We start from the raw sequence: 113630 nt of genomic DNA, 5'->3' as shown, positions 1-113630 counted from the left end.
ACGCCGTATCCCCCGAGAGTGTAGATCCGCTTTATACCCAGTTTTTCCGCAATATCGAGATAGGTATCCGTAAGAATGTAGTGACCTTCGGCAGAGCCGCTCTGGAAATCACCGACCAGAAACATTATTCTTATTTCTTCGTCGGCATACCTGTAGATCTCGTTTTTCGGGAGATGTGCGACTCCTGCCTCGTCGACGAGAACCTGGGGTGGGAAAAAAATGGATCTGATCTCTGCGATCTTCTCTGCACCAAGCTCTTCCATCATGTGTTCGGCCGCAAGTTTCCCTACCTGCCCCACACCCGGAAGCCCCTCGATCATAACGTCGCATGAAAAATCGTCGGAATCGCTGCCAAAAAAATCTACAGATATATCTTCAATCATCTTTTATCTCCCTCCTGTATTTCCCGTAGGCATCCTGAGGAGAATACCGGGGAGGATGCGCATTAAAAGTTTCCTTCCCGCATACAGGACATATTGAGGAAAGGGTATAATGCCCGTCATCGGGGCATTTTCTGATCCTCTTGCTCATATCAGTTCTTACCGGACTTCTGCTTACGGACGAACTCGCCGTAACCGTCGGCTCTCTCGACAACTCCGATAGCTGCTTTGGCGACTTTGTTTATAGCTTTTTCAGCAGATTTGTAATCGGGAGCAGTAACTTTTACCCGGTATTTTGGCGCACCGACATAGAAAAGTTCGATCTCGACATCTTCTTCCACTTTGGGGTTTGCACTCCGGAGCGCCCTGCGAATTACATTTACCCCGTCGGGTTTGTTCGATGTCAGAATCAGCGTACCTGAAATTGTAACTTTGGGAAGTTTAACATTGTCGTTTGCAATAGACACCAGCGAATCGGCGACCTTCTTTTCCAGATCGAGCTTTTTGAGTGTCGTCTCTTCGTCGATCAGGATATCCTCGAAAACGGGGAATAAGGCACCGTATTCTCTATAGAATATCTTCTCGATCTCGTCTCCGGGAAAACCGCTTGCTTCGGATATGAACTCTATCCATTTCCTTGCTTTCTGCTCGTTTTTCCACTCGTTGATCTTTTCTTTCCGCTGGTGATCGTTGACATCCTTCAGTGAGAGATCGATATGTCCGCGGCTTTTGTTTACATGGAGAACTTTGCAAACTACCTTCTGCCCTTCCCGTACGAAGTCGCGGATGTGTTTGATCCAGCCACGCGCAACTTCTGCAATCGGGATTAAGCCTTCGTTGTTATTGTATTCATCCAGGGTGACGAATGCAACAAAATCCTTGACACTCGTCACCGTGCAGACTACAAGTTCTCCTTCTTCAGGCCACTCTCTCTCGTACATGTATAACGGTTACTCGTTGGCGGCAATAATCTCTGCCTTTATCTTTGCATTGCCGCCGCTGGGCTCTGCCAGAACCTTACCGCAGACAACACAGTTTACGACTGTGCTTGCCCTCTGGAAGATTACCTGTTCGTTTTCGCAGTCCGGACACTTGACAGTGTAGAATTTTGTCCTGTTATCTCTGTTTACTCTGACCATTATAATCACTCCGTAAGTTCGAATTTACCGGCCTTGACTCCCGATCTGAGGTGAGCCTTGCCGCACTTTGTGCACCTGTATCTCACGTTGATCCTCTTTGTGGGTTTGTCTCCACCGGGCACTTTCGAGAACTTACCCATGTTGCCGACCTTGCTTCTGCGACCTTTCTGGCGGTCGATCCAGTGAAGGTGAAGGTCACGGCCCTTCTTTACCCTTTCGACCTCGTGGATCTCGTGTGTTCTGCAATACGGACAATATGTCTTGAATTTTGTTGGCATCTTCATAAAATCTCAAGCCCCTTAAGCTGATATATTCACCAGGATCCATAAGACCTGGAATCTTAGAAATCAGGTATTGATTATCCTGATAAATCTCATTATTATTTGCCAACCCTAATATTTAAGGCTATGTTGCGGGTGTACAACACGGACGCATTTTTCTCCGGCAGCATAACAATGTCCTCTTTCGAGAGTGTATATATCCTGCCGTCAAGCCCCATAAAAGAGTCGATATCCTCCGAAACATAAACCGGCTCGTAACCCTGCGTTTCGTCTGCCGGAACAGCCTCATCTTCGGGGATAATACCGGCATCCGGAAGGAAGGATTCACCGGATTCCATTACAGGGATGGAAATTTCATCGACTGCCGCAGGCGTGGACAGCGACTCCATATCGGGCTCGATCATCCTGCTCCTGCATGCCTTTACGGATTTAAGGATCTCCTCGTACATCTCCCTCTCGGGAGGAAGCATCCTTTTCAGCTCCTCTTTATCCGTTCTTCCGCCCTGGACGGTTACAAGTGCGAGTTTTATAATTTTGTTGAGGCGGAGGGACGAGATGTCCTGGAGCGTAGACGTAACGCTCTCGATCTCATCGATCAGCTCGCTCACACGTCGGGTGCTGAAATTATCGATGGATTTCTCTTTCGCCTCGGAGTACAGCTCCTGGAGATATTCCGCAGAATCCCTGAATGTCTCGTGGCTGATCTCGGCAAGCCTGCCGCTGTCCCTTTCCTCTAAAATAATCAGCCTTAGGTAATCAAGATCCATCCCTATCTCCCGCTGCCCGCATATCTTCCCGCACCTCTTGCGCACAGGAAGACTGCAAGAGCTTCAGGTACAGTATTTATCCCTTTTTCTAGTGAATATGTGTTTCCGAGAACAGGCATCGCAAGGCTGAAACCCATATCGACCTTTACCGGGGATTCGCCGAACACAACGGCGTCTACAAGCGGATCGAACCCTTCGAGCTCCTTAACCGTGAGCGGCACCACCCGAAAGCCGCTGCCACCGTGGAGAGAACCGGGCATACGGATCAGCCTTTTTATGTCGGTGGTCACCGGTTCGTCCGTCAGGGCGGCTCTCTCGCGGATCTTTTCGACAAGAGGGCCTTCCTCCTGCTCCAGGACCTTCCCGAGAGTGCCGAAAACGGGAACATCCTTCTTCCCGCTCCTGATCCTCTTCGAAGTATCCTTTAAGGAATCGACAAAAGACTCAGCCGACGGATCGCCTACTCCTTTTATGGCGCCTATGGTTTTGACGGCGTCTTTGCGATCTGCATTCTGGAGATCGTCGAAGTATTCGAGAACTGCGGACCGGTATCTCGCAGACCATCCTGTGTCGCGGTGTCCGGACAGCATAAAACCGGGATCGATTCCTATTCCGCAGACATAATCGACAAGCTCGCGTCTCTCCGGACTGCCCCACTGCCTTGTCTCAAGATTCCTGATATGGATGTGATACCCCCTTCCGCCCGAGAATACGATGCTTATGTCCCTGTTCAGGAAGCCGAGTTCGCCGGTCAGCATATCCAGCAGTTTGAAGACTTCTTCCTTTACGCGGTCGAGCATCACGTCGTAGGCCCCCCTCATGATATGATCGGCGTCGAGATCGAATACTAGGTCGGCACCGGACCAGACCTTCTCCTGCATGGTGGATGCGGAAGGAAGATGGTAATATGCCGTGGAATGATAGGCGTGCCTGGGCACCATCGAACGCATATATGCCTCAACCTCGCTCTTCGAGCCGAAACCGATATGCCTCCTCATCCTTACCTCGCCGTCGGGCTCGAAGAATATGAAACCCCATTCGCGTTGCTCGGTTGCAGGAGGAAACATAAAAGTGGCGGTTTTGTAATATTCCTCAAAACGCCTTTTCAGGTATTCGAAGGTTGCGGCATCCATTATAATTCCTTAACCATATATGGGCCGCTTCTATTGTATCCTTTTTTCCTGTAATAAGGCCGTACACCGATACCGCTCATTATACCGACACTTCCGTATCCGGCTTCTCCTGCGACTCTCTCGGCCTCCTTTAAGAGACGGTCCCCGAAATTCCTGTGCTGCCATTCGTTCGGGCCCGCCTTTTCCGCAATAGGTACGACGGCTCCGTATACATGGAGCTCACGGACGAGGGCCGAATCGAGAATCTCCTCTCTCCACGGATCGGCGGGGAATCTCAGGCGGATAAAACCGATGAGAGATTCTCCCGAAACATAGCGGATGAAGAACTCGTCGCCGCCGCAGCACCTGTACCTGATCGTATCGATCTCCGGCGGTTCGCTGATCTCATTTCGTCCCGCCTCGCTGCATCTTATGCACTTGCACCGTCCACCCGTGCTTTCAAGCCTCTCTTTTGCAAGCTGGCGGAAGTTGCTGAAATGCGATCCCCGCAGTATCAGTTTTGCAGGAATATCCCTCTGGACTCTCTGGAGACGGACGTATTGCGGGAGCTTCGATTTACCGTATGCCACGAGATCGATGAGATCGTCCTCGTCGTAGACATCGTATTGTCCGGATCGCCACAGCTCCTCGATCTCCGAGCCAGGCGTTACAAGAGTGGGATAGATCTTCAAAAAATCCGGGCAGAACCTCTCGTCTGTAAACAGGAGATCGAACATCTTCTTGTCGTCTTCTATAGTTGCCGAAGGAAGGTTGGGCATCACGTGAAATCCGACCTTGAGGCCCGCATCCCTCAGTAGACGGTTCGCCTCCTCAGTCGCCTCGACACCGTGACCCCTGCGGTTGTATTCGAGGATCCTGTTTTCGATCTGCTGGACGCCGAGCTCGACCTTCGTAACCCCGAGGGCGAGCATATCGTCGATATGCTCCTTCATGCACCAGTCGGGCCTTGTCTCGAAGGTCGCCGCAATGCACCTGACCCTGGCGGTCTCGTTCTCTTCGCAAAGTTCTTCGAAGCCGAAGATATCGCCGCGATCCTCCCCGCCGTATTCGTTCATCGCACGGATACACGATCTCATGAACCAGTTCCTGTACTCGGAGTCCCTGGCGGTTATGGTTCCGCCCATGACTATGAGCTCCGCCTTGTCAACGTGATGTCCGAGCTCCTCGAACTGCCTCAGTCTCGCCTGCACCTGGGTGTAAGGATCGTATTCGTGCTGCCTCGCACGAAGGGCCGCCGGCTCTTCTCCGGTATAACTCTGGGGAGAGCCGAACGGGTGCTCCGGTCCTCCGGGGCAGGGAAGGCATTTGCCATGCGGGCACTTGTGTGGAGAAGTCATGACAGCCACCGGGGCCACCCCGGAGATCGTCCTTGCCGGCTTCACCTGGAGATACGCACGGAGAATTTCCCTTTCCTCATCATCCACCGCTGCCGCGAATATCTCCGAATTCTTCGGCATCCGCTCAAGAGAATATTTTCTGCAGACCGATGCCTTGATCTTCTGGATATCAGACTGATCTTTTGCTTCGGATTTAATCAGGGAGATTATCTCCCTTAAAAAAAAAATTGAATCTTTGGATTGTTTAGTGTTCAACAGCAACCTCTTCAGTACCAGTCCCCGGAGCATATCCCACGTTCTGGATCTGCTCGTTCTGAAGATATCCCACGAGTTCTTTTCCAAGAGTCAGAATTGCCTCTTTGTGGCAGACTTTATTCTTGTGAATGTGAACCGGAGAAATGTTTAATTCGTCATAATGAGTTGTAAGTACGTCTTCGTTTCTAACCGATTCATAGTACTTTTTTACATGCACCAAAAGCATGTGTAGATGTAATAATTCCTCTTTCTGCACTAGATCACCAATCCTTACAAATTAACTTCAGTCAAAAGCAGATATAATTTATTGGTGATCTTTATATCTGACCTTGTGCAGTCGTCTGAAACAACAAAGAGATCAGCAATCCCGGATGATTGATCCGAAGCTGAAAACACCATAAAATTTGAATTTAATTCAATAGCCCACGATCAGGTTATTTAATTTGTTTATGCGCCCTGATTCGCATTAATACGTATATAGAGAAAAACGAGGTGACCATTTATCTGATTATCTTGTTTTTTTAGATTCAGGCCGTTCTAGATTGTCTTATTATAGATGACATCACTGAACCCGAGATCAGTATAGATGACATCAACCCTGATGAGAACCGTATTGTTGCCCGACAGATAATCACCCCGGAGAATTGCGGATGAATTATTTCTGTACAGCAGTCCTTCCGGTGGATCGATTGAAAGATTTAATCCTGAATTCATTATTACTGACTTAGTGCTGACATCCTTCCCGTCGACCGTTATATTTACAAAACGGAGGCCCTGTTCTTTCTGCGGACACTCCGGATCGGGATTCAGGAGAATAAGAATAGACTCGTCTTCCGTACGGGATACATTCACACTGTCAAATGGACGATACGCGGGATTATCTCTTTCAATGACTCCCGTGGTTATCCCGGCGTATACAATAACCGGCGGTATTATGAGTAACGCAAGGAGGACAAGGATCAAAAACCGGTAAGCATAAAGCATCCCATAAAAGGACGATTTCTCCCGGACGTCAACTGTCTCTTGTTTTAATTCCTGCCGGGAATGACGGTGCCATGCACCAATCGACTGAAGGATGCCTGATGTGATTGCGAATGCCGAAAATAGGATTAGCCATTCTATCAGCCTGAAGAAAAGCGTACCCGTCTGTATACTGAAGATACCATTCTCCCAGGAAAATAAAAACGGTGGGGATACTAAAACGTTAATCGATGAAAAAACAAATGCCGTAGCTATGCCGGAGGCAAGCCCGGTAATTACCGGGCTCCTTGCCTTTTCTCCTCCGGTGCAGAAGAGATCGGATGCCATCATTCCAAGTGTCCAGAAAATAATGAGAGACAATCCGATCAACTGAAAATCTTTTACACGGGAAACAGAGACGTTATAATCAAGAACCGGAGCCCAGATCCCCTGCAGAAAAATTACCATTACTGCCAGGCAGATACCGCCGAAGCAGCCCAAAAGGATTATTGCCGGCACGACATCACGCAGATTTCTGTTTTCAGGAAGTTTTTCCATGTATATCACCAAAAATCAGGTTTTTGTATCCTGTGTTGCTACAGGCAGAAGGGAACGGCAAAAGCTGTTGCGGTAATTGCACATAAAAAATCAAAGCCCGGCGCGATTTTTGCGGTTCAAATGGTTTTTCATCTGCACCGGGAAAGAACGGTGTAGATTCCGACGTTGATTGTGCCCGGGGAACTTTCCCTGTAGCAAGAAAAAATATGATGAAAAAAGCAAAGGCTTCCTTAAAAGCGGATAAATTATAGTTTACCTGTTTGTCCGTTCTGATCATTATACTCCTTCCCCATCTGGTCCATCTCCCTGTCATAGAAGCGGCCGACGATAATATGACCGACCAGTACTACCAAAGGAGTTATCAAAAAAACTACCATAAATTCGTTGTATGAACGCAGTCCCCCGCTTATCTCCTGAACAGTTTCTGCGGAATCGATGAATTTGAACCCGAAAAAGAAGATCGACATCAGTGCAATTTCCGGAATCCGCCGCGGGTATCTGAAGAGGAGAAACGCGAGTATGGTCGAGATCAGGAAGTAAGTGAACAATATAATGCCTGCATCCAAACCGTCCACTTTCATGCCAAAGAACCAGGCCTCCCAGTTCAGGGCAAACGCAAAGAGGTAAATCAAAGAATTCGAAAGAAGAGTTACAAGCAGAATCAAAAAGAAAACCTTGTCCAGATCCTTTGCCGGCCCCCTGTGATTCATGATAATTATTGGTTTCCAATTATGTTATTTAGAGTTTCTGCCGATTATTTTCAACAGCTGGAAATACCCGAAACAGGGTATAATTACATGTAGCAAATTCAATTCATTTCGGGATAAGCTCTACACACTTCAGGCTTTTTCCTCTTTCACAGGAAACTTTTTTCGAATCGACGATCCTCGTTACAAGATATTTCCCGCTCTCGACAATACCTTCGGGAAAGCACTTTTCATAATTGTCACAACCGATCTCGGGGCAGATGAAATCCATCGTAATCTCGGAGTTCAGGATTGCCTTCTTAGCATCGATCAGGACCATGACAGGCGAGTCGACTACCTCCACGGCACAGACCCCGTTATGATGAACATTGCATGGCAGGATATTGGAGTTCCTGATTCCGGTAATCCTGTAGCTCTTTCTCGGGGTAAGATTGTTGCATACCTTATGCATCCTGCACCCTTCACAGTCCTCAAGCTCCCCGCGGTAAACGAATTCAAGGCCCTCTTCCGCAAGGTCGCTCCCGACAAGGGTTATTTTTACTTCATCTACGCTCACTTTATACACCTTTTAGATCCCTTTTACTCCTTGTAAAGCATTGCTACAAGTTTTTCCGCACATTCACGCCCCATTCCAGCATCGAGAATCGTAAATCTCTCCGGCCTGATCTTTTTTGCCATCAGAAGGGCTTCAACCGCAGTCTCGTCGTCGATGCCGATCTTTGCCGGGGTCACCGGTGCTCCTATCGCCTTAAGCGAACTCCTGAGGCCACGCCAGTCCCCCCCGTGCAGGTACATCGTCATTATCGAACCGATTCCGCACTGCTCGCCGTGAAGACCTTTGCCTGGAGCGAGAATGTCCAGTGCATGACTGAATTTGTGCTCTCCTCCGCTTGCAGGGCGTGAAGATCCCGCGATGCTCATCGCCACTCCGGATGAGACCAGGGCTTTTGTTACGATCCAAGCCGCCTCTTCCGATCCGGGCTTGATTAGGCCTGCATTCTTTACGAGTATGTCTGCGGTCATCGCCGAGAGAGCAGCCGCATATTCGCTGATCGCCTCCCCGCGAAGCCTGTGGGATATTTCCCAGTCGAGTATCGCGGTCCTGTTGGAGATTATATCTGCACAGCCGGATGCCATAAGCCTGAAAGGAGCCTTTGCAATAATCCCGGTGTCGGCGATAATTGCGGAAGGGGGCTGCGCATCGACCGAGACCGCTCCCTTCTCCGTCGAGACCGAAGCTCTCGACGATGCTATGCCGTCATGCGATGCGGCGGTGGGCACACTGATGAAGTGCTGATCGAGATTGTATGAAACAACTTTCGCAAGATCGATAACCCTTCCGCCGCCGACGCCTATAATATAATCATGGCTCTTTGCGGCCTCCTGGGCTTCATTTATCGAATCGATAGATATTGATTCCGACATGAAAACTTCGGTAGTGCAGCCGTTCTCACCTACGAGATCGAGAACCCTGGCGCCTGCCGCCTTCATCGTATGTTCGCCGGATATTATCAGCGCAGACCTGCCGATATGCAAATCCCTGCAGACATCGGGGAGCTGCTCGACCGCATCATGCCCGATGATAATATCTCTTGGCATCTGGAGCCATTTCGATTTGTCGAATTGAGGGTTTTTGAGTACTTTTATACTATCTGCGCTCATTATTTTATCAATAAATGATTGGGGATTTTATATACAAATATTACGTTGGTCCAATCGTCAACGGCGGAGCGTATACAATCGTTGATACGCTCACCTACGCAATTATCCTGATTGTATCGGTGTACCTGGTCTATAAATGGCTTCTTCGCGCCGGAATCGAGATTGACAAGGACTTCGTCCTGTCGCTTATCCCGTATATCGTCCTGGGCGGATTTCTCCGTGTCGTCGAAGATACGGGAATTATACCCTATCCCTATTACGTTCTTCTGATAACTCCGCTGATCTACTTCGTGATTTTCTTCTATGCGATAGTGGTCCTGGTGCTCTCAAGAGCACTTGAAGGGAGAAAGATCATAGCGGATTATCACAAGGGTTTTGCAACAGGAGGGATTATTGCATGCGCGATCTCCCTGGTTCCGCTGGTATGGTACGGGCTCACGGTCACCCAGATAAACTTCTTCGTGATGTTTTCAATCCTCGGGATTGCATGCATATCGTCCCTTGCAGTCTGGGCGTTCGTCAAATACGCCCTTAAATGGGATTATGTCGACGACATCCTCTACAAGCTGTTAATATTCGGGCATATGCTCGACGCGAGTGCGACGAGTTTCGGCATAGACCTCCACGAGGTGACGTATGTCGAGCAGCATGTCGTGGGCTCGGCACTGATCGAAGCGACCGGCACCGCATTTTCTATGTTCGCATTAAAGCTCGTCGTGATAATCCCTGCTATCTATATACTCCAGATCTACAGGCAGGAAGGGAACAAAGCGCTGTTCCACCTGATTATTCTCGCGATGATCATGGTAGGGCTTGCACCGGGAATACGCGACATGGTGAGGATGATCCTCTATGTTTGATAAGAAACTCTCTTACAGCATCTCTTTTTCACTCGTAATCTTCGTAGTCTTCCTGGCAATCGGTGCACTGACGATCGGCCAGAACTCCGGGAGTGCCGAGACACTTATCCAGGCATTAAACGACGATCTCTTCAGTTACATAAACGAACAGGACTCCGCTACGATGGCAGTCACTCTTTTCATCAACAATCTCGAGGCATCGATCCTTCTTTTCATAGGGGGTGCGACGTTCGGGGTAGTGACACTGATCGTGCTGCTGACAAACGGAGTGATAATAGGCTTTGTCCTTGAATATGCTGCAAAGGCCCAGGGAGTAGCAGCAGTCGCAGCGGGTATAATTCCGCACGGCATCTTCGAGATCCCTGCGTTCATTATCTCTTCGGGTCTCGGGTTTCTCCTTGCCGAATCATTGTGGATGGAGTATAAGGGCATGGACGATGCGGCGGAATATGCGGGAAAGCTCGCTAAAGTTTTTCTCATGATTGTAATTCCCCTTCTCGCCGCCGCAGCGATTATAGAGGCTTTTATTACGCCCCAAATCATAGATCTAGTAGTTCAGGGAGTCTGATAAATGTCTGAAGACAGCGGTTCATTGCCCTCAAAGAATAATTTTAGCGAATGGTATAACGAGATACTCTGGCGGGCCGAGATTATGGATGTCAGGTATCCCGTAAAAGGACTTTATGTCTGGTTTCCGCACGGTTTTGCGATAAGGAAGGCGACCTACGGCATACTGAGGGAACTTCTCGACAGGGATCACGAAGAGACTCTCTTTCCACTCTTAATTCCGGAATATGAATTCATGAAGGAGGCGGAGCATATCAAAGGGTTTGAAGAGGAGGTTTACTGGGTGACGAACGGGGGACTCAGCAAGCTCGACGTTCCGCTGGCGCTTCGCCCGACGAGCGAGACTGCAATCTACCCGATGTATGCGTTATGGGTCCGGTCCCATGCGGATCTTCCGATTAAGCTCTACCAGATCGTGAATACGTTCCGCTACGAGACGAAACATACGAGACCTCTCATCCGCCTGCGTGAGATCACGTCCTTCAAGGAGGCCCATACTGTTCATGCAACATGGGAGGAGGCGAAGGAGCAGGTGGAAGACGCCGTCTCCCTGTACAAAGAGTTCTATGACAGGCTTTGCGTCCCTGTGATCATGTCGAAGAGGCCGGACTGGGACAAATTCCCAGGTGCGGATTATACTATCGCTGCGGACGCGGTGATGCCGGACGGACGAACGCTTCAGGTCGGAACCGCACACCATCTCGGCGACAACTTCGCGAAGACCTTCGAGATCTGTTACGAGGATGAGAATGGGGAGCAGCAGTATGCCTACCAGACCTGCTACGGGATCTCGGAGAGGTGCATCGCCGCACTGATCTCTATTCACGGCGACGACAAGGGTCTTGTTCTTCCCCCGGAGATCGCACCGGTTCAGGTTGTTATCGTCCCGATTATAATGAAAAAGATGGCCGAAGAGGTAACGCAGGCTGCGAAGGATATCGAAGCGGAGATGAAGGCCGCAGGGCTGAGAGTCAAAATCGACGACAGACCCCTCAGACCGGGCGCCAAATACTACCACTGGGAGATGCGTGGAACTCCTCTCAGGCTTGAGATCGGGCCGAGAGATCTTGAGAACGGTGTCGTGATGGCCGCCGACAGGTTCGGGGAGAAGACGAGCATCCCGCGTGAAAACCTGAAGGAAGGGGTCATGGCGTTTATGGATCAGTTCAAAGAACAGCTGAAGTCAAGGGCTGTCGAAAGAATCCGGAGCCAGATCAAAATAGTCGAAGAGCCCGACGAGATCAAAGAGGCAGTGGAGTCTGGAATTGCGATCGTCCAGTGGTGCGGCTGCGAGGAATGTGCACAGGAGATCGAGAAGAGGTACGATGTCAGTGTCCTCGGCGACGAGATCAGGTCGGAATTTATCGATAAGTCCGAAGGAAAATGTGTAATCTGCGGCAAGCCTTCGAAACAGGCTGTCGTAGGAAGAAGTTATTAATCTTTTTTTATTTTTTTATTCCATCAGAAAAACCGCAGCAGCGACAACTGTCGTCCAGAGGCCGTCGGCATCGACAATTGCCGATTCGGTTATGTTCATGGTCTTGGCTGGGACCTTTTGCCAGACGCTTTTGAACATGTTTTCCGCGATCTTCTCGGCATAATCCCCTGCCTCCTCTTTCGTCTCGTCATAGGTGTGGTATTCGGTAAAATATCCCCAGTTCGTCTCGGGCTTCTCAGGGACGGCACATCCCACGGACGCTGTGATCCTCCGCGACGGCTCTTTGGACGAGAGACGGGACAGGACGGTAAAGACCACGCTGCCGGGAAAAAGCTCTTTGATACCCGCACTCCGGGATATGATACGGCATTTCGGCGGTAAAATCGAACTGACTTCGACAAGATTATAGCATTCTATCGAGGCCCGGCGGAGGGACATCTCGAAGGAAGTCAGCTTATCTTCGTGACTCCCGCATCCGGAGGTGAAAAACACCTTCTTTGGTACAAATTGTCCGGTCATTTGTTTATCACCCGGTTTTTAAGTAATTTTGATTTTAGACGTATTAAAACTATATAACACGAAAAATACCGGATTCACGGAGAAAGCTCCGGTGGTTTGTCGATGCCCCAAATCCCGGCGATTATAGCTCCTGCTCGGGCTCTTTTACGAAGAATGTCAGAACCGTCGTAGCAAGGCAGATCATGAGCGCAATGGCGAAGGTGTAGGTAAACCCGGTAACCATAAACTCCGGGACCGGCTGAACCGGGGCCATGTACATCTCGCCGCCGGAGATACCGATGATCTCTTCAAGCGCCGTTCCGAAGATGATGATCCCTAGAGCCGAACCGAAGTTCCCGAAGGTCTTCATGATCCCCGACGACACCCCTTTCTTGTCGGGCGGACTATGCCCTAGTATCAGTTTCCGGTTAGGAGTGAGAAAGATCCCCATCGAAAACCCGAACACCGCAAGTGCCAGGGCGGAAAAAATATACCCCATAATACCAGCGAACAACGAAAAGATCAGGAAGACCATCGTCACGGTCAGGCAGCCGGAGGTGCATAACATCTTCGAGCCGACTTTATCAGACACCTTCCCTGCGAACGGTGCGACAATCATCGAAACCGTTGCAGGGATCAAAAGCAGAAGCCCGACAAGGGCAAGATCAAAGCCCTTGACGATCTCGAAATACAGCGTAAAGATCAGTATTATCCCGGTGAATACGGTCTTTATCATAAAGCCGGATATGTTTGCAAGGACGAACGAGTTATTACCGAAAAGCCTGAAATCGAGAACCGGCTCATTGGCTCGATTCTCCCATACAATAAACGCAATCCAGAATATAGCCGAAAGAACGAATACTGCCACGATCGGTGTCGAGGTCCAGCCAAACTCCCGCCCCTTGTTCAGGCCGAGGAGAAGAGTCGAGATCCCGAGAACCATGAAGACCGTCCCGGGAATATCGAAAGACCATACCTTCGTCCCCGGTGTTATCTTCGGAATAAACCTGTAGGCGAGCAGCATTCCGGCAACACCTATCGGGACGCAAAAGAAGAAGATGTACTGCCAGCCTGCAAAGGACGTTATAATCCCGCCTGCAACAGCCCCGAGTGCAATCCCGGTAGTTGCAAGCGTGGCGATTATACCCAGGCCAAAACCCTTCTCCTCTTTCGGGAGGAAATTCACGATTATCACCGGAGCCGTCGCGGAAAGCATCGCTCCTCCAACCGCCTGGACCATCCTGAAGAAGATGAGAAAATGTATCCCCGGAGAAAAACCACACAGAAATGTTCCGGCAGTAAATACAGCAAATCCCGAGATGAATATCTTTTTTACGCCCTTGATATCGGCAAGTCTTCCGAATGCAAGAATCGTCCCGGACAGGACGACGAGATAGATCACCAGCGCCCACGAGACCGTGCTTAGATTCGAATCGAAATACAGTGCAATCGAAGGCAGGGAAACATTCAGGAGACTGATATTGAACGAACCGATAAATACCCCGAGGCCTACGGTGAAGATCAGCCATTTCACGGGATAGTCCCGGTTATCACGCCCCTCCATACTACCTTGTTGTGAAAAAAGAATTATAAATTATTTGATCCCCTGCGGGGATTACTGCTGGCCGGGGGCTGTTGTGGGCTGGAGGGGTACATAGACCCTTGTCCCGAGCTCCTTGTCGAGAGTGTAGAGCAGCGAGAGATTGTCGGTCTTCTCAATCTTTTCAAGCTGATCGACGATCTGACCCGCATCGTCCTCTTCTTCTACCTGTTCGTCGACGAACCACTGGAGCATGTTGCTCGTGGCATGATCCTTCTCCTCGGTTGCAATATCAACGAGGTTGTATATCATCTTCGTAACATTCTGCTCGTGTTCGAGCGAATGAGCGAAGGCTGCCAGGGGAGAGGCCCATTCGAACGGAGGTGCATCGATCGGCTGGAGGACAACCCTTCCGCCCCTCGATATGACATACCTGTAGATCTTGATTGCATGATCCCTCTCCTCCTGTGCCTGGACATATTCCCACTGTGCAAATCCTTTCAGACCTTCCGATTCATACCATGATGACATCGACAGGTAGAGATACGATGAGTACAGCTCCCACTTGATCTGGTCGTTCAATGCCTGTTCCATTCTTTGATTTATCGCCATTTTTTTATTCTCCTGTCATTCGAAGATTGATTTGAAATTATTTAATCCTTGCTGAGACTGCAAAATTACCTGCCCAGGAATTCAAGAACCGCCTTTCTGCGAGCTTCGGGATCGGAGGTGGTGTTACTGAATCTCTCCTCAAAGATCTCTCTTTCGGCCCTGTATATCAGCCCGAGCGGAATTTGGGAATCGCTGTTGTAGTCCCATTCCGAGGCTGCTGAGAATGCCCTGCCGATGTCTCCTGTATCTCCTTCGTAATCGTAAACATGCTCGTCGTAGCATTGCGACTTATTATAGAAGCTTGCGCAGATCTGGAGCACCTCGATGAAGGAAAAACCCCTGTGGGATATTCCTTTCTTAATCAGGTCCTGGAGATGATCCATTCTCCCGGTATAGCCCCTTCCGATAAATGTCGCACCCGAACAGAGCATCAGCTTCAGGGGATTGAACGGGAAGTCGCTGCCGTCGGGGGGATTCGATTTGCCGTGATAAGTTCCGGGCGAAGTAGGCGTGTACTGCCCCGTGGTAAGACCGTAGACACGGTTGTCATGAACGACAACGGTGATATCCAGGTTCCTCTTTGCAGCGAAGAGAAGATGTTCGATCCCCTCGGCATATGAATCCCCGTCGCCGACGCAGCATATGACCTTCAGGTCAGGGTTCGCAATCTTGATCCCTGTTGCATAAGGAATCGCCCTTCCGTGCAGGGAATACAGGGTATTGATGTTAAGATAATCTGCTATCTTCGCGTGACAACCGATGCCGGTAACAAGAACGATCTGTTCGGGTTTTATGCCCTCCTCCTCGAATTCACCGACAATATTCTTTATCGAATGAAGGATAGCAAAATTGCCGCAGCCCTCGCACCAGGTATTCGGGGCATCCGTGATCAGGTTCCGGGCAGACATCACAGCACCTCCTTCAGCCGCTCTTCAAGCGTTTCGATCGTCATCTGCCTCCCGGTGTAATTCAGGATCGTAGCATCGACAGAATATCCCTGTTTTCTTATAATGTCCGCAAGCTGTCCGGTTGAATTATCCTCGACGACAATCATGCGTTCATACCCCGAGACTGAATCTTCGAACTGCTTCTCCGGGAAGGGATGGAGCACAATAGGCTGGACCGATCTCAGCCCCGTCTTCCCGCATACCTCGCTGCAGAGTGGACCATTGGAGCCCCAGGAAACGACGATGGTCTTCGATCCCTCGTTCCCGGACTTGACGATGCAGTCTTCATTCTCCATCGCCTCCCTTATGGCATGATCTTTAAGTTTCCGTTTTTCGGCAAGTTTTTCCAGGACCAGGGGATTATCCGTTGAAATTCCCAATTCATCATGAGTCTTTCCGTTGATCTTGACAGTCCCGAAATCCCCGTTGAAAAATCCAAGTGGAGACACTCCGTCCTCAGTATATCTATACCTTAGGTAATCCCCCTCCTCGGCGGCAACGGACGCAGTATAGTCATATCTTTCTTTCAGAACATTGGCTGGGTCGAAACTGTAGAGGGAATCGCCGAGCGTTACATCAGTCAGGACTATGACCGGGACCTGGAACTGCCACGCAAGGCCGACCGCCTTTGCAGACCACACAAATGCCTGCTCTGCATTACCGGGAGAGACGACGATTCGCGGAAACTCCCCGTGGCCCGCGGATATTACATACGGAAGATCGCTCTGTGCAGTATATGTCGGAGCCCCCGTCGACGGGGACTGCCTCTGGGCGTTTACGATCACGATCGGCACTTCTGCTATGCCGGAAAACGACAACCCTTCATTCATCAGGCAGAACCCGCCTCCCGATGTACCGACCGCGGCTTTAGATCCGCAGCAGGCCATGCCCTCGGCCATGAGAATGGCTGCGATCTCACCTTCGGGCTGAAAAACTTTGATATTGAATTCATCCTTTTTGGACGAGAGAAAATGAAGAATCCCCGAAGCTGGAGACATGGGATATGCGATATATCCTTCGATTCCGCCGTAGGCCAGCCCAAGCCCGACTGCTTCGCTCCCGGAGATGACTTTGTCCTTCTCCTTCCCGGCGTCTGCCGGATCCAAAGTCACCTTCTTTTCCGAATGCTCGAAACCGCTTTTTGCGACTTTCAGGTTAAGATCGCTCTTTATCGGGAATTTGCTTCTTAAGATCGGCTCCACGTCTGACCATTCAAAGCCGGCGGATCTGCAGAAGGCACCTATCAGGCATGAATTGATCATGATCGGAATTCCACCCGCATCCTCTACGATGGAGCTTGCAGGGATACCGGTGCCCTCCACTTTTTTCACCCTGTCCGAATTGAATATTACCACCGTATCCCGGGAAAAATTATCTTTATGGAGGTTTATCGTATTTTTATCGAGGGCTATTGCAATATCGTATCTTTTCTTTATTCCACCGGCATGACCTTTCGACGCCCGGATTACGGTAAAATTATGGCCGCCCTTTATCAGAGACGGGTGATCGAATATCATGAAGACATTGTACCCGCTTTCGGACATTATCTCGGCGATTACCTGTCCAGCCCGGTTTATACCTTCACCTGCCTTTCCTCCGATCAGTATCTCGATCTCATCTTCTGTTTCTTTCATAAAGACTGAAAAGGGAGGTATGTGATATATTCTTTTTTATTATGAAATTCAGTCAGCTTTTAACAATCGGACAGGCGTTTCTGTCGAATGGATTGATCCTCATCTGCAGCGAGAACAGGTAAGGGAAATGCTCGTCGAGGTACTCCATATATTCAATCCAGCTTATCACAATTCTTCCATAGACACGATTGATGTCCCCTTTGAGATGGAGAATATCACTTTTGGGCAGTTCACTGAACTCCTCCCTGTAGCCGAGCTCCTCCTGGAGATGAAATACGGCCCTCAGTAGTTCTGTAAAGGATTCGTTCTCGAGAAGGATCGGGTTTTCAAGGAGCCGCAGAAGGAAATCACGCTTTTCCATTAGATATTCCTTAAGAGCGGCGAGATCGTCAAGGGACAGATCGGCGGAGTAATTAAAATTCTGACATCTGTGTATTGCGTCGGAAAAACTCTTCTTACCCCATTCGCCCTTTACATCAAGCATCGAGGACAGGGTATTACAGTCTTTGTCCGCCCTGGTGAAAAGAGATATCAGGTCGTTTCCTGTTTCCGAGAAAAACGTGCCGATTACCATGTTCATCTTCCTCAGTCTTTCTCTCTGCGATCTCATGGTAAGAAGCCTGTTTATCACAAGGGTTACCAAAAGGACGTTTATCGGGAGAAAACCAAGAGAATTGAATACATAATTCACCGTATCTCCCGGATTCTGAAAGATCAAAAATTTCAGGGAATATATTACCAGGGTCACCAGTACAAGAACAATTCCGAGTTTAACTTCCCAGTTTATCTTCATAATTAGACAAATATCCGTTAATGAAATAAAAAACTGCCCTTTTTTCGGGTACACAAAAAAATAAAATACCAGGCATCCATAACAAACAACTATGAAAAGAATTGTGGTATCATTTCTGGTTTTAGTGATTCTTGCCTTAATTTTTGCATCAGGCTGTACCGATTCGGGAGGCTCTTCGTCACCGGCAGGAACAACAGTGACTACAACGGCTACAGAATCTTCACAGCAGTCGGGGTTCTCTCTTAATCCGACCCCTACGGACCAGGTTCCTTCAGGATATGAAGTCGGCGCAAAGGCATACAAGGACCCGATCAGCGCGATGATAAATGTCGAGTTCACCGGCGGAAAAGGATTATACATGACAGAATCCGTATCCACGACGGTATATCTCTCGGACGGCAGTATGGTTACCGAGAACATCGAACCGAAGATGGGGTCCGATGTCGAGATCCAGGGAACAAAAGGGGAAGACAGGGTGACAGTGACTGCAACGATGCAGAACGGCCAGTCCTATAAGATCTTCGACGAGATTATCGGATACAGGGATTAAAGATCAACAAAAATCAATTTTTAATTACCTTCCACCTTAAAAGAACGCCGGCATCAATCTTTTCCATAGCGGCTATCTCAAGTTTTGTGAATTCATTCTCGAAAACGAAACCGGTTCCGTCTGCGGGTGTCGGCGCCGATGCACCTCCGATAATGATGTTCCCTATGCACGTATAATATTCATCTACCAGGTTCTCTTCGAAAAGCGACCAGATCAGGCTTCCCCCGCCTTCGACCATCAGTTTTTCAATACCCTTTTCAGCAAGTTTCTCAAGGAGAATTCTGAGATCCACCCTTTCATCACCGGCCTGAATGATCTCCGCATATTTTCCCAGCTCTTCAATCTTATTCTGGTCCGCGGATTTCGATACAGCAATTATTCTCTTTCCCGGACCCTTATGCAGTATTTCGGCATCGCACGGCGTTCTTGCTTTGCTGTCGACGATTATCCTGACGGGATTCTCATCCCTTCCGGAAGAAAGGCGTTTTTCCTTTAACTCCGGCGATTTGACGGTAAGCGACGGATCGTCTGCAAGCACGGTTCCAATCCCGACCATAATCGCATCGTTTTCCGCCTTCAGAATATCCACCCTCCTGAAATCATTCTGCCCGGAGATCTTCACCTGTCTTCGCCCGGTAGTTGAGAGCTTGCCGTCTGCGCTCATTGCAAGATTTACAGTGACATAAGGAAACATGATCTACAAGATCTTTTTATGCTATTATAAAAAACACTTCTCAAGCAGTAATAAGTTGAAAAAAACATTAAATCAAATACAAAAATCCTTTATTCTGGTAAGATGAACATCTTTTATATTTTATGAAAGTTGATCAAAACGAAGCCTGTTTCAGTATATCCAATAATTATTCAGATACGGAAATTATCAGGATCTTCGTTATAGCCTGCTTCATTCTTTTATCGGTATTGGTGAGTATCCTTGCATTCAATATACCGGAAACCCAATGGAATTACCCCGGGATATTCATTGTTCCACAGATCTATTATATTCCTATACTCCTGATATCCCTGTGGTACCCGAAAAAAGGGATGCAGGCGTCAGTATTATTAATTGCCGGATTTTTAGGCGTTTCATCATATTATTATTATACGGGGCTTCCTGTAGATCCGTTCATTGCAGGCCTTAATGTCGCCATGTTCATATGGGTGGTGATCACTACCACATACCTGGCAGAATCCTCAGGTCTTGTAAATATCAAATACCGGGCTTTTTTCAGGAATGCAGGAGCAGGGATGCTTATATTCGATATAAACAATTTCAGGGTTCTCGATGCCAATGAAAAAGCCAAAGAGATCCTTGGAGTTCATGATGACGAGATAATCGGAAAGAAGATCGAATCCCTGATCGATATGGATGAACTGGAACCTGAAACGTTCTACGACATTGACAATAAGAAATTCGAACTTTATTCAGGGAACGGAAAAAAAATAATCTCCCTTTCATCGCATTTCAATGATTCACTGGGCCATATAGAGTGTACTATCCTGGACATAACCGAGCAGGAAAAAGAAAGAAAAAATGCGGAAGAAATTAAAAAGAAGATGCTTGAATTTTTAAGATCTTCCAATGATCTCATATTTGTCCTGGATCTCAACGGAACTATAAAATCCTTCGACTTGCAGATGGCCGGGGATTATGATATAAAAACATCGGACTATATCGGAAAGCCCGTGGAACAATTTATCCCGGAAGATTCAAAGATAAAATTCTCCAGGTATTTTGAGGAAGTCATTGACACAGGCTGCACAACCACTTTTGAAACAAAGATCAGCATAAAAGGTGAAAATAAGACATTACTGATAATAATCGGTGCAATTACATCCGCCGGAAAGACTGAGGAAGTCCTTGTTGCATTGCATGAAATCGGAAACAACCTCCCCGACAAGGAAGAACTTATTCTTGAATTCGAAAAGAGAAGATGGGCAAATTTCATAAACACTGCTGCACATGAACTGAGAACGCCGCTCCAGCCCATTTTAGGCTACCTGCACCTGCTTACGGATAAGGATTACCAGGCGGAGATGAGCCCCGAGGTTGCATCCATAATTGAAAAGTGTCTTTTAAGTACTGAAAGAGAATGCGAAATTGTAGAAAAAATACTGGAAGCCGGACTCTCCGAATCATTTAAAATAAATCTGAATATCGAAGAGATCGAATTAAAACAGCTTGTTGAAGAGATACTGAATATCAACAAAATTCGCTGCAATGCCGAAGTAATTGTCGATCTCGGCGATTCCGTGAGATTCAATGCAGACAGAGACCGGATCTATCAGGTCTTTGAAGGTATTATTTTAAACGCTGTGAAGTATAATTCGGATCCCAAAAAAGTGTCAATCAGTTACAGGGAAGACGATTCGAATCATATTATCAGCATTACGGACAACGGAATCGGAATCCCGCCGGATTCCGTCAACGACATCTTCGAACCGTTTTTTATAAGAAATTCTTCGGACCTCGTCAGGGGAACTGGAAGAATCGGCCTCGGGCTTTCAATTGCGAAGAGATATATCTCCCTTCACAACGGCGATATCAAAGTCCGGAGTGTTCCGGGCGAAGGAAGTACATTTATTGTAATCCTGCCGAAAAAAATATGATCTGCTCTTTCCGGTATAATTATTTTCTTTAATTCCGATAAGATAACCTTGGAGGTTAATCATGATACCGGTGGAAGTCCAGACATACGTAATTCTGCCAATATTCATATTTTTTGCACGAATTGCTGACGTTTCTTTTGGTACGCTGAGGATCATATTCATATCGAGGGGACTAAAGTACCTGGCTCCCATTGTCGGTTTTTTCGAGATCAGCATCTGGCTTATGGCAATAAGCCAGGTTCTTACAAATATGGGCCACTATTCTGCATTTTTAGCTTATGCACTTGGTTTTGCGGTAGGCAACTTTGTAGGCATACTTATCGAGGAAAAAGTTGCGATGGGGGTCTCGGTTATAAGGATAATTACCCAGTACTCGGCCTTTGATCTTATAGAGTATCTCAAGAGTTCGGGGTTCAGGACCACAAGTACCGAAGCACAGGGCCAGTTTGGAAACGTTTCAATTATCTACACGGTTATTAAAAGAAAACAGATTCCAGAGGTGCTTGGCATACTTAAAGAATACAACCCCAATGCATTCTACACCATCGAGGATGTCAGGAGTGCCGGCGGTTCGTTTGCCCAGGTGGCGCCCAAGCCTGTAAGAGGAGTCGGCAGGTTTTCAAGAAAAGCCAAATAAAATTTTTAATCCTCTTTGTCTATCACATCATCGATAAAACTCTGCAGCTGTACCAGAGTCGGTGGATCTATCCCTTTTTCAACCGCTAGAAAGATCCCCGACATGTCAAAGATTCTCAATTTGTTGGCGATGAAATGAATGAATTTAATCAGATTTTCAGGTGTAATATAGATAAGCATACTGTTTACCGTATTCAGGAGAACGCATACTTTGTTGTTCGTCGTTTCTTTCAGGGCTTTCGATATGGCTATTCCCATGGAGGTCAGGTCCGAAGGAGAACTTACAAATAAGCAGTTTTTGGCATCTTCAGTCTCTTTGCCTACCGCGTACCTGGTGATTGCATCGATATAGAACACCTTTTCAGTATCGATACCTTCTTTCTGGTAATCTTTCACCAGAATTGAGTAGGGATTGTTTGTAGTTAATACGATGACACTGAAGCCTTCGTTTGTGACATCTTTTATTATCTCAATGTTCCTCTTTTTTAGCTCCAGGGGCTCGGACAGGATAAGGATCAGGTGTTTTTCCGAAATTTCTTCAAGTAAACTTTTCATGATCTGCCTCATTGCAGTAAAAAATCCTTCATTTCAGCAGGCATTTCTTTGAATGAACTCTGAACCGCTTTGTTAAGGTCCTGGAGATTTATGAGTATCTGCTCGGAATTCTTTATTTCAATCATTAATTCCAACAGTATTTCTTCCGTCCCGATATCTCCGCCTTTTATTTTCTCATGGAGTTCGTACAGGTTGTCCCGTATAATCTCTACAGGATATTTCAGCCGCATCACAGAATGGCCGATATACCTGAAGATCTCCGCCTGCATCTCCTTTTCCCTTGTAATATCCAGTCCTATTGCAACATATCCGTCAAGGTTTCTGTCATAATCATACATCATCCTGGTATTCCAGAGAATGTTCTTTTTTTCTCCGGATTTTGTTTGAATCTCGGTCTCGAACATTTCCCGTCTCTGAGAGTCGGATACAATATCAAGGATATTTTTAGTAATCTGTTTCCTGTATAAAGGATCGGGATAAAGTTTTTTCCAGATTTCATTGGCGCCGAGGACTTCCGCAGCTTCATAACCGGATATTTCTTCAGCAAAACGGTTCCAGATTCTGATCCTGCCCTGCCTGTCAAGAAACGTTATCAACACGTTCGCATTCATCAGGAGGACGTTGAGACCGGTTTCTGCACGAACTATGTCGGTAATATCCAGGCCGATGATGAAATAACCCTCGCATTTTTCTGCATCGTTCCTGATCTCCTTTGTATTCCATGAAATTATTCGCGTTTCTCCATCTTTTCTCAGGATCTTCGATTCAAATTTATCGAGGCTCTCCGTTTCGGAGAGCAGTTTATGAATTTTTTCAGTAATGGCTTTTCTATAACCCGGATCGGGATACAGCTTCATCCAGATCTCGCTGCTATCCATAACTTCTTCGGCAGAATAACCACTCATTCTCTCGGCCGCTGAATTCCATATCTTCACACGTGTGTCGGGATCCAGAAAGGATACCCATACATTTGCGCTCATAAGGAGCATTTTAAAAAAATCCTCCCCGAAAACAGAATTAATATTATTTATGGAACAGTCTCTTTTTCCCTCTTCAGGCCCTGCCTCTTTTTTTCCCATAAAACTCCCTCATAGGGACAATGAGAATCAGGGGATATATAGTTTTAGGTCGATACTAGAATAAATGGATACAGTTTTTAATAAACACTCAAAAATTGAAGAAATTAGTACCTCAACCCAGATTCTAAACAATATGGGGACATTTCTATATCAAAAAAATATCAACTTCGCAGATTGTTTTAGGAGAGAGCTTGCAGGGATGAAACAGCATCCCCACTAACGCATATACTTCCTTGCAAATATAGTTATGAAAGCAGCCCACATGAATGTTCCAAAAAATGCTTCAATAAGTGCCAACAATTGCCATGGAGTAATAACTTTGTACCCGCCAAAACCTGGTGTCATTGCCGTAGTCGCACTGAAATAGAGGTATTCAAAAAATTCTGATCCTGATTCAAGTGTTTGAAAATTATAATATATCAACGCAAATATGAGGATGGTTACAACCCAAAAACAAAAAGTTCGCAAAGGTTTAACCCCATATCCAAATATTGATTGAATAAAAATATATTCCAGCCATCTGCGACATTTCGGTTTTTGCTTCCGTTTCCCTTCCATTTCATTATAATAATAGATGTCAGCTTCGTGATTATCACCGAGGTTAATACATTGATTCTTTGCTACCCTGCAGGCATCTTCCTTCATTTTCGGTGACGAAAACATAGTTCCGGATAAATTAACAGACCCTAAACTATGGATAGGAATAATAGATAGGTTACTAAAAAATAAAGCACCATTAAATTTTGCATCTCTTCTGAAATATGAACCTTGAAACACAACATTTCCGCCACAGTTTCTGTTACCAAATTTTACATCATAAAAAATGGCGTCCCCATTGAATTTTACATCTTCAAACCAGACATCTTTACCAAATTCTGCACCAGTAAAACCAGCACGTCTCCCGAATTCCGCATTACTAAATGTAGTAGATCCACCGAATTTTGTTCTTACAAATAGAGCATCGCTTTCAAATTTTGAATCTTTAAAATTGACATTTTTTCCAAATTGCGTATAATTAAACCAAACACAACCTTTGAATATTGCTTGATTAAAATTAATTGATTCAGCTTCTTCACCGAATTTGACATCATTAAACCAAGCAGAATTAATAAATATTGCCTTAAAAAAAGATGTAATTTCACCATTAAATTTTGCTTCATTAAAATCAGCATCCTTATGGAAATGAACGTTATCAAAACTCACGTTTTCGAGAAATTCTGCGCCATTAAAATTGGCAAATTTCGTTATTTCCATACCGCTAAAAATTACAGGTCCTTTAAACTTTGCATCTTGAAAACAGGCATCTCCGTCGATTTTTACATTTTCAAATGATGCATATCCATTAATCTCTGCATCATTAAAATTGATATCTCCTGTAATTTGAATGGGGGTTTGGAACCAATTTAGTTTTGCACCCTCAAAATTAAAATCACCCAATTTAATCTTATGACTCACCTCTGTTTCTTTTAATAACCAGAGCCACCCATCATCTTGAAAATCTGCATCATTTGTAAATGGAGTATGTAGAGGACAAAAATTATGCCCTTCTAACACAGGTTTCTGACAATTCTCACCATTTCTAAAAATATAGTCACACAAAAAAAATCACTTCCTATTCTTGCGGATTTTGGCATTAAAAAGCATAAGAATGTGTATTTCTATAAAATACCATAAGCTTATTGAAATATATGAAAATCCATTATTTATCAATATTACATCAAAAATTCAATACAGATCGTTTAAGGTAGAGCTTGTCGGGATGGACCAGCATCCCCGCTGAGGCTTTTTTTCAGATTATAGATGCCATTGTAGATAGCTACTCCCGGATTATCAGGAATCTTGTAAAAGAGACAGTAGAAAGGACCTAAATGATCTCCTTCAAGTATTACGATATAAGACTGGTGAGTTTTTATCTTCTTCCATCGAGGGTTGAATCTTGCCAAGTCAGGAGCATCATTTACTAATAGTGTTCTTCTCCAGAGAAAATTAAAGACAGCAGGAACAGCTAGTTAAAAAAATGAGTGCCTCAACCCGGATTTGAACCGGGGACAACCAGATCTTCAGTCTGGCGCTCTCCCGGGCTGAGCTATTGAGGCAGGTGAGCATACAATATTGGTTATTCTGACTAATAAATGATTTGATTTGAGAAGAAATACCCCCAAATATCTTAAATATGATTATTATACCAGGCAATCATCACGCTTTTTTTTCCCGAATCAGATTGAAGAATATTCCGGGAGCATCTCATACGGATGCCCTGAAACTTAACGCAAAAAAAGAGGGATTTAAATTACAAATCTCAAAAACCGGTTCTGAGAACTGGTCACTCAAATTTTATATTTTTTCATATCGACGACGACAGCATCCGCAAGCGACGATACTTCGTTGATCGCAACTCCGATCTCTTCGACCGAAGCGCTGGTCTCTTCGGCAAGGGCTGCCAGCTCCTCAATTTCCCGGAAGACATCTCCCGTGAGTCCGGTAAGCTCCCTCGTGTTGTTGGAGACATTATTAGCTATCGCAGCCTGTTCATCAATTGCATGGACAATTGTCTTTATATCCGAATTTATGGTCTCTGCATTGTTTATGATAGTGTTGAGGCCATCGATAGTTTTGTTCACGCTCTCGACACTGTTGATAATCTCTTCATTGGCCTTGTTTATTGCAGAGGCGGTCTTTTCGCTGGAGGCCTGAACGTCTGTTACGACCTTTTCGATATTGTCCGTTGCAGCTCTTGCCTCGCCGGCCAGATTCTTAACCTCACCTGCAACTACCGCAAAGCCCCTTCCGTGCTCCCCTGCCCTTGCAGCCTCAATAGCTGCATTGAGCGCGAGAAGATTGATCTGCCCTGTAATATCATTGATGAGTTTGACAACACGGCCAACCGTTTTTATCTGCTCAGACAGGGAATTGATCTCGTCTACACTGCTCTTCGCAATCTCTTCAACAGAATGCATCAGTTCGCGCGAATCATCCCCCGAGGACTGGGCGACTTTCCCAATTTCGACAACATAGCCTGTTTTTTCCATAACCTCGTTTGAGGCAGCCGCTATCTCCTGGTTGGATGACGACAATCCTGTTATCTGCTGGTTGATACTGTCGATCCTCTCATTCAGTTTTCTGGTAAGCACAGCAGAGTTGGAGGCAGACTGCGCAACTTTTTCCGTTGCTCCGGCCATATCACCGGCTCCCTTGTTGACTTCCGCAGAGTTGTCATTTATTTTTTCGACAGAACTCTTCACCTCGGATACCAAACCAGAAAACGTCTCTGCAACATTGTTAAGACTTCTCTTTATTGCTGCCATGTCACCTTCGAATACGAGACTTTCATCGACTCTGGCACGGAAGTTTCCATTTTCAAACTCATCGGCAATACGTCCGATCTCGGATACGACATCGCTGACAATCGTACCAAGGTTATTTATGCTGTTCTTCAGAACAAGGAATTCGCCCTGGAAATTAGCCGAATCATCTATACGCTTACCAAATCTGCATGATGAATATTCCTCAAGAGTTTCTACCAGATATTCAAAGGGAACTGAATATGCATCCAGAATGCTGTTTATACCTTCGGCAACATTTCTCAGGTCTCCGGAATGGTTTGAAGGCTCGACCCTTTTCTTGATATTCCCCCTTTCCACCTCTTTTGAGATGTCAAGGATGTCGTCAATTGCTTCCTTCATCTCCTCGTTGCGGTTGAAAATGTTCATCGAGGCAGGCAGAAGACTCCCGATGACATTTATCAGGTTTCTCTCCTCTTTTAAAAACGGACCTTCGTAATCTTCGGGCATTTTTTCCAGGTAAAGGACATCCAGAAAGCCCTCAATGCCGTTTGCATCGGTAAACGTTACTCTCTGCTTCCACTGGGTTTCCCTGAAATTCGGGCTTTTTATATCATAATTCCTGTACTTAAACCTCGCAACGGTGATCTCGGGATATTGCCAGCCGGGAGGGATCAATTCGACAACTTTTTTCAGAATATATTCTCTCTCAAGAGACGTATCGAATAAAAAATTCGAGACCCCGTTTACAAGCGCCTGCTCCTTTAAACGCTCATTATACTGATATGCAAGTAATTCAAGTCTTTCTTCTGCAGGTTCCGGGGAAGACATTAACTCTTTTAATCCTTCAAATTTCATTTCAAACACCTTGCCGTTGATGCTTAATGCATAGAATGTCGGTAAATTCCGGAATATCCCGGATTTTATTTTTATTTAATAGTCGCTACTGAAAACCGGATTATATGGATAATATGTAAATCATGGGAATGATCACGTCCTCTCGATTTAAATTTCCAAATTTTCTTGAATGTCAGTCCATATTTTAAATTCAACAAATTACGAAAGTCAACAAATAATTCATGACACTACAGGTAGAAATCTCATTCCACCCAATAAAATCATTACTACATATGAGTACTTATTCTATATAGCAATCCGGCAACAATTAGATAAGTATTTCGATTAGAATAAGCAATTTAACAATATTTAATTGATTAAATAAATATTACAGTTGAATTGTCATTTCAATCCTGGATCTCCAAAGCCTTTAAGAATGTTATATATTAATATTAAACCTAATTTTTAATAACGGGATTAAAAGATGCTTAAATCAAAGAAAAGAAAGAAAGAAGAAAATCAGGATAAGTTTTTAAGAGCGATTAACGACAGAAAATCAAAGATCATTCATCTCACACATAACGACCTTGATGCAGCAGGCTGCGATGCAATCCACAGGCTAAAATACGGGGAATTATTTACAATCTGGTCCTCGATAAGCAAGTTCGAGGAAAACCTCAAAATAGTTTCAAAGTTGCCGGGCAAAGGGGACACCATAAGCATATCGGATATAGGATATCATAAAAAATCATCCGAATACCTGAAATCCGCAAGAGAAAACGGGTGGAATATAGAATGGAGAGATCACCACCGCTGGAACGATGCGGAAAAAGAAGAGATCTCAAATCTTACGGACTATTTTAAAATTGATACCGAAACATGCGCAACAGGGATAGTTGCCAGGGATCTCATGCCGGGCGATGAACATGCAAAAGAGATCGCCAGGGTAGTCTGCGACTATGACCTGTGGAAGCACGAGGACCCCAGATCACGTATTCTCGGAGAAGTAGGAAGCAAGTGGAAGAACCTCGATATGATCAGGGACTGCTTTATCTCGGGAAAGATCGTCAATAAAGAAATCGAAAAAATATACGAGGAAATTTCAAAAGAAAAAGCAGAAGCAATCGAAAAGAGCATTAAAAAATCCAGGATCTATGAAGGGCGGTACAAAGTCGCATTCGCACCGATGTACGGGTACCCGAGCGAAACCGCACATGCAATAAGGGACAAGATGGACACCGATATTGAGGTGATTTTTTCAGACACCGGAAAGTTCTCGATAAGATCTAAGCCGCCTGTAAGCCACCTTATCGCACGGGAATTCGGAGGAGGAGGACACCCCCCTGCCGCCGGAGGTCAGTTCGATTATTCAATATCCGACAGGATATCTACCTTTTTATTCGGGAAAAACAGGCATTTCAAACGCCTTTTTGAGGTGGCGGAAAAATATTATGAAGACACCTCAGGCAACAACATATGATTTTTCTTTAAGATTCTCCCAGTAATCCATTCCGCATCCCCTGCAATAACCCCCCGAAAGAACAGAATCGGGATCGAATTCGGAAAGGACTCTTTCATAATCACTCTCCCCGGGATCAACTACGGTCACGGAATTTATCTCGTATTCCGGCATTATTTCAAATAATATATCCAGTTTTTCCGGGAAGACCGCAATATCCTGCTGGTATTCAAGAATGGAAGAGATCGCTTTCGATCCTCCTGAAGGTGAAAAGAAGAATGACTTTGGATCGGACAGTTCTTCAAGCTCAACCTCCGAAAACCGATCTGAAACAACTATATGCCCTTTTATGCCGCGATCTCTCTGCTCACGCATCATCTTCCTGTACACCTCGCACAGCGCCGAAATTAAATCCGCGTGATCGTTGAAGTAATAATCCTGTATCCCGAGAGAAGAAGGTGCGGGCAGTGCCATATAACATCCTTTTCGTAATTTCCGGACCCTTTGGGCATCCAGTGATATATCATCCAGAACAGGATACGGTTCTGAGCAAAGACAGCCGGATTTAATTCCTCCGATCGATTCAGAGACCCTCGCCGAATAATAAACACCACCCGTACACGGGATATCCGCCTTTTTCTGGGCAAGGAGAGATTTTTCGATATTATAGGAAATCAGATCGCACCGTGATCCCCTCTGTCCTGAAATCCATTTCGCAAGGTCTTTGGAATCGGGTTCGCTCATGTATTCCGAACCAAGAGACCGGAGGACAAGATCATATCTTCTTTTCATGAATATCAGATATTTATACAATTAATAGCTAAAAAATTAGGCATGAATAAATCCCCCGTTCTTGTGACCTGCGGGCTTCCATATACCAACGGCCCGTGCCATATAGGTCACCTCAGAACATACGTTCCTGCCGATTTCTACGTCCGTTTCCTCCGGCACTGCGGAGAGGAAGTGGTCTTTATCTGCGGATCTGACAACCACGGAACTCCCGTCGTAATCAGCTCCGAGGCGGAAGGGATCTCACCCCGTGAAATATGTGAGAGATATCATACTCATTTTTACGAGACTTTCAGGAAGATGGAAGTGATCTTCGACAGGTTCGGGATGACGGACGACCCCGCCAACCACAAGAGAACCAGATCGATTGTCACAGACCTGATAAATAACGGATACATATACGAAAAGACCGTCAGCCAGTGCTATTGCCCACATTGCGAGATGTTCCTGCCGGACAGGTACGTCGAAGGCACATGCCCGCACTGCGGGGAGAAGGCAAGAGGAGACGAATGCGATCAGGGCTGCGGCAAGCACCTTGAACCCGGCGAAGTTCTGGACCCGGTCTGCAAGATCTGCGGGGAAAAAGCCGAGATGAGGGAACAGGATCACTTCTTCTTCAAACTTGGCGATTTCAATGATTTCCTGAAGGGTTTCCTCCCGGAACTGAAAGGGACGCTCAACGCGAGAAATTACGCGATGGGCTGGATAAACGAAGGGCTTCATGACTGGTGCATTACACGGACACTCGACTGGGGAGTCAAATTCCCGGGAAGAGACGATCTCGTCGTATACGTCTGGGTAGATGCACCGATCGGCTATATGGCGTTCACGGAAGAATGGGCGGAAAAGACCGGCGGGAACTGGGAGCAGTTCTGGAAGGGAGATGCACCCATTACCCATTTCATCGGACAGGACATCATCTATCATCACTGCATATTCTGGCCGGCACTCCTGAAAGGTGCGGGATACTCGACCCCCTATTCAATAGTTGCCAGCGGAATGGTGAAGATAGATGACAGAACATTTTCGAAGAGCAGGGGCTATGTCGTCTGGACCAATGACGATTATCTCGATCTCGGGCTGTCGCCTGACTATCTCAGGTATTACCTGCTGTCCTACACGAGCCATACGAAAGAGCTGAATTTTTCATGGAGAGAGTTCCAGGCGAGAGTCAACAACGAACTTGTGGACACTCTCGGAAATTTCATATACAGAACGGTCCACTTCGCATCAAAGAAGCTTGGCGGAATTCCGGATATCGGTGCCGATGAGGAGATCCTTGAAGAGATAAAGAAGAGAACCGCACTTGCAGAGTCTGCCGCAAGGGAGTATGAATTCAAATCCGCTATCGAGGAGATGATGGCTCTTGCATCGTTCGGAAATACATACATCCAGACCAATGCACCGTGGAAGATGATCAAAGAGGACAGGGAAGGGACGGAAAAAGTAATCCGCAACTGCCTCCAGATAGTAAAGGCACTTGCCCTCCTCTTCGATTCGGTAATTCCTGAAAAGGCACAGAACATCTGGGAGCAGCTTGGTTACGTGGACAAGATTTCCGATCACAATCTATCCGAAGTAACGGACGGATTCAGCGGTACGAAGCTGAACAAACCTGAGATACTTTTTGAGAAGATCGAAGACGAAAAGATTGCTGAATACGAGTCGACCATGAACATGAGAGTCGAACAGGCAAAACAGAAAGAAAACAGAACAACGACAACAAAGGAAGAGAAGAAGATGATATCTATTGACGAATTTGCAAATGTAGAGATGAAGACAGCAAAGATTCTCGAAGCCGAAAAGATCGAAGGATCGGATAAACTCCTGAAGATCCAGGTAGACCTCGGCGACGAAAAGAGACAGATTGTATCCGGTATTGCAAAGTTCTACGATCCGAAGGAGCTCGTCGGTACCGATGTCATAGTCGTTACGAACCTGAAGCCCGCAAAATTGTTCGGTGTCGAGTCGCAGGGAATGATCCTTGCGGCAGGTGACGAGGCATCCCTTTTGACACCGAAGCGCGATGTGTTGCCCGGCACTAAAGTCCTCTAAGACTTTTATCAATACTTAATATTTTGTTCTTATTTTTTCAAAGGCATTTTATTATTCAAGGGAGGGGGAAGATTCCCCCTCCCTATGACCCTACCCCTCGTGGCGATAGGTCACCATCGGGATGGACAAGCATCCCTCCGGCTCCTGATTTTCAATCCTTCAGTTTTTATCCGGTGACAATATTGAAATTCTCTCCCCGGTCGAGGCTACCCGGATGGGTAGCGTCCAGACCGGGCTATCATCTTTGCGAAAGTTCACGAAGCGAACTGAGCATAGGGCTGCCCCGGAGGGGCTTATGCTCTTTCAAAAAAATCATAAAAAAAAAATAACGGGCCTGGAGGGATTCGAACCCCCGACATCCGGGTTAGAAGCCCGGCGCTATGTCCAGGCTAAGCCACAGGCCCAAACAAAAGATTACCTTATATTATACGCCTGTTCAGGTTAATTAATCTTTTTTTTTCAAAAAAATTTAGCCGGCATGGAAGACTGCCGACGGGAGAATGTCAACGATAGTCGGTTTGGCCCAGTACCTTCCGTCAATACCCTTCGCAATAGTGTTGTCAACATATTTTACCTGGATCCTGGCCGACATTCTCTCTTTTTCCTCGTAATAATAGGGATTGATATATTCGACCATTCTCTTCATATTTATCGTAATAGAGAGGACTTCAACTATAATCCCGGGATCGCCCGAGCACACATCATCGAGATCGATATGCGTCATGAACACATGATCGCCGGGGAGGACATCCGTGAGAGTGATGATGTTATGGGCACTCTGGAGTTCAAGAGTCCTCGGTTTTCCCTTCTTTAATTCTGCTATTACATTCGGGGAAATACCGGTAATTGCTGCAATCTTCATTCCTGCCACCCTCAACCGTACATTGGCAGGTGCTCTTTCTTAGGTACCTGCTGCTGCTCTTCCGTTTTCTGCACCTGTTCCGCCATCTTCTGCATTGTCGCCTCTATCTCTTCGGCCTGCTCCATCAGCGGTTTGACATCGACATTCAACTCCTCGTATACCTTGTTAAGCACCTCAAGGACCGAAACGGCCGAACGTGGGTCCGGGGTGTTTACAGTTTCCCCGAGGAATCCAATACAGGGGATCTCAAGGGCCTTGCAATCCGAGAGTATGCTTCCGGGAACGCCGGAGATACTTCCCATCGAAAGGATCTCAGTGTGGTCCTTTATTTTTTCGAGCAGACCCTGCTCGGTTGCGACACCGAACACCCTCTTTTCCAGGGTATTGGTCACAATTCCGGCAATGACATTGATCTCCCCGACATCGTAGTCCTTCAGCCACTGGATAATCGTATTCGACAGTTCATAGCTGATTGTCGGATGAATCGGTATATCCGAAACAAATGCAAACATCGAATCCTTTTCATATATTCTCAACGGGGCGTTTACAAGCCCGTCCATCATCATTACTATCGGCGGGAAGTACTTGCTGGTGATGCTCCCGACATATTCAAAACCTGCATTATCAACAAGGTACTGCATGGAGATGCTGCCAACAAGACCGCTTCCGGGGAAACCGATAAGTGCTATATCGTGCTTGCCTTTTGAAGGCTCAGCTTTAATTCTTATATCTTCCATAAAATCCCCTAATTATCTCATTGGCGAAACAGTTTATATACATTCCCATAATGCACAATTCAAACGGGCAGAATTACCAAATATAGCGATCTGAATAAATTAATCCGATGAAGGACAATAATACTGCATGCAGGAATATTCGATTAAAAGAGGTTTCAAAGACGGCCTCGAAGACAGGATGAAAGACGGTCTTGAGAAATATTTCGACGCCGTCGGTACTAAAAAAGACGGACATTACGAAATAGAATTCGGCTCGTTCAGCTGCCTTGAAGCATGGATCAACGAAAAAGGAAGCCTCTTATGCGTCGACACACATTCAAGATCGGACCTATATGATTCATTCTCCGAAGACGAAGCCGACAAGATAGTTCTCGATACAAACAGGAGATTCAGGGACTACCTGGAGTACGTCACCGGCTACAACACGAAAGAAAGAAAAAAGAAAGCAACTGAAGCTGTTAAAAACAAATAATCAATAATTTTTGTTCAAATTAAAAAAATAAAAAAATTAAATTCATTCGATTACGATCGCCGGCTTGAACGGAAGCGCCTGCTGTGCCTTCTGGTGAGTGCTCTCTTCTGCAGGAACAATCTTCAAAGGAAGACCGAACTCCTTCTCGATAAACTCCCTCGCATTCTCGAAGACCTCTTCTTCATTTATTGAAACCGAGGATATTCTCTCGACAACCTCGGGAGGCAGGCGGTGGATAAGGTTTGTAATCTGTTTTGCGGCATCAGTCGCACTCTTTCCACGCTTCCTCATATCCTCGTCCTTCATGATCTCAGAGATTACCTTGCCTTTGTTGTCGGCCCTGGAAATCTTTTCAAATATACTGAACTTCCAGTCGGGGGAGATGAAAAGCGTGAGGCCCGAAGGCTCTATCTGGATCAGCTTCATGATCGAATCGATATCCTCGACCGTTCTCGACAGCAGTTCCTCCGCAAGCTCGAGGGACGGATCGATCAGTGACTCATCAGGCTCGGGCCAGGATGAAAACGCGACCTGCCCCTCTCCGCCAATCTCTTCCCAGAGTTTCTGTGCCGAGAAAGGTATGAAGGGTGCGAGCAGCCTTATCCATGAATCGCTGATCTTGTTCACGGCGGCAGACTGCCGGACATCGCCCGGAAGCCTCTTCCTGTACCACTTGAGATCCGACTCTATGGCAAAATACGCCTCCTGAAGTGCCTGGCGGGTCTGGAAAGAGTTCATTGCCGCAGTTGCATTCTTTATATGCTCCTGCATCCTGGATATGAGCCATGTATCTATCGGGTATTCCCCGTCAGCCTCAAGGCTGTCTTCCACCGTATTGATGAAGCGTTCAATCTGTTTTCTTGTCGATGAAACAAGCTCCCGTCTCCAGTCGAAGTCCTGCCAGGGCTCCGCACTTCCGACAAGGAACATACGCACCGTATCAGCACCGACTTCCTCCACGGCATCCTCAAGCAGGATCACATTTCCTTTTGAAGATGACATCTTCGCTCCTTCAAGGAGTCCCATTCCGAAGACAACCATTCCCCGGGGCTGCAGTTCCTTCGGGAACAGCGCCTTGTGATGGAACAGCTGGAACGTAAGGTGGTTAGAGATCAGGTCCTTTGCCGAGAACCTGAAATCATACGGGTACCAGTACAGGAATTCGGACCTGAGATCCTCGACCGTCTCCTTGTCGAGAGGCAGACCTTCTGACGAGCCTTTCCCGAGGAATATATAATCGAATACCTCGGGGGTCAGCTTTGCTGCTTCGAGTTTTATCAGCTTGTGAGCAATCGTATAGAAAGCCATATAGATTGTCGAATCCGAAAGCGGTTCGACGAGCCAGTTCTTGTCCCACGGCAGTTTGGTCCCGAGACCTACGCGGCGGGTGCAAGCCCAGTCGTTCAGCCAGTCTATCGTCCTGTCGAACTCGGCACGGACTTCGGCGGGCACAATATTAATCTCCTTAAGCTGTTCGTGAACAGCCTCTTTCCATACGGGATCGCTGTACTGCAGGAACCACTGGTCCTTCAAAATCCTTACATAGACCGTTCCGCCGCAGCGGCACATGACGTTGCGCACGTCAAACTCATACATTACATGGGAACCGTGCTGCTCAAGCATAATCTGCGAGAACTCTTCACGTGCAACCTTCACCGGTTTGCCGCCGTACTGGGGCAGCATACGCCCGCCGGAGAACTCCGCACTGTAGACCTCCTGCGTAAGAGTCTCCATACCGGGATCGTTCTGGTCTTTTATACCCGATCTCTCGACAGCATCCCTTGCGGGACACTCCCCGTAGCCATCGACAACGATAAGCGGAACAGGTTTTATTGAAGTATATTTCCCTGCGGACTGAAGATCCCTCAGGGCGATATAGTCGAATGGGGCGTGTGCCGGGACACTCATTACGATTCCGGTCGCCATATTAGGATCGACAAAGGTCGCAGGCAGTACAGGTACTTCTCCGCAGAACGGATTAGACACAGTCTGGTCGACCAGTTCTGAACCCTTAATTTCGCCAAGATCTTCTACGACATGATCCTGGAGACCGATCTTTTTCGCTGCCTCGGGAGAGAGAATCCACTTCTGGCCGTCCACCATGACCTTCCTGTAGATGACGTCCGGGTTTATCCAGAGATTTGTAACACCGTATGTAGTCTCGGGCCTGAGAGTGGCGCACGGGATCAGGAAATCGTTCCACTTGAACATTATCAGGACGAACTTGACTATCTCCGCCTTCTCCCCCTCAAGCAGATCGTGGTCTCCGACAGGGTTGTCGCACTGCGGACAATACTTCACAGGGTGTGCACCGCGGACGACATGGTTGCCCTCCATCAGGTGAAGATACTGCCATTCGATGAATTTGCTGTACTGGGGGTATACTGTGGTAAAACGCCTTCTCCAGTCGATTGAAAGACCGCAGTTGCGCATAATCCGCTCGTACTCGCTGCTGAAGTAGCGGACAATCTCATCGGGATCGACGAATTTTTCCAGGACATTTTCGGGAACCCTGTACAGATCGCGGTACAGTTTGATTGTCTTCTCATCCCCGTTTGCAATCCTCTTCGAAATACCGATTACAGGCGTTCCGGTTACATGGAATGCCATCGGGAAGAGGACATGCTTACCACGCATCCTGTAATAGCGTGCGATCACGTCAGGAACAATATATGTCCTGCCGTGCCCTACATGCATCGCACCGCTTGGATACGGATAAGCAACATTTACATAGAATTTATCTGCTTCGCCCGGGTCAGCTTCAAAAATATGCGACCAGGCGTCCCTGTATTCTTTTTCATATTCACGCATGTCAAATTTCGCCAATTAAAACCAGCTCCGAATAATTGATAAAAGTTATTTTATACAGGCCTCAGCCTGATCTCTTCTCCGTCATTATACCTGCGTATCATTTCCTGTGCGATACTGTTGTTTTTGGACATATGGATCTCGCCGTCATCATTCACTGTGGCGGTGAAGAGGTACTCCTTACCTCCGAAAACATCCACGATCTTTCCCCTGTTCTCAGGAGAACTTACGATAAGATTCTTCCTGTCGATGCGGATATCAAGACCGTCCTTTTTACCGGCATCCCCTGCTGCAGGCATAAGAACGGGTTTGTCATAATCGGCCTCCTTCTTCGGCTGAACTTCCGACGAATATTCGCTCATCGGCCGGATATCGATACCGATACTAAGTTTATTGACGATAGAGGCGACATTTTTCCCGCCCTTTCCGATTGCAGCAGGAACATCCTTGTCGTCGATATAAACGACCGCCTTATTCTCATTCTGCATGGAGACGATGATCTTTCCTGCAGTAAAACGGCCGATCTCTCTCTGGATCTCTCTCTCCACAAGCCTCATGGAGATATCTCCGCCTGCCGCTTCCTTCTCCGGTTCCGGCTGTTTTGCCGGTTCGGACAACTCGGTTGCTTTTTCGGAGATCAATATGGTCTCACCGTCATACCTGAAGATCTCGGACTCGACCTTTCCCGTGGAGTAATTGACAACCGATATTACAGGCCTTATCGACAGTTCGTCATCCTCGTCAGGTATGAATTCGGGCACTTTGAAATCAAAGACGAGGTCATAAACTGCTGCGATCTCACCGTCTTTTACAAGAACGATTGTATCGATCACCTGGTTGATTACACCGAATTCAACCCTTCCAAGGAATCTCTGCAGGGCATCCCCGGCATTTGTTGCGTGCACGACGCCCACCATGCCTACACCTGCAAGCCGCATATCTGCAAATACCCTGAAATCAACATTTTTCCTGAGTTCATCGAATATGACGAAATCCGGCCTTATCAGGAGCATGACCTCTGCGGTATTCTCCATGCTTCCCTCGAGTGCCGTGTACTGCGTAATTTTGTCAGGGACCTGGATATCTCTGGGTGCCTCCATCGTCTTGACAACAGAACCCTTTTCAGACAGGAATACCGCTGCACTCTGGGCAAGAGTAGTCTTTCCCGTACCCGGAGCTCCGGTGATAATAATTCCTCTCTTTCCTCCGGAAAGCTTCTTCCCGATAACTTCGGCCATCTTGTAGTCGTTAAGCGACCTTTCGACGATAGGCCTTACCGCTGTAATCTCCATGCCGTCTGAGAACGGCCTCCTGGAGATGGATATACGCATCGAGCCTATCTGAACGATAGTTATCCCTCTCTTCTCGAGTTCGATGAATCCGTCGGGATCTCTCTTTGCCCTCTCAAGTATCTCCTGGGACATGTGTTTCAGTTCATATTCGGAGAGAGGCTCTTCCCTGAGATAGATGATTTTGCTGTCGCGGAGTGTTCCCTTCTTTGCCACCGGCTTCGTTCTCTCTTTTAAAAAGACCGCCAGGGTATTCTCATCGAAATAGTTATCGATCGTCAGAGGTGAGAATTCCCCGATCTGGGGTTTTAGGTATAATACATTAATCCCCTTGGCTTTTGCGACCTCGGACTGAACTATATCCGATGTTATAAACAGGGCGTCTTCGTGCTCAAGAGCGACCTTTCGGATTAAAGCATCGATCTCTCCCCCGCTTGCCAGTTTTACCTGATCAAGACTGGGTCTCTCGCCCACATATTTAATCTCTATAATCCCTTCTTCTGCCAGTTTTGAAAGTTCCTGAAGCTCGGTAAGACCGCTGAAACCGATTTCTCGACCCTGGTTTGCCTGCGCCTCCAATTCTGCTATTACGGCCTCCGGAACAATTATTGTGGCCCCTTTATATTCACCCGAATCCTGAATCATCGAGGTGATGCGTCCGTCTATAACGACGCTGGTATCTGGTACAAGTTTCATTAAAAAACCACCATTAAACTCATGTTGCTAATCATTAATTATACTTTTATTAAAAATCATGAAAAATAAAAAGCCGGAAATCTGCCGGACATATGGTTCCGCTGAAGTGATTCATCCGCCATTTACGGAGATTTTAATTTTTTGTCATTCTTTTTATAAATCAAACCAGGATCAAACATCTTTTTTGCCACCACTTCACCGTCTATTGTCCTGTAAAAACACTTTTCATAGCCTGTATGGCATGCGCCCTTTCCCTTCTGCCTGACCTGGTAGACGAGGGTATCCTCATCGCAGTCGACAAGTATCCTCACAATCTCCTGGACATTGCCACTCTCTTCGCCTTTCTTCCAGATCTTTCCCCGGCTCCGGGAATAATAATGTGCATAACCCGTGGCGACTGTCTTATTAACTGCATCCTGATTTGCATATGCAAGCATCAGGACTTCCATTGAATCCGCATCCTGTGCAATCACAGGAACAAGGCCGTTATCGTCAAAATTTATTTTCAGCATTATACAACTCCGGCAATCTGCAATAATAAACTGAATATATCACCTATAAAAAACGTGAACAGGAAACCTGCCAGTATGGGAATGATAAACGGAACCCCGAAACTGATCCACACAGAACCGGCCTTTTTGTAAAGTTCCAGCTCTTTTTTGTATTCGGAAGGATTGTTCCGGAAATCCTGGGTATACATCCTCCTTTTTCCCGAGACCATTCTGCCGATTGATGAACTGAACTTCAGGAACTTCCTCTCGATCTGATCGCCGTTTTCTTCAAACTCTTCGATTATATACCCGAAATGATCAGTTATGTCCTTCCCCGGAACAGGGTAGCCGATGAACATATACTTCAGCGGAGCCCTGTTCTTTTTCAGGACATTATAGATGAACAATCCCACGGGTACTGAAAGGTTCAACAATACCGCATTGAGCATTACGCTCATCGGGAAGAAGAATGTCACCTCCGGATAACCCCATAAGGGTACAACCGGGAAGAAAGGGATCGTGGAAGAAATTATTATCATCGCCGTAGAATCGGCTCCACCCCAGAGATGCATAACCGAGATCAGCTCGAGGAAGATGCAGAAGATAAACGAGATTAATGCAAATATTGAGAAAAAGTTGATATAGCCGGTAAAATAGCTGAATACCAGAACGGAGGAGGGTATTGATAATAAAAACCACGAGATATATGTCTCCGCCAGGATCTTTCTGTCGAGCTCGGAACTGTCAACCTTTTTGATATAAACAGTATATGCCCAGTCTAAAAAGAGCAGCACAAGTGCAATTATAAAAGGAAGGATCGAGAACTGCAAAATGCCGATCCCGGCATACTGACCGTAGTTGAGATAGTAAAAAATAATCACCAGAGCACCTGCAACGACAATTGCAGGAATCCACGTCACAAACGGAACCCTTCTCTGTTTAATGTCCAGATATGAGGCATAAAATAATGTGATTGCAATTGCCAGTGAAGAAATAATAAGAAGTTCAGTCATATATCAAACATTAATTGTTTAACAAGACCTTATTTTTAGTGTTTATTTTTGAAATTATTCTGGTAATAGATATCTTCAAATGTGATTGTATCAGAAACCTTTCTATCTGGAATAGAATATTTCTGATTCAGTCCATAACCGGGGGGACATAAGGGCGGGGATTTATGGAAATAATTGAATTATTTGAAAAGGTTTTAAATGATGCCAATTATGCCGGTGAATTTAATTTTAGTGATCTAAACGGGATAATTGGTGAAAAAAAATATCATGCCCTTGCAGTTCAGACCAGGGGGAAGAGCACCTGCATACTGGTTTTTGTAAACGGCGAAGGAGAGGGAGCGATACAGGTTGACGGCCACGGGATGATGTTCGGGGATAAGGTTGTATATAATATTGATAAAAACGGTTCTTTCAGGTTATTTCTGATTGATAAAAACCTGGCTGAGTCTATCTCTGCAAGATCCAGGATTTATGAAAAGAGCCATCTGATGGAGACCGAAAAAACACGTGACCTGCCTGAATTTTCCAAATTCAGCCTGAAACCTGCAAAAATCACACTCATTATAACGCACGAAGGACTCCCTGCAGAGGGCCTTAAGGTAAAAATATTCAGGATCGGAGACACCGGACTTCTGGATACAACATCCAGAGAAGGGCATGTCTCCTTTGTTCTGCATAAAGGGAAATATGACTGTACAATTACCGACAATGAAAATAGGGAACATAAATACGAGATAATTCAGCCGGGAAGAGACGCGGTCTTCAACCTGGAAATATAAATTGGGAGGAGGTGCAGCAGTTTATGGACGATAAAAAGAACAATAAGCATAAATTCGGATCATTATTCAAAAAGCAGAAATCAACGGATGATACCGAATCACCAGGCAATACGGGATCTGAAGAGTCAGGATATGAGAAGCTGTTATTTGAAGAAAATGAACCTGAAACACAAAAAAATATTCCGGGCAGAACAGCAGATCAGGATTACGACGATCTAAGTACTCTTTTATCAAAATTTCAACCGGAAAAGAGGGAGAACAAAGCATCTCAACAGAAATCATATCTTTTTCAGCCCATAAGTCCCAAAGAAGAGATCCAAAGGGAGTCTTCAAAGATAGTGCCTCCTGCTCCGGAGAAGAAAGATGATTTCTCAGATCTTCTGAATTTTAAGGAACAAAAAAAGGATGAGAGAACAGGTTCTCCCGGGACAACAAATAACGACGGTTCTGCGGAGCTGAAAAAGATATTTGAACTGATGAAAAGCTCGGAACAGCAGAGCAATGATGGCGAACACGGACAATATGACAGCCCAACTTTATTTGAAGAAGAGGATACGGATTCAATAAACGAACCTGTGATCTTCACTGAAGAAAAAAAGGAGATTGCTGAAGACGAAACGGATAACTGGAAAGATATTATTCAGCCCTTGCAAAAACCCGGGATCTTCGCCCAAAAAACAAGATCCTTCCAGGAGATTATCGACTCCGTCACAAAAAAGCCTGAAAAACAGCCTGTAGTCCAAAAGCCGGAACAGCCCCCTGAAAATACAGAGGAGCTGGCCACGGAGATAATTGCCGAAAAAGATATTCCTGATAACAATCCGGCAAAAAAACGCCCCTTGGCTAAAAAAACGCAATGGTCTGAAGATTCCGGCGAAAAAGAGAAGCCGGAGCAGCCCCCTGAAAATACGGAGGAGCTGCCCACGGAGATAATTTTCGAAAAAGATATACCTGATAATAATCCGGCAAAAAAACGTCCCCAGGCTAAAAAGACGCAATGGTCTGAAGATTCCGGCGAAACAGAGAAGCCTGGAGTTGTATTAATCGACCAGTACGCCGAAGACTTTTCCGGGCTCATCCTTCCCGAAGGCGCTACCTTCGAGATAGAGGAATTCAAGATTAAAACACGAAAACCGGCTTTCGAGGCTGAAGACAGGGAAAAAGTCCTTTCAAGGATCGACCAGATATTCGAGAAGAAGATCTCTCTCCAGAAAATCGATGAGACTCTGGAAGAAGAAAATAAAAAAGAGCGTAAAAAGGAAAAGAAAAAATTATTCTCCAAGGTCAAGGATGTATCGGCCAAAGTTGACGAGTACGATCCTAATATTCACGGAAGCCTGGTTGATCTTGAATTCAGGGCGGAGGAGGGGATTGAAGACGTTGAATTATATCCGATCAACGAACCGTATGCATATGTCAGGATTACATATGACAAAAATTCAAACGAATATCTCTACAATGTTCTCGAACCTGAGTTAAACGATGCCGAAAAGGAATTGTATGCCGAGATAGAACAGAGACTCTTTGAAACCCTGGATGTCAATACGAAATCGATCAGCCCGGATGAAGCCAGAGACATACTCAAAAAAGCGGTACTTGAGATTCTCCGCGATTACGGTATAAAACTAACTCCGGAGAAAAGAGAGAAGATTATCTACAGCATCAATAAGAATTTCATTGGAGACGGCCTCATCGACTCCCTTATGCACGACAAGTACATCGAAGATATATCATGCGACGGCCTGAACACCCCAATCTTCGTGTTCCACTCAAATTACGAATCTTTACAGACGAACCTCATGTATTACAAAGCTTCAAATCTCGACTCTTTTGTAACAAAGCTTGCACAGAGGGCGGGCAAATACATATCGATAGCGGAACCCATGCTCGATGCGACAATGGCAGACGGATCGAGGATTCAGATGACTCTCGGAACAGAGGTTACGGCTCACGGCTCCACGTTTACCATCAGAAAATTCAAGGAAGAGCCGATTACCCCGACAGATCTTACGGAGTGGGGAACATTCTCACCACTTTCTATCGCCTACATCTGGATTGCCGTTGAGGCGGGAAAATCGTGCATATTTGCCGGTGGTACGGCTTCGGGAAAGACCACGTCGTTAAATGCAATATCCCTGTTCATTCCACCGCTGGCAAAGATCGTCACGCTCGAGGATACGAGGGAATTGAAACTGCCGCATAAGAACTGGATTCCGAGTGTGACACGTGAATCTTTCGATGCAGACGGAAAAGGCACAATCGACATGTACGAACTCCTGAGAGCTGCACTGAGGCAGAGGCCCGAATATATCCTTGTAGGAGAAGTCAGAGGCCAGGAGGCGCTGACATTGTTCCAGGCGATGAGTACCGGTCACGTAACGTATGCAACAATGCATGCGGATTCTGTCGCCAGCGTCGTCCACCGTCTTGAAAATCCGCCCCTGAATGTCCCGAGGAATATGTTAAACGCCCTCGATCTTGTAAGCGTCCAGGTGCAGGCCAGAATAAGTGGTAAACGTATTCGCCGGAACAAACAGCTGATCGAAGTTCTCGATATCGATCCCAGGACGAAGGAGCTGATTACCAATGAAGTCTTCAAATGGCATCCTTCGACCGACGAGATCAGGTATTCAGGAAAATCGTACATTCTCGAAGAGATTATGGAGGAAAAAGGCTGGGATGACGACAGGATGAAGGAGGAGCTGAAGAGAAGGCAGGAGATTCTCGAATGGATGAGAATTAAAAACCTTCGCAACTACAAGGATGTCGGCCGGGTTCTCATGTCCTATTTCAGGGACCCCGATGCAATAATTAAGTTCGTGAGGAGTGAGCTTTATGAACAGTTATGAGAGATTCTGCTTCTCGATATTCGGAAAAAGGGCGAAAAGGAAGAGAGAAGACTATCTCACCCTGAGAAACGATATGATCAGGGCCAGGATGAAAACTCCATATGAGGCCTATATTTCAACCGCCTACTTCTCATCGATCATTGCAGGATTGATGGCTGCAATCCTCTTCTCGCTGATTACATACCTGTTGAGGCTTCCCGAGATTTTCGTGTATAAGGGAAACGTCCCGGATATTTTTATTGAAATGAGCAAATACAGCCTGATTTTAGGCACCGTGTTCGTTCTGATCGTATCGCTGGCTGTAGTCGGCGGACTGACATATTCGATCTTTCTTATATATCCCACCATCCTTGCCGGCGACCGAAGGAGAAACATCGACTGCACACTTCCGTACGCAATAAATTACATTACCGCCATGTCGACAGCGGGCATTACGCCTGCAGAAGTATTCAGGCTCCTCGGCAACAGCGAAATCTACGGCGAAAGTGCGGTTGAGGCCAGGTACATAACGAGAGAGATCGACGTCTTCGGAAAGGACCTGCTGGACGCCCTGAGACTGGCGGGCCAGTACACCCCCAGCGACAGAATGCGGGACTTCCTCCAGGGCGCAATTGCAAGCATCTCGAGCGGAAGCAATCTTACGGAATATTTCAGGAACAAATCGGAGCAGTACATGAAAGAGAACCGGCAGACGCAAAAGACCTTCCTCGATACTCTCGGACTTATCTCCGAATCGTATGTAACCGCCCTTGTCGCAGGAACACTTTTCCTGATTATCCTGCAGTCTATAATGTCGACAATCAGCAGTACTTCGAGCCCCATGTTTTTGTACGTCGTAATATACGGGATAATTCCTCTGGGGAGTATAATGTTCGTGATTTTAATTGATGCAATGACTCCGGAGATGTAAAATGGGACTATTTGGGAAGAAAAAAACTGAAGATGCCATCCCCGGGGAAAAAGACCTGGAACAGATCGAGATATTTGAAAAGATCGATTCAAAGAGGAAACGAAGGGAAGGGTTCAACAGAATTCTTGAAGATCCGGTAAAAGTACTGACTGAAAAACCTGAAAATATCCTAATCGTCTCCGCACCGATAGCGCTGCTTTTCTTCGTCTTCGGGTTTATATCGGTCATATCGAACTATGGAATATACTCCCTGCTCAATTCGACATTAATTGACGATATCTTCGTGATCACAATCCTCATAATGCTCATACCTCTTGCATTTCTCGATACAAAAGAATCGAGGAGAACACGAAATATCGAGGTTGCGCTGCCGAATTTCTTCAGGGATGTCGCAGGGATGAACGAGAGCGGAATGACACTCCCGAATGCCATCCACACCGTTTCGGACGGAGATTATGGGACCCTCACACCATATATAAAGAAGCTCGACAACGAAGTCTCGTGGAATATTCCGTTTGTAAACGCCATACACAGGTTCGGCGAAAGGCTGGGGACTCCACTCGCGAAAAGAAGTGTGGATCTTATCGCAAAGGCAAGCCAGGCCGGCGGAGATGTAAGCGAGGTGCTAAGAGCCGCTGCAAACGATTCATACGAATTCGTCAGTCTTGCAACCGAAAGGCGGAACAATATGCTGATCTATATCGTAATAGTTCTTGTATCGTTTCTCGTCTTCCTTCTGGTAATTGCGATTATGACGAGTACGTTCCTCGACACCATGGCCGAAGCGGGAGCGGCAGTTGCATCCTCTGGAACAGACACCTCCGGACTCTCCTTCGGTGGAGCCATAGATATGGACTTCTACAGGAGGCTGTTCTCCCATGCCGCAATGATCCAGGCATTTTTCTCCGGACTTGTAGCAGGTCAGATGGGTGAAGGAAGAGCAATAGCCGGTCTGAAATATTCATTGATTATGCTGATAATCGCATGGATTTCGTTCAGGTTCTTCATCTGAAAAAAAGGTTTATGAAACAAAGATTTCATGCACTGTTTCATGTAAATCACAACGTGATTTTCATGTTAAACTAACTTATATTTTCAAGTTTGTAACCCCTGTCCATCAGGAGTTTCTTTACGCGTTCACGGTGATTGCCCTGAAGTTCGATTGAATTGCCTTTAACAGTGCCGCCGCAGGCAAGTTTTCCTTTCAGATGTTTCTGCAATTCATCCAAATCGATATCGTAGGGATCCAGTCCCTCGATTATTGTTACTTCTTTGCCGTAACGCCTCTTATTGATCTTAACGCTAATCTGCTGTTGTTCCTTTGCGACTTCTTCACAAATACACAGTTCTTTTGGCAGTCCACATTTTGGACATATACCACCAGTCATTACATTGTACCTTACAAATCTGATTATATATTTGTTAGCATGATTTCAGAACAAACCGGCTGCGGCAGGGCATCCATAACGGAAAAAAATATGGAAAAATACCGACAATCCGGTGAGAAATGCCTATACGCGCAAATTATTGATGCCAGGCGGCATACGCATCCGATTATATCAATTTATTTAGCTTTAGCACAGATTTAATGAATATAATGTCACTGATGGTCCTGGGGAGCTCCTCTCATGCGGGGAAAAGCACCATTGTCGCTGCGATTTGCCGAATGCTTTATAATCATGGTTATACCTGCGCACCTTTCAAATCACAGAATATGAGCCTTAATTCATATGTCACTGATGATGGCCTGGAAATCGGCATCGCACAGGCTATACAGGCAATGGCGGCAGGTGTTGAGCCGGCGGCTGAGATGAACCCGATCCTCCTTAAGCCGAAAGGCGACCGGACCTCCCAGATAGTGCTTCTCGGCAGGCCCTACAAGGACATAAAAATTGGAGAATATTATAACGAGACCGGGCACTTACTTGAAACGGCCCTGAAATCCTATTATTCACTCGAAGAAAAATTCGGAAACATCGTCGTAGAGGGAGCGGGCGGGGCTGCCGAAATGAACCTTTATGACAGGGATATTGCGAACATCCTGCTTGCAGAAAGACTGAATATCCCCATCGTTCTCGTCGGCGATATCGAAAGAGGCGGTATCTTTGCGCAGTTGATCGGAACATATCAGCTCCTGCCCGATAATGTCAGAAAAAATGTCGTCGGCTTCATAATCAACAAATTCATGGGCGATCCGGATTTATTCAGGAAAGGAATATCGATAATCGAAGAAAAGACCGGGATAAAAGTTCTCGGCGTACTGCCCTATTCCCACATAGAACTTCCGAGTGAAGACTCCCTCTCGATACAGGACAAATTAAAGCACAATTCCGGGGATAAACCGGTAAAGATCGGAGTTGTCAGGCTTGATAAGATCTCAAATTTCAGCGATTTCGAGCCCCTTGAAAGATACGCGGAGATACTATACCTGAATCCGACCGATTCATTTGAAGATATCGACTGCCTGATCCTTCCCGGGACAAAAAACACCATAGACGATCTGAATATCCTTAAAATTTCAGGATTCGACCGGAAACTGAGATCACTGATCGAGAAGAAGATCCCGGTCTTCGGAATATGCGGCGGCTTCCAGATGCTCGGAAGAGTGATCGAAGATTCAGGAATAGAATCCGGAGAACCCTGTATAGTAGAAGGTTTCGGAATTCTGGATATAAAAACCGAATTTCTCGAATATGAAAAAACCACAGCAAAAGTCAGGAGAAGATCTCTTGGGAAAGGGCCGATTCTCTCGCGGATCGATGAGGCATCCGGCTACGAGATACATATGGGCAAAACGGAACTTGGAGAAGGAGTCACGGAGGCATTTGAAGGCGAGGGAGTGGTATCGCCCGACGGTGTGATTATAGGCACCTACATGCACGGGCTGTTCAATAATGAAAATGTGGTCTGCGCATTAATGAGTTACCTGTACGAACAAAAAGGCCTTGATTTCAGGATTAACGAATCAGAAAAATCCGGTATCGAATCTGCATTCGATAAACTTGTTCACTCTTTTGAAGAAAGTATTGACACCTGTGCAATTCTCGATCATTTTAATAAATGAATCGTCATAACCTGTTTACATCATAATACCGAATATGAGGAAGTGGGAAACGTGGTAATGAGGCAGTCTTTTTCGGTTGATCCCGATATAATGGAGAGAATTGACAAATATTCAAAATCGAGGGGAATTAAGAGGGAAGAGGCGATTTTGGAACTTGTCGAAGCAGGAATCAACTTCACGGAAGGCGGAGGGGAGATAAAAAGTGAAAACAAGAGATCATACGAAGAATTCTACAAAATAAGGAAAGATCTCGACAATATGCAGAAGATGATTCAGGAGATCAAGAACCAGATGCATGACATAAGGACGATCGCGGTATCAAACAACAAACAGATGGACAATATCCTGCAGGAAAAAGATGAAAAACCCAAAAAGAAGGGATTTTTTAATATCAACTGATAATATTCAGGATACTCCTGTAACCCTCACTTTTCATATCGTCACATTCGACTGCGTCAGCCTTTTCAAAATCAACCGAATCATTGCTCCTGCATAATGTACAGTATGCTCTTGCAGGAGAAGTTTTCCAGACACCTGCCTCCCGGAATCTTTTGGAATGCACGCAGAACCTGCACTTATCGATTGACTCTCTCTTTTTGGGGAGGCACTGGACCTCACCCTTTTCAATTTCCAGGACACGCGTCCTGCCGTCATTCGAAATATCTGACATCGTAACCTGAATCCTTCATTATCTCAACGATCTTCTTTTTCTGTTCATTAAGTTCAAGATCCAGGACGGAGTTTACGGCAGAATCCCATAACTTTTCAAGCTCCTTATCGTCCGTTGCGATGGTGGACCTCCCTTTTATCATCCCGACCGGACTTCCGTCGCTTCCGAAAATCCTGCATGTACAGCACTTATATTTTTTACAGAAAGTGGGGGTGGAAGCATGGATAGAACAGTAATAATTTCCGTTTTCGTCTTTATCCATTAAAAAGGGGCACCATTCTGCGGGTGTATCCCTGTTAAGAGGATCGATTCTGCCCCTGAAATTTTTGTCAACAGTAGCATAGAATAATTCGTTTGACAGGTCATGCCGGACCGCATATCTGCCGGGACCCATAACCCCTGTAACTTTGACGTACCTGCCCATGCCCATGCAGCACCTGCCGCAAAGCGTGCAGACAAATTCATTCATTAACGAATATTTGGTTATACCCATTATAAAGCATTGATGAGTGCCGAAAAACGTTCATGAAACAAAGTTTTTTGGGACAAAAACAAAGGATCTAAAAAGTCTCAACCGGGATTTCCAAACAAAACGTTCATGAAACAAAGTTTCATGCACTGATTCATGTAAATCACAAAGTGATTTGCATGTAAAACTAAATTCAACAGCTCAGGGGACCCTTGCCGGTTCCCTGAGCGTGCCAGGGGGAGATTATCTTCGGGCAATGCCCCTGGGCAGGGGCCGTCCGGTGGCCCTGTCGCCGGTGCCAAGGTTGCCGGAGAAAGACATGAGACAACAAATAGCCAAAAAGTCTATTTGAATTCGGGTAGGAAATCTAAAGGGTCCAGACTTTACTTTTATAGCAATCACAACGTGATTTTCAAACAAAATCTAAAAATTCAATATTCTGATATATTAGAATAAATAAAAACATTCAGATAACATGAAAGTCTGCATAATGTGCGGCGGAGAAGGCACAAGGCTCCGTCCACTCACATTTGAAAGGCCTAAACCCTGCATCCCGATTGTCAATACCCCGTCGATAAAACACCTTGTCAGTCACCTGTCTAATCTGGGATTTACAGACGTTGTGATTACGATCGGCTATAAAGGCGACGACATCGAAAGGGCGCTTGGAGACGGCTCACTGATGGGAGTGAATATTACATATGTCCGCGAAGAGACAAAGCTGGGAACTGCGGGCAGCGTCAAAAATGCGGAAAAATACCTGAACGACTCCCCTTTTCTTGTCGTCGGCGGGGACCATGTAACGGACATAGACCTGCTGGAATTTTACCGCGATCATCTCAAGGGCGACAGCATGGTCTCCATAGGCCTGATAAGCATAGACAATCCATGCGAATACGGAATCGCCGAGATCGATGTGAATTACCATATCATGAGGTTTTATGAAAAGCCGTCGCCGGGAGAGATCTTTTCAAACCTCGCAAGTACCGGTATATATGTATGCGATCCCTCGATATTCGATCACATCCCGGAAAACAGGAAGTACGATTTCGCAAAGGACCTCTTCCCTAAACTTATGGGCTCGGGAATAAACATCGGAGGGTGGCTTGCAAGAGGAAACTGGACCGATGTAGGAAGTCCGAGATCACTCCGTGAAGCTGAAAAATGGAAACTCAACCAGATGCGCTATACGAATATAAGCGGGAGCGTGTCGATAACCGGCGGCAGCGTGGTAGGCCCGGTACAGTTCGGAGATTCTGTGAAGATTGGTAAGAATACACGGATCATCGGTCCCGTTTCCATAGGGTCGGGTACAAAAATCGGAGACAATGTACTGATCGGTCCCTACACAAGTCTTGGAGAATGCTGCAGCATAGGAAATAATTCCAAGATCTTCTCTTCATCCATCTACAATAATGTGGATATCGATGAAAATACAACGATAAGCGGCAGTATAATCGACAACGACGCAGAGATCGGAGTCAGGTGCAATATCGAGAATAATACGGTGATAGGCCCCAGGGCGGTGCTGAAAGACGGAGCGGTTCTTCATTCGGGCACGAGGATCTGGCCCGAGGTTGTGATCGAAGAGAACTGCGTCGTAAAAGAGAATGTATTGAATGATCATTTTGAGACGTCATATAACGGCTCATAGATCTTTTTTTCCGGCTTTCCATTCACTACTTTTGGCAACCCCTCGCCGCGAGACGCGGTAAATTCATGTCGTGCACGGAACGAAATATACCAAAAAAATTTATGGGAAAAAATATTTCATGCAAATCTCAACGTGATTTTCATGTAAAAACTAAATTCAACAGCTCAGGAGACCCTTGCCGGTCTCCTGGGCGTGCCGTGAGAAGGTTCTCTTCAGGCAAGGCCCCTGGGCAGGGGCCGTCCGGCGGCTCGGCCGCCGGTGCCGGGGTTGCCAAAACGCGTCAAACTGCGAAGAGCTAATCATCCTTATCCGTGCCTGACCAGCCTGTGGGTAACCGCCATTAACGGATGGCGTGCATAATCCAGGACTTTTACATCGTCAAGCGTATGCAGGTTCATCTCGCGGGCGGTCTTTTCCAGGCCCAGTTCGATATCGGCCCCGATCTCTATGATATATGCATCAAGTTCTTTTATTCCCATCCTCTTCGCGGCAACGGCACGGTGATGGCCATCGACAAGGATCAGTTTTCCGGGTTTCCTTACAACGATGATCGGTTCGGCAAGTCCCTTCTTTATTTCGTATATTCTTCCTTCAAGCTCGTCTTCGTAGATCTTCGACTGGGTAGGAAGCAGGCTGTCGACGGACACGATCTCTTTTGTAAGTGTAGGATTGACATCGTGCAGGATCTTCAGCGTCTCAATAAATTTATAGACTTTTTCAGGAGATACGTGCTCGATCTGCGATCTGATGACATCCGCATTCGAGATAATTCCCATCAGGTTGCCGTCCTCGTCCACAACAGGAAGCTTCTGGATGCCGGACCTGAATATAACCCTCGCTGCATCGTTTATACTCATATCGGGGTCCGCGACGATCAGGTGCCTGCTCATAATCCTATCCACCGGAGACGTGGGATACACGAACAGGAGATCTCTTGCCGCAATATACCCGACAACTTTTTTATTGTCCACAACAGGAAATCCGTCGTGATGTGTGACTTTGATCGTCTCTATAACGTCTTTTGCCGTGCCGTTTACATCGATGGTCACGACGTCATAGGTCATATAATCCCTGACCTTCTTTTTATCCATTGTGAATAGAATTGTTTTAAACCGACTTGAATAATTCGGAAAAAACATTCATGAAACAAAAATTTTAAGGACAGTGTCGTGTAAATTACGACGTGATTTTCAAATAAAAAAAATTATTTTATCTCTATATTACCGCCCGCTCCAAGGGCGATCTTTTTCAGGTGAACTTCAAGGACGCCGTTGTTGAACGACGCAGTTGCGCCGTCTTCAGATACTTCCACGGGAAGCGACACATGGCGGATCATCTCGCCGTATGTTCTTTCCCTGAGATAGTATCCCTTCTCTTCATCCTCCTCCTCTATCTTCTTCTCCCTGTTGCAGGATATTTCCAACGTCTTTGGGTCTACGAGCCTGATCCGGACGTCATCTTTCTCTGCACCCGGAAGATCGGCTACAACATATGTCTCATTGTCATGATCTATTACATCGACGCGGCATTCTCCCGAGATAACAGGTTTAATCCGGTTTGAGGAAAAATTCTCACCCGAAAATGATTCAGAGAGCCTGTTCTCCATCATATTCATAAGTTCATCGATCTCGTTCCAAATCGAGTATACAGGATACATACGTCTTCTTATCATTCTTACTGCACCTCCTGCTTCCGGCTTATAGCCTAACCCTTTGTTAGCGTCAATCATATTTAATTATGATCCAAATGGCAATTATCTCCATCCAACGACAAAATAAAAAATATGAAACTATTTATCAGAAGATAGACCAAATTTATAAAGGATGTCCAAAAAAAGGAAGGAGCCACGAAAGAAGGATAGGGACTGGCAAAAGCTGCTCTCGCGTGCATTTATTGTCGTCATTCTTCTGGCCTGCGTAATCGGTTTTAGTCTGTCGTTTTCATTCTTCTCAATATTCAAGAAAGCCGAAGCAGGAGATATCGTCACTGTGGATTATACGCTGTACTACGAGGAAGGGTACCCGATAGTTTCATCGGATGCATATGTTGTACAGGATGCATATGAACAGGGTATTCCTGTCGCATATACGAGCTCCCTGCAGCTTCAGGCAGGAAGCCTCCAGTCTGACAATATAATCCCGGTCTCAGTATACCAGTATTATCTTGGAAACACGGAGTATGCGCTCCTTGATCTTGAAGTCGACGCAATGAGCAGTGACGTAATAGACATGCACACGAATGATGTCAAACAGATAGACCTCGAATTTGCTCCGACCCTTACATACAATATTTCCGCCGAAGATTTCGACAGCGTGGAAGGTATGAATTTCTCAGAAATCGCGGTAGGCATGCTCATGTTCCCGGATCTAAGTGGGAATTTCAACGAATCCGTTAATGCAACAAAGATCATCAGGCCTTCCGTTATCATTGCCAAGACAAACGATTCCGTAACACTAAGGTACGGATATGCCCTGGCTGAGATCAAGGTAACAGATATAAATTAAAATTCACATTTTTAAAATTCAGGGGAAGAACATCCCCGGAGTCTCATTTTTTGTCTGATATACCGGGGCTGTATTCGTTTTTAATAAGGTCGGTAAAAAAAACATCAGGTGATATTTTTTCCGTGGATGACCTGATATGAACAGGTAAATTGTAAAGTAAAACTTAAATAGAGCCTAAAAAAGACGGAAATCACAATTTTTTGCATCCACACAGAAGCGCTGTACTCCACGATCTCCTGCCTGTTTGATATATACATCGTCTGAAAAAAACAGGGCAATAACGGGCCGTTATATCCCTGCAGTTTTAGGTTTAATCAGCCTAAAATCCACATATTGACGAGTTTTAAAATAGGTTCCCAAAACCCTGATTAAAACGTAAAAATAAGCTCAAATTACAGGTTTTCAGGCCACATCAGATACACAAAAGAGGTCCAATCCCAGACGGGATGGGAGTCCTGGTTTTCCAAATCACCCAAAAAAAGAGATCTGAAAAAAATTAAACCTTTGTGCCGTATATCCGCTTTATTTTCCTTGCATAGGCCTTCCAGCCTTCTTTTCTCATGACCGATCCCGATCTGAGTTTGATATGCGTTATCCTGAATCGAAGACCCTCCTCATTGCAGACCTCATCGACCGCGAAGTCTCTCTCACCATCTGTTTCAATATAAATCGGAATTGTCTTCCACCCGGCATGAACGGAGGCACGCACTACGACCTTTTCCACGATCCGTGTCCAGAGGGTCTCTATATCCGAGGCTTTCGCCTTTGTAAGACGCCTTGGGCCGGACTCTATACCGGTCACCTCGACTCCTACAGGTTCGTCGCCGACTTCAGCTACAATAATATCTCCTATTTCGACGATTTCATCCTCAAACATCTCGACAATGCCTTTTTCAGACTCGCCTTCCCCGCTTACGATCGTCTTTATCGTAATTTCTTTCGGCACTTTAGGCTTTTCTTCATGGCGTACGTTCCCACAGATATTGCAGCGCACCAGCAGATCGCTGCCCTCCTTCAGGATCTCATGATCGGTTTCCTCCCCACACGAAGGACAAAAAAATTCGGAATTCATTACCTTATAATGTAGGCAGAATATGAAATATATTCTTGCAGACCAAATTTATTCAAAATGTCTGACCCTTACCCGTGCAATGAGATTACAGAATTAAAAGCAGTTGAAATAATCCGTTGCAGGGGGCATCCGAATGTTACAGGGACACACAGATCGACTTTCGAGATCACAAAGGAGCCCGAGGTCTCAAGAACCGGTACATGCATAATAGGCGTTTCTTCGGACAAAGGGGCAAAAGATCTCTCGGACGAATTCAAAAAAATTCTTGCTGACGAAAGATCCGAACTGACTGCCGTCTTCGAGGTCGGGGGGTCGCATTTTCAGGTCCGCTCGTTTGGTTCGGCAGGAATTACTCTTGAACATGAAACAGACCTTGTCTGGAGAAGAAGCAGTTTTACGTGCGGAAGAACCGTCGGGATATATTCAGACTGTACAGCCGGGCAGATCCCGCGCGATATTATAAAAAAGATACAGGAAGGCGCGGAGATTACCGTTATACTTACTGTCCGGCTGAATCCTGAAGTTCGGTCACCTTCAGTTCCGCATCTTCCAGGTATTTTTCACAGCTTTGAAGAATCTCCATGCCGCGCCTGTAGAGAGTGAGACTCTCTTCAAGGCCAGCCTCCCTGTTCTCAATCTTACCGATAATCTCTTTCAATTCGTTTATCTGCTCTTCATACGTTTTTTCCATGATTCACATCCTCTATAACCGCTCCGCATTCTCCATCCTTCAGGATTATTTCAACCCGGTCATCCCCGAATAGATCGGCCGCAGATCTCACAACAAAATCATTCTTCCGGACTATGCAATAACCTCTTTCAAGCGGTTTTTTCGGGTCCGATGCCGCCAGTGAAGTCTGCAGAAGCCCGAGGGACATCCTTTGCCTTTCAATATAACCGTTCATCGAATGATTCAGGCGGCCGAAGAGATCGTCAAGTCTCTGGAACTCTTCATTAATCAGCTGTTCAAACTTTTTCGGTTGCAGCCTCAGCCTGAAACCCTCGAGCAATTCCCTCTCCCTCGTGATCCTGTCGGTCACTGAGTTCATGAGCGTCTTTTCATATGATTTCAGCTGGTTCTCCAGCTCGCATTTGTCCGGGACCACAATCTCTGCAGCCGCCGACGGTGTAGGAGCCCTGACATCCGCTGCAAGATCGACAAGCGTGAAATCGATCTCATGGCCGACCGCACTTACAACAGGGGTCTTGCATTCGAATACCGCTCTTACGACGTCCGGGTGATTGAACGGGAACAGATCCTCAAAACTGCCTCCGCCCCTTCCGACGATTATAACATCCACAAGGCCGTCGATGCGGCGTATTGCCCTGGCGATATCAACATGTGCGTTGTCCCCCTGGACAAGTGCCGGCGACAGAATAATCTCTACGGGGTACCTGCGGGATATCACATTTTCTATATCGCGCCTTGCTGCACCCGAAGGAGAAGACACAACTCCTACCTTTCTGGGAAATTGCGGAAGCGCCTTCTTGAACACTTCATCGAACAGACCTTCCGCCGCAAGCTCTCTCTTCCATCTTTCGACGAGGAGGTGCTTGTCGCCTGCACCTGCGGCACTCAGTTCCCTAACGATAAACTGGTACTTGCCGTGAGGCTCATAGACTTCGACCGAACCGTATGCACGAACTTTCATGCCGTTTTCAGGCCTGAAACAGACCTCTCGGGCGGAACTGCGCCACATTGCACAGTTTATGAGGAATTCCCTCCCGTAAACCGATTCGGTCAGGGAGAAATACAGATGGCCCGAGGCATGATTCTTAAGGTTTGTCATCTCCCCCTCGATCCAGATCCCGCGGAGCGAATCATCATCAAGCCTGCTTTTTATAATTGCAGAGATCTCGGAGACGGACTTTATCTTATTCTCCCCGGAATCCTCCTCTATGCCGAACCAGTCCATCGATAATAATAGAGTCGCGATTTATGATATGAATTATGCAACAGGAATTTAAAGGCTGTTTGATCATAATTATCTCATGGAAATTATATACTGCCCCAACTGCGGCTGTAAATTAAATAAGGGAGATAAATTCTGTACTAAGTGCGGTTCGGGATTTCCTTCGGGAGACGTACAGCTGAAGGTCCCGGCGGTTTCATTGATCCTCTCGGCTTTCTACCCCGGACTCGGACAGATGTACAACGGGGATAAACTCTCAAAAGGCCTCCTGATCTTCTTCGGCTTTGCCATAGGTTCGCTCTTCTTCTTCATACCCGGGGTTCTGGTATGGATATTCGGGATGTACGATGCCTATAAAAAAGCCGGACGGATACAGGAAGGCAAAGCCGAGTATTCGCCTGCCAGAAATAAGGATATCGCGCTTATAATCTTCATACCCCTGATCGTCCTTATACTGATACTTGGAATAACGATCTATGCAATTTATTTCTACTACGGAAGCCCCGAAACACTGCTCAACAAGATCGAATACTATTCACAATACCTGAAATCAAAAATATAATCCTCTTTTTGCCCTGATGCATCAGTTATATATGATATCATCAATAATTCTGAATCAATGCCAAAATATTCAGTTTCAAGCATGTTTTTTCATGAATATTTATGTGCTGAAATATTCTCGTTCGTGGAAAAATCCGGATGCAATGCAATAGAATTCTGGCCCGAAACTCCAGACTTCTGGCTTCACGGGAAAAAACATGAGGACATAAAAGACATCTTCGGCAGACATCCGGGACTCGAATCCATCACGATTCACGCACCTGTTCTCGACTTAAATCCATGTTCGGTGAACCCTGACGTCGCCGAGGTCTCGACAAAGAATACTCTCGAAGCGATAAGACTTGCAGAAATACTTGGTGCGGAAGTGGTAACGATTCACCCCGGGAGAAGAACTGCAAAGAGGCCGGCGGGAAAGAGAGACATGGAGCGTTTCCAAAGATACATTGACAGGGTTCATACCGCAGCAGTTGAGACCGGAGTTAAGGTCGCACTTGAGAATATGCCCCCGAAGATCAACTCGCTGTTCTCCGAACCGAAACAGATGGAGGATATACTCGAACAGGAAGAATGGCTTTATTTTACATTCGACATCGCACATGCCATTACAAACGATAACACAAAGGCCATGGAATTCATTAACTCCGCATTTGACAGGATCATCAATATACATATCAGCAGGAACTCCGGAGTTAAAAACCACTTCCCGCTCGACAACGATCCCTTTATTGGAGAAATCATGGGCGATCTCTCGGAAAGGGGATATGACGGGTTCCTTACTCTCGAACTCGAGGACCTGAACCTTGATCGGACGGCCACTGCCGAAGAAAAGATCTCGATTGTCAAAAAAGACGTCAGTTACATCAAAAGTTTCTTCAACTGATAATCATTCCAATCCCAATTTCCCGTGATAATAACCAGAATCAGCGTAATAATTTTATTGTCTCAGGTCAACTATTGATTAGAAATCTGAATATGAATAAAAATTCTGCCGCCGGGGCGGCGTGGAACAAATGAACGTAGCTAATTTAGGAATATTTCTTTTTGTTTTGTGCCTCATTCTGTCCGCTTTTTTCTCCGCGTCCGAAGTCGCACTAATTGGTATAAATCATGCAAAGGTCAGACAGCTTCTTGAACTGAAGAAGAAAGGATCCCTTGCACTTGAAAAAATAAAGTCCAATACGGACCATCTCCTGATAACCATACTTATCGGAAACAACCTCGTAAACATCGCTGCGGCATCAATCGCAACGGCGATCGCGGTTGATATCTACGGGGATATCGGTATCGGAATAGCAACAGGACTCGTAACCATCCTGATGCTTATATTCGGAGAGATCGGACCGAAGACATATGCAGCAAGGCACCCGGAGAAGGTCGCTCTTTTCTCTGCAAAAATAATCCTTGCGCTCTCGTACATTTTCACTCCGGTAATCCTGATCTACGACGGCTTCAAAAAGCTCTTCAGGATTGAAGAGAATCTCGGCCACCCGATAGTTACGGAGGAAGAGATTAAGCAGTGGATAGATGCCGGAGAAGAATCGGGAACCATTGAAGAAGAAGAGCACCAGATGCTCCACCGCGTCTTCAGGTTCACCGACACGTATGCAAGAGAAGCAATGACCCCGAGGGGCGACGTGATCATGATAAGCGACGGTAGCACTCTCGAGGATGCGATAAGCATATTCAACGATACCGGATTCTCAAGGCTCCCCGTGTATCACGAGCAGATGGATAACATCATCGGGACACTGAATGTAAAGGATGCATTCGCAGCAGTATACAACAAGAAAACCGATACCAAAATAATCGATCTGCTGCACGAAGCCCATTTCGTCCCGGAGAGCAAGAAGATCGACGAACTCTTAAACGAACTCCAGATGAAGAAGAACCATCTTGCGATGGTAATCGACGAATACGGGACCTATGTTGGTATAATCACGATAGAAGATATACTGGAGGAGCTCGTCGGCGACATTCTCGACGAGTTCGACGTGGAGGAACCGGAGGTCCAGACGATCGACGATGGCGTATTCCTGATAGATGCGGGCGCCTGGGTCGACAGGATCAACGAGGACTTAAACATCAACCTCCCGACCGACGAATCATATGAAACTATAGGAGGCCTTCTTATAGACAGGCTCGGGCACATCCCGAAACGCGGGGAAGTAATAAGACTTGAAGACCAGGACATCGAGATGAGGGTCATGAAGATGAGGGGAAGAAGGATCATCGACGTGAAACTCATAATCCCCACCGGGAATTCCCACACAGAATAATTATTCCTTTTGACTGCCAATGATAATGGATATGAAAAATATCGCCGTTCTTGCTTCAGGAAGGGGTACAAATTTTCAGGCAATAATCGACGGTGTTGATTCGGGATTGATTAAAGGCAGGATCTGCTGCCTGATTACCGATAATCCATCGGCATACTCAATAGAAAGAGCCGAAAAAGCAGGTATACCGGTAAAAGTTATCGATTTCAGCAGTTTCGGGTCCCGAACTGATTACAATTCGGCGCTTCGCAGGAGGATGGAAGAGACAGGTGCAGACCTTTTCGTCCTGGCCGGGTATATGAGGCTTCTCGACGATGATACCGTCAGGCAGTTTCCCGGAAAGATGATAAATATCCATCCGGCTCTTCTTCCGTCGTTTAAGGGTCTTCACGCCCATAAACAGGCGATAGAATACGGCGTAAAAATTTCCGGTTGTACAGTGCATTTTGTGGACGAAGAGATGGACCACGGAGCAATAATTGCCCAAAGTCCCGTTCCCGTAATGGACGATGATACCGAGGATTCCCTCGCAGAAAGAATCCTGAAAGAAGAGCACAAGGCGCTCCAGAGATCCGTTGCCCTGTTCTGTGAAGACCTGCTGAGGATAGAGAACAGGAAAGTAAAAATTCTTTCCGCTAAGAAAGACTGATACCATATTGTCACAACTTATGGCACCACGCAGGAATAAAAACACGGAAAGAAAGATCGCGGAAGAGAGGATCGAGAGACTGTTTGAAGCCGCTCACGCAGTCTATGAAAAAGATCCGTCACTTTCCGGCAGGTATGTAATTCTCGCGATAAAGATCGCGATGAAATACAGGGTGAAGATACCTGACCGTTACAGGCACAGCTATTGCAGGAAATGCTTCAGCTTCTTCTCACCCGGAAACAACACAAGAACGAGAATAAACAGCGGAAAAGTCACACTTACCTGCACGAACTGCGGGTATATCAGGAGATATCCGATAAAGGAAAGAAGATGAAGAAGGAAGAGAAGACTGCAGGACTGCAGCAGCTGAAAGCTACGGTATGGATTGGCAAAAAAGGGATCACAGAGAGCACAATAGATGAAATCAAAATGCAGATTAAGGAGAGAAAGATCATAAAGATCAAATGGCTCAGAAACAGCGAGGTCGATCCTGAAGAAGTTGCCAGGATGGCAGGTGCCGTATTAATACAGAAAAGAGGGAGGACGATGATTCTCTCGAAAAATAAATAATAATCACAAGAGCAACTCTATCAAAATCTCTTTTTGGAAAATATATAATAGCTAACCGGTCAAATATATAGAGACTGCTAATTTGCTTATGGAAATTATCTGACGGACGGGAATTAAAAGTGGATTTCCATTCCCGTCGAATTGTCCCGGAAACAGTTGTTTCAGGATATTTCCAGTGAAAAAATCATGCTTTTGAAAGACAAGGCATGGTCTCTTTAGCATCATTTAGAGAGTGGTTGAAAATGACAACTGTATATGATATCCCACCGGATCTTCTTATCAGAAAAGTGGCTGGCGAGCTCAAAGAGCTTGACACGATAGAAGCTCCGGAATGGGCAGGATTTGCAAAGACAGGCGTCCACAAAGAGATGCCTCCGAAAGATGAAGACTGGTGGTACATACGTGCGGCATCACTGCTTCGCAGAGTGTACATCGACGGTCCCGTAGGAGTCCAGAGACTCAGGTCCTTCTACGGCGGAAAAATGGACAGGGGCTCGATGCCCTCAAGTTTCAGGAAGGGATCGGGATCGGTTACACGCAAGATCCTCCAGCAGCTTGAAACGGCCGGGTACATTGAGAACACACCTGAAGGAAGGAGAGTATCCCCTGCAGGCAGGTCATTCCTTGACGGCGCAGCAAACAGCCTGAAGGAAACTGTTGCCGAATCAATTCCGGCAATAGCAAAGTACTGAAAGGAGAGTTAAAAAGATGGTTGACGACGAACTTGCGGAAATTCGCAGAAGAAAGATGCAGGAGCTTCAGAGGCAGCAGATGGACCAGCAGGGAATGGAGGAGGAAATGGCCCGCCAGAAACAGGCTGAAGCCCAGATGCATATGATGCTTATGAAGATCCTCGAGCCAGAAGCCCGGGAACGTTTAAACACCATCAAACTGACAAAACCGGAATTCGCGCAGGCTGTGGAGCAGCAGCTGATTATGCTTGCCCAGAGCGGCCGTATAAGAGATCGAATCAGCGACGAACAGCTTAAGACGATCTTAAACCAGCTTATTCCGAACAAAAGAGAGATTAACATCACTCGTAAGCATAAACTATGAAAGCCGGAATACTCTTCAGCGGAGGAAAGGACAGTTCTCTTGCGGCCCTCATGATATCAAGGGATTACGAAGCCGAACTGAATACATTCGTATTCGACGGCGACAGAAAGATCCCGAGTGTCGAAAAGGCAGCTGAGGCTTTAGGACTTCCGCTTATTAAAAGAGTATTTGACGAAGGACTGCTTGAAAAAGTAATGGAGATGATGGTAAATGACGGATTCCCGAACTCTGCCATCAACCTTGTTCACAGGAGCGCCATCTGTTCCCTCTCAGGGGAATACGATGTTATAGGGGATGGAACGCGGCTGAATGACCGTGTTCCTATGCTTGATTACGCCGAAGTGCAGAGCATAGAAGCGAGATATCAATGCGCCCTCGTGCGGCCTCTGCTTGGATATGGAAGACGTGAAGTAAACCACCTCGCTGGTAAATATTTCACCGTCGAATACGGTGAAACAGGTACCATCGAGAACGGCGATTACGAAAACGAAATCCGAACAGCATTCAGTGTTCAAGGCCTCGATCCTTACGAAATATTTCCCAGCCACCATGAGCAGTCACTCGTTACCGGAAAGGCATTACGGAGCTAAGGGGTGTGTAAAAATGAGTAAAGTAACCAAAGCGAGAAAAATAAGACTTGCAAAGGCATGCGAACAGAACAGGCGCGTGCCGGCATGGGTAATGATTAAGACGAAGAGGCATGTTGTATCCCATCCCAGGAGACGCAACTGGAGAAGAAGCAAACTGAAGGTGTGATGAAAAATGGCAGATATCTTAAAGGAACAGATCTATGTCATACCGCTTCGTGATGTCAAGAGAGCACCGCGGTGGAAGAGGAGCCCCAGAGCAATGAAAGAGATCAGGGAATTCCTTGCAAAACACATGAAAAGCGAAGACATCAAAATCGACAAGAGCATCAACGAAAAGATATGGGAACACGGATGTGAAAAACCCCCAAGAAAGATCCGCATCCGTGCAATGAAATTCGAGGACGGCCAGGTTCAGGCTGAACTTGCCGAAGAGTGAAATGGTTGAAACGATCAGCTTCGCAGGCGACGAGCATATAGGCGTATACACCCGTGTATTTGAGGACGTTGCATTTGTCCCTCTGGACGCAACCGAGGAGTACATAGGTTCCGTGGAGAAAAGACTGGGTGTTGAAGTTGTTCAGACCACAATACAGGGCTGTTCGATAATCGGGTCCCTCCTTGCGGGAAACAGCAACGGGATGATTGTCAGCGGTCTTGCATCGACTGAAGAGATCAATCTTCTCAAAAAGTACGGTAAGGTAATGCTTCTTGAGCGGACCATGAACGCCGCTGGAAACATCATCCTTGCAAACGATCATTTTGCCGCAGTACACCCCGAGACCTCCGAGAGAACTGCCGAAAAGATATCGGAGTTTCTCGAAGTCCCGGTTCTTATGATGAACATCGGCAAAATACCTACCGTAGGAATGGCCGCAGTTGCGACAAACAGGGGAGTCATACTCAATCCCGGAGCATCGGCAACGGAAATAGCCGAGATCGAAGAGATTACGGAACTGCCTGTCGGAACCGGAACGGTCAACATGGGCAGCACTCTCATAGGGACCGGACTCCTTGCAAACAGCAAAAGCTACCTTGCCGGCATCTCAACGAGCGGTTATGAACTTGGAAGGATTGAAGAAGTATTTGGATTTTAACGGAGTAGTTTGAAATGGACATGAAGAATTTTGAAGTTACAGGAAGTTTTAAAAACGGACTGGAGTGGCAGCCCTTTACAAAAGTGATCTCCGCTCCAAACGAAATCCAGGCAACCGAAAGCACATATAATGTTTTCGGGAGCAAACACAGATTAAAGAGAAATTATATCAAAATTGACAGTATCAAACTTATTAATGGTGAGTAATTTGGATAATGTCGACCCCCGGGAGATTGAGATGCTCCAGCAGTATCTCAATGAATTCGGGCAGCAGGCCGAAGCCTACACCGCACAACTGCAGATACTGGAACAAAGACGAATCGAATCCCTGACGGCGATAGAGACGATAAAAAATATCGGCTCGCAACCGGACAACACGATGCTTCTTGAGATCGGCGGAGGTGCTTCCATGAAAGTGAAAGCACTCGAACCCGACAATGTTTTCGTAAATATCGGCTCGAATGTCATTGTCGAAAAGACCGGCGACGAATCAGTCAGCTATCTGGAAGACAGGATAATCGAACTCGAGGCACTCGAGAAGAAGGTATCCGAAACGATAACCGAGATCCGCAAACAGGCGTCCGATGTCGCCAAAAAAATGGAAGATCTCTACAAAAAGTACCAGGCGCAGTCAGGAAACTGATTATCCATGTTTAAATCTCTTAAGGACAGGCTGAAGGGAGTTTCGAAGAAATTCGGTTCCAATATAGACGAAGCGATAGAGAAAGAGTCGCAGCTTTCAAAAGCCGACAACCGTATACCGGAAGTGCCGGAGGAACCGAAGCCCGAACTTTCCGAAGAAAAAGATCAGCCCGTGATCCCGACTGAGAAAAAACCTGAAAAAAAAGCAGGTTTCGGCAGCAAGATCAAAGTCCTTGTTACAGAGAGGGAAGTCCTTATCACTGAAAAGGACATCTCGGAACCCCTGGAAGAGCTTGAACTTATTCTTCTCGAAAACGATGTTGCATTCGACACCACCGAGGCCATCATCAGTTATATGAAGGATGACCTCGCAGGACAGAGAAGAAAGATCGGAACCAATTCCGAGAAATTCGTTACAGATGCACTCAAAAATGCACTCCTGGAAGTCCTCGGGGAAGGTTTTCTGCTTACCGATTACATAGACTCGCACGAAAAGCCCGTAAAGGTTCTTTTTACCGGTGTCAACGGCGCAGGGAAGACTACAACTATTGCAAAGGTCGCCTTCTACCTGAAAAGCAAAGGCTACTCGGTTGTTATCGGATCGGGCGACACATTTCGTGCAGGTGCCAACCAGCAGATGAAGACTCACGCCGATCGCATCGGAGTCAAGGTTATCAGCCACCAGGAGGGAGCAGATCCTTCTGCGGTCCTGTTCGACACCGTGAACTACGCAAAGGCGCATGACATCGATGTTGTCCTTGCCGATACCGCAGGCAGATTCCACAACAAAGGGAACCTGATGAAGCAGCTCGAAAAGATCCGCCGCGTGATGAATCCCGACATCGTCGCATATGTCGACGAGGCAGTCGCAGGCAACGATGCGGTGATACGTGCGGAAGAGTTCAACTCGGCTGTTGGTACAGATGTGGTTGTGCTTACTAAAGCAGACATGGACACCAAGGGCGGTGCGGCGATCTCGATTGCACATACGATCGGCAAGCCGCTTATGTTCCTCGGAATGGGGCAGGGCTACGACGATATTGTCCCGTTCGAACCTGAAAAAATGGTTGAAGAACTCCTGGAGGAGGATTAATTATGCTCGATCGCCTGGGCTCGGGATTAAAGGACGCGTTAAAGAAACTTGCCGGAAAGACCGTAATCGACAAGGTAGCGGTAGAGGAGCTTGTAAAGGATCTCCAGAGAGTGCTCCTGCAGGCCGATGTAAATGTCAAGCTTGTAATGAATCTCTCGAAGGCCATCAAGCAGCGTTCGCTCGAAGAAGAGCCACCCAAGGGAATGAGCGTCCGTGAGCACGTCTTAAGGATCGTGTACCAGGAGCTCGTAAACCTCATGGGCGAGGAGATCGAGGTAACGCTCGGTCCGCAGACGATCCTCATGGCCGGTCTACAGGGAAGCGGAAAGACGACCACGACCGGAAAACTCAGCAGGTACTTCCAGAAGAAAGGACTGAGAGTAGGAGTAATCTGTGCGGATGTCTTCAGGCCCGGTGCATACGACCAGTTAAAGACACTCTGCGACAAGGTAAACGTCCCCTGCTACGGGGAACCTGGAGAGACCGATGCCGTTAAGATCGTCGAAAACGGCATGAAGCAGCTCAAGAACGCTGAAGTCCTGATTATCGATACACAGGGCCGTCATGCGCTCGAAGACGAGCTCATCGACGAGATTATCAAAATAAACGATCTCTCGAAGGCGTCGCACAGGTGGCTCGTTCTCGATGCGGCACTCGGTCAGCAGGCGCGCGAGCAGGCTGCAAGGTTCCACGATGCAATCAGCATCGACGGTGTCATCATCACGAAGATGGACGGAACTGCAAAGGGCGGCGGTGCCTTGTCGGCCGTAGCCGAAACCGGATCGGGTATCGTATTCGTCGGAAGCGGAGAGACTATAGACGATCTCGAACGCTTCGATCCCGACAGCTTCATCTCGAGACTTCTCGGAATGGGAGACCTGAAGTCCCTCATCGAACGCGCAGAGGAGGCTATCAACGCTGAAGAAGTCGATGTAAACGCCATGATGAAAGGAAAGTTCACCCTCAGGGACATGTACAAGCAGCTTGAATCCCTGAAGAAGATGGGCCCCTTAAAGCAGGTCATGTCGATGCTTCCGCTCGGAAACATAGAGATCCCCGAGGATGCCTTCGATACCACCGGAAAGAAGATGGAAGCCTACAAGGTGATCATGGACTCCATGACAAACGAGGAGCTTGACGATCCCTCCGTTATTCATGCATCGAGAATCCAGAGGATTGCCACGGGCGCGGGAGTCTCCCAGGAAGAAGTAAGGGAACTCCTCAAGTACCATAAAACGATGCAGCGCACCCTTAAAGGATTCAAGGGGATGGGCGGCGGCAAATTCAACATGCAGCGGATGATGAAGAAGTTCGGCGGCGGGATGTAAAGGCTGATGAAAAGATTTCTTATTATCGGCCACAAGGCTGTTACCGAAGGCGGTTTTTCCCTTAACGACATGCCCGGTGGGGCAGGAAGGATGGATGTCCTGTGCAGGTGCGTCAACTCCTGCTTCTTCCTCTCCCACGATCTCCGGAGGGATGTCGAATGTTATCTTCTCCTCCTCGGAGAACCCAATCCCCCGAAGACAATCCTGATTAAGGGAAACGAAGTTCGCTACCTCAATCCCGACGAGAGGAGTGCAGGCTCGCTGATAAAAAAAGCACTTCAGGTTGTCTGCGGAGAGGAGTTCATCGAATCCACAAAGGGCATCTACATCAGAAACGGCGGACTGGAAAGACTCCTGGATGAGATCGACTTTTCAGTTCTCGATGAAAACGGAACGGACATCCGCAGCGTAGAGGATGTTCCGGAGAACTACATACTCTCGGATCACATGAATTTTTCAGAAGAGGAAGAGAGTCTGATAAAGGATCTCCCGAAGATCTCCGCCGGGCCGAAGGTGCTGCACGCGGATCATACTGTTATCGTAATCCTCAATGAACACGACAGGAGAGAAAAATGAGCGACATACTTGAGAAGGTCGGCGAGATCCTCGAATACGGACCCGTATGCGATCACTGCCTGGGCAGGTTCTTCGGAAAGCTCTCCCACGGACTCGGAAACGAGGAGCGGGGAAGATCTCTCAGGATCGCATACTCGCTTGAGAAGAATATCCCCTACAGCAGGGAGACCGGAAAATGCTGGATCTGCGGCAACATCTTCGACACTGCCGAAGAGTGGGCGAAGAAGATCGCGGACGCTCTTTCCGGGATCGAGTTTGAAACGATGCTCGTCGGATGCCGCGTCCCTCCCCTCTCTGCAGAGAGCGAGGAGATGGTCTGGACAGATCTCGGACTAGAATCGCCCGAACCCCTGAAAGCTGAATTCAACAGGGAGGTCGGAAAGATCGTCAGCAGCATCACGGGAAAACAGGTCGACTTCAAGAGGCCCGATGTCGTTGCAGTATGCAATATCCCTGAAGGAACCGTTGAAATCGAGATCAATCCCCTCTACATCTACGGCAGGTACTGCAAGTACGAAAGAGGAATCCCCCAGACACGCTGGCATTGCAGGGTGTGCAGGGGCAAAGGATGCGAAAGGTGCAACTTCACCGGCAAGATGTATGCAGACTCGGTAGAGGAACTTATCGGGAGACCTGCAATCGAAGTCTTCAAATCGAAAGATGCAGTCCTTCATGGGGCCGGCAGGGAAGATATCGACGCAAGGATGCTCGGTACCGGCAGGCCTTTCGTAATCGAGATAGTCGAGCCGGCGATCAGATCGTTCGATCCCGAAGAGCTTGAAAAGACAATCAATGAAAGCGCCGGAGGAAGGGTTTCCGTAACCATTGATCACATCAGCGATCGCAAAGAGGTGGAAACCCTTAAATCGGGAAAAGCTCATAAAAAGTACAGCATTCTGGTGGAAGTAGAAGGCGAATTTTCGGCAGATGAAGTCAAATCTGCCTTAAACAGCCTCCGTGGGGCTATAATTAATCAGCGCACCCCGGAAAGGGTTTCTCACCGGAGGGCAGACAAGGTCAGAAAACGTCAGTGCATCGACATCAGCTGCACTGGTGTAGAGGACGACAGCTTCAGGATAGAAGTGCTTGGGGATGCCGGACTCTACATCAAGGAACTGATATCGGGCGATGAAGGACGGACGAGTCCGAGCCTTTCGGAGATAATCAACCGCCCCGCCCGGGTAAAAAGTCTGGATGTTGTAATGGTCGAGAGCGTTGTTCCCGAAACCAGAACCGGCGAAATTATTCAAAATTAAGGAGAGAATCAAAATGGCACATCACTTTGGTCAGAGAAAAAAGACCCGATATAAGTTCAAGAAAGATCTCAGAAAGAGAGGAATGGCTCCTGTAACTTCAATCATTCAGGAATTCGAAGAAGGCCAGAAGGTACACATCGTAATCGATTCCAGTGTGCAGAAAGGCATGCCCCACCGCAGGTTCCAGGGAAGAACCGGCGAAATTATCGGGAAGCAGGGTCACGCATGGGTCCTTGAGATCAACGACGGCAATTCCAGAAAGACTGTAGTCGCAAGACCGCAACATCTAAAACCACAAAAGCAGTAATCATTCATAGTGGTTGGCATGAAAGTAAAAGGAATAGATAGCGAAGAGAGGATAACCCTTCAGGAAATGAGGGAGATGCTGCTGAAGGTCGAGGCGGACCGTCTCGGTGCAGGCAAAGAAATGTCATACGAGCTTCGCAGAAGCATTGAGCATGCCAATCATCTCTCAAAGACAAGTGCGGAAAAATCCAGGGAACTTGTCGAGAAACTCCTTTCGCTGGAAAAAATAAAGCCCGACATTGCATTCAGGATTGCAAGCATAATGCCCAGGACAAGAGACGAGCTTAGGGCAATCTATGCAAAAGAGCGCTTCACCCTTTCAGGTGAGGAGCTCGATGAGATCCTGGACCTTGTCGAGCAGCACTTTTAATTTTTTTTGGGGGTGTTCCTCTTATGCGTTCAGATAAAAAAGAGCTTTATGCGGTAGTTTTAGATTATCTTCCTATGGGACACGGCGATGCACGCCGGCCCCAGTTCAAGAAAGAACCTTTGGTACAGGCAGTAGGTACAGATCAGTACAAACTCCTGGAGCTGGTTCCCAAGAATGCCGAGATAAAAACTGAAGAGACAGTATACATCGGTGATAAGGAAAGAGATAAAATTGAACGTGTAAAGCGCAGGATCGGATACGAGGACCTCACCCAGACGGCCAAGCTCGAACTCCCGTACGCAATTGAAAAGATCGTACTGGAGAACGAGCAGAAATATGTAGATTTCTTCAACAAGGCTGTACCGATTACATCAAAGCAGCATATGCTTCATCTTCTCCCGGGGATCGGTAAGAAACTCATGTGGGAAATTCTCGACGAGAGGAACAAGAAACCGTTCGAGAACTTTGCCGACATAAGCGAGAGAATCAAGACCATTCCCCACCCGGAGCAGATGATAATCAAAAGAATAGTCGAAGAGATCGAAGATCCAAACATAAAATATCATCTTTTTACTTCAAAATGAGTGCTCCTCATGATCAGCACTTCCTGACCGATCCCGATGCGGTCAGGAAAATTGCCCATTTTTCAGATATCAAAGATCAGACCGTCCTCGAGATCGGCCCGGGGAAAGGAGCGCTTACAAAAGAGCTGCTTGAAAGAGGAGCGAAGGTAATCGCTATCGAGATCGATCCGAAGATGATCGAGATCCTAGGATCGCGTTTTGCGGACGAGATCGACTCAGGCCGGCTGACTCTGCTCAACGAAGATGCCGTCAGGTGCGATTACCCTGATTTCGATATCGTTATTGCAAATCTTCCATATTCCGTATCATCGAAGATTACCTTCAGGCTCCTCGAGCACGGGTTCAAGGAGGCGGTACTTATGTACCAAAAAGAGTTCGCCCTCCGCATGATGGCACTGCCGGGGACCAGCGACTGCGGAAGACTTTCCGTGATGGTTCAGACATACGCAAAGGTGATGCCTCTTCTCAACCTGCCTCCCGAAGCCTTCTCCCCGCCTCCCGCCGTCGATTCGATGGTCGTGAGAATAACGATGAAAGAGGAACTTACATATCCTGTGGATGATCCGGAATTCTACTCGATTCTTGTAAGGGAGCTGTTTTCACACAGGAGAAAGACCCTGAAGAAATCACTCAAATCCTCAAGGTCGGTGATCGGAGAAGAGAGATACGAGAGAATTATCGATAATCTTCCCGATGAAATGCTGAAAAAGAGAGCCGAGGAACTTTCCCTGAAGGATTTTTCCGATATCTCGAATATTGCAACCGCATAATTCAGATCCAGCGGACCTCTTTTCCTGTTAGGGCATCTATTGAGACCGTTTTCTCTTCATGATCGGCTGCGATCCTGATCTCGTATACAGGATAATAAAATGTTTTGAATTCGACGATCTCGGACGTCGGTTCTATCGCCTTTAGGATAGTCCTCACGTCATCCTTCTGAACAGTCTCTTCGATTACCTCTCCCTCCTCGGGCAGGCCGAACCTGAAATCCGTCTTTACAATCCTCGTGGAAAGAGCAGGGAGCCTCTTTTTTACGAGCGGGACATATTTTATCTCGCCGGATTCCCCTACAGCTTCACCGTTCGTGAGAAGTTTGCGTTCAAGCAGGGATGCCACCGCCTTCTCGACGGCCTTTCTCGGAAAACGCGTTCGTGCCTCGATCTCTACGGATGTCTCCCCTGCCAGGGGCATGCCGTCGAGAACAAGAATGGAATCTTCATCAAGCCCAATGTACTCGCTGAAACACCGCCTGAACGCGATCCCTCCTGCAATATCGACGCAATCGCCTGTCAGCCCGTCTAAAAAGAAAGAATTCTCAATGGTCGAGCCGCTCCTGATGATCCTGCTCTTGATGTACCTGACAAGAACAAAATAAACAGGCCTGAAGGATAATTCGGCAGCAATCAGTCTTTCATCCGTTCCGATTCCAAACCTGCGTTTTTTTAGTCTGGAATATGCGATATCAAGAACCTCATCCCTTGAAAGGGTCGGAACGATGCAGTTCTTGCCGCCCTTTGCATCGATCGAGGACTTAGCTCTTGGTTTCCTCTTTTTGCTCTTCTGCTCCGGAGGTTTATTGTCAACAGGCTCCGCAGGGGAAACCGATCCTGTCTCCTTTTTAGCACCGTCATCGATTGCCGCATCGGAGTCCAGTTTGAATGAAACTTCATCCTCGGGTTCGTCCTCCGGAACGGTTTCGGATGTGATCTCCTTCTCCTCAAGAAGAGGTGTGAGGCCCCTGTGTTTCGTAAGCCTCTTCCCGAATCTCATCTTCGTCTTTTCATGGGTAACTGTTCCCATCACGAAGAAATCACCGGGTGTAAGGGTTGTCAGCTCTTCAACCTCCTGCTTGGAGCTGAAGAACAAACCCACGGCCTTAAGATCGTTTTCAATGGATAGTTTTCCGATTATCTGGTTGTTGCACTGGGAAAGAACGTTCTTGGTGACTATTGCAGGCCTCTGGGTCGCCACAAGAAGCCCCAGGCCTCTCTTTCTCCCACGGCGGGATATCTCTTCTATCTTTTTTATCGAATCCTTGGACTGGGGGATGAATTTGTCGGCCTCTTCGACTATCAGTAAGTACGGTTTTCTCTGCTCGGTCGACACATCATAGAGTATATTTACAAGGCGGGTGACACGCGGGATCATGTCGACCTCGGAGACATCGAAGATTACAGGCCGGCTTTCTGCGACCGCTCTCTCCATAAGATGCTTGAGATTGACCCTCTCGATATCGTAGTCCATCTCGATATCTTCGCACTCTGAATCCGCTCCTTCCGCCCCGACCCACCATATATTATCGAATTTTTCCTTCAGCGAATAGTATTCGCCCTCGGTATCGATCAGGCAGAAACCGATCCCGGCTTCACACATCTTCTCGCATAATACAGCAATACTCCAGCTCTTCCCGGCCCCTGACTGTGCGATTATGCACGTCCTCCCGGTTACCAGCTCCTGGGCATCGACACTAAAGTCCCTTCCCCCTGCTTTACCTATCCTAAGCTGCATCTTTCTAACAATACTTAGTAATCAAAAGGTTTTAAGAATATTTATGAAAATATTATTCTGCAATTTCCCTGTGATTGACGGATCTGGCAGATATGACTGAATTATTCTACCACGAGCAGGTCTACCGGCCTGAAGAAGATACATTTTTGCTGTCTGAAGCAGTCATGCACGAGATCAAATCACAGGACCGGGTTATAGAGATCGGAACAGGCAGCGGATTCATCTCGTCGGGAATCAGGGATAAAGCAGAGTATGCGATTGCAACCGATATCAATCCCTATGCCTGCATCACCGCAAAGAAGAACGGCGTAGAGGTTGTAAGGACTGACCTGTTCTCCGGGATCTGCGGTACCTTCGATCTCGTGATCTTCAACCCGCCGTACCTCCCTACGAAGCCGGAAGAGCGGATCGATGACTGGCTGGAATATGCACTTGACGGCGGTGAGGACGGAAGAGCCACGATTCAAAAATTCGCCGAACAGCTCGGTTCAGCCCTGTCAAAGACGGGCAGATGCCTGCTCCTCATCTCTTCACTTACCGGAACGGACGTGGTCAGAAAGATCTTTTCAGAGCTGGGATTTCTCTCTTTTATTGTCGCAGAGAAAATTGTCGAGGATGAAAGGTTGTACGTACTCAGGGTCATACGTGATCTGTGCAGACTCTGAACCAAAGGCTTTAATCCTTTAAATCGCTCTAAGAGGGGTAAATATTAATATAATCATGCCGTATTTGTTGTTGGAGGGTATTTATGACTGACGTAGTTATAGTGGAAGAAGATGGTTTCTCTCCCGTAAACTGGTGGATCTTCCTTCTTCAGGGCCTTATCGCGGTAATTTTCGGTTTAATTCTGATGGTATGGGCACCGGCGGTTTTCAACCTGATCTCGTACTTCCTCGGTGCATTGATAGTAATCTACAGCATCTCTATTATCATCAAGGGTGCTGTAGGGCAAAAAAGCGGAAAATCAAGAGCCCTGCTGGTGATTTTAGGAATTATCGGTATAATTATCGGACTGCTTGTTCTCCTGAACATCGAGATTATGTGGCTGACGATAGCCGTATTTATTGCCATATGGGCATTCATATCCGGTTTCGGAGATCTCTGGCTCGGATTTACAGCCGAGAAGGAGAGCGGATGGTACAGGGTTCTTCTTGTAATCACAGGAATCATAGCACTGGCAATCGGGTTCTTCGTTATCCTGATGCCGCTCATGATGGATTATGTCTTTGTTATGGTTCTCGGAGCATTCTTATTCGTGCTTGGAATTGTAAGCATCATAACCGGCTTTATTGTCCAGGCAAAATTAAAGGGATAACCCTTTAACTTCTTTTAAACATAGAGTCCAGCCGCGATTTCGAAAAAGAGATCATGGTCGGCCTTCCGTGAGGACATGAATACGGATTTTTCGTTCTCGAAAGCTGATCGACTAGTCTCTCCATCTGCTCCACGGATAACGAGGTTCCCGCTTTTATTGCAGCTTTGCATGCGATAGTGGAGGAGATTTTTTCTTTCAGAATATCGAGAGACTGGGCCCTGCCCCCTTCGAGCAGATCGTTTACGATATCTTTCAGTGTTTCGGTTCCTGCCTTTTTCCCAAGAATTACCGGGACAGCCCTGAGAGCATAAGTGTCCTTCCCGAACTCCTCGAGGAAGAAACCCTCCTCCTCAAGAAGCTGAAGGTTTTCTGAAAGTGCTGCGGACTCGGACGGCTTGAATGCGATCACCGAAGGAACGAGAAGCTCCTGTGAGATGTGGCCCGAGGTCCTCTTCTCACAGACAATCTCGTACATTATTCTCTCATGGGCGGCATGCTGATCGATTATCACCATTTCGTCCTCGTCGCTTCCCCTCATCTGGGTTACTATATATGAATCGTCGACCTGCCCGATGACCTTCATGTAGGGAAGTTTTCTGTCATCCTCTTCAGATTCTGCGGTATCCGCTGACGAACGGAGCCTCGAATCCGTAGTTGAATACTCTGCCAGGGAATGGTCGGACCTATTCTCCGGAATTTTGTTTCCCCCTCCCAAATAGGGATTATAAACTGCGTCTTCAGATGATACGCAAAACAACGGCTTCTGAGAGGTATCGTCGACAACGGAAACCTTCCGGATGATGTTTTTATTTCCAGCACCATACGAAAACAGCAGGTTCCTGGAGTCCAGCGCCTCCCTGACTGAAGCTACTATTTCTTCTGTTATCTCTTTCTCTCTTGAGAAACGGACTTCTTTTTTAGCCGGGTGGACGTTTACATCTACAACTTTCCTGTCAATCCTGATATTCAGGAAACATACCGGGTATCTCTCCCGCGGGAGAAGGGTGCCGTATGCCCTCTTCACCGCCTGGACGAGAGGAAGGGAATAAACCGGACGGTTGTTTACGGATATGATAATCTTCCTGGAATTGGGAGCATCAAGGGAAGGTGGTGCACAGAAGCCGTCGACTTTCATGAATGTCTGGAGACTCTTTACCGGTATCATCTCCTTTGCATATTCAGTCCCGTAAACATACGTGATGGTATCGAGAACCGATCCCGATTTTCCTGTAGAAAGGCTGACCTTGCCGTTATGCAGGAGCTGGAATGAGATGCCACTGTTGGCCAGCGCCGCCTCTTCGACTACCCTGAATATATGGGTGAATTCTGTCTTTACGGACTTCAGGAACTTTTTTCTGACGGGCGTATTGAAGAAGAGTTTTTCAACGAGGATGCTTGTTCCGTCCGGAGCGCTTACTGGGGACTGTTCGACAACGTCACCACCTTCGATCACGATCTTTGTACCCGGAGACGGCTCGAGTGTCCTTTGTTTCGTGATCATCGTGACCTTCGATACAGCTGCTATACTTGCAAGCGCCTCACCGCGAAAGCCCATTGTCGAGATCTCATAGAGATCGGATATTTTTGAGATTTTGCTGGTAGCGTGCCTCGAAAACGAGATAAGGGCTGAATCGGCATCCATTCCGTATCCGTCGTCGGATATCCTGATCTTTGTTATTCCGCTATTGTCTGAGGTGATCTCAACCTTTATCGAGGTTGCTTCTGCATCGAGCGAATTTTCAACCAGCTCCTTTACGACGGATGCCGGCCTTTCGATGACCTCGCCTGCCGCTATCTTGTTGATCGTGGCATTGCTCAGGATGTGTATCTTTCCGGCTTCCGGATCTGTCATTTTTTATTTCCTCCGGCTTCTTCCCTCAGCTGGTATAATACTGCAAGCGCCTCTCTCGGGGTCAGCGAATCGGGGTCCAGATCCTTTACCTTCTTCAGGAGGGTTTTCGTATTTTCATCCAATACCGGCTCCACGGCGGTTGGCTGGTCGACGAGAAGCATCTGGGTATAACGGGGCTGGATTCTTCCTCCGGTTCTGTACTCCTTCTCCTGCTCTTCCCGCAGTATCTCTTCGGACCTCTTTAACACTTTTCTGGGGATGCCAGCAAGTTTAGCGACATGAATACCGTAGCTCTTGTCGCTTGCACCGGGGATCAGTTTCCTGAGGAACACGATATCCGAACCCGTATCCTTTACGGCAAAATGATAGTTCTTCACCCTCTTCAGCTTTCCCTCGATGTCCACCATCTCGTGGAAATGAGTAGCGAAAAGCGTTCTCGGCCCCGAACTTCCGCTCCCGTGCAGGTATTCTATAACTGCACAGGCTATGGAATATCCGTCGAGAGTACTTGTTCCTCTCCCGATCTCGTCGAGGATTACAAGGCTCTTGTCCGTTACATTGTTGAGTATGTTCGCAAGCTCGAGCATCTCGACCATGAACGTGCTCTGGCCGCTCGAAAGATCGTCGAAAGCGCCGACACGGGTGAATATCCTGTCGATAATTCCGATTACGGCACCTGATGCGGGGACGAAGCATCCTGCCTGGGCCATAATACATAAAAGTGCCACTTCACGCATGTAGGTCGATTTTCCGGCCATGTTTGCACCGGTGATTATCAGGATCTGGTTGTCAGAGGAATCGATTCCTGCATCGTTCGGGACAAAACCGGACGACTGGTTCCTTTCGACAACAGGGTGCCGCCCGTCGCTTATCAGGAGTCTTGCCGAATCCTCGATTACCGGCCGGACATAATTGTAGTTTGATGATAAATGAGCAAAGTCCGCCAGGACATCCAGCCGGCCGATCATCTTTGCAGTATCTAGGATCTCTTCGACCTTTTCCCTGAGTTTTGTCAGGATTCCGGTATACAAATCCTGTTCGAGTGCGATAAATCTCTCTTCCGCATTGACGATTAACGACTCTTTCTCCTGCAGTTCGGGAAGAGTGAACCTTTCCCCGTTGGCAGTGGTCTGTTTTCTCTGGTACTCCTGGGGAACGAGTTTGAGATTCGACTTTGTCACTTCTATATAATAGCCGAAGACTTTGTTGTAGCTGACCTTGAGCGATTTAATCCCGGTCCGATCCCTCTCGTCCTGCTGGAACTGGGCTATCCACTCCTTTGCAGAACCCGACGAGTCCCTGAGTTCGTCAAGGTAATGGTTGTAGCCTCTCTTGATCACACCGCCGGTTCTCGCAAGCACGGGAGGCTCGTCCTCAATGGATCTCTCTATCAGTTCAACGCATTCGTCGAGGGATTCGATCGAACCGAGCGAACAGGATATAAGTTCAGGGGTTACTGCTCCTTCCTCCGAAAATAATGATCTGATCTCGGGAATTTTTGCAAGGGAATTCTTTAATGTGACGAGTTCTCTCGGACCGGCATTCCCGTAGGAGATCCTAGCTGCTATTCTTTCAATATCCGCGTAACGATGAAGGAGAGATCGTAATGACTCACGGATGTACAGGTTATTGAAGAAGAACTCTACTGCATTGAGCCTTGAATTTATATTGTCCCGGTCTACAAGCGGGGCCGTGAGCCATGATCTCAGAACCCTGCTCCCCATCGGTGTTTTAGTCTCGTCGAGGATATCGTAAAGTGAATTCTTACCCTGCCGTGTTCTTATATTCTCCAGGACCTCCAGATTCCTCAGTGTGATTGCATCGAGAACCATGCTCCCGGAAGGAAGCCTAGTGGAAAAGCCCCTTATATGGGAGAGATCCGATTTCTGCGTTTCGCACGCATATGAGAGGCATGCACCCGCGGCGCATACGGACAGGTCCATTCCCATGCAGCCGTATCCTTCGAGGGAATTCACCTCGAATTTTTCGAGCAGAAAGTTTCTTGCATTTTCTATATCAAAATGAAGCGGATCATACCCTGTCACGAGGACGTTTCTGCCCGCGATATAATCAGAAATTTTCTTAGGACAGTTTTCCGGGACGATGCACTCCGACGGCCTGTAACGTGCGATCTCCGAATTTATCTGCGAGAACATTTCTCCGTTGCCGGACCCAGAGATAAAAAACTCTCCCGTGGAAATATCAAGGAATGCAAATCCCAAGTCTTCAATGTCCTTACCGGGCATAACTGCCATCAGGTAACTGGGACCGGAATTATCGATCATTCCCGAATCGATAATCGTCCCTGGTGTTATGATCCTGACAACATCGCGTTTTACGATGCCCTTGGCCTTTTTCGGGTCTTCGATCTGATCGCAGACGGCAACCCTGTAACCCTTCTTTACAAGGCGCGAGATATACGATTCACCCGCGTGAATCGGAACACCTGCAAGGGGCATTTTTTCGCCGTTCTTGTCCCTGCCGCGTGAAGTCAGTGTAATATCCAGTTCACGCGACACGACTTCGGCATCCTCTCCAAAAGTCTCGTAGAAATCACCCATCTGGAAAAAAAGAACTGTGCCGGGGTGTTTCGACTTCATTTCGTAGAACTGTCTCATAGCAGGTGTCGGGCCGTCTGTCATCCTTGATTATTAGTATCGGTTTCGAGGGATATGACTGTTTTGAGAACAATCCGAAAGTGATCGCAATAAACCAAATAATGATATCATTGATCTTTCAGGTGTGATCAGTTTGACAATTTTCATGAAAAATAGTGATTCAAATTTAATTTCCTAAGTCACCCCCATAAATATAGCATCATATGGTTTATTGAAATGGAAATTCCTGCAGGTGGCTGAAACAAAACAACCGGATTTAGAATTTTTATTAAATTTAGATTCCAGAAATCCTGCGGAATTATATTTTCAGGATCTTTTCTTTGTGACAACAGGGATTGTTTGAATTTTATTTTAAGAATGAGACTAATTTGAAAATTTGAAAAATAATTAACGGCAGGATTTTTTTCATTGAGAACTACGATGCTTCGTAAATTCCTAAAATGGAAAATCAAATTTGAACAAATATGAGATTCGACGAAAAGAGAAATTTACAACGTCCTCATAGAAGCCCTGTATTCAATTATTTTCTGTCTCTTCGATATGGAAATCGCCTGAGAAAAACAGGGCATCCTCGGGCCGTTATATCGATGCGATCCGATTTAACATGAAAAGCACGTCGTGATTCACATGAAACAGTGCTGAAACCTGTGTTTCATGAACGCTTTTATAACAGGGCGATCCCAGGAGATCGAAATCAGAATTTTTCAGATCACGAGGCTCCACTTTACAGGAGGATTTACTATAGCAAAATTTGGTTTACCAGATTGTATCATTACATCCGGATTGAGATCCGGCACAGTGAAAATTCAATCATAGCTCATCCCATAGTAAAAATTCAGGTACCGATCAGGATCGAATTATCAAAAACGTTTATGAAACGAAAATTTCATGGACTGTTTCATGTAAATCACAACGTGATTTTCATGTAAAATACCTGAAATCCAGGCTGTCTGACGTTTTGTCGCAGAATAGGTATTCTGCGCAAAGCTTATAAATTTTGAGGAATTAAAAAATAAAGCATGGAAGGGGATTATTTCTCTGAATGGCTCAAAAGGTTCAGTCATCACCTTAGAATGAGGAATTTTTCCCCGAGAACGATAGCCAGTTACGAGGGAGCAGTAAAGAAATTCGGTTACTACCTGTGGATAAGACGAAACATGGGCCAGGAGAAACTGGTAATCTACTGGAACGATCTTGCAAACGCCAGACTGGATACTGAGATCGATACTACACCGATGATGATCAACGATTTTCTTGCATTTCTGACTTCATTGCGAGACTACAAAGCAACCACGCTTCAACGGATCATCTCCTCCCTAAGTTCATTCTACAGGTACTGCTATACCCAGGGAGTAGTTGATTCGAACCCCCTTGCTGCCATCGACAGGCCGAAGATAAAAGAAAAAGAGCTGAGATACCTTAAACACAACCAGGTCTTATCGCTCTTTAATTCGATAAACAACGAAAGAGACAGACTTATTATAAGAACGATCTATGCAACGGGAGTCCGTGTCTCGGAACTTTGTTCGATAAATATCGAGGACATCGATTTCGAGGATCGCGTCATCAGGGTGAAAGGAAAAGGAGGTAAAATCCGGACCGTTTTCATCGACGAGGACACACTGCAGGACATTAATCATTACACATCAGGAAGGATCTCAGGGCCGCTTTTCGAAGGACAGCAGGGAAAGAACATATCCCCGCGAACGGTTCAACACATATTCGAAAGATACGCTCCTGCAGGGATCACACCGCATAAGATAAGGCACAGTTATGCAAGCGAATTATACCGAAGGTCCAAAAATTTGCGGGTTGTCCAGGAGAACCTGGGCCACAGTTCGATCCAGACAACCGAGGTATACCTGCATACGGATATAGATGAGAGAAGAGAGGTTTATAAGAAATATTTCCCTCTTTCAAAGGAATAAGCCTAAATTCTTCGTTTATTAAGATTAGATCTGTTCATATTCCATGACCTTTTCCCGGAGATCTGAAAAAAAAACATCCCAAAATTCAATTAAAAATGAGATGAGAAATATCAAATCCGGACTTATCTGAATCTTATTTTCCGGAAACACCAGGAGTCACAAAAATCCCTGATCCAACTTTGATTATGATATTAGACCCATTTCGGTTATAAATTATATTCCGCCGATTCAGGGATCTCTGGCACTCTGTAAAATTTTCATAAGAGCATGGGCTTACAACAGATTGAAAAAAATTAAATCGATATAACAGCACGAGAATGCCCTCTTTTTTTCAGGCGATGCTTGTATCGGAGAGGGAGGAAATAATGCAATACAGGGCTTCTATGAGGACTTAAAAATTCGTGTTCTCACAGTTATTAACGATTTATTTAAGTTTTACGTTCTAAAATTCGGATTAAAATCTTGATATCCTAAAGAATTTCTTACTGAAAAAATCCTCCTGAAATATTATTTTTACAGCGGATTCTAAATTAAAAAATATAATTCCAATATTTCTTACGAAAATTTCTTACAAAAACGTTTATGAAACCAAAGGTTTCATGGACTTTTCATGTAAACAACGTGATTCTCATGTAAAATAAAATCGTTTAAAGAGATTTCATAGGATTTAAACAAAGTAAAGTCGAAATTTCTTTTTTTTTGACGATGATGGATCTACAGATCAATAATATCGTAATTTCTGTTTGTACATTCTTTCGAATATCAGGAGAATAGAAAAAAAATCAATTTAAGCCCGGATGTTCCCCGAATTTTGGTAAAAATTAATAATTTTTGAAATTTTTTTGACAGTCAACGAGATCTTCGGCAACCCCATAAACCATATGATGCTATATCTTTACCTTGAAGAAAATTCAAAATAAAACTGTCGAGTCGGACAAAAATCCGAAATCGAAAAACGGTTTATCGGATCTCCTGCATCAGCCAGGAGGTACCGGAAAAATTGAATAAAACAAAACACCCCATATAATGAATAATGGAAGAAGAACCTGAATCTCAGGATTTCAATAACATAGATCCGGTGGAGGTCGATCCTGAAAAGGACGAAATCGAACAGCCCGACCCTGTCGATATACCGAATATCGATATAAATAACGAAGAGACGGATGATACCGCAGACAACAACGAAACAACAGAACCCGGGATCCTTAATCTAAACGAAATTGATGATCAAATGGATCAGCCTGAAAAGAAACCCCTCTCAGAAGAGGACCTTGAAAGAATAAACAAATATAAAAAATTCAAAAAGGTCGACGGTTCTGCATACAGGCGTGTGAACCAGTTCCTCAGAAAACACACATATATCACTGCAAGAGAATGGGCAATCGCCAGACTATGTTCCGATTTTACAACAAGGGGCGGAGCAGAGATGACATTTATCGGCGAAAACCTTCCCGATCTCGTCCCGTTCATGATCGATACATATACTCCGCAGGCAGTCAACCAGGCCAGAAGCTCATTCAAACGAAAGGTACGGAAATCAGGTGCAACCTTTTTTTATGGAGCATTATGCGGTTTTTTCACAGCCGACGAACTGGACGACATACTGTTTGAATCCAGTGAAATCGCCCGTTTCCTCCTTGAGATCGAGGGTACTGCCGTAGACATCGACGATGAGATAGATATCGAAGACAGGATTACCGAAGTGATGAGAAGCGTGGCCGAAGCCGCATCCATGCTCAGAACCGGCAGTTCCCCGAATTCCGGCAATTCGGAAAAAAGAGAAATGAAAATATCCCTGGATGAACCTGAAGATGACGATGAAGAATACACTGATGACATCAATGAATGAAATCATATTCTTCAGGCATTCCCAATCCTAAAAATGTCCTTTTCTTGTTCCATTTTTCAAATACAAAAATAATTAGATGAATTGTCCCGGTTAAAATCTGTACCGTCCGGCAAAGTAAAAACTGTTCATACACCAACTGCTGCGATATATTTCAATTCAGTATAAACATGAAATATTTTTCATCCCCGGGATCTTTCCATGCCTACAAGTAAAATCGAATTTGAATCAACTGATGTTATACAACTATCCAAAAACAAATTTACCTTCCACTTCATATCATATACCGGTACAATGGCTTCAGAAAAAGCAGAAAAGAAATTATTCGGAACAAACGGTGCAAGAGGGGTTACCGGAAAGGACATGACACCCGATCTTGTCATGAGAATCGGTCTTTCACTGAGCAAAATAAGAGAAGGAAAGATTGCAGTCGGCATGGACACCCGGACTTCAGGCCCCTCCCTGAAATCTGCCATAAAAGCCGGACTGCTTGCCGGTGGATGCGATGTCGTCGACCTGGGAATTTTACCCACACCGGCCCTGCAGTATATTGTTAAATCTCATTTCGATGCAGGCGCCGTGATTACCGCATCCCATAATCCCCCTGAATATAACGGCGTTAAAATAATCGATTCGGACGGAACGGAATTCAGCGATGAAGATACGATAAAACTTGAAGAGATCCTCTTCTCGGGCGACTATGAGCTCAAAGAATGGACAGGAGTGGGAAAGGAATCCTGTGCATTCGAGATGCTTGATGAATACACTGATGCTATATGCAGCCGGATTGAAAAACTGGAAAAACAGCTGACCGTTGCAGTCGATCCCGGATCCGGTCCCGCATGCCTGACGACCGAAAAAATTCTCACCGGAATCGGATGCAGGGTTCATACTATAAACGGGCAAATGGACGGATTCTTCCCTGGAAGACTGCCTGAACCCTCACCCGAGGGTTTAAAGCCCCTTGCAGAACTTGTTCTGGCAACAAATTCCGCCTTCGGAGTAGCGCATGACGGAGATGCGGACAGGGCCGTATTCATAGACGACAAAGGTGAATACCTTGAAGAAAACGAAGAGTTCGCCCTCATGCAGAAATATGCCTGCCGCAACAACCCCGGGGGAGTTGTCGTAACACCTGTCAGTACTTCAAAAGTTGCAGAAATTATCGCCGCTGAATACAACTGCCGTGTCGAGTATACAAGAGTCGGAAGCATCTCTGTTGCAAGAAAGATGATTGAGCTTGCAGAAAACGGGGAAAATGTCGTATTCGGCGGAGAAGGAAACGGCGGACTGATATTCCCCGGACACCAGCACTGCCGTGACGGAGGGATGACTGCGGCAGCAATGGCATCTTTGATCTCAACAGAAGGAAAACCACTCTCTGAATTAAGAAAAGACCTGCCAAAACTCATGATGCTCAAGGATAAGATATTCAGCGACAATCATGCCGAAATTCTGAAGAAAGCGACCGAATCATTTTCAGGTGAAGAGATCGATCTTACCGACGGAGTAAGAATTAACAGAAAAGACGGCAGCTGGGCGCTGCTCCGCCCGTCTGGAACGGAGCCGTTTATGAGATTATATGTAGAGGCGCCTGAAAAAGAAGCAGCAGAGTCATTCAGGGAAGATATCCTGAAATCAATAAACTAAAACAGATTACTTTTTTTAAAAAAATTATAACAATAAATTATTCTTCTTTTTAATTTTGAGAATATGAGTGACAAGTATTACAATTAATTCGAATCAGTAATACTTATTTACAATAATATCATATTGCTTAATTGTTGGTAAAGATGCATATTCCTGACGCATTTATGCCGCTGCCACAAGCAGCAGTTTACTGGTTGCTGGCAATAATTTTTATTGCCCTCGCACTCAAATGGGCGCGAAAAGAATTGAATGAAGATAAAATTCCTCTTGTTGCTGTACTTGCCGCTGGAATTTTTGCCATACAGGCCTTTAACCTGCCTGTAGGTATGGGAACCTCGGGGCATCTTGTAGGAGGAGCCCTCGCTGCAATAGTCCTCGGTTCTCCATACGCAGCAGTGTTCATACTGACGATTGTCCTTATCATCCAGGGAGTAATATTCGGCGACGGAGGAATTACCACCATGGGTGCCAACATCATCAACATGGGCGTTATCGGTGGTTTTGTTGGATTTTATTCGTTCCAGGGACTCAAATCCGTTACAAAGAACGTTTATATCTCGGCCGGAATTGCAGCATGGCTTGCATGCTTCATAGCCGCGCTTGCATGCGCAATTGAGATGGCAATCGCCGGAACATTCCCGCTCATTGCCGGAATGACAGCAATGGGCCTCTACCATGCTGCAATAGGCGTGATTGAAGGTATCATCACTGCAGTTGCAATATACCTCATACATAATGTAAGACCGGATCTCCTGTCATTTGACACGAAAAGCGGTACGGAGGCGCCGGCATGATGGACAACAAGAAATTCATGGTCATAGGCATCATCGTCGCCCTGATTATTGGAATCCTGGCGGTATTCCTTGCATCCGGCGATCCCGACGGTCTGGAGAGCACTGCTCTTGTAGTTCAGGATGAAAAATCTATTCTCGGTGCATCGCCCGAAGACGGGGATGCCGAGGCAATAGGTGCCGGAACATTCACATATGAATCTCCGCTTCCCGACTATACGATGGGTGAAAGTGCTGGTACGGCAGGTGCTATTGTCGCCCTGATCATAGGAATCTTCATCACCTTCGGTCTGATCATAGGCGTAACCTGGGCGGTCACATCAAAAACCTCAAAATCATAGAAAACAACTCTTTTTTAGATGCATATTCTGGAAACCCGAAACCTGAAGTACTCCTATAATAACGACATAGAGGCACTGAAGGGAATAAATTTTATCGCCGGCAGAAAGCAGAAGATCGCGATAATAGGTGCGAACGGCGCAGGCAAGAGCACCCTGTTCAAGCACTTCAACGGAATCCTGACACCTTCCTCCGGCGAAGTCCTCGTCCACGGGGAGCCTATATCAAAATCCAATTTAAAGGAGATAAGGAAGACCGTAGGGATCGTTTTCCAGAACTCGGATGACCAGGTCTTCTCTCCGACCGTTGAAGAGGATATTGCATTTGGACCAACCAATCTCGGCCTTGATGAAGAGACAATTCAGCACAGGGTAAACGAGACACTAAAACTCCTTTCGATCGAACATCTAAGGGACAGGGTTCCGCATCATCTCAGCGGAGGAGAGAAAAAAAGAGTAGCAATTGCAGGAGTCCTTGCGATGGAGCCCCAGGTTATTGTCCTCGACGAGCCCACAGCAGGACTCGATCCCAGCGGGGTAAAAGATCTGATAGGCTTTCTGAATGAGCTTCCGGAAAAATACGGCATGACGATTATCTTCTCCACGCATTCCGTAGAACTTGTACCGGAAATTGCCGATTATGTATATGTTCTGGATAAAGGGGCGATTGTTGCGCAGGGAGGAGTCAGGGATGTATTCGGCAACGAAGACCATCTAAACGAAATGGGCCTGGAGGCACCTGTATTCCCAAGACTGATCAAATCTCTCAACAGGAGAGGAATGAATATCGATATGGCATTTACATTTGATGAAACAGAAGAGGCCATTTCAAGGGAATTCAGCAGATTGAAATGATCGAAGAACTGTATGCCATAGAAAAACTGGCAATGGGAAACAGTCCCATACACATTCTCGATTCGAGAATAAAGATCATAATCTGTTTTGCCGCAATTATTGCAATGGTTGCATATCCATATTCTGTTTCAGTATGGATTCCGGGACTGCTCTTTTTTTTATTCTTCCTGATGCTCTGGGTGATCTCGGAGCTGCCCGTAACAACATACCTGAAAAGGCTGGTCCTGATCCTGCCTTTCGGGATATTTATAATACTCTTCCAGATTTTCTTTGAAAACAGTCACTATGATACGTTTACAGTGCTGGTGTCCCTTCCGCTGGGCATAAACATATACAGCGAATCCGTCGAATTCGCCGCGATATTGTTTGTAAAATTCAGTGTATGCATCTCCTTCATCATTCTTCTTTCATCAACCACCCCGATGCAGAACCTTCTCACAGGAGCCAGAAGGCTGGGGCTCCCACCGGAATTCGCCCTTGTAATCGGCCTCATGATCAGGTACCTGTTCGTCTTTGCAGAGATGTTCGGCAGGGTGATGAATGTTTTCGAGACAAAATGCTTCAACTCCTTCGACAGATCCCTGCCGTACAAGTACAGGCTGAAGATACTCGGGTATACTGTGGGAACGATGTTCATCAGGTCGTACGAACAGGGAGAGAGGACATATATCAGTATGCTATGTCGGGGCTACTCGAAGGATTCATACCTTCATGTCAGCAAAAAAGAGATCAAACCGGCGGAATGGATTATTGTCTGTATTGCCCTCATGTTCATTATCATGGTTCCGCTGGTTGGATATTTTTCAGGAGTCTAAAGGCCTTCCAGAAGAATTTTTATTCCGAGGAGAACCAGTATGCATCCTCCGATTATCTCCGCCCTCTTCCCGATCATATCGCCGAATTTTCCGCCAAGGTTAAACCCTGCCAGAGACAGAACCAGTGTTACGATCCCGATAATAAATGCAGGAGCAAGAATATCCATATCCAGAAATGCGAATGAAAGTCCAACTGCAAGAGAATCGATACTTGTGGCAATGCCAAGGACAATAAGGACCAAAGGGGCAGTCAGATCAAATACCTTCTCTTCAGTCCCGTAGAATCCTTCATAAACCATCTTCAGGCCGATTGCCAGGAGAAGAATGAATGCGAGCCAGTGATCGTAACTTGATATGAGATCATTGAAGTTTCTTCCGGCAAACCAGCCGAGGATACACATCCCTGCCTGAAATCCTCCGAATACAACTGCCAGTTTTATTGAAATCGGAAATTTATTTGATCTCTCGCATACCCCTGCAGATACAGATACTGCAAAGGCATCCATGGCAAGCCCCACAGCTATGGCAAAAATGAATAATGTATCCATATTCCGGGCCTAATTCTTTCTAAACTTTGCAGCTTCTTCGGGACTTTTCACCTTAAGGAGGAATGTCCCGTGGCACGGTTTTGTAAACGGGAATATAAGATCCTCTCCGTCAATGGCAATATATACGGGAGGGATTCCGATTATATGGACATCAAATATCTTGTGGCCCGGCTTTACCTCATGAAGCTCGGAATAATGCTTCTTCTGGTACTCGCGGCACTCGGCAAAACTTGCATTCCTGAGCAGGACCTCATATGGCATCTTTTCTATACAGCCCATTTCATCACCCTGTCTATCTCGTTAATAAGCGGTTTTGGATTATGAACGGCCTCGGCCGAGATGATTCTTGAAGAAAAGTCTATCAAGTTCGCCAGATTATCGAATTCTTTTCCAAATACTACAGGAATAACTTCGCATTCAAGAATTTCGTTCATCGTCGCTGCATATGCAACTCCCGAATCGTTGTGGATGAACACAAAACAGAGATCGTAATTCTCTCCTTCATCGGCAATTTTGGCGACCTCGGAATCGATATTCTTCACCTGTTCGATATAATAACGGCCGGGATCTGAATATTTTATGATCATATCTGCTGCCGGCGTTCCTGCGACAACAGGTTCATAGCCCTCCTCTTTCAGCTGATATGCAATATATAGTACAGCAGGAGTCTGAACGGGGACCTGCGGACATCCCATAACAAGAAGAGCTTTTTTTCCATCTTCACTACTCATCATCAATCACACGGACCTGTTCTATTCGGCTTCACTCTTATTTATACATATAAATATTAAATATTATAATACCCAGAGAACCGAGCCGGATGAGTAAAATGAAAGATACGAATATTGAGATCTCAATTATAAAGGACTGGGATATCAGTGAGATCGTTGATCTCTACAGAGAGGGGGGATGGTGGAAGGAAGAATGGAATCCCGATGAGATCAAACCGCTGATAGGCGGAAGCTTCCTGTTTGCAGTAGCCGTCAACGAAAAGAACAGGGCAGTAGGTATGGGGAGAGTGATCTCGGACGGTTCATCGGACGGATATGTTCAGGATCTTGTGGTCCATTCGGATTACAGGGGTACTGGTGTCGGCAGTCGCATTTTAAAGACCCTGGTCGCTGAATCCAGAAAACGCGGCCTAAGCTGGATAGGCCTTATTGCTGAACCCGGAACCTCAAAATTTTATGAAAAGGAAGGATTTTCAATAATGGACGATCATATTCCAATGGTTCTAAGGTTCTATGATGATTGATATTAACGATTTCAGGGACGTAACCCTCAAAGATAAAGCTTTTTTCAAAGAATTTTTTTCAAAGTACCCATCCGAACACAGTGACAACACATTTCCGACAATGGTATGCTGGTCTGAATATGCGCACTACAGGTTTGTGAACGTCGGAGGTGCGGTCATTATTTCATCCGAGATCGACGGAGACTATTCGTTCAGGGGGCCTTTCGGAGAATATGACGATTCATTATTGATCGATACTCTGAAACTTGCAAAGGAATACGGAACAGACCACGCATATGAAATATTTGATAAAAATACATTTCTGAAGGTCCTTAAATATATTCCAAAGGACGTAATTGTTCCCGAACGGGATTTCTTCGACTATGTATACGATACCGAACTTCTTGCAGATCTTCCGGGAAAGGATTTTTTCAATATCAGGAAGCAGATCAACAAATTCAAGAATAAATGCAGCTATAAGATCGAGGATATCTCAGATGAAAGCCTTGAAAGCATTCATAAATTCCTCATAAAATGGTGTGAATGGAAGCACTGCGAAGAGAATAGCGTCCTGAATTACGAGATGAACGCCCTCCAGTATGCAGTGGATCATTACAGGGAACTGGAGCTTTCCGGGATAATTATCAAAAACGAGGAAGACATTATTGCCCTTTCGATCTTTGAAGAATTGAACCCAGACAATATTGTGGTTCATTTTGAGAAAGGACTCCCAAAATGCAGCGGGAGCTATAAAATAATCAATAATGAAACTGCGAAAAATCTCAAAGGAAAATATAAATTTATCAACAGGGAATCGGACCTCGGTCTGCCCGGTCTAAGGGAAGCCAAGATGAGATACCACCCTGATCACTTTTCAAAAGTGTATGTTGTGAAGGCAGAGGATATTCCGGATTTTTAATATAAATCAACTCTTCACCTTTTAAGATCCAAGTTCATCACTTTGATAACCTGCCGATGAGCTATCCCAAAAATGAGGATCAATAAAATAATCACACAGAGATATAATTTGCATAAATTAGCAGTCTGTCTTTTTAATCAGTAAAAAGAACTTAGAAGAAAATGCTTATTTCAACAAAATGCACCGATTTATTTCAATAAATCAATTTAGTAAATTATATCGCTAAAAATAAAATATATTATTTCATGGCAAAACGGGATCTTTTTTTAATTATTATCGTAATATTTGGAGTTATTTTCATAACAGGATGTACTTCTAACAGTTCAAATGACGAGTCATCTGCCTCAAGTAAATTAGACATTTCCAAAATGGATCTAACAGGTAACGAAGACAGGGCAAAAAAAATCTCCGAAGCTATGGATATAGCAAATCCTGAGACCCGAGATGGAGCTTTAAGTTTAATAAAACACTCCAGTACAGGTGATTATAACCCCAATCAAATTATTGATATTTGGAACTCCGTTGTTACCCACTGGACTTATGTAAATGATCCTAACGGTCTGGATTATCTTTCCCCCGCAAGTCGTACCACAAAACTTGGCTATAAAGGAGATTGCGATGACTTCGCAATACTAATTGCATCGTATATCAAAGCAATTGGTGGTGAGTCAAGAGTGATCTTAGTGCATAACGAGGATGAAGGTGGCCATTATTATGCAGAGGTTTATGTTACCTCTAAAGATCAGCTTGATAATTATATTAACTCAATAAAAAAGAGATATAACGACGCCAGATCATTTTATTATCATGCCGAACAAAAAAATGGCAAAACTGATTATTGGCTAAATCTCGATTGGTCAGGATCAAGGCCCGGTAGTAAATTCTATTATAATGATGATGATTCCTATTATGCATATTATTCAGATGGTACCTATAAAAAAGTCTATAAATCAAACGAAAAATGTTATTGGGAACTTCCTACAACAAAGTCAACACCTAAACCTACTCTAGATTTAAGTAAATTAGATTCCCCAACACCAAAACCTACCTTAGATCTAAGCGCTCTAAAAACACCGACTCCTAAGCCAACATTTAGTATGAGTGATTTGCTGGCTATGTAAATACTTACACTGTTCAAAAATCATGCATATGTGAAATGAGAAAGAAAGTGTTCTTTTTCATATTATATCCTTTCCATAAAGCCGTTTGAGAAAACCTGGGATATGATCCTCCGGGATCATACTGTGATACAAAGGTCCAAAAAACCGGCAATTTGAGCTTATTTTGCCCTTTTGACCGGCGTTTTAGAGTATGATTATAAAAAACGCTGTTCTGCCGTTTTTTTAAGGATTTAAGCCCGGATCACATCGAAATAACGGCACGAGAATGACCTCTTTTTTTCAGACGATGTTTATATCGAAGAGGAAGGAGATCGTGGAATCTCAGGCTTCTGTGTGGATGTAAAAGATCGTAATTCCCGCTGTTTTCATCCCCTATTTATGCTTTACTTTACAATTTGACGATTGTCTGAAGATCAGATCAATCCAAAAATCTCACAGAAGATCTAATTTCAGTTACTTCCATAAAACTTCGTCACCCGGTACCCCTCCAAAAAAAGTAAATCCTATTTAATAAATTTCAGTTTACATTCAGTGAGGACGATTAAAATTATGATTTGCAACCCGGTATATAAGACGGATATGGCTGATATACCGAATAGATCATACATGAATTATTTACTTCAACATACATCCTCGGGCTTGACAAACAAGTGCCAGCTTCCGAGTCACTCAGGTGAAATCCAATCTGGATCAAATTCTTATCTTTTTCATCATAACTTACTCTGGAGAATTTGATTGAATCAATGCTTTTATTCTCTAAAAATTCGATAACTTCCGGGTCATCGAGCGCCACATTCAGGGCAGTAAGATCTGTTGCATTTGCCGGAGTTGCATTTACAAAAGCCTCTTCACCATGATCGGATTGTACAGGGAGAAAATATCCAGCCAACAATCCTACAAAAAAAGTTATGATAAGGATAGGTATCCATTTTTTTACGGTATCCATGATTTCACCTGGTAAGCCTCAGACCACCACGGGACAAGAAAAGGATATTCCAATTGTGGCGTTCCTGCAGAACAATCAGTTGTTAAATGTTTTTTAGTAAAATCGGGGATGTTTCCATTCCACCATAGAGTATTGGAATTATAACTGGTAAAAAGGTATGAGTCACATAAATATGATTCAGAGACTGAATTAAAAGTATTTCCATCGAAAGCAAAATACTCATGGTTTTCATCCACATCACCATAACAAAACGGTACATACCCCGTTCTAATTACCGATCCCTGCCATGACAGTATATATGGATAACCCTCAGATGTCGATGATGTGCTAATATAAATCTCAAAATTATAGTCCCTAAATCCGCTTGTGAATGTTCGATGAGCAATATATTTCTCATCTCCATAAGCGGTACTGTCATAAGTATAAACTACATATTTTGATGGATCTCCACCTACTATTGCAGAGGATATTTTGGCTACTCCAACCTCTATCCACGTATCAACTCCACTAATTTTTTTTCCAATATGGGATGTGAGATAATGACAGACTGTTCCGTCGGAAGAAACCTCCAAATACCCCGGATGATTATTCCCATTGATTCCATTATAGTGATAATCATCAATGCGGGCTCCCGCGTCTGCCTGTACCTGAACTGTTTTTAATGAATTGGCTTTATCCATACTTTCTGAGATAGATCTATATTTATGCAACTGGTTTAGGATCTCAGAAATCTTTTTGCTCTCGGTCTCAGTCATTCCATCCAGATATGTTACTTTCGGCATTTTTTCTATCATTTCCGAGATTTCTGTGTCACTTAATCTGTCTCCTTCTTCATCTAAAAGATACGGACTTCTTTTTAATTGCGTATCGATTCCTACTATGTCTCCACCGGAGGAGAAATTTTCATTTAAATTATTTTCAGATTCAGCGCTAACGACCGGAACGAAGATCGCACCGGCGAGTGCCACTACCAATAGCAGGCCAAGGGCCGGCATACCGGATTCTGTTTTCATTTTTTCATCTCTTTTCAATTTTAACAACCGGCGTGCAAACTTTAATCCGCAATAAAGCTGACAATAAGCAATTCCGGTGGAATAAATCCATATATACTCCTAAAAAGAAGGATTGTGAATTCGAGCATAGAATCCTGCTCCTTCTACACTGGAGATTTAACCAGATTTATAAAAGGTTTTTAGGGGAGCAACACTCCTCATCCGCCTCTGGTTGAAAATATAATGTAAGTCTATATACCAGTTTTCACCATGCTCTTGAACAATCCCTTCGGAAGTCAATAGAAAAAACTTAATCGTATTGTTATTTGATGATGCATTATCTACGGGAATCGGTTTTCATACGTTTTTTAGAGAGATCACAAGCATACAATTATTGATTTCTTCTGCGCGTGTTTACTGGTATAAACGAGAAACAGTTTTCAATCTTTTGATCCTCAAAGGCTCTTTGATCAGACTCCCAATCTAATCATCCGGAGTGTCCTACTTATTTCCGCAAAATGAATGTCACCCAAAAAACTCCAATTTGAGCTTATTTTGCTCTTTTGACCAGTGATTTTGAGGGTGGATCCCAATAACGCCAAATATATCGACTATATTGGGATTAAAGCCAGAATTGCATCGATATAACGGCACGTGATTGCCCTGTTTTTTTCAGACGATGTTTATATTGAACAGGGAGGAGATCGTGGAATCTCAGGCATCTGTGTGGATGTAAAAAATGGGTTTTTCGCCGTTTTCATGGCTTATTTAAACTTTACTTTATAATTTAGCGGCGGTTTGAAACAATTGCTCTTCAAAAAATATTCACCGGACAATATCTTTGCAAAGGGGATCATTATCAAAAAAATGTAAGCTCGCCAACTCCGGCAAAAACAAGAATCCGGAGATTCATTTAAACAGGATTCCTGCAAGTCCGTTATTTATCTCACGGCCTCTTCGATGCACTCTTCAAGGCTTCCCAGTCTTGCCTCGGCGCCACACATATTCGGGACATAGGCAAAGGCCTTGCCGGAATCGACCATTATCGTATCGAATTTATCCATCGCAGGAGATACCACGATGCAGGTATCCTCGATAACCTTTGCTCCGGTCTTTTGAATCTTCGAGACTATACCGGCGTTTGCATCCTTCACGCCTTTCGACGAGAAAATATAGAGAGGTTTTTTCACCTTTCGGCCCGCGAGAAGATCTGAAATTTTTGCAAGCTCTTCAGCCGAGCAGTGAGGGCACCCGACGGCCACCGCATCGATCTCCTTTTCCTTAAACAGCGATTCGATCTCGGATGCCTCTATCACGATCTTTTCCGAAGGCTCCGGAGCAAATGTCGGCAGTCTCGCCTCAGGGGTTATCCCCTTTACATGATACAGCGCGACTGCGCCGGTCGCCGCCATCGCTGCCCCGAGAGCTTTGAGCTGGTCTCTCGATGCGCGTATATTCGTAAAGTACGGTATCCTGTTTCCAACCTCCTTCCCTGCAAGATATCCTATAGCACCGAAATGCCCGGCGTGAAGAGCATTCGAATCCTCGACCTCAACAGTAACCTGAGGCATACGGTTTTTGAACAGGTGCAGCCCATACTTGGGAGTTTTGCCGATAATTGCCGCTGCAAGTGCGGACGGCCCTCCCTCGCGGTTCGTCTTCGCGCCGATAACCGAGTTGACATAAGAGACCGCAGATGATTCGGACCATGCAAGATGATCCTGCATCGTCAGGTTCGTATAAAGATAGTATGGCGTACAGGTGCACTCCATCTTCACGCCAAGCTTCCGGTATGCATCCATTACTGCCAGCTGCTTATCTGCAAACTCCTTTGAGATCCCGATATCGCGCCAGTTGTCACGGGGCATTCCGACCGGATTTAGGACAGAAAGAACAGCAACTCGTGCATCAAGATTTCTCAGCCATTCAAGTCCCCATTCGCCTATTGTCTTATACGACGCTCCGCTTATCTGGGCACTCGTTATCGGCACAAGCTCCTCCGCCCCGAAGACCTTCCCCAAGGCAACGAGGATCTCCATCATCTTCTGTCTTGTCTCGCCGTACTCCCCGGCTAAAATATTTTCATCTTCCCTGTCAAGCTGCATGTGTTATCAATCCCACCCGGCTCTAACGAAATTCTTTTCTTCTCCCATAACCATCGTTGCATCGACTCCGACTTTTACATTTGTACCGTCACCGATCCTGCACGGATCGAGCGAAGAACCCCTGGCTCCTTCGATAACCATAAGGTCCCGGTCACCCCTGACACGGGTCGCGATTGCGTACTCGACATCCTCCATATCGTATATATCGATGTCCTCGTCAACGATTACGACATGCTTCAGCGAGGTATGTGCGGCAAATGCGGCCATAATCGCATTCTTCGCATCTCCCTGGGTATTCTTCCTCACCTGGACAACGCCGTGCAGGTACCCACAGCCGCCTGTTGTGAGCGATACATTCCTGACTGTCGTCACCTCTCCGACGGCACGATAGATCTTCGGCTCATATGGCATCCCCATCAGGAGCTTATGCTCGTTACCCCCCGGGAGAATCCCGTGGAAGATCGGATCGTTCTTCAGGTGCATACCTGTAAGCTCGATAACAGGGGCGGGCCTTACGGGATCGTAGGTCCCCGTAATATCGACAAAGGGGCCCTCGTCAGCTTTATCCACGGTGATATAACCTTCGAGGACTATCTCGGCATCGGGAACATGAACGCCGTTTTCACACTCGAAGACATCCATCTCCCCGCCGGATAATTCAGCGGCATACCCCAGTTCTTTTCCGGTCGGAACACGGGTGCACGATGCAAAGGTAACCCGCGGATGCGTTCCTATGGTTATAGCTACGGGCAGGCGATCGCCGTTTTCAAGTGAAGTTCTTAAGAGATTGTACGTATGCCGGCCTTCAACAAGTCTTGCGGCCAGTCTTTTTTCGTCGAGAACAAGCATTCTGTGAATCGATGCATTCGTGATTCCGCCGTATTCTGAAAAGACAACTGCAGAGGTAAGATACCTGCCTGCATCAAGAGGGTAATGGCGCATAACCGGAAGACTGAAGAGATCAGGCGGATGCATATTGAGCTGCCCCGCATTATTCACAACACCGTCGTAGCCTGCCGACGCAAGGCTCCTTACGACATCCTTCTCATCATACCCGAGGGCAAGCGATATCGCCTTCCTCGATGCAGTAACGTTCATCACACCGCGGTGGACCTTGTCAAGCTTATGGAAGAAGAGAAGCTTATCGGTCGCAGCCGCCATTTTAGGCGCTTCGTATACCGACGAGACCTCTTCCTCTACATCGACTACAAGATCCTTTTCCCTCATCAATTCTATAAAATCACGCATCATATCCACTCCATCGAAATCCCAGATCGTGTTCGACTCCCAGGTGATCGAGAGCTCTTGCGACGACCATATCGACAAGATCTTCGATCTTTGTCGGTTTCATATAAAATCCCGGGGCCATCATCATTATCGTCGCACCTGCTTCATCCGCATCCAGCATATTTTTGAGATGAATTCTTGAAAGCGGCATCTCCCTCGGCATCAGGAGGCATTTCCTTCTCTCTTTGAGGCATACGTCAGCTGCACGTGTGATCAGATTTTCAGAGTAGCCGGAACTGACAGCCGCAAGCGTCTTCATGCTGCACGGGCAGATTATCATTCCCTCATAACGGAAAGAGCCGCTTGCGATATCGGCGAACATCTCGTCCTCTCCGACGTATACTCCGTTAAAACCCGAGAGATCGACACCTTCGTATTCCGCTATCTTCTTTGCAATATCCGATATGATGATATGGACCTCTCCCTTCTCGGTAAGAACTTCAAGAAGCCTCTTTGCGTACGCCATCCCGCTGGCGCCGGTTACTGCTACTACATATCTCTTCATGGGGTGTACTCTCCAAATCTGGTTGAACGGATCATTATATATTTAGCTTGTTCTGCTTAGTAGGTTTACTAATATTCAGGATTTCGGTCGCCGCACTCTCCACTGCCCTGCGATACTCAGGGAGAGTATATACTCCCATTCTCCACTGGATTCTTCTCGTGTCGTTGAGAGTATTTAGCAAAGGCGACATCTCTTCGAGCGAGACCAGATCATTCCTGTTCTCGACCATAACGTCTATCGACATGGGAGACGGAAACGACGGAATATCCACCAGGACGAAATCTTCATTCACTCCCGCGGTCTCCGCGATCTCTGTGGCAATTTTTCTCTCGTCTATCGAATCTGAGCTTCTCAGGACTGACGACATCCGAATCTGGTCCAGACCGACATAGATCGATCGTTTGTAGAGGGATCTCCTCATCAGGCTCTTCATGAGAGTTGAAGCGCTTTCGGATTCGGAATTCATGAGCTCGACAGAGAATGACCCGTCATCCATGGACAGGAGTTCATTTGCCCGGTCGCTCCCGGTGACTTCCAGGTGCCTGACTGCCGCCGCTTTGACCATCGATTCCGCAATCCTCGAGACATGGTGGAAGTATATAGTAGGCCTCATCAAAGTCCTGGCAATAAGAAGCGACTCGGCTGCAATAATTCCGGTGTCCTTCAACGCAAGACCGTTTTCAGAGAGAATCGTGCTCTGTATAAGCCTCTGTGCATCAACCGTACCGTAAGGAACGCCTGTATAATGCGCATCCCTCATCAGGTAGTCCATCCTGTCCACATCCAGATCGCCATGAATAATCCCGGCCAGCTTATGCTTACCTTCGATCATCCGGCAGATCTCGGACGGGTCAAGCCCGATCTTTTCGACGGCCCCGGATATTTCAGTCTCACGGAGCATATGCTCCACTTCATGATGGCTTCTTCCAATATACTCCTCGATCAGCGGTTCGGTTGCATGCGAGAAAGGCCCGTGACCGATATCATGCAAAATCCCTGAAACCATCGAGAGAAGGACATCATTATCATCGAGCTTCAGCCTTTTTGCAAGAATTCCGGCAAGGTGCATCGTCCCGAGGGAATGTTCGAAACGTGTGTGGTTTGCTCCGGGATACACCATATCCGAAAAGCCGAGCTGCCTGATGTGCCTGAGCCTCTGAACCTGCGGAGAATCAAGTAAAGGGAGAATTTTTTCATTTACGCTGATATAACCGTGAACAGGATCCTTTATCGTCTTCATCCGCTTTCTACATTTTAAATGATTTATATAATCAGATATAATTATTGGAACAATTGCCCCGAAATCGAAGAAATCTCATCCGGGCGGGGTCGCTATTAATGCCATTTATATACCAATTCTTTTAAATATTCACTGATGAAAGTTGCATTCCTCTCCGGGGGGACAGGGACTCCAAAACTTATCAGGGGGTTTCGAAATCACCTGAGCGACAGTGATATCTCCGTTGTTGTTAACACAGCGGAGGATATGTGGATATACGGGAGCCATCTCTCGCCCGATATCGATACGGTGATGTATCTCTTTGCCGGAATCCTGAATACCGATTCCTGGTGGGGCATAAAAGGCGATACTACAATAACAAATGACACCCTGAAAGATCTAGGAGAAGATGTCTATCTCACGCTCGGCGACAGGGACAGGGCGTTAAATATTGCAAGGGCACGGATGCTTAATTCAGGGATAACCCTTACCGGAGCGACCAGGGAGCTTTGCAAAAGACTCGGAATCAAAGCCAATATTCTCCCGATGACCGACTCTGAATATACGACATATATAAAAACCGGCGATTTACTGATACATTTCCAGGAGTACTGGGTAAAACACCGTGGAAACCTGGACATCGAAGAGGTCGTAAGAGTCGGAAACGACCAGGTCTTCGGGACAAAAGAGACAATAGATACCATCAATAATGCCGATCTCGTAGTAATCGGGCCTTCGAATCCCGTAACGAGCATCTCGCCGATCCTCGAATGTTCGGGTGTAAAAGATGCGCTGAAGGAGAGTTTTGTAGTCGCAGTCAGCCCTTTCATAGGTAATGAACCTGTGAGCGGACCTGCGAAGGCGCTTATGGAGGCCTGGGGGATGACGCCCGATTCTGCAGGAACATATGAGCTGTACAGTGAATTTACAGACCTTTTTATCCAGGACATCAGGGATACAATAACACTCGAAGGCGGAGTAAAACTCGACACCCTGATGAAAAACGAAGATGTCAGTTCGAAACTTGCCGGAGAGATCATATCCAGGGTCTGCTGAAATATCCCTATATAACTTATTTATCTGCAAAACTCAAACTATTCGCATATGGCGGATTATTATGCATTCTCAGGTATTGATGATGCAATAGAAAAAACGAAAAGCCTGTTGTGGCCGTTCAACTGGAGCATATGGTGGAGAATCGCTGTGATCTCCCTTTTTACAGGGTACTTCGGGGGGATCAACTTCCCGTTCTCCTCAAATACATATTCGCAACCCTTCGACTCCACACAGGCCTTTACAGGAATGCCGGGACTGCCCGAAATCATAATATTGCTGATCGCGGCAGTACTCCTGATAGCAGTCGTATTTGCATTTCTTTCAAGCATATTTCAGTTTGTATTCGTCAGGTGCCTTTCTGAAAACGAATTCACACTGAAGAAATTTTTCGTTGAAAATATCGGTCGCGGACTGAGGCTTTTTGCTTTCTGGATAGTATTAATTCTCGCATCTATCGCATCGGTTCTTGCATTATTCATATTTGCACTAGCCGCAGGAGGAGCTCTTTCCGTACTGATGATAATCCCGGCAATCGGTATTTTTCTCCTTATACTGTTACTGGTAGCAATAATCGCCCTCTTTACCAGCGACTTCGTTGTTCCCATTATGATCAAAGACGATTGCGGGGTTATCGAAGGCTGGAAAAAATGCTGGGGTGTTTTAAGAGCCAGCTTCTCGCAGTCGCTGGTATACCTTGTCATGAGAGTTGTCATATCGATTATCGTTGCAATTATCCTGGTCATTATTTCAGTTGTAGTACTTCTTCTAATCGGCATACCGTTCCTTGCCTTCTTTATATTTTCAGGAGCGGTGTTCGGCCTGAGTCCCCTTAATATTACATTGCTTATACTGTTCCTGATTATTGCAATCCCGGTACTGCTTATCATCTGCGTTCCCTTCAACACTTTTCTCAGGGTCTACTCTCTGAAGGTGCTCGGGAAGATGGATGAGAGATATAACCTGGTCGAATAAATTTGAAAACCTATTTTATTTTTATCACCAACATATAACCGATGATTACCGTCCTTTCAGGCGGAAGCGAGTCACTAAAACTGATCCGTTCAATGAGGCATTTTCTTGACGACGATGAAATTGCGGTCATCGCCAATACATCCGATGCCCTGTGGATGGAAGGGACACTTGCCTCTCCTGATATCGACGACCTGATCTTCCTCTTCTCCGGGATTCTCAATACTACAAAATGGCATGGAATAAAAGGCGATACATATTCGACATGCCTCTTCTTCAGGAAATATTTTGAAGATGAAATTACCGGTGTCGGAGACAAGGAACGAGCGGTACATATTGCCCGGGGAAGATATCTCTCGGAAGGAATCTCAAGTACGCAGGTCACAAAAGAGATCTGCGGGAGATTCGGGATCTGTTCCGCAATACTTCCTGCAACTGACAACTTCATGGGGCTCCGGTGCAAAGTAGGGGATGAAACGATATCTCCCCTGAATCTGAGACAGAGATTCAGCGGAAATGAACTGGATATTATCGGGAGCATAGACCTGGAATACTATAACGAACCGGTTCTGACGAAGGAAGCATCTTCGGCAATAAGGGAATCCGACGCAGTAATTATCGGCCCGGGATCTCCCATGACATCCGTTCTTCCGATAATCGCCTGCAGGGGAATCAGGAACCTCCTGCTTGAAAATTTTACTATAGCCTTTGCTCCGCCTTTTCCGAAAAATGATTCCGGTTTGGCTTTATCCAATTATAATAAAATTGTCAGGATCTACACAGATCTCTCTGAACTGCTTGTACAGGACAATCTGGAAGAAGATCGGATTGAAGGAGCGATGCTGCTCAATACAAAGATGACTTCCAGGCACTCCGCCGAATCACTTGCATGGGATCTAATGTCAGTTATCAGAAGCCATGGAAAGCAGACTGCTTAGATAATCGAATGCATCCAGCAATGCATCTCCAATCATTGACAGGATCTGTATCGCACTTCCCAAATCCACTTCAGAATGGATGATTTCATCCACACTGCCAAGATCGCTGTCTCCCCCGAAATCAGGTATCAGTTTATCGAGATCTGATGACGAACCGGATGTGCTCGTTGCTGTTGCCGACGATGTCGATGACTTTGTCGATTTCGTCGACGTCGCAGTTGCCGTTGCCGCCAAGGTGGGCGACTTCAGATCGAGATCTTTGTTCAGGCTGACTGCATAATCATATCCCTGTTCAGCCTTTGATTCGGACTGCTCTGCATAATCCCTTGCAGAATCATAGTCATCAAGGCTGAATTTATCTTTTGCAAGAACAAGGAGCGTTTCCGCATTATCAATATACGACCGGATTACCCAGACCCTTGAATCACCGGAGAGACCTTCATCCTCGTATTCCGAGATCATGCCATTAACAATATCTATCGTGGATTCCGCCTGTTCGATCGAGAATTCAGCCCATGCAACATCGGTAAGGGAGTAACTCTCATCAATATACGTTTTTGCCGAAGAAAGGAGGATACTTGCAGCAGCCGAATCCGAATCTTCAGCCTCTTCAATGGCCGCAGATGCGTCATCATATTTCTCCTCTGCCGAACCGGTATCAACACCAAGCCCGGACTTTTCATCGATGTAGCTCTTTAACGATGCAAGTTCACTCCTGCGGGTTTCAAGAATTCCATCGATATCGGAAGGATTCACAATAGTCGCTTCAACAGTCTCTTCATCGACTCTATCGCCGGTATAATCATACCAGGTCGCCCTGATAACCGTATAGTTTCCGGTCGACGAGACCCCGGGAACCGTTCCGTTAAGGGATATTTTAACCACAGATGAATACGAATGGTCATAATAGAGTTCAAAACCGCTTAAACTAACATATCTGCCGGTGTATGACGGAAGGTCATGCGATACGCCATCGATCAATATCGATAACTTCCATTTCGGGCTGAGCAGATCCGTATACAACTGGAGGCTCTCTTCATCAGATTCGAAATCATAACTTACCGAATAAACTGCAGTGGCACTCTCACCCGGGGTGAGGATGTTTCCGGGAGATATTGCGCCCCAGACTCCAAGTTCGTCGTCAGCCAGACAGGGAGCAGCAAGACAACAGAGGCTTAAAAATATTAAAAGGGATATTGCAACTTTATTTGAGAAATCCGGCATATTTATGATAATACTCTGAGCAGATTGGATAAATCCTTTTCCATAACAATCAGTTTCTGACAATTATCGTCGTTATATCAGAATGTTCAACCACCGAAGAACTGACACTTCCGAGGAAGAACCTGTCGAGACCGCTCTTCCCGGAAGAACCTACAATAATCAGATCCGCCTTAATCTCCTCTGAAAAACCGACGATCAAATCCCTTGGATCACCGATCATGAAATGAGTAATAATGCCGACTTCTTCATCGGATGCCACCTCTTCAGCGTGTGAAAGAACTTTTTTCGCTTCTTCCTCCATTACTTCGTGGTAGGCATTTGGACTTCCTTCCGGGGTGGATACACCCCTGTCATAGATCATATTGTGCGTCACGACATGATGAACTACATAGAGTGCGTGCAGTTCGGCATTATGGATCCTTGCCTCATCTACTGCTACGTGCAGCGCGTTTTCAGAAAACGGCGATCCGTCCAGTGCAACCAGTATTTTTTTGAACATAATTTCACGCAATTAATCTTCGGATCTCCACTTTTAAAAGATTATTGCAACACGTGACAAAGAGGGGATGTGAAAAGCAAAATAAAACTGAAGTTACATACCTTAATGCAGAATTTATATGCGTAAATATTTAAACGAGGTAACACCGGAAACGGAGACTGCAAAAGTCATTGGCTGGGTTCATGAAATACGCGACCTTGGTGGTCTGAGCTTTTATATCCTGAGAGACAGAACGGGTTTTCTCCAGGCTACGATAGTCAAAAAGAAGGCTCCCGAAGCGGTACTCAATGCTGCCAGGGATGTTTCCAGGGAATCGGTCGTAATGGTCTCGGGTATTGTAAAGCCCACCGAGAAGGCTCCGGGCGGCCGCGAATTAATTCCAGAGGAATTCGAGATCATAAGCAGGGCCGAAACACCCCTCCCTCTCGATGTTTCTGAAAAGGTTCTGGCAGAAGTGGATACCAGGATCGACAACAGGTACCTCGATGCAAGAAGACCCAAAATCAACTCCGTCTTTTCAATCAGGAGCAATGTCACAAGAGCATTATATGAATTCATGTTCAGCGAGGGATTTATAAACATAACGACCTCAAAGATCGTAGCTGCCGCAACCGAAGGCGGGACGGAGCTTTTCCCGATCGCCTACTTCGATAAGGAGGCATTCCTCAACCAGAGCCCGCAGCTCTACAAACAGATGATGATGGCGGCCGGATTCGACAAGGTGTTCGAGATAGGACCAATATTCAGGGCTGAAGAGCACAACACGACAAGGCACCTGAACGAAGCTACATCGATAGATGTCGAGGTTTCGTTTGCCGATCACAACGATGTAATGGAGCTCCTGGAAAAGGTCATCATCGCAGCATACAGCGCCGTCGAGAAGAACTGCCAGAACGAGATCGAGACACTCGGTATTGAATTCGAAGTCCCGAAGACTCCGTTCCCCAAAATTACATACGCAGAGGCAATAGACATCGCCGCGATGTCGATCGACGAGGAGATCAGCTACGGCGACGATCTTTCGACAGCCGCAGAGAGAGCGATCGGCGACGAGATGGGAGAGCACTATTTCATTACCGACTGGCCCACGTCCATCAAGCCCTATTACGCGATGCCATATGAAGACGAGCCGGAGATCTGCAAGGCGTTCGATCTCATGCACCCGAAGATGGAGCTTTCAAGCGGTGCACAGCGTATCCACCAGCACGACCTTCTTGTGGAGCAGATCAGGGAGAAGGGATTGTCGCCCGACAGTTTTGAATTCTATTTGAAACCCTTCAGGTACGGAATGCCCCCGCACGCAGGATGGGGTCTCGGTATGGAGAGACTTATTATGACCATGCTTGATCTGCCCAATATCCGCGAGGCAGTACTATTTCCGAGAGACAGACACAGACTTACACCATGAAGATAATGGCCAAACCGCTTCCGACGACTGTCGTCGGAAGCTATCCTGCAGTTAAGGCGAAAGGGTTCAAATCATTACTAAACCCGGAGAAGGAAGCGCTGGAGACTGCGGTATCCGACCAGATAGAGGCGGGTATCGACATCATCTCCACCGGCCAGGTCAGGGGAGACATGATCTCGACGATAATCTCAAAACTTCCGGGCATCAGCGGCCAGGAGGTCAAAGGGCTTATAAAACCTGCAGCAGGCCCTATTACAGTCTCCGACACAAAATACGCAGTTTCAAAGCACGGGAAAGTCAAGGCAATGTTTGCCGGTCCTTCCACTATTGCTCACGCCTTAAAGATCAAGACCCCGATGTACAGGGACAGGGACGAGATCATTCCGGATATCACAAGTGCGCTCGTCCGGGAAGCCGGATACCTGCAGGAAACAGGAATTACGATACTCCAGATAGACGAACCGATTTTGTCTACCGGAATTGCCAATATGAACACGGCATATGAATCAATCAGGTCGATTGCCGGCTCCCTCAGGGTGCCAACCTGTCTTCATGTATGCGGAAATATCGGGAGTATAATAGACATTCTCCTGAAGATGCCGGTAGATATTATCGATCTCGAGTTCGCAAACAACCCTGACAATCTCGAGACGATCTCAAAGAATGAGATTCACGATAAGATCATAGGATACGGAGTGGTCGATTCTGCAGATACAAATATCGATTCTGTAAAAACCATTATCTCAAGGATAGAGAAAGGTGTCGACTTATTCGGGCCTGAAAGATTATTAATCGACCCGGACTGCGGCCTGAGAATGCACGAAAGGGCCGTCGCCTTCGGAAAACTCAAAAATATGACAGAAGCGGCAGAGACAGTACGCATTCAGTTATAACCGGTTATAGATAATATGGATGTAAGATATACAAACAATTTTGATTTTTTGAGGTTTTTTGCGGCTGCGTCCATAATATTTTCACATTGTTTTGCCCTGTACCTCGGTTATTCTAATGTATTCCTCTTTGACTGGCACCTGCTGGTCGGGCAGACAGGTCTTGCAATACTTCTTGTGATCAGCGGTTACCTGATCACCCAGAGCTGGGACAAAAAACCCCAGTTAAAACTGTTCCTGTGGAAGAGGGCGCTGAGGATAGTTCCGGGACTGATAATATCCATATCGATGATAATGCTCATCATCGGACCACTGAATACCACTTTTTCAATCCAAGAATATTTCTGGAATCTGACCTCGGTTTCAACATGGCTGGCAGTCCCGTTTTACACCAACGGCGGGGCGATCGGGATCTTTACAAATAATCCGGTGACCTACGTCAATGCACCCCTGTGGACTATCCCGGTTGAATTCAGCCTCTACATTCTTGTAGCTCTTCTCGGGGTTATCGGAATCCTCAAAAAAAGATATATCATGCTCCCGTTCATCCTGCTCACTGCTCTTGCATGGCTCAGTTTTTATGACAGTCCGGTGCTGAACAAGATCCGTTTTGCAATCTATTTCTTTATCGGGTCGTTCCTTTACATGAACAAGGACAAAATTAAGTTCAGGTGGTGGATAGGCCTGATATTGTTAATCCCGATATTTCTGACATTCGGGACAGAATATATGTTCATATTCGCGTTTATTGCCATACCCTATTTCGTAGTACTGATTGCATATGCGAAGATCCCTCATCTGTCCGGGTTCGGAAAATGGGGCGATCCTTCATACGGCATGTATATCTACACATACCCTATCCAGCAGACAATTCTGAACTTCTGGCCGTCTGTTGAGATCTGGCAGCTTATTGCACTCTCCTTCGGGTGTGCAATTCCCCTGGCGTATCTCTCGTGGCACCTTGTTGAAAAGAAGGCCCTGGCGTTGAAAAATATCAGACTGAATTGCAAGTCAGGGAGCAAATCGGAGATTGTATAATTCTAATATGGCTCTTCGCTAATCTGTGCGAGTATAAAAACAAGTTTCACTACTTTTGGCAACCCCCCGCCGCGAGCCGCACAGCAGGCTCACGGATCGGCCCCGGCCTCGGGGCCTCTCAATAGCGATAGCCACTCAGGGGACAGACGAGTATCCCCTGAGCAGCGGGAAGCGATAAATTCATGGCGCGTACAGAATGGAATAAGCTAAGGAAACTAAATTCAACATCCCAAGGGGATCTAAATGGTCTCGATCCGGATTTACAAAAAAGCTCAATTCAACAGCTCAGGGGACCCTTGCCGGTGCCGGGGTTGCCTAAAGGGTCAGGGTCCGGATTTTTATACCAATTTAGGCGTTCCGGCAAAGATATTCATAAGGCTCATCTTCGGCAACCCCTCGCCGCGAGCCGCACTGCAGGCTCGCGGACCGGCCCCGGCCTCGGGGCCTCTCAATGGCGATAGCCACTCAGGGGACAGACGAGTATCCCCTGAGCGGCGAAACGCAGTAAATTCATAGCATGTACAACGGAATCTACCAAAAAAGTTGGCTCATAACTAAAATTCGACAGCCCGGGGGACCCTTGCCGGTCCCCGGGGCGTGCCGTGAGAAGATCATCTCCGGGCAAGGCCCCTGGGTAGGGGCCGTCCGGCGGCCTGGGCCGCCGGTGCCGGGGTCGTCAGAATAGGATCTATAAGAAATACAACAATGTCATGTGAGGATGAGAAAATGCTTCTCATTTTTAAGCAATTGTTTGCTGGTTCTGAACTTATGTGAAAAAGGGTAACATTCCCAAATTATTTGCTCACATGAAACAACGAAGAGCCATTAATATTACACGACCCTGCCGGTCGTCGAAAGTTCGATTCCTTTGTTCAGTATATTATACGGGAACACTCTTTTAGGCAGATCCAACCCTTTAATCTTATTTACCTGAAGATTTCGCTCGACTTCGTTCCCGTGTATGCTGAGATTAAGAGTAAAGATGGTGTCGCAGTTCCTTTTGATTAATATCTCTTCATAAGCTGAATGAATTCCGGTATACATTATAAGAAGAATATTTCCACCCTCTTTCCTGACCTTTCCCGACACTTCATTCAGTAACCCGATGATATCATCAATACCGTATTTTAAAAGCATCGTAGAGAGAGAATCGACGACGACCCATTTACCTGTCATATTCGCTGAAATCTCCCCGGGGTTCATATTCCCGGCGTCTGCCATGCCAGCTTCAACCGCCGAATCAAGCATGAAATATGAACTTTTACCTGAGTCATCTGCCTCCCAGAACTGCTTTGACAATTTTTCAATTCCGGATAGAGGATCACACATTACCAGGATCAGGGAGCCTGCCGGAATGCCCCCGTCAAGCTGAAAATCAAGCCCGTCAATGCCGCTTGAAAGGCTTTTTACTTTGCTGATATCAGGGATCTCCTCTATTCTGTTTGACATCAGTACAAGGTGTGCTTTTAATATTAAAAAGATATTTATAAAAAATACTTCAGTTATTTCCGCAGTATCTCTCTACGAGTTCACGCCGGAGCAGTTTCCATCCGCTGACTCTGGGCAGTGAATCAACGACATAATATTCCCTGGGGACCTTGTATCCCGCAAGACGCGAGCGTGCAAACTCATCCATAGACTTCCTGTCGAAATCGTAACCCTCTTTCATCACAACTGCGGCCACCGGAACCTCACCCCTGTGAATGTCGCTGCACCCGAACACTGCGATATCGTCGACGGCAGGATTTTCGATCAAAGTTTTTTCAACTTCTGTCGGGTATATTTTCCATCCAGACATGACGATCATATCTTTCTTCCTGTCGGTGATTGAGAGCATCCCATCCTCGTCGATATGGCCTATGTCTCCTGTCAGGAACCAGCCGTCAGGCAGAAAAACCGACTTCGTCTCTTCTTCCATTCCCCAGTAGCCGCAGGCAACAGCCGGGCCCCTCAATGCAATCTCGCCGGTCTCCATGTGCTCAAGCTCTGTCGAAGGATCGTTGACATCGACAATCTTCAGCTCGCTGTACCCGACAGGTTTGCCCACGCTCCTGAACTCATCTGCATAGCGATAATCTTCAGGCCGGATTGCAGTGCCTGTTCCGACAACGATAGTTTCCGAAAGGCCATATGCGTTTACAACCGGGATCCTGAAGCGGCTGTAAAACTCCTTCCAGATGGCATGGTGGAGCGGCCCTCCGCCGCTGATCATCTCCCTTGCGCTCTTCAGCCGATCCTCGGTTCCGGGAGGAGTCTTCAGCAGCGAATGGATTACCGGGGGCATACCCGCAACTACGGTCGCAGAATACCTCTCGATAAGATCGATATATTCTTCAAGCTCGAACTTTTCCATTACAACCCAAGTGGCACCGGCTCTCAATGCGGATATACCCCATGAAACTCCCACATGGGCCATAGGGTAGATGCCGAGATAGACATCATCCTCATAATAACTAAGAACATCGCATTCAGCATCCATTGCCGAGATCCAGTTGCCGTGAGAAAGCATTGCACCCTTCTGCTTTCCTGTAGTTCCCGATGTGTACTGGAACTGGCAGAGATCATTGAAATCGCAGTCGACAGGACGGACCGGGCATCCGGCACCGGATACCATTTCATTCCATTCCTCACTGCCCGTAACATAACTAACGACATTCGGACCGTTGGATAACGCTTCTCTTACCGAATCAGAACCACTTATATCGGAGATGATCGCTTTCGCACCTGAATTTTCAAGCATATACCTGACCTCGGCCGGTTTGAGAACAATATTCAAAGGAACTGCAACAGCTCCGATTCTCCATATTGCCAGGTAAAATATTAGATATTCAGGGGATGAAGGAAGATATATGCATACCCTGTCCCCTTTTTCAATTCCCCCTGAAACCAGAATACCCGAGTAGCGGTTCATGGCTTCAAAGAGATCCCCGTATGTCAGGGAGATGTTTTGCGAAGGGCATATGAGTGCCGGCTTATCCCTTAATCTCAGGTTATTATCGATAAATGTGGTGCAATTTGGCAATATTCATCCTCCGACAGAGATTCAGTAAATTCAATGTATATTTTTGTTCATTGATGTAAAAAGATTAATGGATTGAAAAAATAGTTACTGGTATTCGATAGGCTGGACCTGCCGCGGGAGGCCCCCTTTGAAATATGTCCGGATATTCTCGTACTGCTCGCGCAGTCTCTCGTTCATCATAGGATGGACCTTTTTGAGAGCCGATTTGAAATGAGACTCGTCAACAGATGACTTTCCGTCCCTCATCGCAAACATGGCAGCCTCCCTGCACAGCAGTTCAAGATCCGAGCCTACATAGCCGGGACTGAGCGCAGCGATCTTATCGATCAATTCATCCCTCCCCGGATCTTTGAGATACAACGCATTCTTACTTAAAAGATCGACGACAAGTCTCCTTCTTTTATAAACCGGGATTGAAATTGTGCTCTGCTGGTTCTCCGCAACCAGGAATTCCTTCAGTTCATCAGCCGAGACCTGCCTGTTCGGCATGATATCCTTCTTTTTGCTGAGATTTTTAAACGCCTCCTCAAAGAACCTCTCCTCGCCGGATTTCGTCGATTCGATTATCTCGTCGAGAGCTGAACCCTCTATCGGCATGAACCGGGTATGGATCTGGAGAATTCTCTTCCGCGAGGCCTCGTCGGGCTCACCGACATACACCAGGCGATCAAATCTTCCTGCACGAAGCAGTGCGGGATCGATCATATCCGGGCGGTTCGTAGCTCCCATAATGACAACGCCACGCATATCCTCCAGCCCGTCGAATTCTGTCAGGATCTGGTTTACAACACTCTCCATCACGTGCGAATCGGATCCTCTCCCACGCACTGGAGTAAGGGAGTCCAGTTCGTCAAAGAAGATGATGGACGGTGAGACCTGCCTTGCCTTCCGGAAAATTTCACGCACGGCCCTCTCGCTTTCCCCTACCCATTTCGACAACAGCTGGGGGCCCCTTACGGGGATGAAATTCGCACCGCTCTCGTTTGCAACGGCCTTGGCGATCAGGGTTTTTCCTGTTCCGGGCGGTCCGTACAGGAGGACTCCTCTCGGCGGCTCAATACCGAGGTCTTCAAAGCGGCCGGGCTTCGTGAGCGGGTATTCGACAGCTTCGCGCACCTCCTCCTTCTCTTTCTGCAGACCGCCTACATCATTCCAGTGAACATGGGAAACCTCAAGGAATACCTCACGCATTGCACTGGGATTGATATCCTTTAGGGCATTATGGAAATCCTCTACCCTGATCTCCATCGATTCGAGGATCTCCTGTGAGATCTCTTCTATCTCAAGGTCGATATCGGGCAGGTATCTCCTCAAGGCGCGCAACGCCGCCTCCCGTGCAAGTGCTGCAAGATCAGCGCCCACGAATCCTGTTGTAAGAGAAGAAAATTCCTTCAGCAGGTTCTCCCTGCTGCGGGACATCTCACTTTCAAGGCTCTTGAGCTCCTCTTCAAGCTCATCCTTCTCAAGACCCGAACTTTCGTCGATCTTCTTCCTGACCTCGATTATCCTCTTCTCTCCTTCAGTCGGCATCCCGCGTACATGGATTCTCAGAATTTCGAGGCGATCGGATTCATCGGGCGGCCCGATTTCGATCTCCCTGTCAAACCTTCCGGGCCTTCTGAGGGCGGGATCTATTGCGTCAAGACGATTCGTTGCTCCTATTACTACGACCTGGCCTCTCTCCTCAAGGCCGTCCATCATCGTCAGGAGCTGTGCAACAACTCTTCTCTCGACCTCTCCGGTTACGTCCTCACGCCTGGGGGCTATTGAATCGAGTTCATCGATGAAAATTATCGAGGGGGCATTATCCTCCGCCTCGTCGAAGATCTCCCTGAGCCTCTGTTCGCTTTCGCCGTAATATTTGGATATTACTTCAGGCCCTGCTATTGAGATGAAATGCGCACCGCTCTCGTTGGCTACGGCCTTTGCTATGAGTGTCTTTCCAGTCCCGGGAGGACCATACAGCAAAACCCCTTTAGGCGGATCGATCCCGAGCTTCCTGAAAAGTTCCGGATGCCTCATGGGAAGCTCGATCGTCTCCCTTACATCCTGGAGTTCCCCTTTGAGACCGCCGATGTCCTCGTACGATATCAGTTTGATGCCTTCAAATCCCTCGGCAGGCTTGTCTGAAAATTCGACATCGGTCTCCTTTGAAATGATCACGGATTCTTCGGGTTCGATACTTACTACCTTGAAAGCAACGGTTTGGGGCTGCATAAAAGGCAGCCCCGCAAGAACAGGAACCCGGTCACCTTTGCATACCGGGAAATCGATAAGCTTGGTCACAGCATTATTGTAATTTATCGGAAGCTGTTTTGGAAGATCCTCGGGCGGTGCAAGAACGACCCTTTTTGCCGCCACTACATTTTCAACGGCATCGATCTCCACTTTTTCGCCGATGCTGATGCCTGCATTTGCCCGGATGAAACTGTCTATTCTAATCTTATTCTTATTCCAGTCATTGACCATCTGGCGCCATACTTTTGCAACAGTCCGCCTTTTTCCATTTATATATATTAGATCCCCTGGAGAAAGGTGAAGCTGGAGCATTGTTTCGGGATCGAGTCTGGCACGTCCGGTTCCCTGGTCCTCAGGATAAGCGCTGTCGACTTTCAGATTTATCATAAACTCACCTTAACACAAGATATTATGCAATTACGTATAAGTACATGTTACATATGCGTATCCTTGTATTTGATCCCTTTCACGGAGCGGCAGGCGATATGATCACCGGTTCGCTCCTTGACCTCGGCGCAGACAAAGAGAGTGTAATAAAGGCGATGTCCTCGGTTGTTGCGCCGCCCGGGATCGACAGGGTCAAAAGGTGCGGCATATCTGCAATAGGAATTCAAACTAACTCGGGCCATTCGCACAGAACCCTTGAAGAAGTTTTGAAGATAGTCGAAAAAGCCGATGCTCCGAAAGATGCAATAGAGATGGCAAAAAGGGTATTCAAAAGACTGGCGGCAGGAGAAGGAGAGATTCACGGGGAAAATCCTCATTTTCACGAAGTCGGTGCGGATGATGCAATTGCCGATGTCCTCGGCGCCTGTACCGCTTTTTGCTCACTTAATATCGATGCCACGGCAGTCCTGCCCGTTGCAACGGGAAGGGGATATATCAAATCCGCCCACGGAAGTTACCCTAATCCCGCTCCTGCAACACTTGCAATATTAAAAAACGGAAATATTCCTGTAAAAATCACGGATGACGAATCAGAATTGTGCACTCCCACAGGGGCCGCCCTGCTGGCCGAATTCAGATCTAAGGAGATTCCTGACATCACAGGCCCTGTAAAAGCCATAGGGTACGGGGCGGGAAAAAGAGACCCGGAAGACACGCCTAACGTTTTAAGGACATTTATAGTCGAATCCGAAGTTCTCAACCATGACGTAATAGAGATCCTGGAGACAAACGTCGACGATGCAACCGGGGAACTCATCTCGCATGTAATACAGAGGCTTATGGAAGCAGGAGCATCCGATGCGTGTGCAATCCCTGTAATAATGAAGAAAGGCAGGCCGGGATACCTGATGAAGGTGATAAGCAAAAGCCACGATACCCACAGGTTTATTGAAATACTTTCGGAAGAACTGGGGACGCTTGGTATCAGGCACATGCAGAATATACACAGATCGATACTGGAAAGGGAGATCGTAGAGGTCTCCTTCCCCTATGAAAATTCCACGTACAATATAAGAGTAAAAGTTGGGTACATCAATGGCACGCCGGTTACAGTCAAGGCCGAATACGAAGATTTGAAGAAGACTGCCGCTTCCTGCAAACTCCCCCTGAAGACAATAGCACGATACGCGGAAGATAAGGCATTAAAAGAGATCGAATAACCCCGGATGTTCTATGCAGGAAGACAAGATAAGTACAGGATCACCCGAATTCGACGATCTTATCGGGGGAGGCCTTGAAAAAAAAATGATCACCCAGGTATATGGTGAGCCGGCGAGCGGCAAAAGCACAATATGCCTGATGACTGCCATAGAACAGCTAAAATCCGGAAAAAAAGTCATATACATCGATACCGAAGGATTTTCAGTTGAAAGATTCCGGCAGATTGCGGGCGAAGAAAACAGGACACTTGCAGAAGATCTTATAATTTTTGAACCGGTCGATTTCGACCTGCAGGGACTGATGATCGGGGAATGCGACAAATTACTGAAGACCTATACCGGAATAGGCCTGATAGTGCTTGATTCGGCTACGGCATTATACAGGGTTGAGGGAGGGCGATCCGGCGAGAGCCAGAGAAAACTGGGCAGCCAGATGATAAGACTGCTCGGTTTTGCACGCAGATACGACATCCCGGTTCTTGTCTCAAATCAGGTGTATATGAATATTGACCAGAATGCAGTCTCCGGCCTCGGAGGGACATCGCTGAGGCATATCTCAAAGGTAATTGTAAGGCTTGAAAAGAAGAACGGATTAAGAACAGCTGTTCTTGAAAAGCACAGGTCAAAAAAAGAAGGAGATTTTCTGGATTTTATTATTGAAGAGAAAGGAATCAGGCCCATATCCGGCCCGTAAAAACCGTCGCCGCCGGACCTTCCATGAAAGCCTCGTCGTCTTCCAGGTATATTACAAGAGGCCCGCCGACTGTATTCACCTTTACCCTGCTGCCGGTTTTTCCTAACTTATGTGCGACGGCTGCACTTGCAGTCGAACCCGTACCGCAGCTCAGTGTCTCCGATTCAACGCCTCTTTCATATGTACGGACTGATATCTCGTCCTTCCCTGTTATCTGCACGAAATTGACATTCGCACCATTGGGGAACGATTCATGATACCTGATTGGAGGAGCAATCTCTTCGATCGACAGTTTTTCAACCGAATCAACAAAGATGACTGCATGGGGAACACCGGTATTCACCGCATAAACATCATAGCCGTTGATCTTCCTGAGATATTCTCCCTCTCCCTTCGCCGGGATTTCGCTGCACTCAGAGAGCACCTTTCCCATATCTATCTTCGCGATGAATTCATTATTCTCGTTATAGCCGAGTTCCACAGACAGGTTTCCCGCAAGAGTTTCGACTACGCAGTTTTCCGTAATGTAATCGTTGTCATACGCGTACTTTACCAGACAGCGGATACCGTTTCCACACATCTCGGCCTCGCTCTTGTCAGGCTGCAGGATTCTCATCCTGATATTCGCCTTATCCGACTTCGAGAGGAACAGGACACCGTCGGCGCCGATCCCAAACCGCCTGTCACAATAAAGAGCGGCAAACTCGGCCTTCATCGGATCGGGAATTACTTCCCCGTCAGTCTCGTCGATTAGAATGAAATCGTTCCCGTTTCCCTGGATCTTGACGAAAGGGATTACAAAGGCTTCTGATTCGTTATCTTCAGTATTATCCTGCATAAACGACCCTGTTAAAATTACTTCATATCATATGACATAAAGCTGTTATTAACTTTTTTAGGGCCTCTGATAAAAATAGATATTGGAGATTACTCCCTTAGAACAACATTACTTTTTGCTGAATTCGCGCCGAAAAATTTCTTTGCATACTCTACGACGTCTTCGGGATTATATTCCTTGCAACTGAAGACATCTATATATGCAGCATTCGTCGAATTTGCGAAATGACCTGATATCAGCGATGTTTCGATCAGCTGTGTCATTGAATAACCTGCAACCTTGTCATTCGGACCGAAGTGGACAACTTCAGTCTCTCCGAATCTCTTCATGTCGATAAGATCGCAAAGTTCGACAACGAACTGCTTTATTTTTCCTGCATCCCTTATTGTATCCGGGTTGCATCCGTACAGGTCTACGTTTGTGGCGAGACCCCAGGCATTCTCCTCGGAGAATGCATCCCTTGCTTTCTGAGCTTCAACATTCTTAACCATCCGGTTTTTCATCCCTCCGAACAGCACTAATTAGCCAAATATTTAAACTGCGTATAAACGGATAAACCTTTTGCAAGCAACATAAAACCCTCCGTTTTTAAATCCGGATGTTTTAAACCCGCAGAATCAATATTTAGCCAAATAAAGTCCAATATATTGAAATCGGCGCGATTAAAATAGAAATAAATTTATTTTGAACCCCATT

Annotated in this window: 118 protein-coding genes, 2 tRNA genes and 1 pseudogene (1 of these 121 cut by a window edge); 60 read left to right on the top strand and 61 right to left on the bottom strand. The window is 46.3% G+C overall.

What is annotated here, in order from left to right:
* The 14 genes from METPAY_RS07655 to METPAY_RS07595 form a co-directional block, all read right to left on the bottom strand.
* On the bottom strand, window positions 1-383 hold the 5' portion of the coding sequence (locus tag METPAY_RS07655) for a proteasome assembly chaperone family protein (protein ID WP_048150948.1). 373 nt of this gene lie to the left of the window's left edge; only the first 383 of its 756 coding nucleotides appear in the window; its start codon is at window positions 381-383; its stop codon lies beyond the left edge, outside the window.
* Entirely contained in the window at window positions 376-531 is a 156-nt protein-coding gene (locus METPAY_RS07650) for an RNA-protein complex protein Nop10 (RefSeq protein ID WP_013329700.1), read from the bottom strand. The genes METPAY_RS07655 and METPAY_RS07650 overlap by 8 nt, the downstream gene beginning before the upstream one ends.
* Window position 532: 1 nt before the next feature.
* Window positions 533-1321, bottom strand: coding sequence for a translation initiation factor IF-2 subunit alpha (locus tag METPAY_RS07645; protein WP_048150945.1), 789 nt, complete (start codon window positions 1319-1321; stop codon window positions 533-535).
* A gap of 9 nt (window positions 1322-1330) precedes the next feature.
* Window positions 1331-1519 (bottom strand): 30S ribosomal protein S27e, encoded by a 189-nt coding sequence (locus METPAY_RS07640; protein WP_013329702.1) that lies wholly within the window; start codon window positions 1517-1519, stop codon window positions 1331-1333.
* Window positions 1520-1524: 5 nt separating this feature from the next.
* Window positions 1525-1803, bottom strand: a complete 279-nt coding sequence (locus METPAY_RS07635) for a 50S ribosomal protein L44e (protein ID WP_013329703.1) — start codon at window positions 1801-1803, stop codon at window positions 1525-1527.
* A gap of 95 nt (window positions 1804-1898) precedes the next feature.
* Window positions 1899-2567, bottom strand: a complete 669-nt coding sequence (locus METPAY_RS07630) for a hypothetical protein (RefSeq protein WP_048150942.1) — start codon at window positions 2565-2567, stop codon at window positions 1899-1901.
* A 2-nt stretch (window positions 2568-2569) separates the two neighbouring features.
* Window positions 2570-3700 carry a DNA primase catalytic subunit PriS gene (priS, locus tag METPAY_RS07625; RefSeq protein WP_048150941.1) on the bottom strand — a complete coding sequence of 377 codons (1131 nt, stop codon included), beginning with the start codon at window positions 3698-3700 and terminating at the stop codon, window positions 2570-2572.
* Window positions 3700-5325, bottom strand: a complete 1626-nt coding sequence (locus METPAY_RS07620) for a tRNA uridine(34) 5-carboxymethylaminomethyl modification radical SAM/GNAT enzyme Elp3 (RefSeq protein ID WP_084600728.1) — start codon at window positions 5323-5325, stop codon at window positions 3700-3702. Before METPAY_RS07620 ends, priS begins: the two co-directional genes overlap by 1 nt.
* Window positions 5282-5548 (bottom strand): UPF0058 family protein, encoded by a 267-nt coding sequence (locus METPAY_RS07615; RefSeq protein WP_083773178.1) that lies wholly within the window; start codon window positions 5546-5548, stop codon window positions 5282-5284. Before METPAY_RS07615 ends, METPAY_RS07620 begins: the two co-directional genes overlap by 44 nt.
* Before the next feature lie 281 nt (window positions 5549-5829).
* Entirely contained in the window at window positions 5830-6810 is a 981-nt protein-coding gene (locus tag METPAY_RS07610) for a hypothetical protein (protein ID WP_048150935.1), read from the bottom strand.
* Complete coding sequence (locus METPAY_RS14910) at window positions 6794-7087, bottom strand: hypothetical protein (protein WP_157199032.1); 294 nt, start codon at window positions 7085-7087, stop codon at window positions 6794-6796. The genes METPAY_RS07610 and METPAY_RS14910 overlap by 17 nt, the downstream gene beginning before the upstream one ends.
* Window positions 7056-7520, bottom strand: a complete 465-nt coding sequence (locus tag METPAY_RS07605; RefSeq protein ID WP_048150933.1) for a hypothetical protein — start codon at window positions 7518-7520, stop codon at window positions 7056-7058. Before METPAY_RS07605 ends, METPAY_RS14910 begins: the two co-directional genes overlap by 32 nt.
* 103 nt (window positions 7521-7623) lie before the next feature.
* Window positions 7624-8073, bottom strand: a complete 450-nt coding sequence (locus METPAY_RS07600) for a UPF0179 family protein (RefSeq protein WP_048151144.1) — start codon at window positions 8071-8073, stop codon at window positions 7624-7626.
* A gap of 23 nt (window positions 8074-8096) precedes the next feature.
* Window positions 8097-9179, bottom strand: coding sequence for an NAD(P)-dependent glycerol-1-phosphate dehydrogenase (locus tag METPAY_RS07595; RefSeq protein ID WP_048150930.1), 1083 nt, complete (start codon window positions 9177-9179; stop codon window positions 8097-8099).
* 14 nt (window positions 9180-9193) lie between these two features.
* Between METPAY_RS07595 and METPAY_RS07590 the strand changes: the two genes are divergently transcribed.
* Genes METPAY_RS07590 through proS form a run of 3 tightly spaced genes read left to right on the top strand, consistent with a single transcriptional unit; the run spans window position 9194 to window position 12044 of the window.
* Window positions 9194-10039 (top strand): DUF63 family protein, encoded by an 846-nt coding sequence (locus tag METPAY_RS07590; RefSeq protein WP_048150927.1) that lies wholly within the window; start codon window positions 9194-9196, stop codon window positions 10037-10039.
* On the top strand, window positions 10032-10607 hold the full coding sequence (locus tag METPAY_RS07585) for a stage II sporulation protein M (RefSeq protein ID WP_048150925.1): 576 nt from the start codon (window positions 10032-10034) through the stop codon (window positions 10605-10607). Before METPAY_RS07590 ends, METPAY_RS07585 begins: the two co-directional genes overlap by 8 nt.
* 3 nt (window positions 10608-10610) lie before the next feature.
* Window positions 10611-12044, top strand: coding sequence for a proline--tRNA ligase (gene proS, locus METPAY_RS07580; protein WP_048150923.1), 1434 nt, complete (start codon window positions 10611-10613; stop codon window positions 12042-12044).
* 15 nt (window positions 12045-12059) lie between these two features.
* Here the strand turns inward: proS and METPAY_RS07575 are convergent, their stop codons facing one another.
* The 6 genes from METPAY_RS07575 to METPAY_RS07550 all read right to left on the bottom strand — a co-directional run bounded on the left by METPAY_RS07575 (window position 12060) and on the right by METPAY_RS07550 (window position 18068).
* Window positions 12060-12563, bottom strand: a complete 504-nt coding sequence (locus METPAY_RS07575; RefSeq protein ID WP_048150920.1) for a pyruvoyl-dependent arginine decarboxylase — start codon at window positions 12561-12563, stop codon at window positions 12060-12062.
* A 121-nt stretch (window positions 12564-12684) separates the two neighbouring features.
* Entirely contained in the window at window positions 12685-14106 is a 1422-nt protein-coding gene (locus METPAY_RS07570) for an MFS transporter (protein WP_048150917.1), read from the bottom strand.
* 51 nt (window positions 14107-14157) lie between these two features.
* Complete coding sequence (locus METPAY_RS07565; protein ID WP_048150915.1) at window positions 14158-14694, bottom strand: ferritin; 537 nt, start codon at window positions 14692-14694, stop codon at window positions 14158-14160.
* A 65-nt stretch (window positions 14695-14759) separates the two neighbouring features.
* Window positions 14760-15602 carry a thiamine pyrophosphate-dependent enzyme gene (locus METPAY_RS07560; protein WP_048150912.1) on the bottom strand — a complete coding sequence of 281 codons (843 nt, stop codon included), beginning with the start codon at window positions 15600-15602 and terminating at the stop codon, window positions 14760-14762.
* The gene (locus METPAY_RS07555; RefSeq protein WP_048150910.1) at window positions 15602-17275 is read right to left on the bottom strand and encodes a 2-oxoacid:acceptor oxidoreductase family protein; all 1674 of its coding nucleotides are present in this window, start codon (window positions 17273-17275) and stop codon (window positions 15602-15604) included. Before METPAY_RS07555 ends, METPAY_RS07560 begins: the two co-directional genes overlap by 1 nt.
* A gap of 52 nt (window positions 17276-17327) precedes the next feature.
* Entirely contained in the window at window positions 17328-18068 is a 741-nt protein-coding gene (locus METPAY_RS07550; RefSeq protein WP_048150907.1) for a hypothetical protein, read from the bottom strand.
* Between the two features lie 91 nt (window positions 18069-18159).
* On the opposite strand from METPAY_RS07550, the gene METPAY_RS07545 reads away from it, so the two are divergent.
* Window positions 18160-18618 carry a hypothetical protein gene (locus tag METPAY_RS07545; protein ID WP_048150905.1) on the top strand — a complete coding sequence of 153 codons (459 nt, stop codon included), beginning with the start codon at window positions 18160-18162 and terminating at the stop codon, window positions 18616-18618.
* Window positions 18619-18631: 13 nt separating this feature from the next.
* Here METPAY_RS07545 and METPAY_RS07540 read toward each other — a convergent pair whose 3' ends face one another.
* Window positions 18632-19312, bottom strand: coding sequence for a 2,5-diamino-6-(ribosylamino)-4(3H)-pyrimidinone 5'-phosphate reductase (locus METPAY_RS07540; protein WP_048150902.1), 681 nt, complete (start codon window positions 19310-19312; stop codon window positions 18632-18634).
* A 122-nt stretch (window positions 19313-19434) separates the two neighbouring features.
* On the opposite strand from METPAY_RS07540, the gene METPAY_RS07535 reads away from it, so the two are divergent.
* Window positions 19435-21228, top strand: coding sequence for a sensor histidine kinase (locus METPAY_RS07535; RefSeq protein ID WP_048150899.1), 1794 nt, complete (start codon window positions 19435-19437; stop codon window positions 21226-21228).
* A 61-nt stretch (window positions 21229-21289) separates the two neighbouring features.
* Entirely contained in the window at window positions 21290-21865 is a 576-nt protein-coding gene (locus tag METPAY_RS07530) for a DUF2179 domain-containing protein (RefSeq protein ID WP_048150897.1), read from the top strand.
* A 5-nt stretch (window positions 21866-21870) separates the two neighbouring features.
* Here METPAY_RS07530 and METPAY_RS07525 read toward each other — a convergent pair whose 3' ends face one another.
* The 5 genes from METPAY_RS07525 to METPAY_RS07505 all read right to left on the bottom strand — a co-directional run bounded on the left by METPAY_RS07525 (window position 21871) and on the right by METPAY_RS07505 (window position 27637).
* Window positions 21871-22419, bottom strand: coding sequence for a DUF7504 family protein (locus METPAY_RS07525; protein ID WP_048151142.1), 549 nt, complete (start codon window positions 22417-22419; stop codon window positions 21871-21873).
* Between the two features lie 8 nt (window positions 22420-22427).
* Window positions 22428-23498, bottom strand: a complete 1071-nt coding sequence (locus tag METPAY_RS07520; protein ID WP_048150894.1) for a PAS domain-containing protein — start codon at window positions 23496-23498, stop codon at window positions 22428-22430.
* Between the two features lie 216 nt (window positions 23499-23714).
* A complete protein-coding gene (locus METPAY_RS07515) occupies window positions 23715-25097 on the bottom strand; it encodes a potassium channel family protein (RefSeq protein ID WP_048150891.1) in 1383 nt (460 codons plus the stop codon).
* A gap of 423 nt (window positions 25098-25520) precedes the next feature.
* Window positions 25521-25594 (bottom strand) — tRNA-Phe (locus METPAY_RS07510).
* Between the two features lie 231 nt (window positions 25595-25825).
* The gene (locus METPAY_RS07505) at window positions 25826-27637 is read right to left on the bottom strand and encodes a methyl-accepting chemotaxis protein (RefSeq protein WP_245611564.1); all 1812 of its coding nucleotides are present in this window, start codon (window positions 27635-27637) and stop codon (window positions 25826-25828) included.
* A 463-nt stretch (window positions 27638-28100) separates the two neighbouring features.
* On the opposite strand from METPAY_RS07505, the gene METPAY_RS07500 reads away from it, so the two are divergent.
* Window positions 28101-29096 carry a DHH family phosphoesterase gene (locus tag METPAY_RS07500; RefSeq protein ID WP_048150888.1) on the top strand — a complete coding sequence of 332 codons (996 nt, stop codon included), beginning with the start codon at window positions 28101-28103 and terminating at the stop codon, window positions 29094-29096.
* On the opposite strand, the gene METPAY_RS07495 is transcribed toward METPAY_RS07500, so the two are convergent.
* A complete protein-coding gene (locus tag METPAY_RS07495) occupies window positions 29079-29867 on the bottom strand; it encodes a hypothetical protein (protein ID WP_048151140.1) in 789 nt (262 codons plus the stop codon). The genes METPAY_RS07500 and METPAY_RS07495 overlap by 18 nt on opposite strands.
* 15 nt (window positions 29868-29882) lie before the next feature.
* On the opposite strand from METPAY_RS07495, the gene metG reads away from it, so the two are divergent.
* Window positions 29883-31919: a methionine--tRNA ligase gene (gene metG / locus METPAY_RS07490; protein ID WP_342764765.1), complete on the top strand. Its 2037-nt coding sequence runs from the start codon at window positions 29883-29885 to the stop codon at window positions 31917-31919.
* A gap of 329 nt (window positions 31920-32248) precedes the next feature.
* Here metG and METPAY_RS07485 read toward each other — a convergent pair.
* The 3 genes from METPAY_RS07485 to METPAY_RS07475 all read right to left on the bottom strand — a co-directional run bounded on the left by METPAY_RS07485 (window position 32249) and on the right by METPAY_RS07475 (window position 33518).
* Window positions 32249-32323 (bottom strand) — tRNA-Arg (locus tag METPAY_RS07485).
* Between the two features lie 65 nt (window positions 32324-32388).
* Window positions 32389-32781, bottom strand: a complete 393-nt coding sequence (locus METPAY_RS07480; RefSeq protein WP_048151138.1) for a DUF473 domain-containing protein — start codon at window positions 32779-32781, stop codon at window positions 32389-32391.
* Window positions 32782-32792: 11 nt separating this feature from the next.
* Window positions 32793-33518 carry a proteasome assembly chaperone family protein gene (locus METPAY_RS07475; RefSeq protein ID WP_013329741.1) on the bottom strand — a complete coding sequence of 242 codons (726 nt, stop codon included), beginning with the start codon at window positions 33516-33518 and terminating at the stop codon, window positions 32793-32795.
* Window positions 33519-33645: 127 nt separating this feature from the next.
* On the opposite strand from METPAY_RS07475, the gene METPAY_RS07470 reads away from it, so the two are divergent.
* The gene (locus tag METPAY_RS07470) at window positions 33646-33990 is read left to right on the top strand and encodes a DUF5611 family protein (RefSeq protein ID WP_048150883.1); all 345 of its coding nucleotides are present in this window, start codon (window positions 33646-33648) and stop codon (window positions 33988-33990) included.
* A gap of 42 nt (window positions 33991-34032) precedes the next feature.
* On the opposite strand, the gene leuS is transcribed toward METPAY_RS07470, so the two are convergent.
* The 4 genes from leuS to METPAY_RS07450 all read right to left on the bottom strand — a co-directional run bounded on the left by leuS (window position 34033) and on the right by METPAY_RS07450 (window position 40287).
* Window positions 34033-36801 (bottom strand): leucine--tRNA ligase, encoded by a 2769-nt coding sequence (gene leuS / locus METPAY_RS07465; RefSeq protein ID WP_048150880.1) that lies wholly within the window; start codon window positions 36799-36801, stop codon window positions 34033-34035.
* 50 nt (window positions 36802-36851) lie between these two features.
* Entirely contained in the window at window positions 36852-38783 is a 1932-nt protein-coding gene (locus METPAY_RS07460; protein WP_048150878.1) for a PINc/VapC family ATPase, read from the bottom strand.
* Window positions 38784-38905: 122 nt separating this feature from the next.
* Window positions 38906-39292, bottom strand: coding sequence for a phosphoribosyl-AMP cyclohydrolase (gene hisI, locus METPAY_RS07455; RefSeq protein WP_048131083.1), 387 nt, complete (start codon window positions 39290-39292; stop codon window positions 38906-38908).
* Window positions 39293-39294: 2 nt separating this feature from the next.
* Complete coding sequence (locus METPAY_RS07450) at window positions 39295-40287, bottom strand: A24 family peptidase C-terminal domain-containing protein (RefSeq protein ID WP_052418725.1); 993 nt, start codon at window positions 40285-40287, stop codon at window positions 39295-39297.
* 164 nt (window positions 40288-40451) lie between these two features.
* On the opposite strand from METPAY_RS07450, the gene METPAY_RS07445 reads away from it, so the two are divergent.
* From METPAY_RS07445 to METPAY_RS07430, 4 genes are read left to right on the top strand one after another with little or no spacing between them, the layout of a single operon-like run.
* Window positions 40452-41066: a hypothetical protein gene (locus tag METPAY_RS07445; protein ID WP_048150876.1), complete on the top strand. Its 615-nt coding sequence runs from the start codon at window positions 40452-40454 to the stop codon at window positions 41064-41066.
* Between the two features lie 23 nt (window positions 41067-41089).
* Entirely contained in the window at window positions 41090-43915 is a 2826-nt protein-coding gene (locus METPAY_RS07440; protein ID WP_048150873.1) for an ATPase, T2SS/T4P/T4SS family, read from the top strand.
* On the top strand, window positions 43902-44825 hold the full coding sequence (locus tag METPAY_RS07435) for a type II secretion system F family protein (protein WP_048150871.1): 924 nt from the start codon (window positions 43902-43904) through the stop codon (window positions 44823-44825). The genes METPAY_RS07440 and METPAY_RS07435 overlap by 14 nt, the downstream gene beginning before the upstream one ends.
* Before the next feature lies 1 nt (window position 44826).
* Complete coding sequence (locus METPAY_RS07430) at window positions 44827-45837, top strand: type II secretion system F family protein (RefSeq protein ID WP_048150867.1); 1011 nt, start codon at window positions 44827-44829, stop codon at window positions 45835-45837.
* Window positions 45838-45907: 70 nt separating this feature from the next.
* Here METPAY_RS07430 and yciH read toward each other — a convergent pair whose 3' ends face one another.
* Window positions 45908-46213 (bottom strand): stress response translation initiation inhibitor YciH, encoded by a 306-nt coding sequence (gene yciH / locus METPAY_RS07425; RefSeq protein ID WP_048150865.1) that lies wholly within the window; start codon window positions 46211-46213, stop codon window positions 45908-45910.
* A gap of 209 nt (window positions 46214-46422) precedes the next feature.
* On the opposite strand from yciH, the gene METPAY_RS07420 reads away from it, so the two are divergent.
* The gene (locus METPAY_RS07420) at window positions 46423-47889 is read left to right on the top strand and encodes a cobyric acid synthase (RefSeq protein ID WP_048150862.1); all 1467 of its coding nucleotides are present in this window, start codon (window positions 46423-46425) and stop codon (window positions 47887-47889) included.
* Window positions 47890-47946: 57 nt separating this feature from the next.
* Entirely contained in the window at window positions 47947-48288 is a 342-nt protein-coding gene (locus tag METPAY_RS07415) for a hypothetical protein (RefSeq protein ID WP_052418724.1), read from the top strand.
* Here the strand turns inward: METPAY_RS07415 and METPAY_RS07410 are convergent.
* Together METPAY_RS07410 and METPAY_RS14220 are read right to left on the bottom strand one after the other, a co-directional pair.
* Window positions 48281-48559 (bottom strand): hypothetical protein, encoded by a 279-nt coding sequence (locus METPAY_RS07410; RefSeq protein ID WP_048150859.1) that lies wholly within the window; start codon window positions 48557-48559, stop codon window positions 48281-48283. The genes METPAY_RS07415 and METPAY_RS07410 overlap by 8 nt on opposite strands.
* Window positions 48540-49028 carry a hypothetical protein gene (locus tag METPAY_RS14220; protein ID WP_157199030.1) on the bottom strand — a complete coding sequence of 163 codons (489 nt, stop codon included), beginning with the start codon at window positions 49026-49028 and terminating at the stop codon, window positions 48540-48542. Before METPAY_RS14220 ends, METPAY_RS07410 begins: the two co-directional genes overlap by 20 nt.
* A 475-nt stretch (window positions 49029-49503) precedes the next feature.
* Between METPAY_RS14220 and METPAY_RS07400 the strand changes: the two genes are divergently transcribed.
* The gene (locus METPAY_RS07400) at window positions 49504-50682 is read left to right on the top strand and encodes a nucleotidyltransferase family protein (protein ID WP_048150856.1); all 1179 of its coding nucleotides are present in this window, start codon (window positions 49504-49506) and stop codon (window positions 50680-50682) included.
* A 305-nt stretch (window positions 50683-50987) separates the two neighbouring features.
* On the opposite strand, the gene METPAY_RS07395 is transcribed toward METPAY_RS07400, so the two are convergent.
* Together METPAY_RS07395 and METPAY_RS07390 are read right to left on the bottom strand one after the other, a co-directional pair.
* On the bottom strand, window positions 50988-51773 hold the full coding sequence (locus METPAY_RS07395; RefSeq protein WP_048150853.1) for a CBS domain-containing ParB/RepB/Spo0J family partition protein: 786 nt from the start codon (window positions 51771-51773) through the stop codon (window positions 50988-50990).
* 113 nt (window positions 51774-51886) lie between these two features.
* Window positions 51887-52354: an Hsp20/alpha crystallin family protein gene (locus tag METPAY_RS07390; RefSeq protein ID WP_048150851.1), complete on the bottom strand. Its 468-nt coding sequence runs from the start codon at window positions 52352-52354 to the stop codon at window positions 51887-51889.
* Window positions 52355-52505: 151 nt separating this feature from the next.
* On the opposite strand from METPAY_RS07390, the gene METPAY_RS07385 reads away from it, so the two are divergent.
* Entirely contained in the window at window positions 52506-53186 is a 681-nt protein-coding gene (locus METPAY_RS07385) for a hypothetical protein (protein ID WP_048150848.1), read from the top strand.
* Window positions 53187-53682: 496 nt separating this feature from the next.
* On the opposite strand, the gene METPAY_RS07380 is transcribed toward METPAY_RS07385, so the two are convergent.
* Window positions 53683-54258 carry an HVO_0476 family zinc finger protein gene (locus tag METPAY_RS07380; RefSeq protein WP_048150845.1) on the bottom strand — a complete coding sequence of 192 codons (576 nt, stop codon included), beginning with the start codon at window positions 54256-54258 and terminating at the stop codon, window positions 53683-53685.
* A gap of 57 nt (window positions 54259-54315) precedes the next feature.
* Here METPAY_RS07380 and METPAY_RS07375 point away from each other — a divergent pair, with 57 nt between their 5' ends.
* The gene (locus METPAY_RS07375) at window positions 54316-54861 is read left to right on the top strand and encodes a DUF371 domain-containing protein (protein ID WP_048150844.1); all 546 of its coding nucleotides are present in this window, start codon (window positions 54316-54318) and stop codon (window positions 54859-54861) included.
* Here METPAY_RS07375 and xseB read toward each other — a convergent pair.
* A pseudogene (gene xseB, locus METPAY_RS15450) lies at window positions 54833-54949 on the bottom strand (exodeoxyribonuclease VII small subunit); the annotation flags it as partial. The gene METPAY_RS07375 and the pseudogene xseB sit on opposite strands and share 29 nt — an antisense overlap.
* Window positions 54933-56174, bottom strand: coding sequence for an exodeoxyribonuclease VII large subunit (xseA, locus tag METPAY_RS07370; RefSeq protein WP_048150842.1), 1242 nt, complete (start codon window positions 56172-56174; stop codon window positions 54933-54935). The pseudogene xseB and the gene xseA, both read right to left, overlap by 17 nt.
* A 76-nt stretch (window positions 56175-56250) precedes the next feature.
* Between xseA and METPAY_RS07365 the strand changes: the two genes are divergently transcribed.
* From METPAY_RS07365 to rsmA, 22 genes are all read left to right on the top strand, one after another.
* Window positions 56251-56733, top strand: coding sequence for a zinc-ribbon domain-containing protein (locus METPAY_RS07365; RefSeq protein ID WP_048150840.1), 483 nt, complete (start codon window positions 56251-56253; stop codon window positions 56731-56733).
* Between the two features lie 57 nt (window positions 56734-56790).
* On the top strand, window positions 56791-57612 hold the full coding sequence (locus tag METPAY_RS07360; RefSeq protein ID WP_048150837.1) for a sugar phosphate isomerase/epimerase family protein: 822 nt from the start codon (window positions 56791-56793) through the stop codon (window positions 57610-57612).
* A gap of 130 nt (window positions 57613-57742) precedes the next feature.
* A complete protein-coding gene (locus METPAY_RS07355; RefSeq protein WP_048150835.1) occupies window positions 57743-59008 on the top strand; it encodes a hemolysin family protein in 1266 nt (421 codons plus the stop codon).
* Window positions 59009-59027: 19 nt separating this feature from the next.
* Entirely contained in the window at window positions 59028-59657 is a 630-nt protein-coding gene (purN, locus tag METPAY_RS07350) for a phosphoribosylglycinamide formyltransferase (RefSeq protein ID WP_084600726.1), read from the top strand.
* A 19-nt stretch (window positions 59658-59676) separates the two neighbouring features.
* Window positions 59677-59991, top strand: a complete 315-nt coding sequence (locus METPAY_RS07345; RefSeq protein ID WP_048150832.1) for a ribonuclease P protein component 4 — start codon at window positions 59677-59679, stop codon at window positions 59989-59991.
* Window positions 59988-60227 carry a YhbY family RNA-binding protein gene (locus METPAY_RS07340; protein ID WP_013329773.1) on the top strand — a complete coding sequence of 80 codons (240 nt, stop codon included), beginning with the start codon at window positions 59988-59990 and terminating at the stop codon, window positions 60225-60227. Before METPAY_RS07345 ends, METPAY_RS07340 begins: the two co-directional genes overlap by 4 nt.
* A gap of 242 nt (window positions 60228-60469) precedes the next feature.
* The gene (locus tag METPAY_RS07335; RefSeq protein ID WP_048150829.1) at window positions 60470-60919 is read left to right on the top strand and encodes a 30S ribosomal protein S19e; all 450 of its coding nucleotides are present in this window, start codon (window positions 60470-60472) and stop codon (window positions 60917-60919) included.
* Between the two features lie 16 nt (window positions 60920-60935).
* Window positions 60936-61283 (top strand): DNA-binding protein, encoded by a 348-nt coding sequence (locus tag METPAY_RS07330; RefSeq protein WP_013329775.1) that lies wholly within the window; start codon window positions 60936-60938, stop codon window positions 61281-61283.
* Window positions 61280-61873: a DUF7411 family protein gene (locus METPAY_RS07325; RefSeq protein WP_048150826.1), complete on the top strand. Its 594-nt coding sequence runs from the start codon at window positions 61280-61282 to the stop codon at window positions 61871-61873. The genes METPAY_RS07330 and METPAY_RS07325 overlap by 4 nt, the downstream gene beginning before the upstream one ends.
* Before the next feature lie 13 nt (window positions 61874-61886).
* A complete protein-coding gene (locus tag METPAY_RS15295) occupies window positions 61887-62039 on the top strand; it encodes a 50S ribosomal protein L39e (protein WP_013329777.1) in 153 nt (50 codons plus the stop codon).
* A 6-nt stretch (window positions 62040-62045) separates the two neighbouring features.
* Window positions 62046-62309, top strand: coding sequence for a 50S ribosomal protein L31e (locus METPAY_RS15290; protein ID WP_048150824.1), 264 nt, complete (start codon window positions 62046-62048; stop codon window positions 62307-62309).
* Between the two features lies 1 nt (window position 62310).
* Window positions 62311-62967: a translation initiation factor IF-6 gene (locus METPAY_RS07310; RefSeq protein ID WP_048150821.1), complete on the top strand. Its 657-nt coding sequence runs from the start codon at window positions 62311-62313 to the stop codon at window positions 62965-62967.
* A 14-nt stretch (window positions 62968-62981) separates the two neighbouring features.
* On the top strand, window positions 62982-63173 hold the full coding sequence (gene rpl18a / locus METPAY_RS07305) for a 50S ribosomal protein L18Ae (protein WP_048150818.1): 192 nt from the start codon (window positions 62982-62984) through the stop codon (window positions 63171-63173).
* Window positions 63163-63609 carry a prefoldin subunit alpha gene (gene pfdA / locus METPAY_RS07300; protein ID WP_048150812.1) on the top strand — a complete coding sequence of 149 codons (447 nt, stop codon included), beginning with the start codon at window positions 63163-63165 and terminating at the stop codon, window positions 63607-63609. Before rpl18a ends, pfdA begins: the two co-directional genes overlap by 11 nt.
* A 6-nt stretch (window positions 63610-63615) precedes the next feature.
* Window positions 63616-64701, top strand: coding sequence for a signal recognition particle-docking protein FtsY (ftsY, locus tag METPAY_RS07295; RefSeq protein WP_048150809.1), 1086 nt, complete (start codon window positions 63616-63618; stop codon window positions 64699-64701).
* Window positions 64702-64703: 2 nt separating this feature from the next.
* Entirely contained in the window at window positions 64704-66029 is a 1326-nt protein-coding gene (locus METPAY_RS07290) for a signal recognition particle protein Srp54 (RefSeq protein WP_048150806.1), read from the top strand.
* Between the two features lie 6 nt (window positions 66030-66035).
* Window positions 66036-66605: a tRNA (pseudouridine(54)-N(1))-methyltransferase TrmY gene (gene trmY, locus METPAY_RS07285; protein ID WP_048150804.1), complete on the top strand. Its 570-nt coding sequence runs from the start codon at window positions 66036-66038 to the stop codon at window positions 66603-66605.
* Complete coding sequence (locus tag METPAY_RS07280) at window positions 66602-67861, top strand: tRNA pseudouridine(54/55) synthase Pus10 (RefSeq protein WP_048150799.1); 1260 nt, start codon at window positions 66602-66604, stop codon at window positions 67859-67861. The genes trmY and METPAY_RS07280 overlap by 4 nt, the downstream gene beginning before the upstream one ends.
* A gap of 13 nt (window positions 67862-67874) precedes the next feature.
* A complete protein-coding gene (locus tag METPAY_RS07275; RefSeq protein WP_048150798.1) occupies window positions 67875-68168 on the top strand; it encodes a 50S ribosomal protein L21e in 294 nt (97 codons plus the stop codon).
* 18 nt (window positions 68169-68186) lie between these two features.
* On the top strand, window positions 68187-68537 hold the full coding sequence (locus tag METPAY_RS07270; protein ID WP_048150796.1) for an RNA polymerase Rpb4 family protein: 351 nt from the start codon (window positions 68187-68189) through the stop codon (window positions 68535-68537).
* Between the two features lie 23 nt (window positions 68538-68560).
* The gene (locus tag METPAY_RS07265) at window positions 68561-69121 is read left to right on the top strand and encodes a DUF655 domain-containing protein (RefSeq protein ID WP_013329788.1); all 561 of its coding nucleotides are present in this window, start codon (window positions 68561-68563) and stop codon (window positions 69119-69121) included.
* The gene (gene rsmA, locus METPAY_RS07260) at window positions 69118-69891 is read left to right on the top strand and encodes a 16S rRNA (adenine(1518)-N(6)/adenine(1519)-N(6))-dimethyltransferase RsmA (RefSeq protein WP_048150794.1); all 774 of its coding nucleotides are present in this window, start codon (window positions 69118-69120) and stop codon (window positions 69889-69891) included. The genes METPAY_RS07265 and rsmA overlap by 4 nt, the downstream gene beginning before the upstream one ends.
* Before the next feature lies 1 nt (window position 69892).
* On the opposite strand, the gene METPAY_RS07255 is transcribed toward rsmA, so the two are convergent.
* Window positions 69893-71629: an ATP-binding protein gene (locus tag METPAY_RS07255; protein ID WP_048150791.1), complete on the bottom strand. Its 1737-nt coding sequence runs from the start codon at window positions 71627-71629 to the stop codon at window positions 69893-69895.
* A gap of 92 nt (window positions 71630-71721) precedes the next feature.
* Here METPAY_RS07255 and METPAY_RS07250 point away from each other — a divergent pair, with 92 nt between their 5' ends.
* Window positions 71722-72294, top strand: coding sequence for a HemK2/MTQ2 family protein methyltransferase (locus METPAY_RS07250; protein ID WP_048151130.1), 573 nt, complete (start codon window positions 71722-71724; stop codon window positions 72292-72294).
* Between the two features lie 83 nt (window positions 72295-72377).
* Window positions 72378-72944 (top strand): DUF308 domain-containing protein, encoded by a 567-nt coding sequence (locus METPAY_RS07245; protein WP_048150789.1) that lies wholly within the window; start codon window positions 72378-72380, stop codon window positions 72942-72944.
* Window positions 72945-72948: 4 nt separating this feature from the next.
* Here METPAY_RS07245 and mutL read toward each other — a convergent pair whose 3' ends face one another.
* Window positions 72949-74796 (bottom strand): DNA mismatch repair endonuclease MutL, encoded by a 1848-nt coding sequence (gene mutL / locus METPAY_RS07240; RefSeq protein ID WP_048150786.1) that lies wholly within the window; start codon window positions 74794-74796, stop codon window positions 72949-72951.
* Window positions 74793-77438 carry a DNA mismatch repair protein MutS gene (gene mutS / locus METPAY_RS07235; protein WP_048150782.1) on the bottom strand — a complete coding sequence of 882 codons (2646 nt, stop codon included), beginning with the start codon at window positions 77436-77438 and terminating at the stop codon, window positions 74793-74795. The genes mutL and mutS overlap by 4 nt, the downstream gene beginning before the upstream one ends.
* 995 nt (window positions 77439-78433) lie before the next feature.
* Between mutS and xerA the strand changes: the two genes are divergently transcribed.
* The 7 genes from xerA (at window position 78434) to cbiQ (ending at window position 85637) form a co-directional block, all read left to right on the top strand.
* Window positions 78434-79342: a site-specific tyrosine recombinase/integron integrase gene (gene xerA, locus METPAY_RS07230; RefSeq protein WP_048150780.1), complete on the top strand. Its 909-nt coding sequence runs from the start codon at window positions 78434-78436 to the stop codon at window positions 79340-79342.
* Window positions 79343-80375: 1033 nt separating this feature from the next.
* The gene (locus tag METPAY_RS07225; RefSeq protein WP_245611562.1) at window positions 80376-81191 is read left to right on the top strand and encodes a DUF5806 family protein; all 816 of its coding nucleotides are present in this window, start codon (window positions 80376-80378) and stop codon (window positions 81189-81191) included.
* Window positions 81192-81482: 291 nt separating this feature from the next.
* Window positions 81483-82838 carry a phosphoglucosamine mutase gene (gene glmM / locus METPAY_RS07220; protein ID WP_048150776.1) on the top strand — a complete coding sequence of 452 codons (1356 nt, stop codon included), beginning with the start codon at window positions 81483-81485 and terminating at the stop codon, window positions 82836-82838.
* Window positions 82839-82981: 143 nt separating this feature from the next.
* A complete protein-coding gene (cbiM, locus tag METPAY_RS07215) occupies window positions 82982-83632 on the top strand; it encodes a cobalt transporter CbiM (protein WP_048150774.1) in 651 nt (216 codons plus the stop codon).
* The gene (locus METPAY_RS07210; protein ID WP_048150772.1) at window positions 83629-83970 is read left to right on the top strand and encodes a PDGLE domain-containing protein; all 342 of its coding nucleotides are present in this window, start codon (window positions 83629-83631) and stop codon (window positions 83968-83970) included. The genes cbiM and METPAY_RS07210 overlap by 4 nt, the downstream gene beginning before the upstream one ends.
* Before the next feature lie 18 nt (window positions 83971-83988).
* Complete coding sequence (locus METPAY_RS07205) at window positions 83989-84822, top strand: ATP-binding cassette domain-containing protein (protein WP_048150770.1); 834 nt, start codon at window positions 83989-83991, stop codon at window positions 84820-84822.
* On the top strand, window positions 84819-85637 hold the full coding sequence (cbiQ, locus tag METPAY_RS07200) for a cobalt ECF transporter T component CbiQ (protein ID WP_048150768.1): 819 nt from the start codon (window positions 84819-84821) through the stop codon (window positions 85635-85637). Before METPAY_RS07205 ends, cbiQ begins: the two co-directional genes overlap by 4 nt.
* Here cbiQ and METPAY_RS07195 read toward each other — a convergent pair.
* The 3 genes from METPAY_RS07195 to METPAY_RS07185 are packed head-to-tail and all read right to left on the bottom strand — an operon-like array spanning window position 85634 to window position 86919.
* On the bottom strand, window positions 85634-86185 hold the full coding sequence (locus METPAY_RS07195; protein ID WP_048150766.1) for a manganese efflux pump MntP: 552 nt from the start codon (window positions 86183-86185) through the stop codon (window positions 85634-85636). The genes cbiQ and METPAY_RS07195 overlap by 4 nt on opposite strands.
* 9 nt (window positions 86186-86194) lie before the next feature.
* Complete coding sequence (locus METPAY_RS07190; RefSeq protein ID WP_048150763.1) at window positions 86195-86464, bottom strand: DUF1894 domain-containing protein; 270 nt, start codon at window positions 86462-86464, stop codon at window positions 86195-86197.
* Window positions 86452-86919, bottom strand: a complete 468-nt coding sequence (locus tag METPAY_RS07185) for a DUF1890 domain-containing protein (RefSeq protein WP_048150759.1) — start codon at window positions 86917-86919, stop codon at window positions 86452-86454. The genes METPAY_RS07190 and METPAY_RS07185 overlap by 13 nt, the downstream gene beginning before the upstream one ends.
* Before the next feature lie 86 nt (window positions 86920-87005).
* Here METPAY_RS07185 and METPAY_RS07180 point away from each other — a divergent pair, with 86 nt between their 5' ends.
* From METPAY_RS07180 to METPAY_RS14215, 3 genes are all read left to right on the top strand, one after another.
* Entirely contained in the window at window positions 87006-87440 is a 435-nt protein-coding gene (locus METPAY_RS07180; protein ID WP_306413920.1) for a GNAT family N-acetyltransferase, read from the top strand.
* Entirely contained in the window at window positions 87430-88338 is a 909-nt protein-coding gene (locus METPAY_RS07175) for a DUF2156 domain-containing protein (protein WP_245611561.1), read from the top strand. The genes METPAY_RS07180 and METPAY_RS07175 overlap by 11 nt, the downstream gene beginning before the upstream one ends.
* A 245-nt stretch (window positions 88339-88583) precedes the next feature.
* Window positions 88584-89459, top strand: coding sequence for a transglutaminase domain-containing protein (locus tag METPAY_RS14215; RefSeq protein WP_157199029.1), 876 nt, complete (start codon window positions 88584-88586; stop codon window positions 89457-89459).
* Window positions 89460-90006: 547 nt separating this feature from the next.
* Here the strand turns inward: METPAY_RS14215 and METPAY_RS07165 are convergent.
* From METPAY_RS07165 to METPAY_RS07140, 6 genes are all read right to left on the bottom strand, one after another.
* Complete coding sequence (locus METPAY_RS07165) at window positions 90007-90405, bottom strand: hypothetical protein (RefSeq protein WP_048150752.1); 399 nt, start codon at window positions 90403-90405, stop codon at window positions 90007-90009.
* Window positions 90393-91418 (bottom strand): hypothetical protein, encoded by a 1026-nt coding sequence (locus METPAY_RS07160; RefSeq protein WP_157199028.1) that lies wholly within the window; start codon window positions 91416-91418, stop codon window positions 90393-90395. Before METPAY_RS07160 ends, METPAY_RS07165 begins: the two co-directional genes overlap by 13 nt.
* A 920-nt stretch (window positions 91419-92338) precedes the next feature.
* Window positions 92339-93502 (bottom strand): aconitase X, encoded by a 1164-nt coding sequence (locus METPAY_RS07155; protein WP_048150745.1) that lies wholly within the window; start codon window positions 93500-93502, stop codon window positions 92339-92341.
* A 6-nt stretch (window positions 93503-93508) separates the two neighbouring features.
* Window positions 93509-94750 carry a UbiD family decarboxylase gene (locus METPAY_RS07150; RefSeq protein ID WP_048151127.1) on the bottom strand — a complete coding sequence of 414 codons (1242 nt, stop codon included), beginning with the start codon at window positions 94748-94750 and terminating at the stop codon, window positions 93509-93511.
* Window positions 94743-95294: a UbiX family flavin prenyltransferase gene (locus tag METPAY_RS07145; RefSeq protein ID WP_048150743.1), complete on the bottom strand. Its 552-nt coding sequence runs from the start codon at window positions 95292-95294 to the stop codon at window positions 94743-94745. The genes METPAY_RS07150 and METPAY_RS07145 overlap by 8 nt, the downstream gene beginning before the upstream one ends.
* Window positions 95295-95328: 34 nt before the next feature.
* The gene (locus METPAY_RS07140; protein WP_048150733.1) at window positions 95329-96534 is read right to left on the bottom strand and encodes an HD domain-containing protein; all 1206 of its coding nucleotides are present in this window, start codon (window positions 96532-96534) and stop codon (window positions 95329-95331) included.
* 135 nt (window positions 96535-96669) lie between these two features.
* On the opposite strand from METPAY_RS07140, the gene cofD reads away from it, so the two are divergent.
* Genes cofD through METPAY_RS07125 form a run of 3 tightly spaced genes read left to right on the top strand, consistent with a single transcriptional unit; the run spans window position 96670 to window position 99476 of the window.
* On the top strand, window positions 96670-97569 hold the full coding sequence (cofD, locus tag METPAY_RS07135; RefSeq protein ID WP_048150731.1) for a 2-phospho-L-lactate transferase: 900 nt from the start codon (window positions 96670-96672) through the stop codon (window positions 97567-97569).
* A 48-nt stretch (window positions 97570-97617) separates the two neighbouring features.
* Window positions 97618-98541 (top strand): DUF7544 domain-containing protein, encoded by a 924-nt coding sequence (locus METPAY_RS07130; RefSeq protein WP_048150729.1) that lies wholly within the window; start codon window positions 97618-97620, stop codon window positions 98539-98541.
* A 41-nt stretch (window positions 98542-98582) separates the two neighbouring features.
* The gene (locus METPAY_RS07125; RefSeq protein ID WP_048150726.1) at window positions 98583-99476 is read left to right on the top strand and encodes a 2-phospho-L-lactate transferase CofD family protein; all 894 of its coding nucleotides are present in this window, start codon (window positions 98583-98585) and stop codon (window positions 99474-99476) included.
* On the opposite strand, the gene METPAY_RS07120 is transcribed toward METPAY_RS07125, so the two are convergent.
* A complete protein-coding gene (locus METPAY_RS07120) occupies window positions 99441-100700 on the bottom strand; it encodes a hypothetical protein (protein WP_048150723.1) in 1260 nt (419 codons plus the stop codon). The genes METPAY_RS07125 and METPAY_RS07120 overlap by 36 nt on opposite strands.
* Before the next feature lie 49 nt (window positions 100701-100749).
* Window positions 100750-101199 carry a universal stress protein gene (locus METPAY_RS07115; RefSeq protein WP_048150721.1) on the bottom strand — a complete coding sequence of 150 codons (450 nt, stop codon included), beginning with the start codon at window positions 101197-101199 and terminating at the stop codon, window positions 100750-100752.
* 118 nt (window positions 101200-101317) lie between these two features.
* Between METPAY_RS07115 and aspS the strand changes: the two genes are divergently transcribed.
* The 3 genes from aspS to METPAY_RS07100 are packed head-to-tail and all read left to right on the top strand — an operon-like array spanning window position 101318 to window position 104535.
* A complete protein-coding gene (aspS, locus tag METPAY_RS07110; RefSeq protein WP_048150719.1) occupies window positions 101318-102607 on the top strand; it encodes an aspartate--tRNA(Asn) ligase in 1290 nt (429 codons plus the stop codon).
* Window positions 102604-103500 carry a methionine synthase gene (locus tag METPAY_RS07105; RefSeq protein WP_048150717.1) on the top strand — a complete coding sequence of 299 codons (897 nt, stop codon included), beginning with the start codon at window positions 102604-102606 and terminating at the stop codon, window positions 103498-103500. Before aspS ends, METPAY_RS07105 begins: the two co-directional genes overlap by 4 nt.
* A gap of 48 nt (window positions 103501-103548) precedes the next feature.
* On the top strand, window positions 103549-104535 hold the full coding sequence (locus tag METPAY_RS07100) for an acyltransferase family protein (protein WP_245611559.1): 987 nt from the start codon (window positions 103549-103551) through the stop codon (window positions 104533-104535).
* Between the two features lie 831 nt (window positions 104536-105366).
* Here METPAY_RS07100 and METPAY_RS07095 read toward each other — a convergent pair.
* From METPAY_RS07095 to METPAY_RS07085, 3 genes are all read right to left on the bottom strand, one after another.
* A complete protein-coding gene (locus METPAY_RS07095) occupies window positions 105367-105984 on the bottom strand; it encodes an RAD55 family ATPase (protein ID WP_048150713.1) in 618 nt (205 codons plus the stop codon).
* Window positions 105985-106033: 49 nt separating this feature from the next.
* Entirely contained in the window at window positions 106034-107557 is a 1524-nt protein-coding gene (locus tag METPAY_RS07090; RefSeq protein WP_048150710.1) for a class I adenylate-forming enzyme family protein, read from the bottom strand.
* 84 nt (window positions 107558-107641) lie between these two features.
* Window positions 107642-110182 carry a CDC48 family AAA ATPase gene (locus tag METPAY_RS07085; RefSeq protein WP_048150708.1) on the bottom strand — a complete coding sequence of 847 codons (2541 nt, stop codon included), beginning with the start codon at window positions 110180-110182 and terminating at the stop codon, window positions 107642-107644.
* 53 nt (window positions 110183-110235) lie between these two features.
* Between METPAY_RS07085 and larC the strand changes: the two genes are divergently transcribed.
* Both larC and radB read left to right on the top strand, forming a co-directional pair.
* Entirely contained in the window at window positions 110236-111402 is a 1167-nt protein-coding gene (larC, locus tag METPAY_RS07080; RefSeq protein ID WP_048150706.1) for a nickel pincer cofactor biosynthesis protein LarC, read from the top strand.
* Between the two features lie 13 nt (window positions 111403-111415).
* Entirely contained in the window at window positions 111416-112096 is a 681-nt protein-coding gene (radB, locus tag METPAY_RS07075; RefSeq protein ID WP_048150703.1) for a DNA repair and recombination protein RadB, read from the top strand.
* Here radB and dapF read toward each other — a convergent pair.
* Both dapF and speD read right to left on the bottom strand, forming a co-directional pair.
* Entirely contained in the window at window positions 112074-112934 is an 861-nt protein-coding gene (gene dapF, locus METPAY_RS07070; protein WP_048150701.1) for a diaminopimelate epimerase, read from the bottom strand. The genes radB and dapF overlap by 23 nt on opposite strands.
* Window positions 112935-113023: 89 nt before the next feature.
* Window positions 113024-113425 carry an S-adenosylmethionine decarboxylase gene (gene speD, locus METPAY_RS07065; protein ID WP_084600732.1) on the bottom strand — a complete coding sequence of 134 codons (402 nt, stop codon included), beginning with the start codon at window positions 113423-113425 and terminating at the stop codon, window positions 113024-113026.
* Window positions 113426-113630 lie beyond the last annotated feature (205 nt).

Origin of the sequence: Methanolacinia paynteri, from assembly GCF_000784355.1 — an archaeon.
Taxonomy (GTDB): Archaea; Halobacteriota; Methanomicrobia; order Methanomicrobiales; family Methanomicrobiaceae; genus Methanolacinia; species Methanolacinia paynteri.
This window is presented reverse-complemented; position numbering and strand designations above follow the sequence as displayed.

Excerpts from the sequence above, each read along its gene's own strand:
- priS (WP_048150941.1), bottom strand. The coding sequence starts at position 3,700 with ATGGATGCCGCAACCTTCGAATACCTGAAAAGGCGTTTTGAGGAATAT.
- METPAY_RS07565 (WP_048150915.1), bottom strand. The coding sequence starts at position 14,694 with ATGGCGATAAATCAAAGAATGGAACAGGCATTGAACGACCAGATCAAG.
- METPAY_RS07120 (WP_048150723.1), bottom strand. The coding sequence starts at position 100,700 with ATGCCGGATTTCTCAAATAAAGTTGCAATATCCCTTTTAATATTTTTA.
- METPAY_RS07210 (WP_048150772.1), top strand. The coding sequence starts at position 83,629 with ATGATGGACAACAAGAAATTCATGGTCATAGGCATCATCGTCGCCCTG.
- METPAY_RS07185 (WP_048150759.1), bottom strand. The coding sequence starts at position 86,919 with ATGATGAGTAGTGAAGATGGAAAAAAAGCTCTTCTTGTTATGGGATGT.
- METPAY_RS07155 (WP_048150745.1), bottom strand. The coding sequence starts at position 93,502 with ATGCAGCTTGACAGGGAAGATGAAAATATTTTAGCCGGGGAGTACGGC.
- METPAY_RS14910 (WP_157199032.1), bottom strand. The coding sequence starts at position 7,087 with ATGATCAGAACGGACAAACAGGTAAACTATAATTTATCCGCTTTTAAG.
- METPAY_RS07570 (WP_048150917.1), bottom strand. The coding sequence starts at position 14,106 with ATGGAGGGGCGTGATAACCGGGACTATCCCGTGAAATGGCTGATCTTC.
- METPAY_RS07475 (WP_013329741.1), bottom strand. The coding sequence starts at position 33,518 with ATGGAAGATATAAGAATTAAAGCTGAGCCTTCAAAAGGCAAGCACGAT.
- METPAY_RS07560 (WP_048150912.1), bottom strand. The coding sequence starts at position 15,602 with ATGTCTGCCCGGAACCTGATCACGGATGCCCCGAATACCTGGTGCGAG.
- METPAY_RS07630 (WP_048150942.1), bottom strand. The coding sequence starts at position 2,567 with ATGGATCTTGATTACCTAAGGCTGATTATTTTAGAGGAAAGGGACAGC.
- METPAY_RS07640 (WP_013329702.1), bottom strand. The coding sequence starts at position 1,519 with ATGGTCAGAGTAAACAGAGATAACAGGACAAAATTCTACACTGTCAAG.
- METPAY_RS15295 (WP_013329777.1), top strand. The coding sequence starts at position 61,887 with ATGAGTAAAGTAACCAAAGCGAGAAAAATAAGACTTGCAAAGGCATGC.
- METPAY_RS07175 (WP_245611561.1), top strand. The coding sequence starts at position 87,430 with ATGATGATTGATATTAACGATTTCAGGGACGTAACCCTCAAAGATAAA.
- METPAY_RS07195 (WP_048150766.1), bottom strand. The coding sequence starts at position 86,185 with ATGGATACATTATTCATTTTTGCCATAGCTGTGGGGCTTGCCATGGAT.
- glmM (WP_048150776.1), top strand. The coding sequence starts at position 81,483 with ATGGCTTCAGAAAAAGCAGAAAAGAAATTATTCGGAACAAACGGTGCA.
- METPAY_RS07360 (WP_048150837.1), top strand. The coding sequence starts at position 56,791 with ATGCCAAAATATTCAGTTTCAAGCATGTTTTTTCATGAATATTTATGT.
- METPAY_RS07435 (WP_048150871.1), top strand. The coding sequence starts at position 43,902 with ATGAACAGTTATGAGAGATTCTGCTTCTCGATATTCGGAAAAAGGGCG.
- METPAY_RS07575 (WP_048150920.1), bottom strand. The coding sequence starts at position 12,563 with ATGACCGGACAATTTGTACCAAAGAAGGTGTTTTTCACCTCCGGATGC.
- cofD (WP_048150731.1), top strand. The coding sequence starts at position 96,670 with ATGAAAGTTGCATTCCTCTCCGGGGGGACAGGGACTCCAAAACTTATC.
- METPAY_RS07440 (WP_048150873.1), top strand. The coding sequence starts at position 41,090 with ATGGACGATAAAAAGAACAATAAGCATAAATTCGGATCATTATTCAAA.
- METPAY_RS14220 (WP_157199030.1), bottom strand. The coding sequence starts at position 49,028 with ATGAATGAATTTGTCTGCACGCTTTGCGGCAGGTGCTGCATGGGCATG.
- larC (WP_048150706.1), top strand. The coding sequence starts at position 110,236 with ATGCGTATCCTTGTATTTGATCCCTTTCACGGAGCGGCAGGCGATATG.
- mutS (WP_048150782.1), bottom strand. The coding sequence starts at position 77,438 with ATGACAGACGGCCCGACACCTGCTATGAGACAGTTCTACGAAATGAAG.
- cbiQ (WP_048150768.1), top strand. The coding sequence starts at position 84,819 with ATGATCGAAGAACTGTATGCCATAGAAAAACTGGCAATGGGAAACAGT.
- METPAY_RS07330 (WP_013329775.1), top strand. The coding sequence starts at position 60,936 with ATGGTTGACGACGAACTTGCGGAAATTCGCAGAAGAAAGATGCAGGAG.
- METPAY_RS07505 (WP_245611564.1), bottom strand. The coding sequence starts at position 27,637 with ATGAAATTTGAAGGATTAAAAGAGTTAATGTCTTCCCCGGAACCTGCA.
- METPAY_RS15290 (WP_048150824.1), top strand. The coding sequence starts at position 62,046 with ATGGCAGATATCTTAAAGGAACAGATCTATGTCATACCGCTTCGTGAT.
- METPAY_RS07555 (WP_048150910.1), bottom strand. The coding sequence starts at position 17,275 with ATGAAAGAAACAGAAGATGAGATCGAGATACTGATCGGAGGAAAGGCA.
- METPAY_RS07265 (WP_013329788.1), top strand. The coding sequence starts at position 68,561 with ATGCGTTCAGATAAAAAAGAGCTTTATGCGGTAGTTTTAGATTATCTT.
- METPAY_RS07180 (WP_306413920.1), top strand. The coding sequence starts at position 87,006 with ATGAGTAAAATGAAAGATACGAATATTGAGATCTCAATTATAAAGGAC.
- METPAY_RS07525 (WP_048151142.1), bottom strand. The coding sequence starts at position 22,419 with ATGAAAAGTTTACTTGAAGAAATTTCGGAAAAACACCTGATCCTTATC.
- METPAY_RS07445 (WP_048150876.1), top strand. The coding sequence starts at position 40,452 with ATGGAAATAATTGAATTATTTGAAAAGGTTTTAAATGATGCCAATTAT.
- METPAY_RS14215 (WP_157199029.1), top strand. The coding sequence starts at position 88,584 with ATGGCAAAACGGGATCTTTTTTTAATTATTATCGTAATATTTGGAGTT.
- METPAY_RS07340 (WP_013329773.1), top strand. The coding sequence starts at position 59,988 with ATGAAGAAGGAAGAGAAGACTGCAGGACTGCAGCAGCTGAAAGCTACG.
- METPAY_RS07495 (WP_048151140.1), bottom strand. The coding sequence starts at position 29,867 with ATGAAAAGAAGATATGATCTTGTCCTCCGGTCTCTTGGTTCGGAATAC.
- METPAY_RS07245 (WP_048150789.1), top strand. The coding sequence starts at position 72,378 with ATGACTGACGTAGTTATAGTGGAAGAAGATGGTTTCTCTCCCGTAAAC.
- METPAY_RS07400 (WP_048150856.1), top strand. The coding sequence starts at position 49,504 with ATGAAAGTCTGCATAATGTGCGGCGGAGAAGGCACAAGGCTCCGTCCA.
- METPAY_RS07590 (WP_048150927.1), top strand. The coding sequence starts at position 9,194 with ATGATTGGGGATTTTATATACAAATATTACGTTGGTCCAATCGTCAAC.
- METPAY_RS07430 (WP_048150867.1), top strand. The coding sequence starts at position 44,827 with ATGGGACTATTTGGGAAGAAAAAAACTGAAGATGCCATCCCCGGGGAA.
- METPAY_RS07635 (WP_013329703.1), bottom strand. The coding sequence starts at position 1,803 with ATGAAGATGCCAACAAAATTCAAGACATATTGTCCGTATTGCAGAACA.
- METPAY_RS07165 (WP_048150752.1), bottom strand. The coding sequence starts at position 90,405 with ATGGATACCGTAAAAAAATGGATACCTATCCTTATCATAACTTTTTTT.
- METPAY_RS07365 (WP_048150840.1), top strand. The coding sequence starts at position 56,251 with ATGGAAATTATATACTGCCCCAACTGCGGCTGTAAATTAAATAAGGGA.
- METPAY_RS07280 (WP_048150799.1), top strand. The coding sequence starts at position 66,602 with ATGAGCGACATACTTGAGAAGGTCGGCGAGATCCTCGAATACGGACCC.
- METPAY_RS07130 (WP_048150729.1), top strand. The coding sequence starts at position 97,618 with ATGGCGGATTATTATGCATTCTCAGGTATTGATGATGCAATAGAAAAA.
- radB (WP_048150703.1), top strand. The coding sequence starts at position 111,416 with ATGCAGGAAGACAAGATAAGTACAGGATCACCCGAATTCGACGATCTT.
- xerA (WP_048150780.1), top strand. The coding sequence starts at position 78,434 with ATGGAAGGGGATTATTTCTCTGAATGGCTCAAAAGGTTCAGTCATCAC.
- METPAY_RS07530 (WP_048150897.1), top strand. The coding sequence starts at position 21,290 with ATGATACCGGTGGAAGTCCAGACATACGTAATTCTGCCAATATTCATA.
- METPAY_RS07355 (WP_048150835.1), top strand. The coding sequence starts at position 57,743 with ATGAACGTAGCTAATTTAGGAATATTTCTTTTTGTTTTGTGCCTCATT.
- METPAY_RS07610 (WP_048150935.1), bottom strand. The coding sequence starts at position 6,810 with ATGGAAAAACTTCCTGAAAACAGAAATCTGCGTGATGTCGTGCCGGCA.
- METPAY_RS07585 (WP_048150925.1), top strand. The coding sequence starts at position 10,032 with ATGTTTGATAAGAAACTCTCTTACAGCATCTCTTTTTCACTCGTAATC.
- METPAY_RS07415 (WP_052418724.1), top strand. The coding sequence starts at position 47,947 with ATGAGGCAGTCTTTTTCGGTTGATCCCGATATAATGGAGAGAATTGAC.
- METPAY_RS07225 (WP_245611562.1), top strand. The coding sequence starts at position 80,376 with ATGGAAGAAGAACCTGAATCTCAGGATTTCAATAACATAGATCCGGTG.
- METPAY_RS07390 (WP_048150851.1), bottom strand. The coding sequence starts at position 52,354 with ATGATAAGAAGACGTATGTATCCTGTATACTCGATTTGGAACGAGATC.
- rsmA (WP_048150794.1), top strand. The coding sequence starts at position 69,118 with ATGAGTGCTCCTCATGATCAGCACTTCCTGACCGATCCCGATGCGGTC.
- METPAY_RS07205 (WP_048150770.1), top strand. The coding sequence starts at position 83,989 with ATGCATATTCTGGAAACCCGAAACCTGAAGTACTCCTATAATAACGAC.
- METPAY_RS07115 (WP_048150721.1), bottom strand. The coding sequence starts at position 101,199 with ATGTTCAAAAAAATACTGGTTGCACTGGACGGATCGCCGTTTTCTGAA.
- METPAY_RS07420 (WP_048150862.1), top strand. The coding sequence starts at position 46,423 with ATGTCACTGATGGTCCTGGGGAGCTCCTCTCATGCGGGGAAAAGCACC.
- leuS (WP_048150880.1), bottom strand. The coding sequence starts at position 36,801 with ATGCGTGAATATGAAAAAGAATACAGGGACGCCTGGTCGCATATTTTT.
- purN (WP_084600726.1), top strand. The coding sequence starts at position 59,028 with ATGATAATGGATATGAAAAATATCGCCGTTCTTGCTTCAGGAAGGGGT.
- METPAY_RS07410 (WP_048150859.1), bottom strand. The coding sequence starts at position 48,559 with ATGTCAGATATTTCGAATGACGGCAGGACGCGTGTCCTGGAAATTGAA.
- mutL (WP_048150786.1), bottom strand. The coding sequence starts at position 74,796 with ATGACAGATCCGGAAGCCGGAAAGATACACATCCTGAGCAATGCCACG.
- METPAY_RS07545 (WP_048150905.1), top strand. The coding sequence starts at position 18,160 with ATGAAAAGAATTGTGGTATCATTTCTGGTTTTAGTGATTCTTGCCTTA.
- METPAY_RS07250 (WP_048151130.1), top strand. The coding sequence starts at position 71,722 with ATGACTGAATTATTCTACCACGAGCAGGTCTACCGGCCTGAAGAAGAT.
- METPAY_RS07150 (WP_048151127.1), bottom strand. The coding sequence starts at position 94,750 with ATGCGTGATTTTATAGAATTGATGAGGGAAAAGGATCTTGTAGTCGAT.
- METPAY_RS07325 (WP_048150826.1), top strand. The coding sequence starts at position 61,280 with ATGAAAGCCGGAATACTCTTCAGCGGAGGAAAGGACAGTTCTCTTGCG.
- METPAY_RS07620 (WP_084600728.1), bottom strand. The coding sequence starts at position 5,325 with ATGCTCCGGGGACTGGTACTGAAGAGGTTGCTGTTGAACACTAAACAA.
- METPAY_RS07290 (WP_048150806.1), top strand. The coding sequence starts at position 64,704 with ATGCTCGATCGCCTGGGCTCGGGATTAAAGGACGCGTTAAAGAAACTT.
- METPAY_RS07255 (WP_048150791.1), bottom strand. The coding sequence starts at position 71,629 with ATGCAGCTTAGGATAGGTAAAGCAGGGGGAAGGGACTTTAGTGTCGAT.
- yciH (WP_048150865.1), bottom strand. The coding sequence starts at position 46,213 with ATGACTGGTGGTATATGTCCAAAATGTGGACTGCCAAAAGAACTGTGT.
- METPAY_RS07380 (WP_048150845.1), bottom strand. The coding sequence starts at position 54,258 with ATGAATTCCGAATTTTTTTGTCCTTCGTGTGGGGAGGAAACCGATCAT.
- METPAY_RS07310 (WP_048150821.1), top strand. The coding sequence starts at position 62,311 with ATGGTTGAAACGATCAGCTTCGCAGGCGACGAGCATATAGGCGTATAC.
- METPAY_RS07385 (WP_048150848.1), top strand. The coding sequence starts at position 52,506 with ATGTCCAAAAAAAGGAAGGAGCCACGAAAGAAGGATAGGGACTGGCAA.
- cbiM (WP_048150774.1), top strand. The coding sequence starts at position 82,982 with ATGCATATTCCTGACGCATTTATGCCGCTGCCACAAGCAGCAGTTTAC.
- speD (WP_084600732.1), bottom strand. The coding sequence starts at position 113,425 with ATGGTTAAGAATGTTGAAGCTCAGAAAGCAAGGGATGCATTCTCCGAG.
- METPAY_RS07595 (WP_048150930.1), bottom strand. The coding sequence starts at position 9,179 with ATGAGCGCAGATAGTATAAAAGTACTCAAAAACCCTCAATTCGACAAA.
- METPAY_RS07105 (WP_048150717.1), top strand. The coding sequence starts at position 102,604 with ATGAAGATAATGGCCAAACCGCTTCCGACGACTGTCGTCGGAAGCTAT.
- rpl18a (WP_048150818.1), top strand. The coding sequence starts at position 62,982 with ATGGACATGAAGAATTTTGAAGTTACAGGAAGTTTTAAAAACGGACTG.
- METPAY_RS07450 (WP_052418725.1), bottom strand. The coding sequence starts at position 40,287 with ATGACTGAACTTCTTATTATTTCTTCACTGGCAATTGCAATCACATTA.
- METPAY_RS07500 (WP_048150888.1), top strand. The coding sequence starts at position 28,101 with ATGCTTAAATCAAAGAAAAGAAAGAAAGAAGAAAATCAGGATAAGTTT.
- trmY (WP_048150804.1), top strand. The coding sequence starts at position 66,036 with ATGAAAAGATTTCTTATTATCGGCCACAAGGCTGTTACCGAAGGCGGT.
- pfdA (WP_048150812.1), top strand. The coding sequence starts at position 63,163 with ATGGTGAGTAATTTGGATAATGTCGACCCCCGGGAGATTGAGATGCTC.
- aspS (WP_048150719.1), top strand. The coding sequence starts at position 101,318 with ATGCGTAAATATTTAAACGAGGTAACACCGGAAACGGAGACTGCAAAA.
- METPAY_RS07540 (WP_048150902.1), bottom strand. The coding sequence starts at position 19,312 with ATGTTTCCTTATGTCACTGTAAATCTTGCAATGAGCGCAGACGGCAAG.
- METPAY_RS07535 (WP_048150899.1), top strand. The coding sequence starts at position 19,435 with ATGAAAGTTGATCAAAACGAAGCCTGTTTCAGTATATCCAATAATTAT.
- METPAY_RS07550 (WP_048150907.1), bottom strand. The coding sequence starts at position 18,068 with ATGAAGATAAACTGGGAAGTTAAACTCGGAATTGTTCTTGTACTGGTG.
- METPAY_RS07125 (WP_048150726.1), top strand. The coding sequence starts at position 98,583 with ATGATTACCGTCCTTTCAGGCGGAAGCGAGTCACTAAAACTGATCCGT.
- METPAY_RS07335 (WP_048150829.1), top strand. The coding sequence starts at position 60,470 with ATGACAACTGTATATGATATCCCACCGGATCTTCTTATCAGAAAAGTG.
- METPAY_RS07520 (WP_048150894.1), bottom strand. The coding sequence starts at position 23,498 with ATGGGAAAAAAAGAGGCAGGGCCTGAAGAGGGAAAAAGAGACTGTTCC.
- METPAY_RS07460 (WP_048150878.1), bottom strand. The coding sequence starts at position 38,783 with ATGAAACTTGTACCAGATACCAGCGTCGTTATAGACGGACGCATCACC.
- proS (WP_048150923.1), top strand. The coding sequence starts at position 10,611 with ATGTCTGAAGACAGCGGTTCATTGCCCTCAAAGAATAATTTTAGCGAA.
- xseA (WP_048150842.1), bottom strand. The coding sequence starts at position 56,174 with ATGGACTGGTTCGGCATAGAGGAGGATTCCGGGGAGAATAAGATAAAG.
- METPAY_RS07645 (WP_048150945.1), bottom strand. The coding sequence starts at position 1,321 with ATGTACGAGAGAGAGTGGCCTGAAGAAGGAGAACTTGTAGTCTGCACG.
- METPAY_RS07160 (WP_157199028.1), bottom strand. The coding sequence starts at position 91,418 with ATGAAAACAGAATCCGGTATGCCGGCCCTTGGCCTGCTATTGGTAGTG.
- dapF (WP_048150701.1), bottom strand. The coding sequence starts at position 112,934 with ATGCAGGATAATACTGAAGATAACGAATCAGAAGCCTTTGTAATCCCT.
- METPAY_RS07095 (WP_048150713.1), bottom strand. The coding sequence starts at position 105,984 with ATGTCAAACAGAATAGAGGAGATCCCTGATATCAGCAAAGTAAAAAGC.
- METPAY_RS07470 (WP_048150883.1), top strand. The coding sequence starts at position 33,646 with ATGCAGGAATATTCGATTAAAAGAGGTTTCAAAGACGGCCTCGAAGAC.
- METPAY_RS07375 (WP_048150844.1), top strand. The coding sequence starts at position 54,316 with ATGTCTGACCCTTACCCGTGCAATGAGATTACAGAATTAAAAGCAGTT.
- ftsY (WP_048150809.1), top strand. The coding sequence starts at position 63,616 with ATGTTTAAATCTCTTAAGGACAGGCTGAAGGGAGTTTCGAAGAAATTC.
- METPAY_RS07190 (WP_048150763.1), bottom strand. The coding sequence starts at position 86,464 with ATGGGCTGTATAGAAAAGATGCCATATGAGGTCCTGCTCAGGAATGCA.
- METPAY_RS07650 (WP_013329700.1), bottom strand. The coding sequence starts at position 531 with ATGAGCAAGAGGATCAGAAAATGCCCCGATGACGGGCATTATACCCTT.
- METPAY_RS07140 (WP_048150733.1), bottom strand. The coding sequence starts at position 96,534 with ATGAAGACGATAAAGGATCCTGTTCACGGTTATATCAGCGTAAATGAA.
- METPAY_RS07395 (WP_048150853.1), bottom strand. The coding sequence starts at position 51,773 with ATGGATAAAAAGAAGGTCAGGGATTATATGACCTATGACGTCGTGACC.
- METPAY_RS07605 (WP_048150933.1), bottom strand. The coding sequence starts at position 7,520 with ATGAATCACAGGGGGCCGGCAAAGGATCTGGACAAGGTTTTCTTTTTG.
- METPAY_RS07275 (WP_048150798.1), top strand. The coding sequence starts at position 67,875 with ATGGCACATCACTTTGGTCAGAGAAAAAAGACCCGATATAAGTTCAAG.
- METPAY_RS07085 (WP_048150708.1), bottom strand. The coding sequence starts at position 110,182 with ATGATAAATCTGAAAGTCGACAGCGCTTATCCTGAGGACCAGGGAACC.
- METPAY_RS07270 (WP_048150796.1), top strand. The coding sequence starts at position 68,187 with ATGAAAGTAAAAGGAATAGATAGCGAAGAGAGGATAACCCTTCAGGAA.
- METPAY_RS07480 (WP_048151138.1), bottom strand. The coding sequence starts at position 32,781 with ATGAAGATTGCAGCAATTACCGGTATTTCCCCGAATGTAATAGCAGAA.
- METPAY_RS07345 (WP_048150832.1), top strand. The coding sequence starts at position 59,677 with ATGGCACCACGCAGGAATAAAAACACGGAAAGAAAGATCGCGGAAGAG.
- METPAY_RS07145 (WP_048150743.1), bottom strand. The coding sequence starts at position 95,294 with ATGAAGAGATATGTAGTAGCAGTAACCGGCGCCAGCGGGATGGCGTAC.